This is a genomic window from Aliifodinibius sp. S!AR15-10, assembly GCF_031569985.1.
Lineage (GTDB): Bacteria > Bacteroidota > Rhodothermia > Balneolales > Balneolaceae > JAMQKA01.
This window is the reverse complement of record NZ_JAMQKA010000017.1, coordinates 1-115343: the sequence shown is the minus strand read 5'-3', so window position 1 is coordinate 115343 and position 115343 is coordinate 1. Positions and strand designations below refer to the sequence as shown.

Genomic DNA, 115343 nt, shown 5'->3' with positions numbered 1-115343 from the left:
TTACTTTTTGAAATGTTTTGTGAGCATAAAACACCCTTTCTTTTTTTATCTACTTCCACAAATAACAGGCAAACTGATGCAATTCTACACAAAAAATAACGAAACAATAAATAAGAGCTGGCTTTTCCTTTTGAAAGGGAAAAAGAAAATCATAATGGAATAAGAACCTTGCAAGGTAATGAAGTTTGGACATGCCGGGTATTAGTACGTGCGTACTAAGCAGTAGTTATGAGCCAACTAATACAAAAGCACCGAAGCGCCCCCCGGTGCTCAGATAAAAGTACAAATGAGAAGCTTAGTCTGCAGGTTCAGGAGTGGTCCCCTCTCCCTGCACAGAAGCTACCCAATATTCTTCGCCATACTCATCCTGCAACTTCTCCCCCAGACGATCGGCCATTGTTTGAGATGCAACCCTGCCTAATCTTACCCGGAACCAAATATTACCGGTCTCAGCATTTCCGTGCTTTACGACATATGCATTGGGAAAACCGCGTTCTTTCCACTTCGAAACCTGGCCCTGCGCTTTATCACGTGATCGCCACGCTTCCACCTGTACAGCCAAGGGGCCATTGGGATCAAACTGAATTTGTGCCTCTTTCTTTTTCTTTGCTGCTTCCAGGCTATCAGCTTCGGCCTGTTTTTTAGCTTTAGCAATGCTGTCGAGACGCTGTTGCTGCAACTGCCGCTGGCGTACCTGTTCAAGTGAATCCTGGCGGGCCTGTTCCCGCTGCTGCCGCTGTTGCTCTTGCTGGCTGGGACCACATGCGCTAAGCATGCTGATTAATGTAATAGTCGTTAACAGGTATATTGAAAATGTTTTCATAATAGAAAAATTAAGTTGAAGAGTTGTTAAACTCCTGATGCACATTATATAACAAAAAAAATATCCATTATTTTATTCCACACAAGTATTTAAAGATATTAAAGCATAATCTAAGTACAAAGATATTATATAATTTCCGGACTATCCTCCATTCTCCCAGTAAAGCTCTTTTTATCCCCATTAATAGTTGCTTAAAAACGCCTATCTATTTAGATTTGGTCTAAATTTTTAACTGCTCTGATGCCAGCCTAATAACAAGTGGGTCAGTCACACAGTTCTGCAATTAGTGAGCACAAAATATCTTTTATTAAAAAATTTAAAGTGACTTTAGGTTAACCTATCCTGGGGCTAAAAATACATAAAAAAGAAACTCCTCCATGGTACCTGCTGGTACCCGTTCTACTGATCACAATCGGGGTTCTTCTGCCGCTTTTCTATTTGCTGATAAGGGCTTTCGGTGCCTCGGGTGAAACCCTGAACGAAGTTGTACTACGCACCAGAAATCTGCGCTTGCTGGCAAACACGCTGCTGCTCACCGTTGGCGTATTAGTGGTAGATACCATGCTTGCTCTCCCCCTCGCGTACCTCTCAGCCCGGTGTAATATCACTGCACGGAAATTAATTACCCTGCTCGGAGTCGTCCCGCTTGCCATGCCGGGCTATGTCATGGCCTATGCATTTATGGGGCTGGGCGGCTACAATGGTACCTTGTACCAATGGTTTGGAATTACAATGGCGCGGCCCAGCGGTTTTTGGGGATCACTTTTGGTACTTAGCATATGCACCTTTCCGTATCTCTACCTGAATCTCCGCACGGCGCTCCTGGGGATGGACCCTTCGATTGAGGAGGCTTCCCGATCGTTGGGTCACGATGCAAAATCCACTTTTTTCAAAATTATTCTCCCGCAGCTCAAACCTGCATTCCTGGCAGGATTTCTATTGGTTGCCCTCCATGTTTTTGGGGATTTTGGTACGGTTTCACTTATGCGGTTCGAAACCTTCAGCTATGCCCTCTACCTGCAGTATGTAGCGGCTTACGACCGTATTTACGCCGCCTGGCTGGCCCTGATGCTGCTGGCCCTCACAACCGCCGCACTTGTACTGGAATACCGTCTCCTGCGCAAAGCCATTTTCCACCGGCTGGGACGCGGGGCCAGCCGGGAGCAAAAATACCTGGAGCTCGGTCCCTGGAAAATACCTGCCTACCTGTTCATCGGCGTATACACCGCAATAGCTATTTTGCTCCCCCTTTCTTCCATCGGATATTGGCTGGGTGAGGTCTCGTTTTCCAGTCTGTCTACTGACCTGCTATCCTCGTTCTGGAACTCTGTAGCAGCATCGGCGCCGGCTGCCGTGCTTACAACGGTGATAGCAATACCAATTGCCTATGTGGGAGTGCGCTTCAAAAGCAATTTGACGAACCTGCTGGAGCGCGTGGCATACCTGGGATACGCCACCCCACCGCTGGCCTTTGCACTGGCGTTTGTTTTCTTTTCACTCTATGTGTCCCCGTTTCTCTATCAAACGCTGCTATTGCTTATCATTGCCTACTCCCTTCACTTCCTGGCAGAGGGCATTGGACCGATACGAAGCTCATTATACCAAGCGCCACCCCAGCTGGAGGATGCAGCAAAGTCGCTGGGTTACTCCCCGATCAAATCATTTATAAAAGTAACACTTCCCCTGCTCAAAGGTGGAATTATTGCATCGGCATCTTTGGTTTTTTTATCCGCTATGAAAGAATTATCTATTACTTTCTTACTTTCCCCAATAGGATTTAACACCCTTGCGTTAAATGTATGGTCCTATACCGGTGAAGCAATGTTTGCCGAAGCGGCACCGTTTGCATTTACAATTTTAATATTTTCGACATTTTTTGTCGGCCTACTATTTACTCGCGAATGGAACAAAACATGAATCAACTGCTGAACATTAACAATTTGACCAAGGCCTTCGACAATACAGGGCCGGTGGTGGATTCACTGACATTTGATGTTAAGGAGAACGAAATTTTTGCACTGCTGGGTCCCAGTGGTTGTGGCAAAACAACCACCCTGCGACTGATATCCGGCTTCGAACGCGCCGATGAGGGAGAGGTTTATGTCGAGGGGAAATTGCTTGAATCCCCCAAACAACACGTGGCGCCTCAAGATCGCGGCATCGGGTTTGTATTCCAGGACTACGCCCTCTTCCCGCACCTGTCGGTGATTGACAACGTTGCCTTTGGGCTGACGAACATTCCAAAACACAAGCGGCATGTATACGCTGAAGAAGTGCTCTGCCGCACGGGCATGGGCGATTACAAAGACCGCAATCCAAGTGAACTTTCCGGGGGGCAGCAACAGAGAGTAGCCCTGGCACGTGCCATCGCTCCCAAACCGAAGCTGGTGCTGCTGGATGAGCCGTTCTCCAATCTCGATGCCGTTCTCCGTGATACGACGAGGAAAGAGGTCCGCAGCATTCTAAAAAAGGCAGGCATGAGCGCACTGCTGGTAACCCACGACCAGGAAGAGGCGCTCTCCTTTGCCGATCGCATCGCTGTAATGAACAACGGCCATATCGAGCAGATCGGCACCCCGGAAGAGGTCTATTACCAACCCAGAACAAAATTTGTAGCACAGTTTCTTGGCCGCACCAACCTGTTCCATGTCGATGCCTCCGGTGATGAGGAAGTGATGACAGAACTCGGTAAACTACGCCTCAATTGTCACGCTAAAGGTCGCGTTCTGTGCTCTATACGTCCCGAACACCTGACACTTGAAAAAGCAAATGGGGCAGAGCCTGAACCCAATATCGGTACGATCTTAAGTCGTGAATTCAAGGGGCACGACATCACCTACCACGTCTTGCTAAACAATGAACGCTACCTTGTGCACACCGATAACCGGCTGCTGTTTGATCCGGAAGAAAAAGTAATTATTAAGCCACTGGAATCTGCCGTGGTATTGCAAGAGGATATCTAAGTACTAATATTGAATAATAGCCTCAGGGGTAGATCGGGTTATTCAAAACAAATATCTTTGAAACTCTTACTCCTGATCAACGTTTAAACAGACTTTAACCAAATTATCCTGCTATGAGTATTTCGGGATTTTTAATCCTGTTAGTTATTGCCGCCATCTGTGGGGCCATTGGACAAAGTATTGCCGGTTACTCCATGGGCGGCTGCCTGGTATCTGCGGCCGTGGGATTTATCGGCGCCCTCATTGGCAAGTGGCTGGCTGCCGAGCTGGGCCTAACCTACCTGCTTCCCATCAACATTGACGGAGAAACCTTTCCCATCGTCTGGTCTATACTGGGAGCTGCGTTGTTCAGCGTAGTGATTGGCCTGCTAAACAGGGGACGAAGGTGATAGCCTTTTCCACTCAGCCCATAAATCAAATGATAGTAGGATCGCCGATCTATGCCGATTTATGGAGCATTTCTACTCCTCCGGTTCAAACACCTGGTTATACGGATTTTTATCCACGCCCTCTGTCACATTGATAAATCCGTGTCCCGTTGCATTGTGGCAAGTGTTGCAGGAGTTGATGAGGTTGTCCAGATTTTTGTCAATCAGATCCCAGTCTCTGGCATTCAGCGACGTGCGAAGGGTATCAACAGCGGGGTCAAACATTAGCTCTGTAAAATAGGCTATATCATATCCTTCGTAGCCCGGCACATCCTGCTTGACGGCAAGCGCTGATGCCTGGAGCTCATGCATATAAAAATCCGCCAAATCACCATTCCGTGCCTCAATAGAAAGACTGAGCTTGTGCGTATACCTGCGAATGTGCTGCATGTATTCTGCCAATTCAGGAGTTTGCCCCTGGCTCACTTTGGCAAATTGCTGGCGCTGTTGATCTTCGGAAGGCTGGCTGCACCCGTGAATAAAGAATGCACCGGCTAACAAGGTGGTTATCAAGGCAAAGAATATGGAACTGTATGACTGCATGAAAGAAAACTTAAATTTCTTGTTTAGAATGAGTCTAAAGTAATAAAGATATATTGAAAAGTGAATAAAAGGTTTGGGTATTTTTTAGTAATGCCAAACAGCTTTCTGAAACTGTATCTGATTCAAACCATCTTCTTATTTTCTGGCAAAAAAAGTGCAATTTACCTGATGACTTGTCTTTATTGAGGAATGTCATGGTGAAATTAACTTCAAACTCTGCATTATCATGGAAGTAAAATCCAATTCTCTAATCTATTCCTTACTTCTGGCATTGCTTGCGTTGGCAGTGTTACCCAGCTGTTCAAACAGCCAGGAGCTAGAACAGCAGGAAACCGATGGACCGGTACAACCAAAACCTGAACATCCTGTCGACCCCTTTGAGCGAAACAGAGCATTGGGAAAGGGTGTTAACCTGGGAAATGCACTTGAAGCACCCAAAGAGGGTGACTGGGGGATGAGGATTGAAGAAGAGTATATCCAGTTGATCAAGGATGCCGGATTCGACGCCGTAAGAATTCCCACGAGGTGGAACGCACATGCCCAGAACAGCAAACCATATACTATTGAGAGTACTTTTTTTGACCGAGTAGACCAGGTCATTGAGTGGTGCCTCGAACGAGACCTGATGGTTATACTCAATATCCATCACTACAACGAATTGATGGAGGAACCGGAAGAGCACAAGGAGCGATTTTTGGCAATATGGAAACAAGTTTCTGAACACTACCACAATACGTCAAACGACCTGCTTTTCGAACCACTCAATGAACCCCACGCTAATCTTTCGGCTGAAATTTGGAACCGGTATTTGAGAGAGGCCATCGATGTTATTCGAGAATCAAATCCTTATCGCACTCTGGTTGTCGGCACCGCTCCCTGGGGTGGAATTGGAGGGCTGCAGGACCTTTCCGTTCCCTATGATGATCGCAACATTATTGTGACGGTTCATTACTACAATCCATTCCAGTTTACCCACCAGGGTGCAAGCTGGGCCGGGGATGAAGCTGAAGAGTGGCTGGGCACTACCTGGACAGCTACCAAAGAACAAAAAGAAGCTGTTAGGGCAGACTTTGACACGGTTAAGAATTGGGCTGATACCCATAACCGACCGATTTATCTCGGGGAGTTCGGGGCCTATAGTGCGGCTCCCCAGGAATCGCGAGAAAGCTGGACAACCTTCATTCGTAACGCGGCGGAAGAGCGCAATTTCAGTTGGAGCTATTGGGAATTTGGCGCAGGCTTTGGCATCTACGACCGCGAGAAGAATCAATGGAGAGATGGGCTTCTAAAAGCGCTGGTTCCCGACAGTCCAGAACTACGGAAATGATACCTTATAGCAGAAAGCGGGATAGCCGGGTAGAATTTAATTCTCCCCGACTACTTCTACATCGTCAACTTGACCTGGTTGGTCGGTCAGCTGCTCCAACGCTGAAGTTGATTAAAGGCGAAGCCCCGCATAGTGGGGAGCACTGCTGCCCCCCTACCGCCCAAGTAAAATTCATTTGGCATCCAATAATAGCCTATTAAACCGCTTTTCCCTATCTGTTGACCCGGTCTAAATGTAAAAGAAATGACCTACTCATCCGTTTTAAAATATTTGTTTCCTTCATATCCGTTCGGGGGTCGATTGTATCCTTTGGGTCCGATCCGTCGGGCAAGTGATTTATAGAATTTTGGATTTTCCGGTGTCCAGCTGTTTAAGCCGTCAACATATCGATTATACATACTGAAAAGAGCGGCAATCAGAACTGTATCATGGAGCTCCTGATCTGTTGCTCCTTTTTCCCGGGCCGCAGTCACATCCTCATCCTTCACCATACGCCCACTTTGCTGGACTTTTCCGGCTATTTTTAAAAGCGCTTTCATCTTGTCACTTATCGGAGCGCTGTCTATATCCTCTTTTATAGCGGCTGTAACGTCTGAATCTCCAATGAGAAGATCAGCGGTGGCGGTGTGCGCGGAATCACAGAATGCACACTTGTTACGGTGCGAAACCAAAGCGGCGATAAGCTCCCTTTCACCCTCATTCAGGGGAGATGGACCCCGAAGTAGTAATTGTGTTAGTTCTCGAATCGGTTTGGCAGTATCTTGCCGGAACTCCAGCAATCCCAAAATTCCAGGCAATCCTTCCTCCACTGAAATGTAAGCCATTCTTCCTGTTCCTAATTTTAAAATTCTCTTTATCTCCAGCCCCAAGATACAAACTTGAAAAAAGTTCTTTTGTGGTTCGATATGAACACAAAATATCCCTTTCAAGAGTGATCTAATACTTTCTGATAGCACACCAAAGCTCAAGGCTCTCCGACTCAAAACCATAGAACCAACCACTCGATGACAAGTTCGTAACGTCACAACAACATGTATTTTCCGCAAGGGTTAATAAAGCTCATTTGAGCCAACAAAAATGTAACTTTAATAAGAGCTAATAACAAGTGGGTGACGTCATTTTAAAAATGCAAAAAAATTGCCGCTTATTCATAATGTTTTAAAAAATCTGGGCGGATAATTTAAACCAATTCTGCGGAGGGCTAGGACTTCTCAGATTCTGTCTTGCCCTCCTCATGGGCCTTGTATTTTTTCTGGAGACGCGAAATCAGGCTTCCCTCTAGGTCCTTGTCGCGGGTGAGCGGTGCCACAAGCACATCCAACACCTCTTCCGGCAGCTTGGTATATTGCTCCACTACCTGCTCGGCGGCTATATCGAAATGCCATTCAATACGTTTTGCAAAAATCTCCTCAAGATCGTTGATCGCCTCTTCGCCTTCCTCATTTTCAGGGCTTATCTTACGGATCGTGCTGATAATTTCCTGTTGGCCGAGCAGCAGGGCTTCCATCAGTGATTTGTTCGTAATGACAATATTCAGCAATACTTTCAGGATCTGCTGATTAAGCAATATCTTTTGCAGGGGATGGTCGGGCGACTCCATATCCTCCTGTTCAACGCGGTCCGGAAGGTCATACACCCCACGGTGCACCCGAACCAACAGATCCATCTTCGTCATCTCTGAAAGCGCACTCCGGGCATTGTTGTAATCCATACCGGTTTGGTCTACAATATCACGAATCTGCATCGCCTCACCTGCATCTTCCAAGACTTGAATAATCTTTTCTCGTCGGGGCGATATCGAATTGCGTTTTGTTCCCATATTCGTGAGCCTGAATGAACATTATCACTGACTTCGTCAACAATGTACATAATTTTGACTTTATTTGTACAGTTAAGTAGAAATGCTTGTTCCATTACGCTCTTTGGTATAAACGATTGCATTCACCAAATCACATCTGATTTCGATCTCCTCTGGAATCAATGCACTGTAAACATGGAGCTTGCTCATTGAAATGACAAATGGGAGGCCAGGTCCCGTTGACAAGCTGAGAACAGCCTTGCATGTAATTTCACATCCCCTAATTTATTTACAGCCATTTGGAAATTCGTGGCTTTTTGAGAGGGTTAGCCTATCTAAGATGTTCAGCGCTGAAGATTATTCGGGTACAATTTAAAAATTAAATACATTCAGGAGATCCGTATATGGAACATTTTATTGCCGAAATCATATTATTCGCAGGCAATTTTGCACCAAGAGGGTGGAAGTTTTGCCATGGGCAAATACTACCCATTTCTTCCAATACTGCTCTTTTCTCTCTTTTAGGAGCAAAATTTGGCGGAGATGGCAGAACCACATTTGCACTCCCGGACTTGCGAGGCAGAGTCGTTGTGGGCGCTGGTCGTGGACCCGGTCTAAGACCCATAAATGATGGTGAAAAAGGAGGTCAGGAAGAGACAAACTTAAACGTAGCACATCTGCCCAGTCACAATCACGGGGCAACAGCTAATGCCAACCTGTCGTTGATGGCAACAATTGAAGAAGGAAATACTGCAGTCCCCGATGGGAATTATCTTGCTAGAGGCCTTTTCCAAAAAGACAGAACTACTTCTTACCCTATTTACCCCTATTCAGATGGTAACGGCGACACCACCTTGAATGGAAACAGTATTGCCGGGAATATCGAGGTACAGACCAGTAACACAGGTAATAATGACCCAATTCCCAACAGGCAACCATATCAGGGTCTGAATTATATCATTGCTGTAACGGGTATATTTCCACCCAGAAGTTAAGGCTATCTGGGCACAATAGCGTTAAAGGCTAATCGACTATTCCTCCACAATTCCTATTCATTTAAAAAAATTACTCACACTATGAAGAGATATCATCTTTTTATACTCATTCTGCCGGTACTGCTAGCACTACCTATTAGTTCCTTTGCACAAACCGAGCTGTTGACCAATGGAGGGGCAGAGAGTGGAAGCTTTGCAGGTTGGACTAATAGCAACACAGAAAGAAAATTTGAGGAAGTAAGTGAAAACGAAAGTTATGCACCCGCGGCTAAAGAGGGCACATATGCGTTTAACGAACTTAACAGCGGTGATAGCAATCCGGATACACAAACTATGTATCAGATCGTAGATGTTACCGGGGATGCCAGCGCAATTGATGCGGGGAATGTCACCATTGAGTTCAGCGGCTGGCTTCAGTCAAACGGTTATGATTCCGATGAGGGCAAATTTGTGGTAAAATTTCTGGACAGTGGGAACAGTCCTATTGAAACATACGATTCCGGTTACAGTGCTCCAACCGGCGGCTGGGGGGAAAAGACCGATTCTCGTACCGCTCCTGTGGGCACCCGCTCCATCCGGGTTGAGATATACTCAAAAGACACAGGCGATAGTGGCGGTGACAGATTCCATAATATCTTTTTCGATGCGATTTCTCTTACGAAAACAACTGCCTCACCCGAAATAGCGATTGAGGGCAACAGCACAGAAATCAGCGACGGAGACTCCTCCCCGGCCAGCGGGGACAACACCGACTTTGGATCCGTAGCGGCAGCAAGTGGCACGATAAGCAAGTCGTTCACTATCCAGAATACCGGCAGCGCAAGTCTTTCGCTGTCAGGCTCACCGATTGTGGACATTTCCGGGACTAACTCCGGGGATTTTACAGTAACCAGCCAGCCCTCCTCATCAATTTCCGGCGGCAACAATGACACCTTCACCGTGGAATTTGATCCTTCAGCCAAAGGCACAAGGACTGCCGAAATCTCGATCTCCAACAACGACGGGGATGAGAACCCGTATAACTTCAGCATTGAAGGGACAGGCTCCAACTCGGTACCCACAAGCTCAGATAGTGAGATCTTCGCTGTAAGCGGTACTGAATTCTCCTTTAACGACAGCGATTTTCCCTTCACCGACAGCGACGGGGGCGATGCGTTGAGTGCCGTGGATATCACTACTCTGCCCGGCAGTGGCACCCTGTACCTCGATGCCAATAGCAACGATACCAATGACGGAGAAGGCGTATCAGCTGGAGATGACATAAGCATAAGTGACCTGCAGAGTGGACACCTGCGATATATCCCACCTTCCAATACCACCGGTTACCGAGCTGTTTCTTTCACCTTTAAAGTAGGAGATGGCACTGAGTTCTCCTCCTCAGCATCCACTATGAACATAACCATTGACGAAAATGAAGTGACCATGGGTGGAACTGATGGCCAGGATGCATGGCAGTTTATTAGCAACCCATTCCAGACCAATCTCTCAGATCTTTTTTCCAGTATCTGGATCCAGAGCGCTACCAATTCTGACGCGCCGGGTGCAGATCCCAACATCTATACTTTTGATGAATCCACGGAATCGTTCTCCGGTTTTACAGGTGATCTGAATACCACACCCAGCGCAGGTACCGGTTACGCCGTGTACGTATATGCCGATGATGACTATGAGGCAGGCGGCACACAGGGCGACTGGCCAAAAACGCTATCAACCAGTGGCAGCCCGCACAGCACTCCCGTTTCCATCCCGGTATCCAACACCGATCAAAATACAAATTCCACCACCGACGGTGATGAGGGTTGGAACCTGATTGGCAACCCGTTTGGCACGAACTTATCTGTAGATGCTGTCATATCTACCCTGCAGGAGGTCGACGGCTCGGCGAATACGAGCGCGTACGTCTGGGATGCTGCAAGCGGAAACTACCAACAGTTAAGCTCTGGAGCCTCTAAAGCTCTCGCCCCTTTCCAGGCATTTTTCGTTCGGGTAGAAACCTCCGGCGAATCTGGGAACCTCAACCTGGACAATGAAGACCGCACCTCCAATTCCGCAACGTATTACAAGGAAAAAGAACCGAAAAAGAGATTGATCTTCACCCTGGAAGGACAGGATGAACTAAAAGGTCGAGGCGGATTTGTATTCAGCCAAAATGCTTTAGAAGGCATTGACCCCCGGGATGCTTATCAACTTTGGGCTCTGCCGGGATCACGACACGCCATGATCTATAGTCGGGTAAACAATCAAAACATGATGCAGAATCACCTCCCACTGGAAATGGAGGACGGTCAGGAAACAATCCCGCTATATGTGCAAACCTCAGAGTCCATTCCATTAACACTCACGTGGAAACGCTCCAATCTTTCCAGTGAATGGGATTTCGTATTACATGACTTGGAAACGGGCAAAAAAGTAAACCTGGATTCTGAGCGACAATATGAATTCAGTTTTGAGTCGGATAAAAGTAAGGTACGCCAAAAAACAGGTGGTGAGACAAATCCACAAATTTCTTCCACGCCCCGGGGGGAAGAGGCCCGATTTGAACTGACAATATCAAAAGAAAGCCCAGTTGCAGGTGGAAAGCCCGGGAAATCAATTCCGGAAAATTTCCGCCTGAAACAGAATTACCCCAACCCTTTTAATCCTGCCACCAAAATTGAATATGCCATACCGAATGAAACGCAGGTTTCGATCAAGGTTTATAACATGGCGGGCAAAGAAGTGGCAACGCTTGTAAATGAAACCAAGCCAGCGGGTAATTACGAAGTCACCTGGAATGCCAAAGACATTTCAAGCGGAATCTATATTTATCATTTGAAGAGTGCCGGGCAAACATTCACCCGTAAAATGACATTAATCAAGTAATAAAAATACCTAGTTACTATGAAAACGACTATTCCAAGCATTGTTTTATTAATCATATTTATCGTAACTGCCTCTGCACTGGCCCAACCGGGGTTACCAAGCGATCCATCCCAGGCACCTATCGATGGTGGCATTATCTGGATGTTGATTGCCGGAGGAGCCTATGGCCTAAAAAAACTTTGGGGTAATCAAAATGAGTAGCAACCCAGTGATTTATTGACAAAAATCTCACTTAAACCAACAACATTTAAACAATCAGTAAAGACTATGCAAGCAGAAGATTTTACCTCGTCTCAGGGAAAAGTATTAACTATAACCACAGAAGAAGGTTCCAAAAGCGAACTTAAACTAGAAAAAGTAGAAAAAAGCGAAACCAAAGGTCGGGGAAAAATCGAAAATATAAGGTCGGAACCATTTACCATAATCTTTTCTGGATCTCACGAAGACCAAATTACAGACCAAATTATTGAGATTTCCCCGGAAGGCAGCGAGGAAACTCACAAGATGTTTCTAAAAACACTGAATAAAACGGAAGATCGGATTATCTACGAATCCATTATTAATTAGCAGGATTGCATTCAGCGAACTAAAACATTGAGGTGGGGTAATATCCTCGCCTCACCGGTTGAAACCAGGTTAACAGTTTTAAGAAAGTTCCTCGGCTATAATTCTTTGGCACGTTTTGACCAGTGCCAGAGACCATAGGTTACCTTTTCTGGCAACTCATAACCAAGCTGTCGGGTAACCATGACAATCTGCCCGCGGTGGTGAGCTTCATGGGCTACCAGATAATATTGCAGGTGAACGGCATCAAGGTAAAAACCGGGAACGGTGCTACCAGTTTCAATCCCTTTTTTGATCAACTGCATTATCTCTGCCGAACTAATATGCAGAGCCTCAATGAGCTCTGTAGTCGTAACACTATAGCGGTCAACGTATTCCGGGACGTGCAAATCAAATTTTTTTGTTGCCTCTTTAATCCACATACAGCGGGTATTATGCATATGTCCCCCGACCATCTGTACTGTCTTGCGCTGGTAACCCGGCACCTTTTCTGACCATACCTCCTGTGGCAAATTTTCCAACATAAAGATGGAGACCCTGTTACTGGTTTTCCACGCTGCCAGGATGGTATCGGTCAGGTTTGTTTCAATTTCCATGATTTTAAGATAAGCTTGTATGAATATTGGTCTCTCCACCCCTTAAGGCTAACTTCAAAAATGCAATCTGGTTCCACCTATTGCCGATGCAAGAACTTAACATTCACTAATTTTGCACCTTATAAATCGCCTCAATAATTGGTTTCCAGAGCTCCATGGTAGGATGCCGAACAAGTTCACGATGACCAACACCCTCCAGCACATGGTATTCTCCACCCCCTGCTTCTGCCACCTGGCGCCCCATATCAGGGGGCACTACCCTGTCCTCGGTGCCGTGCACAACCAACAAGGGGAGATCCAACGCCCGGACAGCCTCCACATTGTTCCAAACATCGGGCAGCAGGTAATAGATCTCTTCCGGCACCATACCCAAGTGTATGACTGCATCGCGTGCCGTTGACCAGGGAGCACTTAGAATTACATAATTTGGTTTGGGCTGCAGTTGTTTTATCCCGCTTAGCAATATGCCGGTTCCCAGTGAGTGGCCGAGAACGATCCTGGGCTGCGAGCCGGTTGCAACATGCTCTGTAAAATATTCCCAGGCCCTGATCCCATCATCTTGCAAGTTCTCGATCGTTGGCTCACCTGTGCTGCTGCCAAACCCGGAATAATCGAACACCATGGAAGTAATTCCATTCTTGTACAACAGGGCCTGCACCTCAGCCCATCGCGAGATCGTCTCCCGGCGGCCGTGATAAAGCAAGACTGCAGGGGTGGAATTATCCGCCTCTTCAGCTCTCACAAGTGATGCGTACAACGTACGACCATTGTTTTTAAATTGAAACTGCTGCGAAGGAGCTCCAAAATGGTCGGGGGTAGTATCGTCATTCGGCCGGGTAGCAATCGCCTCGGCCTCCAGGCTGTAATACAAAAAAGATCGAGCTCCAAAAAAGAGAGCACTCACCAAGAGCAATGTAAAAGCGGAATAGCGAAATGCACGTTTCTTCATATGATCTGCAATTAGCAAGCAAACATTTTGACCTAAAAATACAAATGAAATGGCAAAAATGAGCGGTTAAGTTTATTTTAACCGGGGTACCAGGATTTTGAGTACCAGAGGTAATGGCCCTGGGTAAAAAAGGTGAGAAATGAGTGCTAATTTCAGAGCGAGTAAAAGAGGAGGGAACCTCTTCAGCGAAGCACCCATCCATTCCAGCTGTTTAACACAAAATGTGCATGTGAAATGGACAGGCACTAAATTGAATAAGTACAATTCAAATGTAGCGTCGGTAACTGTACCTAACTACTTCCCGGTAACAACAACGGAGTCCTTGGTCCCGAATTCATTGGAAACATAGTCGTGCGCTTCCTGATCGTTTTCCCAGCGTTCGCCATCCAGCAAATACTTGAACACGTACTCAGTTTCCGGCTTCAGACGAACCGTGGTTTCCCAAACGTCGTCTTTCTTCTCCATCTTATGCTCTTCCGGATCCCAATCATTAAAATCTCCTGCTATTGCAGCCTCATCCTGGGCCCACTCATCAGGTATCCTGAAAGTTACTTTACAGACAGTGCGTTTTGGGGTGTAATTCATTTCAAACATGATAATTTCTTACTCTTGTTTAATTGCGACTTTAATTTATTGGTAGATTCTAATATTAAGGTATCACTCGGCAGACAAATATGACACAAAAACGCTGTAATCTTCAGATAGTTAATAAAAAGATTACATTCTGCAATGCTATCAATTTATCCTGAACCCGCTATTATTAAGAGGTAGCCAAGAGGCAACTGTTACACCAGGTTGTCAATAGAATTTGGAAATTCCGAACTTTGGTGGGCTACTTATCGCGAATAACCTCATAACGGGATTGTACCAACCCGTTGGCAAAGGATTTTGTTTTAAGATGATCCAGTTTGATGTCATGGGGTAACGGCCCAAAAAGAGGAATGCCGCTTCCAAGCAAGATCGGGACCTGTGTTATCGTCATCTGGTAAATCAAGCCCTCGCTGAGGAAACCCTGGATCGTTTTACCTCCATCTACATAAAGATGGCTATATCCAAGATCAGCAAGCTGTTTGGCAACCCCGGTTGGAGATCCTGAGACCGTTGAAACAGTCTTCTCAAGTTTTCCGGGGATTTCCACACCACGACTACTCAACACATATACCGGCAGATCTCCGTAAAACCATTTGTCAAATTTCGAAACAAATTCATAGGTATGGCGCCCCATCACCATGGCGTCGACGGTTTCTATAAAAGCGTTATACCCGTAATCTTCACCGGATTTAGACTCATCGGGCGTGGGAAGCCAGTCCACGCTCCCATCCTCCCGGGCAATAAAACCATCCAGGCTTGTAGCGATAAAAACAGATGCTTTTATAGACATGGAATTAAACTATTTGCTGAATAATCTCTTTAAATCTCGATAAAATTAGGGACAAATGGGCAAGGATCATAGTCCCAAACGGATACATTTTTAAAAAAACTAATATTTTCTATTCCAGTCATACGTTTTGACTTACCAAAAACTCTAAACGGCGTTTAAAATTCACGACGTCGGCCAAACCCGCTTTAATACGGGGCTGGATATTCTGGAAAATAATACAAAACAAAAAAAGATGCGGCCCACCGTCAGGTAAGCCGCATCAAGGGGATTGTGTAGGGATAACAAAACTAGCTAGTAGTTTCTACTACTTCTGACTCTTTAAGTTCCTTGCCCTGGCCGTTGCCGTAACTTTGGTCCATGAGCAGTCCGGGATTCGCTGTGTCGAAGAAGAAACGGTTAATATTTCGTCTTCCATTCTCAAACATGTAGTAGAGCACCGGAACAAGGATGAGGGTCAATGCCGTTGCAAATATCAAGCCTACAATCACTGCAATCGCCATTGGGGCCCACCATGCCGCCTGTGGACCGCCCCAGTACAGATACTCCCCTATGTTGGTGAAGAACAGGGCCGGATTGTTGACCAGCGTGATGAAATCAAGGTTAAAGCCGATCGCCAGTGGTACCAGTCCCAGCGTGGTGGTTATTGCCGTTAGAATTACCGGGCGGAAACGAATTTTTCCACCTTCTACCAGCGCTTCATACAAGCCCATGTTGTCACGCGAGCGCAGGATGTCGATATAATCAATCAGAACGATGGCATTGTTCACAACCACACCCGCCAGTGATATTATACCGATACCGGTCATCACAATAACAAACGGCATCTGGAAGATGACAAGTCCAAAGAATACACCGGCTGTTGACATCAGGACCGAGGTCATTACAATGAACGGTTTAAACAGCGAGTTAAACTGTGAAATCAGAATAAAGGTGATAAGGAACAGTGCGACCAAAAATGCCATGGAGAGGAAGTCCACGGCCTCCTGTTGATCTTCCTGTTGGCCGGTCCAGTTGTAATCATAGCCGGAAGGTACTTCATTTTGAAGATATGGTGCCACAACCTGCTGCACTTCAGCCAGCACGGCATTGGCGTTGTAGTCCGACCGGACATCGGCCATGACCGTTACCATCCGCTCCTGGTCTTTGTGCTTGATACCGCCGAGTCCTTCAGTAACTTCCCAGCTAGCAACACTCGAGAGCGGTATCTGTCGCCCTTCCTCCATAACTGTCAAGTCTTGAAGTGTACTCATATCCTGCCGGAAACGTTCATCGAGGCGCACGGTAATGTCATATTCATCCTTTCCATCACGATATTGAGAGGCTTCCACCCCGTTAATCGCCTGTCGGATGGTGTTACCTATTATCTGCGTTGAAAGCCCGTAAACCGAAGCTTTCTCACGATCTACATTGATTCGAACTTCGGGTCGTGCTTCCGGGAGATCGGTTTCAAGTCCGTCCAGCTTGCTGTAGACGGGATCATTCTCAATAATCCGCAGGATATCGTTGGATAGTTTTTCAAGGGCTGCCATATCCTTGCCGGAAATCTCCAGGTTGATCGGAGGTCCGGAGGGCGGCCCCTGCTGCTCTTCTTCTACTGTGATGTTTGCACCAGCAATACCCTTGGAAAAATTACTTCGCGCGTACTCAATGGCATCAAAAGCACTGCCTTCCTGGCGCTGGTAATCTTTAAAGTTGAGAACAATCGTACCGCGATGGGATGAATTACCGCCTCCGCCAATCGGACCGGCCGTAATCGCAGAACCAGAGGTACTCAGCACGGTTTGTATATCCTGTTTGTGCGGGATGTTGGGGACTTTTCGCTCAATCTCATCAACAACCGACTTCGTGAATCCGACATTGGTGCCCACCGGGGTTTCTACCTGTACATACGCCCGTTGCGGAGGAATGCCCTCGGGGAAGTACTCCACGCCGCTGTTGAACGCCCCAAAGACAACAAAACTGGAAAACAGTACGACAACTGAAATAGCGAGAACTATCCAGCCGTGGTTAAGCGACCATCGCAGGGTGGTTTCATACCTGTTAATTGCTTGTTGCAAGCCCTTGGTCTGCCACCATTTTCCAATTGGATTCAGCACATAGCGGTTGGTAACCCAGAGAATAGTTCCAAGCACAATAAGCATCGTCCAGGTGAGTGTATTATTGAGTACCGCAGCGAGCAGGAATAACCCAAAGATTATACTAAGTGTAATCTTTCCCTTACGCGTCATTTTCGGTCGGTTGCTGTCATCAACCAAATCAAGGCGCATGTAAAGTGCACATATCACGGGGTTAATGACCAGCGCAACAAACAGTGAGCTGGAAAGCGTAATGATCAGCGTGATCGGCAGGTACGACATAAATTCACCAGTCACACCCGGCCAGAAAATAAGCGGCAGGAATGCAGCCAGTGTCGTCATCGTACCGGAGATAATCGGCAGGGCCACCTCACCAGTTCCCTTTTTCGCAGCCTGGATGTTGTCATAACCCTCTTCCAGGTAGCGATAGATATTCTCAACCACTACAATGGCATTATCCACAAGCATACCCAGCGCCAAAATCAGTGAGAACAGCACAATCATGTTCATTGTGATACCCACCATACTCATCACAATAAAGGAGACAAACATCGACAGCGGGATGGCAATACCCACAAACGAGGCATTACGTACACCCAGGAAGAACAACAGCACACCGATCACCAGCAGCAGACCAGCAATGATGTTGTTTTCCAGGCTGCTCACCATCATATTGATATTTTCACTCTGATCCGAGGTAATCTCGAAGTTGGTCGTCGGTGGCAGCGTCGGCAGTTCTTCGTCAAGAATGCTTTTCACCTGCGCTGCGGTCTCCAGGATGTTGGTGCCGCTGCGTTTCACAATGGAAAGACTGATCACCGGGTCATTATCCAGTTCGGCATATGTCTCTCGATCCTTGAAACCGAATTTCACCTCAGCTAAATCCCGAATGTAGATCGGCTTGTCATCCGGTGCATCGATAACGATATCCTCAATCGGCTTCACTGTTTCATACTCTCCGGGCACACGAAGCAGGAACTTTTTATTCCCCACGTCGATATTACCGCCCGGGACCGTGACATTCTCTTCCTGGATAGCCGCAATAATATCGCCGAAGGTCAGCCCGTAGTATTTCAGTTTTGGAAGATTAACATCCACCTTCACTTCGCGCTCCAGTCCACCCGCCAGGTTTACCTCCAATATTGAAGGAATCGACTCGAGGCGGTCCTGCAGGTTCTCAGCTACTTCTTTCAGCTGTACCAGCCCATATTGACCGGAAACGTTGACCTGCATGATGGGAAATTCGGAGGCGTTTATCTCCTGAATTATGGGATCCTCGGCAGCCTGGGGCAGCTCCGGCTTGGCCAGGTCCACTTTTTCGCGCACCTTTTGCAGGGCATCTTCGATGACAACATCGGTATTAAACTCCAGGTTAATATTTGAATAACCCTCAGCTGATGTGGAGGTCATCTCCTTGACATCAGATATGCCCGAAAGTTCATCTTCCAGTGGTCGCGTAATGAGGCTCTCCATATCTTCGGGAGAAACCCCGGGATAGGTCGTGATCACCATAATATTCGGAATGGTGATATCCGGCGCCGACTCTTTGGGTATCGACAGGTACGACTGGATTCCAAATAGGGCTACCAGCACGATAATGACGAGCACACTGATCCGATTGTCGATAGAAAAGGAGGTTAATTTGAACTCCTTCCGGTTATCGACCGGCTGTTGGCCGTCCGTCGGTACAATTCCATTTGTTTTGTTATTGTCACTCATGGGTAGATTCCGTTACTAATTTCGTTGAGCAAATTCTTGCGAACTTCCGTTAGCTACAATGTTGATCCGCATGCTGTCCTGGAGGAATGAGGACCCCACCGTAATCAGTTGATCCCCGGGTTGCAATCCGCTGTTTACCACGACCTCATTTTCGTATGAAGGTCCTAACTTGACGACCTTCTCTGAGGCTATCTTGTTGCCCTGGTCATTCTCATTTACCGTATACACCACAAATCCGCGATCTTTTTGGTAAACAAATTCCTCGCCCACCACTATGGCATCCTGCTGCTCGTAGGTTTTCAGGCGGACGTTGGCAATCATATCCACCTTGTAATTAGTGGTTTGTCTCGGCAGGAACATCTCAACCCGGAACGTACGCGCCTGCGGATCGATGCTTTGGCCCACATAGTCGATGGAAAGATTGAGTGTATCGCTGTCTTGGAAGTCAAACCAAGCTTCCGCCTGGTCACCGGCATTTACCACATCGGAATATCGCGAGGGCACACCCGCCACAATCTTGAGGTTATTAGCGCCGATCAGCCTGACCAGCGTTGCCCCAGTACTGGCCATCTCTCCAACCTCCAGTAGTCGGTCCTCAAGGATCGCATCAAAGGGGGCTCGCACCGTGGTATTTTCGATATCCACCTTTATCGATTCGAGGGCCGACTGGCTTTGGCGATAGGAAGCCCGGGCGTTTATGATGTCGATCTCTGAACCTACGCTATCTTCCTCAAAGACTCTCTTTAAACGGTCATACTGCTCTTTTGCCTGTTCCGTTTGGGCCTCAAGCCGCGCCTTCTCTTGCAGAAGTTTATCGTCGTCAATTTTCAGGATTGGTTCGCCTTTCCGAACCTGCTTTCCCTTCTCTACAAAATACTGCTCTATGCGCCCGTTCACTTCGGCAGAAATATGTACATCATTAGCTGATTCTATTGTACCAACCAACCGCAGGTACCGCTGAAAAAGCCGGGGCTCAATACTGACGGTCTCAACATTCACGGATTTGACCAGCTCCTCCTGTTCAGCAGTCTGCTCTTCCTGGGAACAGGCGGTGATCATTCCCGCAATGACAAATACTACTAATAATTTCGATGTTAGCGTGTTCATAATGGTTTTAGGTTATCGCGTTGATTTTAGTCTAATTCCGGTTTGGATTCATCTACAAATGGCACCATCCCTATCGCCTGGTCATACTGTGCTTTGGCCGAAAGATAGTTGTATACCATCTGTGCGTAGTTTACTTCTGCCTGTCGAAGCTGAAACTCGGCTTCTATTACATCGAGCTGAGATCCGAGGCCGCTTTCCAGCCGCGCCTGCGCCCGCTGATATCCTTCCCGGGCCTGCTCCAGGGCATCTTCGCGGGCCGGAGCCGTTTCGATCGCCTGGTTAAGCGACTCCCTGGCAGACTGTATTTCATTTTTGGCATCTCGTACCGCTTGTTCGCGCTGTAGTTCCAGGTCGCGCTGTTCAATCTTGGCGATCTGCAGGTTGGCATTCCGTTCAAAACCCTGGAAAATCGGCAGGCTAAACGTGAGTGCAACAGTCTGCGACCGGGCCCTGGTATCCTCAGTACCAAAGAAATTTGGGGAACCAGCTTGAGCCGCCGACCAATTCAAATTGTAATTAGCCGACAGCGTTGGTAAAAACCGACTTTTAATCGCCTTGATTTCCCGCTGTTTGAGATCTTCCTGCTTATCCAAAATTCGGATGTCGCCCCTGAGCTCAGTAGCAACATTCATCAGCTCTTTACTCTTTTCGTAGGAATAGGGCGTCATTTTGTCGACCTCCTTTAAATTGTCATTAACTGAGCTATCAGCCTCCTGTGACAGGATATCAAACGAGCTGAGATCCCCCTGGACATCGAGGCCCAGCTCCACCGGCAGCCCCAACACTAAGTTCAATTCACGATATGCCTGCTGCACATCGTAGCGGGCTTGTGTAAGTTGTGGCTCCTGGTTTTTCAACTGAACTTCAACCTGCAATACTGCGTACTCGTCAATCAGGCCGGCTTTCTGGCGAGCTCGATTTTCTTTAAGGTTCTGACGAAGTCGTTCCACAGTTTCTGTTTGCAGCCGAAGCTGCTCTTCTGCCACCAATACGTTGTAATAGGCCAACCGGGTTTGGGTGACAATCTGCTGTGTAGTGGCCCGTAAGTTTTCAGCCTGTGCGGCCTTATATAACTCTGAGCTACTAATACCTACAATTGCCTCCCCCCTGAACAGGGTCTGGCTCACTGTAAGTCCGCCCTGCCAGTTGTTGTCGGTGCCAAACTGTAGCGGCACGAGTTCCCCCGCTGGAGCCGACGGGTCAAAAAACTGGGCAGGTACAAAATTGACGGGAATTTCTACGTTCCGTGTGTAGGTCGCAGATCCGGAAACGTCCGGCAGCACTTCACTCCAGGCAATACGCACCTGTTCATCGGCATCTTCCAGGGTTAGCAGTGCCCGCTTGATGTCGGTGTTATTGGCCATTGCTACCTGGATCGCCTGGGTTAAGGTTACAGGCTTTGACTGGTCCTGAATCTCTTCAAAAGAAGTATTAGCATCTTGCGCAGATGAGGAGACAGAACCGACAAACAAAAATAATGTCAGTGATAAAAGTACGGTAAAAAATTTCCGTGATTTCATTCGTTGCATATCCATTGTTTTTGCGGGTATGAGCTGCATACCGTTTACAGAAATAATTTTGAATTTGAGTTTACTGGCTCCACAAAAAGGAGAGATATACGGGCTTGTTTTGATTTTGTTACGTTAAAAATGACTATCGGTCATTTTTTCTTTTCGACCTTCCGGAGTGGCCATCCCTTTACCGACGAGGTCAAGGAAGTTTGAGAAAAGTGATCCCGTTTCGATATCCATTTCATCAAGCATCTTAAAATGGTGGCCGGTCTGCCGCATATGATTCATCGTAGTGATGCCGCGTGTGCACGACCACAAAACAACCGCAAGCTCTTTGGGATCATAGGAATCATCAATCGTACCATCCTGCATCCCGATCTGGAGTGCACGCACCATGTATGTCATCGCTTCTCTTCGGTTCTCTTCACACACCTGGGCCGCCTCACTATTTTCCAGCTCTTCGGTATTTTTCAGGTTCTCATAGTACATAAAGGCGTTAAAGTAATCAGGATGTTGGCGCACGAAGTCGAGATATGTTTCTCCCATGAGCCGAATTAACTCGATCCCGGTATGATCACCGGTCAAAATCTTTGAAAAACGGCTGTTAAGCAGGTTCGAACCACGCTCGCAGATCGCCATATAAAGATCATTTTTATTTTTGAAATAGAGGTAAAGCGTGCCTTTGCTCAGCTCTGCCTTTTCAGCAATCTCTTCCATCGTAGCTTGTTCCAAACCCTTGGAAAAAATGACTTTTTCGGCCGCGTCAATGATTGCATTTCGACGCTGCTCCTTTTCTCGTGCTTTTCGTTCTTCTGTGCCCATAATATTCTTTGCTTCTTAAAAATGACTTCCAGTCAGTAAGTGACCAAAGTTAACTCTGTCAACTACGAAAACCAAACAGTTTTGTTACATATTTTTTCATTTAATATTTCCTTAACAATAGTTGCCCGGGTAAAGAGAGGCAGGTTTAAATTAGATATACACAGCATAGTGTATTAGTACCTAGCCGGCAGTTCATGCACATTCCGTGGGGGTTATGAAGAAGTTATTACAAAATTAAATGTGCCTGATCATAGTGTAGAATCGTAAAATATGTTGTACCTTTGCAGCTTCTCATTTAACTATGAAAAACCTTGCTTTGAGTCGAAGTTCACTTATTGAAGTGGCCCTTCTTTCGATCACCCTGATTTGGGCGCTCAACTTTTCGGTTATCAAAGGCAACCTGGACGAGATCGATCCGTTGAGTTTCAACGGTCTGCGCTTCCTGTTTGCTGCCGCTGTCATCTGGGGTGCACTGCTCTGGAAGGGGCAATCGATCAGCGTTCCGCGCCGTGACTGGTTGCCGCTGATCGGCATGGGGCTGCTGGCTAACCTCGTATACCAGGGATTATTTATCATCGGTATCGACTACACTTACGCAGCGAATGTGGCTGTTATCATGGGCACAATCCCGATCTGGGTGGCACTGATCGCCCACCTGTTCAGCGACGAAAAGCTGGACCTGCTCAAATCGATCGGGGTAGCACTGGCATTCGGCGGCGTGGTGTTCATCATGCTGGGCGGCAGCAAAGAGCTGGATTTTGGTTCAGACACCTTTATAGGAGATCTTCTCACAATTGCGGCCACTGTCGTTTGGGGTACTTACACCGTCCTGTCCCGCAACTTTTTAAAGCGATACACGGCGCTACAATTTTCTGCGATCACTACCACTATCGGGGCAATTACCCTCTTCCTGGTTGGCCTGCCGAGCATGACGACTATTGCATGGAGCAACGTTTCACTGGGTGCCTATGGTGCAGTTATCTACAGCGGACTCCTCTCTATCGGGGTGGCCTACATCATCTGGAACTACGCTATCCAGGAAGTGGGCGCGGTCCACACTGCTACTTATCAAAACCTGGTGCCCGTGCTGGGATTGATCTTTGGCGTAATCCTGCTGGGAGAAGAGCTGGCTTTTCAACAGTACCTTGGCTCCGCACTCGTAATCGGTGGCATCGTACTGGCGCGCTGGAAGAAAAGCAAAAGAAGAAATATCAAGCCGCAAATCACAAATGACAGAAAAGCTCCTTCTAAACCCCAACGAGAGCCTGAGTTGCTAGAGGAGTAGAGAATAACCTGTGATCTAAGTTGACTAAATTGAGCTAGAAAGCAATAAATTACGTCAGAAATTGGAGAGTATAATGAGAGAGTGCACTCTAAAACACCGTTTAAAGCCTCTCACAATTAAGTAAGTCTGTTAATTACTATTAGGAGAGTCTTGTAATAGTAATTAAGAAGGTCTGCTAATTACTTTAAGTGGGTTACTTAATTATAATTAGATGGGATTCTTAACTATAATTAAGTGACACTTGTAATTATTGGACGCAGCCGTCTAGCATATCAATCCGGTTACCGGGATTATCAGTTATATTGGGAAGGCTTGTTCATTTGCGTTATAATTCCCGCGCTATAGACCAACTCTAATTCACTAGAAAAGGTGAACATTACACCCTTGTCCCACCGCTAAGGAGGTAAAGAATGGCCATCCGCACCGCCACCCCATTGGTTACCTGGCTGAGGATAATCGAACGGTCGCTGTCGGCAACTTCGCTCTCCATTTCCACGCCGCGGTTTACCGGTCCAGGATGCATAATCGTGAAGTCAGGGTATTTCTCGAGGTGCTTCATCGTGATGCCGAACTTCTGGTGATACTCCCGGATGCTGGGGAACAGCTCGGTTCCATTCTCCTGGCGTTCCAATTGTATACGCAACGCCATCGCCACATCGCACCATTCGAGCGTTTCTTCCAGGTTATAGGAGACTTCTGCCCCGAGATCCTCCACGTACACCGGCATCAGGGTTTTGGGGCCGCAAACGGTGACGTTGGCCCCTACCTTGGTAAGGCCGATGATGTTGGAGCGAACCACACGACTGTGGGCGATATCCCCGATAATAGCGATATTCTTTCCTTCCAGGTCGGGGTGAATCTGCCGCATGGAGTACATATCCAGCAGTGCCTGGGTGGGATGTTCGTGGGCACCGTCGCCGGCATTGATGATGGCAGCATCCACGCAACGGGTCAAGAAGTGGGGCACGCCCGGACTCTCATGCCGCACCACCACCATGTCGATCTTCATTGAACTGATGTTGCGAATGGTATCTTTGAGCGACTCCCCTTTTGATACACTGGAGGCTTTTGCCGAAAAGTTGACTACATCGGCACCCATCCGCTTTTGGGCCAGCTCAAAGGAGAGCCTGGTGCGCGTGCTGCTCTCGTAAAACAGGTTCACAATCGTTTTATCACGCAGCGTAGGTACTTTGGGCACGGGCCGGTCCAGGATTTCCCGGAAATAACGGGCTTGATCCAACACATAAAGAATATCCTCACTAGAGTAGTGGGCCAGTCCCAGCAGGTGTTTCTGGTTAAAGTCGTATTCAGCAGGCTCTTTTATCTCCTCTATCTCTTCAGGCATCCTGATCACTCTTCATTCGGATTTTTAACCACGTAAATAGCATCTTCGCCGTCCAGCTCCTTCACTTTCACCCGGACCTCCTCCTGCACATGGGTGGGCACTTTGATTCCTACATAGTTGGCTGCAATAGGCAGTTCGCGATGGCCGCGGTCCACCATACAGCAAAATTTGATGCTGCGGGGGCGGCCGTAGTCCATCAGTGCATCCATGGCCGAGCGTACGGTCCGTCCCGTGTAGAGCACATCGTCCACCAAAATGACATCGCGTTCGTACAGATCAAAATTAATCTCGGTGACTTTCACATCGGGCATCTTCAGCTTTGTACGGAAATCGTCGCGGTAAAAGGTGACGTCAAGCGTACCGAAGTCGGGCGTAGTGCCGAATTTCTTGGTAATAATATTGCGGATACGCTTCCCGATGTGCACGCCTCGTGTCTGCATTCCGATGATCGCCAAGGGAGAGGAATCTTCGTACGGCTCCAGAAATTGATGGGCAAATCGCAGGTACGTGCGATTCAGATCCTCGGCCGACATGATTTTAGCTTTGTTCAAACGATGCTACCTCTTTTCTGTTTTTATGCTGCATGAATTTAGTTAATGGCATAAAGTAACTCAATTTATATTCTATGTTAAGTTATTATTGCGTATTTCGTAATGCGTAATGAGTAATCCGTGATTGAAACATCAAAAACCCCATTAAACTTCAATACTAATGAGAGGTTTACCACAGAGTCACACAAAGAAGCCTGAAAGAACCACAAAGTTCTTTCTTGGTACAACTCTGTGGGGTCGTAACATTTCGTCGTCTTTAACTACTGAACGCGTTTAGCGTTTGAGTTATGAAACCATAATTCACAATAGAACCTCTCAGTCATCCTGCATCTCAACTACGCCAAGGCTTCGATGAGCAGGCCCGATGCAAGATCTCGCAAGGGGATATGCGTTGCTTCTATTTCGGTTCATTCTCAACGTTTCATTGTACAGCTTTGTGAATTCTCTGTGATACTCCGTGTTACAATTATCCCTAATCCTGAATACTAACCTTCAAACTTCGACTTTAAGACCTTCCGACCTTAGACCTTCTGACTTAGTTCAACCAGTAGATAATATTTCTTACATTTGGAGTCATATAATATTTACTCTCAACAATCTGAAGAATGAATAAAGCTTTTTTCCTGGATCGCGACGGCACGATTAATGTTGATTACAACTTCGTCCACACCCCTGAGGAATGGACCTGGTGCGATGGTGCAATAGAAGCAATTCGCTGGATGAAAAACAATGATTTCAAGATCATTGTCGTTACCAATCAATCCGGAATCTCCCGCGGTCGCTATACTGAGGGACATGTAGAAACATTGCATAACTGGGTTGACGAGGAACTGGAAAAAGAAAACCTGGAAATAGATGACTGGTATATCGCTCCGTGGCACCCCGAGCACGACCCGGAGCCTTACACCTATGAACCGGGAGATCGCAAACCAGGACTTGGCATGTTCCAAAAGGCGGCAGACAAGCACCAGATTGACTTTAACCGCTCGTTTATGGCAGGAGACAAAATATCGGATCTCAAACCGGCCATTAAGCTGGGAATGCAGCCATTTTTTATCCGCTCGCGCCACGAGCCCAAGCAGGACAAAACCTGGCTCAAGAAACACAACATCCAAACGTTTGACAATATAAAGCAGGTAATAGATACGCTATAACCCGATGACTCAACAAAACACCATGATTACGATCGATTTCTGGAATACGCTGGTCAAGGCAGAGACCGGGGGCAAAGTGCGGAGAAAAGTGCGTATCCAAGCGCTCCGTAATATTGCTGAAAAATATGATGAGGAGCTGAACCTCGATGATATAGATGTAGCAAAACGAAAGGCCTCCAAAGAATTTGACGAAATTTGGTTCAACGAGCAGCGGACCCCTACCACCAAAGAGCTGGTGGATACGATCATAACCCACCTGGACCTGCCGGCATCCCAAAAAGAGAAAGAGTACCTGGTTGAACAGTTCGAGGAATCACTGTGGGAGGGTCCACCGGAACTCACCGACGATGCGAAAGAGGTGATCGAAAAGCTAGCTTCAATATATCCCCTTGGTTTGATCTCCGACACGATGTATTCGCCCGGACGCGTCCTGCGCAGATACCTGGAAAGCCTGGGGATTTTGGATTGCTTTGACGGCTTCGTGTTCAGCGATGAGACCGGTTACAGCAAACCGAATCCTAACGCTTTTACTCAATTGCTGGAAAAAAACAGTTGCAATGTGGCAGAATCATGGCATATCGGGGATCTGCTGGAAACCGACATCAAAGGCGCTAAAAGCCTGGGAATGAAAGCGATCTTGTTTACCGGTCATTCCAATGGCCGCTATAACAAAGAGATTGAGATCGACGCTGAGCCAGACCACATCTGTAACAGTTGGAGCGAAATCGCCCAAATTTTATTGTAGCACAGCACGGAACAAACAGGACTTAACTGACTACCTAAAGAGTAGTTTCCCTTTTCAATTTATTTGTAGTCGGTTATGAAAAAGATCCTGTTTTTCTCAATCCTTATTTTGACATTTTCTGCTGGCAGTTCCAACGTGTCGATGGCACAGTCTCTCCCTACGGGCGATTTGATGAGGGAGTATCAGCAACTACTTAAAATGAGAGGAACGCTTCCGCTGGACCATCGCACAACGCTCGGACTGGAGAGTACCCAGTCACCTGACAGCCTGCTGGACCATCCATGGAGTGACCGAACCGCAGGAGCTATTGGGAGTTACTCAACGGGCAAGTTCCAAATAGCGCCTTACGATGTAGAATTCCAAAACTACTGGCAATCACGGGAACCGGCAAACGGTAGAGACGGCGCGGTTTGGCAGGGGCGTGGATTTACCAACGCGCTCTCTACCGGTTTTTTTATGCGATATGGAGCGTTTTCGGCCGGCATAAGACCTACGCTTATTTTTACCCAAAACCGTAGCTTCGAGCTTTCTCCCTACGAAGGATCTAGCAGCAGATCACCTTATGCCTATCCGCTTGGCAATATTGACTGGCCGCAACGGTTCGGCGATGGCTCGTTCTGGCGACTGGATGCGGGACAATCATTCATCCGTGCCGACTACCATGGTTGGGCTTCCGGCATCTCCAACGAAACCATGTGGTGGAGTCCGGCCCTGCAAAACGCCCTGCTCTTGAGCGATAACGCTCCCGGCTTTTCCCACTTCTTCATCGGAACCACAGAGCCAAAAAACATCCATATCGGTCACCTGCAAACGAAACTGTTCTGGGGTAAGCTTTGGGAATCAGACTATTTCGACAGCAATCCGGAAAATAATGAACGTTATATTACAGGGGGACGTATTGCGTTCACCCCCAAACCGGTGCCGGGTCTCACGGTGGGTATCAACCGTATTTATTATGAGACAATCCCTCCCGAGGGTATTCCGGCCAGGGATCTGCTAAAAGTATTTGAAGCATTCACCAAAGTAAATTTTAGCGGTGATACCAATCCCGGCGGGAATGACGAGGCCGATCAACTGATTTCAATTTTTGGAAGCTGGATATTCCCTGATTCCGGGTTGGAAATTTACGGCGAATGGGCGCGGACCGACCACAGCTGGAACTGGCGTGATTTTATTACCGAACCGGACCACAGCCGCGGCTATACCATCGGGCTGCAAAAAGTTTTTCAACTTCCCGAAAATCGAATGTTGAGCATGAATGCAGAACTCACCCAGCTGGAAGCCAGCAAGACCGGGTTATTTCGGGGATTCCCTACATTTTATGTCCATGGCAGAGTCAACCAGGGCTATACGAACCGGGGACAGCTGTTAGGCGCTTCGATAGGACCCGGTTCAAGCAGCCAGTATGTAGGAGCATCATATTATTTCGGGAATGGGAAGGTACAACTTTGGACCCAGCGGGTAGCCCTTAATAACGACTTCCTCTACTCTCGGTCGGATATGATTGCCCAACAAAACAGTTCTAGCACCAACCGCTACTGGCTGCACAATATCGAGATGCGGGTGGGGAGTTCTATCACGTACTTCTATAAACAGTTTGAAACAAAGATTGGATTAACAGTTAGGAGAGAGTTAAATGACGACTACCTCTATAAAAATGACCAGTTCCACGTGGGGCTGCAACTGTCGTTGCGCTACCGGCTTTCAAATTTGCGGTGATTAGTATCTGGTCAGAATTGATACTCTGGTGCCAACTCCATAGTTGTCATTCTCTCCTAAATGTCAGGCTGATTTGTCAAAATACTATCGGTGTAATCCCGGACTCTGACACTGGATCTTTTTCTTAATTAAAAAACCCGGCCTCAGTTACAAGGCCGGGCTTCAAACGGGGTTATCTGTCAGCTAGATTAAAAATCTAGCTATTCATATTCTTTGAAGGTAATGTCATCGACTGTGGATTTATAAAATCCTACTAATCATCATCTCGATCATCGTCATCTTCATCATCTCGGTCCCCATCACCTTCATCACCAACTCTGCCTTCAAAAGCTTTTAGTACAGGTTTCAGGATATATTTACCACTTTTACCAGCTTGATGAACGGATTCTTCGGCATCGAAATCAATCGTTACATCCAAATTATCGCCAGATTCAAGATCTTTTCTGAATTTTATCTTGTAACCAGTTTGCTGACCGCTGGGAACCTTAAGATCGTAGGTAGTTCCGTCGACTACTACATCATTGTCAGTCCCAAGTATCAGGCGGAGGTTTTTATACGTACCAGGATCCAAATCTGCTGATGATATCAGCGTATCCACATCGCCGGCCAGTTCTAACAGGTTTACTTTAAACGGTTCCACCGGGAGTTCAATCCATTTTCCGTCACCGGCATTGGTTGTATCGGAAGAGGTAGTATCGGCAACGACGGTGTCACTTTTACTTTCAGTGTAATGGATTTGAAGACCTACTACATCAATATTAACCTCTTCATAATCTCCCGGGGCATCGGTTAGATGGAAGTCAATATGTCCCGGTCCGGTTTTGGGACCGTTAAAATTTACATCCTCACATGAAGCGGCAAACAAGGTAATAAGGCCTAAGAAGAGCAAACTTTGTAGTTTGTTTAGAAATCTAAATCTTGAGTCGTGGTTCTGCATAATTCTGTCCTTTTTCTATATAATATTTAGGTTGTAAATGATATTTTTGACTGTAGATGAACAGCGCCCTATTCCTACCTTTTTAAAAGAACAATGTTCCGAAATCACACACCCCCGTCATTAACCAGCCGTCAGGCTAGCTCTACTGAAACATTTCTTTTATTTACAGCCCATACTTACTACCTTTGCACCACACATTGAAACTCTTGTAACTAATTGACTTGCTTGCATTATGAAGATCCATGAATACCAGGCGAAAGAAATTTTAAAAGAATACGGCGTAGCTGTTCCGGCGGGTATATCTGCTACCACTGTTGAAGGTGCGGTAGAAGCTGCTAAAAAAATGAAAAAAGACGGGGCTACCCTTTTTGTTGTAAAAGCCCAGATCCATGCAGGTGGCCGCGGGAAAGGTCGTACCAAGAAGAGCAATTCCAAAGGGGTAATCCTCTGTGACACGGTAGACGAAGTGAAAGAAGCGGCCGAGGCCCTGCTGGGCGATACGCTTGTTACCGTTCAGACCGGTGAGAAAGGCCAGAAGGTGCAACGCATTTATGTGACCGACGGCGTTGACATTGAACAAGAATTCTACCTCGGAATCCTGCTGGATCGTGCCAAGAGCAAGAATGTGATTATGGTTTCTACCGAAGGCGGCGTTGAAATTGAGAAAGTCGCTGAAGAGACGCCCGAAAAGATTGTTAAGGAGTGGGTAGAGCCTGGAATGGACCTACAGCATAACCAGGCACGCCACCTTGCATTTGCCCTGGGACTGGAAGGCGAAGCTTTCAAAAAAGCCGTTAAGTTCATTATGGCGCTCTACAAATGCTACGAGCAGACTGATGCAAACATGGTTGAAATCAACCCGCTGGTGCGCACGCCGGGTGGAGATATTGTGGCACTGGATGCTAAAATGACCTTTGATGACAACGCGCTGTATCGCCACAAAGAAATTGAAGAGCTACGGGATGAGTCTGAAGAAAACCCCATTGAGCTGGAAGCGGCTGAGTTTGGCCTCAATTATATCAAGCTGGATGGCAACGTCGGTTGTATGGTGAACGGTGCCGGACTTGCGATGGCGACCATGGATATCATTAAGCTTTCCGGCGGCGACCCGGCTAACTTCCTGGATGTAGGTGGAAGCGCCAACGTGGATACCGTAAAAAACGGGTTCCGAATTATCCTGGAAGATCCGAATGTGGAAGCGATCCTGATCAACATTTTTGGCGGAATCGTTCGCTGCGACCGAGTAGCCAACGGGGTTATTGAAGCAGTGAAAGACCCGGAGATTGCTGAAAAAGTGGCCGATGTACCGATTATTGTACGCTTGCAGGGCACCAATGCTGAAGAGGCGAAGGAGATTATCGACAACTCAGACCTTAACGTGATCTCAGCGGTCCTGCTTAAAGAAGCGGCTGACGAAGTATCAAAAGTACTGGCTGCTTAATTAATGCCTCATTTTTTTCATCAAGCTTGCCGGGTCAAACCTGGCAAGCTTTTTTTATTTGGGTCTTCCGCAGCACTTTCACGGCGGATGCACCTTGGGACTGCACAATAGCCCGATCCAAATCGACAGGCATTGAAATACGGGGAGCGGCAGCTGAAGGGGTTGAATAAATAGTGATATAAGTTGCCCTTTGGCAGAAAGATCTTTCACTCGCGTTCGAGATGACAGGTTATAGGATAAGATTTCTATTCATTGACAACAGCTCATAATCAGCAATCATGCTCCCCGTTGTCGTCATTTCGACCGTGAGGTAGAAATCTTTCTACGATAAGAACTCGGTTTCAATTCAGACGAGTAGCTATAATTCTACTTGACCATTCTTTGAGATAACTTGTGAGAAAGGGCAACGAACTATTAAATGAATTTTCTTTGGGCTTGCTGCTATTCTCCTGGTAATTGGACTTTCCCCGGGAAGATCTCTCATTCCGCAGGCTCCATTCGAGATGACCATTAAAGGGATAGGGCTTTAGACTTAGAGAGCGGGCAGTAATCAACAATTCAGCCTCACCATTTAGTCGTCATTTCAACCGAGAGGGAGTTATTTTTTTGAAGACAGCCTTCTTAATTCCTCATTCCTAATTCATCATTCATCATTCTTAACCCTACGCCCCGGATCTCTCCATCAACTGCTCTCTAACAACTTGATAATATTGCTCATACCGGGTAATAATTCCGCTCATTTCAAACTTTTCAGCACGTTTACGTGCATTCTGGGCCAACTCCTGGTGGAGGTTCTCATCACCCAAAATTTTGACACCATATTCCGCCATGCATTCCACATCGTCCAGATCACACAGGTACCCCGTCTCCCCGTGAATATTCACTTCCGGAAGTCCCCCAATATTCGAACTTATGACCGGGACACTGCAGCTCATCGCCTCGAGCGCTGCCAGGCCAAACGTTTCTGAACCCGAAGGAATCAGGAAGAGGTCAGCGATGGAAAGGATCTCTTCCACATTTTCCTGTTTACCCAGAAAACGTACCTCGCTGCAGATTCCGAGGTCGCGGCAGCGCCGCTCCGCCTTTTGCCGGTCGGGACCGTCGCCCACCAGCAGCAACTTGGCCTGGATGTCGTTCTCCAGGATCTTAGCGAACACACTCACTACTTCGGGCACGCGCTTCACCTCGCGGAAGTTGGAAACGTGCACAACTACCTTCTCGTCATTGGGACAAATTGCCTTCTTGAAGTGCAACTTGTCAGATTTTTTGAACCGGTCCAGGTCGATAAAGTTGGGAATAACCTTAATATCCTTCCGGATATCAAAACGGTCATAGGTCTCTTTTTTGAGATACTCAGAAACAGCTGTTACCCCGTCGCTCTGGTTAATCGAAAAGTCGACGACCTCTTTAAAGCTGGGATCACTTCCCACGATAGTGATATCCGTGCCGTGCAGCGTCGTAATGATTGGAACGTGGGCAGCTTTTTCGCCCATAATCTGTTTGGCCAGGAAGGCGCTGGTGGCATGGGGCACAGCATAATGCACGTGCAGCACGTCAATGTCCTCATATTCAATCAGGCTTACCATCTGGTTGGCCAGCGCAAGGTCATACGGTGGGAACTCGAATAAGGGATATGTATTCAGGTTGACCTCATGGTACGAGATATTGGTACGAAAAGTATCGAGTCGGGCGGGACGTGCATAACTTAAAATGTGCACATTGTGATCGCGCTGGGCAAGTCCTTTGGCCAGTTCTGTCGCAACCACACCACTCCCCCCAAAAGTGGGATAACAAACAATTCCAATGTTCATGAATATTCCTTACGTCGTGATTAGAAAAAAAGATCAGATGCTTAAAATCAAACAGGCTGCCGTTGCAATTGATTCCGAACCAGCTGCTCAGTTTATGCACCTATAACGCGCTAAAGAGCAGCCTGTTTCACAATGTCCTGATTATTTTATCAAAAATTACAAATTACAAGATCGCGGTAAAAACATGCTGGCATATTTTTACTGCACCTAAATTTTGAGCTAATCTCAAATTAGCTGTAAAGGCTCTTATCACTTATATTATACCTCTTTGTTACACTGCATGAAAACAGATTTAAACGAATTTACAACCTTCGAATAAAATAAAGGATCGGCTATGGCAGGTCATTCCAAATGGTCTAATATTAAACATAAGAAGGCCAAAGAAGATAAAAAGCGAGCTAAAATTTTCAACAAACACTTACGGGAGATTTCCGTGGCAGCTCGTGAAGGCGGTGGCGACCCGGATATGAATCCCCGTCTGGATACGGCTATCAATAATGCCAAGAGCGACAACGTACCCAAGGATAATATTGAACGGGCGATTAAAAAAGGTACCGGAGAGCTCGACGAAGGCGATGGTCGCTATGAAGATGCCACCTATGAAGGATATGGACCAGGCGGCGTGGCGTACTTCATTGAAGTGACCACCAACAACTATAACCGTACGGTGGGTGAAATTCGCCATATTTTTTCAAAGCATGGTGGAAATCTGGGTACAGATGGATCAGTCGCCTATATGTTTGACCAAAAAGGACTGATTCGCATTAAAGAGATTGGGTTTGACGAAGATGAATTTATGCTGAATGCCATCGACGCCGGGGCGGAGGAGATCGAAAAAGACGATGAGTTCTATTCCGTAACCACCGCACGGGAAGAGATGTATGAGGTAAATGACAACCTGGAAGAGGCGGGCTACGAGATTGAATCTGCTGAACTGATTCGTATCCCTCAAACAGAAGTGAAGGTGGATGAAGAGACCGCCATCTCTAATTTTAAGCTGATCGAAAAGTTTGAGGACAGTGATGACGTCTCCAATGTATTCACCAGTATGAAGATGGATGAGGAAACGCTGGCTATCGCAGAAGAAATGGATTAGGTTCGCAATTTTAAAGGGCTGTAATCGTTGATAAATTTGACCTGAAATTTCTGACAACTCACGTATTATGCGAATAACTGGCATCTTTTTGATACTGGCTCTGCTTCTTTCCGGTGCATCGCTGAATGATGCCCGAAAGGCGAATGAAGCCTATAATAATGGTAATTATGCCGAGGCCGAGCAGCTCTACAAAAAAGCGATAGAAGCCAACCCCGAAAACGCCAAGCTCTATTTTAACCTGGGGAATGCGCTCGTCAACCAGGGAAAGACGGATGAAGCGCTCCGCGTCTTCGAAGAGTTCAAAACAATGACGGACGATCCCGAACAGGAAGCACTTGCTGATTACAACATCGGCAACATTTATACGCAGAATAAAGAGTGGGACAAAGCGATCAACTCTTTTAAAAACGCGCTGCGATATCGTGAGGCTGATGCCGATGCCAAACATAATTATGAGCTGGCCAAACGCAAGAAGGAAGAGCAACAAAAACAGCAACAGAATCAGCAAAACCAGCAGAATAACCAAGATCAGCAAGACCAGCAGCAACAAAATCAGCAGAACCAGAATAATCAGAATCAAAATCAACAGCAGAACCAACAGCAGCAACAGAACCAGCAACAAAACCAGAATCAGTCTCAGCAAAATCAATCGGGCGACCAGCAGCAACAGCAAAATCAGCAACAGCGCCCCAGCCAGATAAGCAAGGAACAAGCTGAGAAAATTTTGCAGGCACTGGAACAGAAAGAGAAAGATCTGCTGAAAGAGTTCAAGAAAAAGAAAACGGAGTCTAGCGATTCGAATAATGAAAAGGACTGGTAGCGTATTTCTGGGTACGATTTTATGGTTATTGCTTCTGGCTGGCTTTACGGAACAAGCCGCTGCACAAGATGTGGATGTGCAGGCTACTGTTTCAGAAACCAAGATCTTTTCCGGTGAGCGCCTCACCCTCTCCATTGAAATTTCAGGCAACTTCAATAACGTTTCGCGTCCGTCACTACCCGGCTTTGATGGACTCCGCCTGTTGAGTAATACGCCCTCCACCTCCCGCAGCTTTTCGTACGTAAATGGAGAGACAAGCACTACCTACTCCTACCAGTATTCGCTTATTGCGCAAAACGAAGGGGATTACCAAATTCCACCAATCTCTATTGAGATTGACGGGACCGAATACCGGACCTCCCCGATCTCTGTTTCTGTTATTGATCGCAATTCTTCAGCTAACAATCCAACGGCATCTACGCGACCTGATATTTTTCTCCGGCTGGAAGTCTCTGATGATTCCCCGGTCACGGGCCAACAGCTGATTACCGATGTAGTGCTCTACTTCAAAAGTGGACTGGAAGTGAACTCCTACCAACCGGTTCCGGGCTGGAAGGCGGAAGGATTCTGGAAAGAAGAACTGGAAAATGGCCAGCGGCCACGGGCAGAATCAGTCATTCTGAATGGCGTTCGGTACCGGAGGGCCCGGCTGCTTCAATTCTCACTTTTCCCCACAAAATCGGGCGAACTGACGATCAGTCCGTATGAGATTGTTGTCTCGGTGCGTTCAGCCTCCTCTCGGAGTGACCGTTTAGGCAGCATCTTTGGAGGATTTGGGAGCAATCAACGTCGCGTTGAACTTGAGTCGGAACCGGTCGACATCAATGTTGTCCCCCTGCCAGATATCAGCGATGCGAATTATATCGGGGCGGTTGGATACTATGATATAAGCCGGACAATCAGCTCTCGGGAAACCATCGTGGGAGAAACAATTGAAATTGAGACCCGGGTTAACGGGACCGGCAATGTGCCGTTGATCAGCAAGCCGGAGTATGAGCTTCCTGACGGACTGGAGGTGTATGATCCGCAGGAAACCACCTCGCTGAATCGCAGAAATCAGCAGATAAGCGGGACTAAAACATTCACTGACGTCGTCATTGCCCGGCGACCTGGAAACTTCAACTTGCCTTCCACAACTATTGCCTACTTTAATCCCCAAACAAACAGGTATGTGACAGAAACGCTCCCGGAAATCACATTCTCTGTCAGTAAAGATCCTAATGCTACCGTCGCGTCCAGCCAGCAGCAGACGTTTGATATCAAACCCGTTACGGGACTGGCAAGCTGGACGACTCCGGAGAATGGGTCCTCATCACTAGTAAACTTATGGTGGTTCTGGAGCGGACTCGCCCTCCCGGCCATCCTGCTGTTTGTTGCCTATCGCTGGAAACAGTTTCGCGATAAGATGGACAGTGATGAACATTTTGCTCGCTCTTACCAGGCCTATGACAAAGCGACCCAACACCTGGAAGAGGTGATTACACAATCTGAAAACGGCGATATCAAAGGGGCCTATAATTCATTACACAAAGTATTAACTGGCTATATCGGGGATAAACTGGGCCTGCCGCAAGCTGGTCTTTCGGACCGGGAATATATAGCAAAACTGGAAGAAACAGACCTTAATCCCGAACTTGTAAAAAATGTCAGGATGCTGCTGGATAAATGCTCCAGTATAAGCTACGCGCCTGAAACCTCGCATGAATACTTAAAATCGCATGTCGGGCTAGCCGAGCAAACGCTAAATAAATTGAAAAAGGAACTGTAAGTGAGAGGCAACATCAGAGCAAAAAGAACTGGTATTTGGCTCCTGCTGTTACTAATTACGATCGGTTTTGTCACCAGTGTGGGCAGAGCACAGAACAATCCCCAAATACAATTCGATCAGGCCAATAGCCAGCTCGAATCCGGTAACTACCAGCAAGCCCTTTCGATCTATAAATTAATTGAATCGCAGCAAACCGTTTCGGGCTCTCTTTACTTGAATATGGCAATCAGCTACGTCCAGCTCGACTCGCTGGGTAAAGCCAAATACTATTTCCTGAAAGCACAGCAGTTCCCCGAAACGGAAGGCCGTGCCGTGAGTGGACTTAATTATGTGGAATCGCGCTTCAGCCGGCAATCGGCCGTCCTTCCCAAGCTGCCCTGGGAACGTTTTTTTGACTGGCTCGGCTCTGTGATAAGCCCCACAAGTTTGCTTGGCATTGCCATTTTATTGCTTAATCTTGGTGCTTGCTCATACATTGGAGGGTGGTTTTTCCCTACGGTAACCAAGCCATTGAGAGTGGCCGGCATCAGTATTTCGGTTATCTCAATGGTTATCATGCTTTCGAGCTTTTATCTTCAATATCTACAAAACCGGTATAGCCAGGGGGTGATGATACACCAACAGGCGGATGTCCTAGAGAAACCAAATCCCGATGCCACACTGGTCAGCCAGGCGTATGAAGGATATGGCTTCACTGTCGATCATACCGTGAGCCGCCAAAAGGAGGGGTGGTCATACGTACGCATGAGCAACGGCCTTTACGGGTGGATCCCCAACAGCGAGATAATGATTTTATAAAGGTCTAAGGTCGTGAAGATCGAAAGTCGAAGGTCTGAAAAGTTGATACAGGCCTTTGATCCTTAATAACATTTGGATATTAGAAGAAAGCCCATTTTCCAGGTAATAATTAATCGCTAGTTTTCAACTTACTAATTATGTCAGCTGTTCAAGAATATATCGAGTCAAATAAAGAGAAATTCAAAGAGGAGCTTTTCGAGATACTTCGCATACCGAGTATTAGTACCAGCTCCGCCCATAAACAGCATGTAGGGAAAGCAGCCGACTTCCTGGTCGACCAGCTGGAATCTCTGGATCTCGATCGCGTGACACGCTTTAAAACAGATGGCAACCCGATTGTCTATGGTGAATTGACGACCGATCCCGAAAAGCCGACGGTGCTCGTTTACGGTCATTATGATGTGCAACCGCCTGATCCTGAAGACCTCTGGGATACGCCGCCGTTTGAACCTACCGTCCGCAATGGCGATATCTATGCTCGTGGAGCCAGTGATGACAAAGGCCAATCGTTTACCCACGTTAAAGCATTAGAATCCTACATAAAATCCGGTACCGATTTCCCGGTGAACATAAAATATATTTTTGAAGGGGAAGAAGAGGTAGGTTCCCCAAACCTGGTACCTTTCATTAAAGAACACAGGGAGTTGCTGGAATGTGACATGGTGCTCATTTCAGACACCGCGATGTTTGCAGAAGACACGCCCTCAATCACGTATGGATTACGTGGACTGGCCTATATGGAAGTTGAAGTTATCGGTCCAAATCGTGACTTACACTCCGGGGTCTATGGAGGAGCTGTTGACAATCCCGCCAATGTTCTGAGCGAGATGATTGCCCAGCTCAGGGATGAGGATGGCCGAATCCAGATTCCCGGCTTTTACGATGCCGTCAAACCTCTCACAGAAAAAGAACGAGAAGCCTACCGGAACCTGCCGTTTGATGAAGAGGAATATAAAGATAAACTAGGCCTGAAAGCTCTAAACGGTGAAAAAGGTTACTCTACACTGGAACGGGCTTCGGCACGACCCACACTTGACGTCAATGGGCTCTGGAGTGGTTACCAGGGCGAAGGGGCTAAAACGGTGCTACCTTCCAAAGCAGGAGCTAAAATTAGCATGCGACTGGTGCCCGACCAGGATCCAAAAGAGATTGCCAAACTCTTTACCGAGCATATCCAATCCATTGCGCCAGAGACCGTCACCGTTGAGGTGACTGAACACCACGGTGGGCATCCCTCGATCACGGACCTTTCATTTTATGGATTGAAAGCTGCGGGCAAGGCTTTTGAAGAGGTTTACCAAAAAGAACCGCTGTTTGCGCGGGAAGGTGGATCAATCCCTATTGTAGCCGACTTCCAAAAAGTGCTCGGGGCCCAATCAATTCTGATGGGTTTCGGACTCAACAGCGATGCCATCCATTCCCCAAATGAAAAATTTGCCTTGAAAGATTTTTATCGCGGCATCAAAACCTCGGCCAAGTTTTTCGAACTGCTCCCCGAGTATTCTGAATAGCTTAAAAAAAATGTGCGACGCACTTTGGAAGTGCGTCGCACATATGAATTAACGCTCTATACTGACCTCTACCCAATAATTTCACGATAACCCATCCGGAAATTATTGCGCTCATCAAGCCAGGTATTGGCATCTTCGAGGTTGGTAACCTTCATATTTTCAGCATCCCATTTGAGCCTCAGGTTTTCACTACTGAACTGGATCGCCAAGTTACCCAATAGCATAGTCTCTGTCAGACGGGAAGCGTAGTCGAAGTTTGAGGACGTTGTTCCGTTTCCTTTGCAGGCGGCGACCCACTCTTCGTGTATACCCTCAGCGCGTTCAACTGACTTTTTCGGTGGGCCAATCTTTTCCCCATAGGATTCAGGAATGAAACGAGGATTTTGTCCATATACATCAGCCATCAGCATTCCCTTGCTGCCATAAAAAATCATGCCGCCGCCCCATGAACCCATCGGCTTGGTTTCTTCAAGTTCTGCAGGTCGTGGTGGTGTCAGCCCGCCATCGTACCAGGTAAGTTCAACGGGTGGTTTATTTCCACGCGCAGAAAACTTGTAATTGACTACGGAACCCAGTGGGAAAGCCTCATCATTGAATGGGGTTGAACTGGCATGGACACTTTCGGGCATGCCCAACTCCAGTGACCAATAGGGCTGATCAAGGATGTGCGCCCCCATATCACCAAGTGCACCACTGCCGAAATCCCATCGTCCTCTCCACATGAAAGGTGCAATTTCCGGGTCATACGTACGGAAAGCGGAGGGCCCGATCCAGAGATCCCAATTCATGGTATAGGGCATCACAGATGGGCTGGAAGAGGGCTCAACATCTGACCCTTGAGGCCAAAATCCGCGTGGACGATTTGTCCAGCAATCCACTTTTTCGACCGTCCCTATCGCTCCCTGGCGAATATAATCCACGATATCATAGGTCCCTTCAAAACAGTGTCCCTGGTTACCCATCTGGGTGACTACGCCGGTTTCTTCGGCCACCTCCCGCATGCGCCGGGATTCGTAAATAGTTCGGGTTAAAGGTTTTTGGACAAACGCGTGCTTACCCATCTGCATGGCATAAATTGCAATGGCAGCATGCGTATTATCGGGCGTTGCCACCATCACCGCATCGATCTCTTCTTCTTTATCCAGCATCTCACGGAAGTCAACATACCGCTTGGCTTTGGGATAGGTGTAAAATGTCTCAGCGGCATATTCCTCATCGACATCACAGAGGGCGTAAATATTTTCACCCAGCGCATGCAATGACTGTGTGTTGCTGGCGCCCATACCCCCAACACCTATGCAGGCGATGTTTAATCGATCACTGGGCGCTTTATACCCGGTTCCACCCAGCACATGGCGTGGAACAACAAAAAATCCCGCTGCTGCCAGTGCAGAGCTGCTCAAAAAATCCTTGCGTGAAATTGCAGATTTACTTTTATCCGAAGTGTGGTTGTTAGAATCATCCATAAACTAAATCCCTGTTAGTTATAAAATACCCGAAGAAAATTTCAAAATATTAGTTCCATAAATTAATGTCTTTAACAGGAATAGCAAGAATTAAGTAAACCCGCTAATTTTTTTTACAATGAGTTTAAAAGGAAGGCCTTGAAATATGATGTTGTCGTTGCGAACGGACGAAGTGAATGCAAGAGAATTAAGTACCTTGGCTAAATAACCTTGCATTTGATTCCCATTATAGTTCTTATAAATCATGCTGAAAAGAAGGCTTTGCAAAACCGCGGTATATAAAACTGTCATCGCGTCTGCCAGCTGGCGGATTGGGGCGTGGCGATCCCCAAACGTGGGGAGATTGCTGCACTCCATTCACTTCGTTCATTCCGTTCGCAATGACACCATGGTGTTTCAAAGCCCTCTGGAAAATCAGTGAAAAAGTTCTCTCGAGAAGACCTGTTGAACTAACTGATCATTTAATGATAGTACTGGAAGAGGTAACCAAAATTTATTCGGGATCCACCAAGGCGGTTGACAACCTCTCCTTTACCGTTGAAAAGGGCGAAATTTTTGGTCTTATCGGCACGAGTGGATGCGGTAAAACGACCACACTTAAAATGATTAACCGTTTAGTTAATCCCAGTTCTGGACAGATCTTTGTAGGTGGAGAGAATATCAAAACCAAACCTCCCGAACTGCTGCGTCGCGATATCGGCTATGTCATCCAGGATGTCGGACTGTTTCCCCATTACACCATTCGAGAAAATATTTCTATTGTCCCAAAGCTCTTGAATTGGGATTCACCAACACTTAACAGCCGATGTGAGGATCTGCTAAACCTGGTCGGTTTAGATCCATCCGAATTCTCCGATCGCTACCCTGATGCTCTTAGCGGTGGGCAAAAGCAGCGCGTAGGGTTTGCCCGAGCCCTGGCCGCTGATCCGTCGGTAATCCTTATGGATGAACCTTTTGGAGCTCTTGACCCGATCACCAAGGGAGAGGTCCGCGGGGAGTTTAACAAGCTGCTGGCGCAGATCAATAAAACCATAGTGTTGGTTACACATGATATTAGAGAAGCTGTTGAACTATGCGACCGTATTGGCCTGATGGATGGCGGAATTTTGCAGCAAGTGGGTACCCCTGCCGAGCTATTGTTTAACCCGGAAAACAAGTTTGTATCCCAATTTTTTGACGCAGATCGTTTGGAGCTGGAGATGCAACTCATCACGATGGGTGACCTTCTCGAACTCGTTCCGGAACCAAGGCCCGATACTGAAGATTTTACCCGTCCATTACTTACTATTGACGCTTCTGACTCAGTTGCTCACCTCCTTAACCAAAGTGATATTACCAGTGAGGAACCCGATGTCTATATAGACATTCAAGATAAGCATGGTACCATAGGCCGACTCAAAGCAGAGGAGATCTTGTCTCTTTTCTACCGGGTCCGCAATAAAGTCAGGAGGGCTGGCGATGCTTAACCTGTGGAATTTTATCCTGGAAAACCGGAATGAAATCGTTGAACAGACCGGGGAACATATCGGCCTGACGCTGGTGGCACTGGCCATCGCTCTCGCTATTGGAATTCCGTTGTCGTTATACCTGACCCGAAATCGTAAAATTGCCGGCACGGTACTCGGGGCAGTTGGCGTGATTCAGACCATACCCAGTATCGCCCTGCTCGGATTTCTGCTTCCGCTGCTGGGCATTGGGGCCACACCGGCGATTGTGGCGCTCTTCCTGTACGCCCTCCTCCCGATCGTACGCAACACCTACGCAGGTATCGACGAGGTGGATCCTGCGGTCCTCGAGGCCGCCCGGGGAATGGGTATGACCGATGGACAGGTGCTTAGGAAAGTGGAGCTCCCGCTGGCCGTGCCGGTGATCTTTGCAGGCATACGAACGGCCACAGTAATCAATGTCGGCGTGGCTACACTCTGTGCCCTGATCGGGGCCGGTGGACTCGGGGAGTATATTTTCCGCGGCATCGCCCTCAACAATATGGATATGATCCTGGCAGGTGCTTTTCCGGCAGCGGCCCTGGCACTGATTTTTGATTACATCCTGGGACTTATCGAGCGGAACATTCGCAACCTCATCAAGCCCCTACTCTATGGCGCGGCCTTTATGCTGGTTCTTGCCATTCCGTGGTCGCTCAATACGCTTATGCAGGAGGATCCCTTCCAGGCCGGGATGCCGCCGGAATTCATTGAACGCCCGGACGGCTACCGGGGATTAAAGGAACATTACGGTTTTGACCTCCCCACGGTTGAGATGGAGGCGGCCCTGATGTACCGTGCCCTCCGCAATGGCAAGGTGGATGTGATCGGCGGTTATTCTACGGATGGGCGAATTGAAGCCTACGATCTGAAAGTCTTAAAAGATGATAAGAACTACTTTCCCCCGTATGACTGTGCAGCGCTGGTCAGCAATCAGGTGCTGGAACAGAATCCTGAACTGGAGAGAGTGCTCGACTTGATGGAGGGAAAAATCGCTACCCGGGAGATGATTCAACTGAATAACCAGGTGGACCAGCAGCATCGGTCACCACAGGAGGTGGCTCGCGATTTTCTTATGCAGGAAGGCTTTGACATTGGTGAAAAACGGGAAGGGGAACCCGATATCCTGGTTGGCGGCAAAAACTTTACCGAGCACTTCATACTGGGACATATGCTGGCGTTGCACATCGAAAGTCAAACGGATTTGACAGTCGGCACCCGGCTGGGACTTGCCGGCACCAAAATTGTGTTCGATGCCCTGACCAATGCGGAGATTGATCTTTATCCAGAATATACCGGCACCGGTCTGCATGTGCTGCTAGATGCCTCCCCGTCTGTGACGAATAGCCTGGGTAACAGCCCGGAGGCCGTTTACCAGTATGTGAAGGAGCAAAGCCAAGAGCGGTTTAACCTGCGATGGCTGCAACCATTTGGGTTTGAAAATACCTACGCCCTGATGATGCGCCGCGAACACGCGGATCGGCTGGGGATAGAGACAATTAGTGACTTGGTAGAGTATTTGGAGGAGTGAGGTTGGCTATTACCCGTTGCCTTTGGAGGCCCTATAGGGTTGGATTAGGGAAACCTTTGATAGACTATTTTTTCCTAAACTCTAAATCAAATTCTGAAGCAGCTTCTTTTAGTTGCTGTTCAATCTGGCTGCACTGTGACTCGGTGTAAACCGGCAGTTGAATTTTGTCATGAGCACCAGTTTCATGGTACTGGATGTGTATATTGTTTTTGTCTAGTGATACCGCTTTTAAAGCCGTCCATTTTACTGATTTATCCCACATTGAGGTTTTCTGAAGTTTAATCCCTTCTGTATCAATTGAAAGTTCAGGTTGTGGATTAAGGGAATAGCCTTTTCGAATAAAAAATCCAGCAATAATTGCGAAAATGGCTATAATAACGCTGGAAAACCAATGGTCCGATAAGTCGCTGTTCACATAATCATAAGCATGTAATCCGATCACTAATGCACCCAGAAAAATAATTATGAGTGAAATTAGTTTCATATAGCGCGTCCTGTTATCCAAACGAATAGTAATTGACTCCATTGATGTGTTTTTCAGTTAAAGTGGGTATAACGACGGTTTGAAGCGCTCATTACCACTACTTTTATCTGGATTTCTAAAAATAAATGAAATGCTCAGCGGTCTTTCAATAAGCTCACCATCCGAATTAGCAGGAATATAGTTTACTTCGTGAAGGGCATCTATTACTGACTTACTTAAACTTGGATCAGAGGTATTTAGAACTTTAAAACATTCTGGTTTTCCCATTTCTGTAACTAAAAACCAAACATTTACTTTTCCTTCAATCCCCGCATTCGCAGCTGAATCTGGATAGGTTATATTCTTATATACTTCGTTAATACCTCCATATATTATTGAAAAATAAGTTGATCAAGGAAATCCCAATTTTCAAATTTTTGGGCACAATAAGTTGAATCATATTGTGCAGTCGTTATTGTTGGGAATAGAGGTAATATTATGAGAACATATTTAGACATCTTCTGCTAAAATTTAGCTGCCTTGCGTATAAGGGACACCGAATAAATGTTGTGTTGATAACTAACGAATGGAGAGTTAAAAAGCCAAAGTTGGTAAGATCAGGTGAAATGTGTCCGCTTTAATACCCTAAATGGAATGGCCTTACGGGCCATAGCCCCGCGCCTGATCATCCGGGTTCAGGGTACGCATCCCGAAAGCGTTCGGGAGGCCGTCCCGCAAAAGGTGGGACCGGCTGGCGATTCGGGATATACCGACCGCTGGTCGTTGAGCTTCTATATATGTTTGGTGCATTCCGACTGCTGATATTTACAAAAAGGACGTCCTCACCTAAATTAGAGTTTTACACCTGCTAATCTAACTTAAGGAGGACGGCACGGGTCACATAGGAATCGATTTTCATGCCCGTAATATGGTTAATTCCGCGTTAAACGACAATGGAGAACTGCTCCGCCGCGAACATCTTCCGGCCAATAAACGAGCGCTCCTGGAATTTTTTGGTTCCTTCCCAGAGCCGGTCCAGGCGGTGGTTGAATCCACGAGCTCGTGGTATTGGCTGGCCGATTGGTGTCAGGCCAACGAGATTCCGCTTTCTCTTGCTCATGCCAAAATGACGAAGGCCATCAGCTACGCCAAAGTGAAGACCGATAAAGTAGATGCGAAGACTCTGGCCGAATTGCTCCGCGTGGGGCTGATCCCCCAGGCGCATAAGGTCATGGTAGCCCAACGGGATCTGCGGGAGCTAACGCGGGGCGGGCTCCGGATGGTCCAGCGGCGCGAACGCCTGCAAAAATATAATGTGCATATCGATGAGGTGGGCTGGTACTATCCTGATCAGCTGCAATCGATGCTGGCGGCTCGTCTGCCACAGGTTGCCGCCATGGAAGCTAAGCTGTTGTTGGAGCAGATCCTCCAGCTTCATCGCCATACCCAACAGATGGAACAGGAAATTGAAGCCCAGGGAGCGTTTACCCGGGACCTTGAGCTCATCCTGCCGATTCCAGGAATAGGGATGGTCGGCGGATGGACTATTCTGGCGGAAGTGGGGGATATTTGCCGATTCCCTTCCGATCGGCAGTTTTGCAGTTATTGCAGGCTCGTTCCCGGTAGCAAAGACAGTGGTGGATCCCACCGGCATAAATCCGGTAATAAGGACGGGAATAAATATCTGCGGCTGGTCTTCGGACAAGCCGCAATCAGTGCCTATTCGCAATATCGGACCGTTAAAAAATTTTATAATAAGATCAAATGCCGCAGCGGCAAGAACGTGGCCCGAACGGTGGTGGGGAAAGAGCTGGCCAAAGGCGTCTGGCACGTACTAACCAAGCAAGAACCATATAAAGGATTTAAAGGCCAGCCCACGCGGGTGGCCACTCGACCTCACTGGCCCCAGCCCATAAGCCCGTCCTTCCGAGAGGAGGAGCTGACTCCGTACCGCTGATTGGGAAATGGGCTGGCCCGCCGGTTATATATCTGGGATCGTGAGGATCCGAGCGCCTCACAGTTTCCATCCAAAGATGGAAAATAAGCCCGTTAAGGTGTCTGGTTACCAGTAGGAAATCCAAAGAAGATTAACAACGCCGGCTGCCAGCAGATTCGGTTGAGATAATAGATAATTTGAAATGCTGAACTGATAAATAGTACTGGGGAGGAATATCTTCTTGACAAAGTCCTTTTTTAAGGTGTCGGAATGCTCTCCATCGTTGAATACTGCTTGTAGTACAACTCCACAGAAAGGGGATCGAATCGGGTTAGGCGAGGGAAATTTTCTTGCCAGAAATTGCTATAGCCTGTTGACATTGGAGGCCATATATAGGTTAGGCCCACGGAGATTTATTCACGAGATTCCCAATACCCTGGCTTTTGTCTTAAGTTCATGACGGCAAATATTTTGATGAGATCATTGTCAACTGAGTAAATAACTCCACAGGGGAAATCGAGAAACTAAAAACCTTCGTTCGGTAGGCGTAATCTTAGTTCCAGATGACGGATACTGCTCAATCACATCTAACACGTTCTCTACTTCGTCAATAAACATATCACCAAGACCAACAACTTGTTCTTCGTAATAATCAGCAGCTTTGAAAAATTCTTTTCTGGCCTCTGAATGAAATTTAATTGTCACTCTTGAATGCGTTTTCTTGCTTCACTTATAACTTCTGAAGAAGAGTGCAATGAAGCCTCACCAGATTTGAGTGATTCTTTTCTCTTTTGAATTTCCTGGATCCAAGCTTGCTCAATATCCGGATCAATTTTGCCATGGATACTCTGTAACAATTTATCAGCTAAGCGTGCTTTGTCCTTCTTGTTCAAATTTAGGGCAGAATTTTCAATCTCTTTGAAATCGGTGATCATAGTAACAAAGGTTTAAGTTTACTCAAATGTAAGTATAACAATAGAGAACTGGAAGAATAAGCCCATTATTGTAGTGGGTATAACGATCGAGTAGCCGTTTAGGCTATCAATTCTTCGATATAGCAGTTCTTTCTAACTGATAAAATTTCTCCCAAAACCAATTTGGGTTCATTTCACGAATCCTTTATCTAATTTCCAATCCTCTATATTATTGTATGAAAGGAAAACTCCTTGAGCATGGTAACCATGTACCATAGTATTTCGAAAAAAGGAGTAAAGTAATTCAGCGTAGTTTTTGATACTTTTTGGTTTTCTCTGATGAAGATGAATCATTATACAAAAAACTCTATGCGAGATTAAACACAAGGTTAGGACAAATAACGGGTAGATAAAGCCATACTTTAGGTGAATGCATGCAAATAATATAGCGTCACATAAAAGAGGTTACACAGTTAGGGCAGGAACTCAAAAAGAATAACTGGCAATTTGGATCAATTATTTGTGCTTCTTTTTCCAAAAAAATTTTTGATATATAAAAATGCCTGTTGCAATGATACCAAATATTATTGTTGTTTGAATAAATTTTTCGGAAAAATTATCTCTGGTAAAATAATAGTAAACTACATAAATCAAATACAATACAATAAATAAAACCAGCCCAGATTTCTTCATGATTTTTATTAATGTTAAAAAAAAGGAGGAAAAAAATAATATTTTTTTCCTCCTTTAAGGTTATAAAATTATAAGAATAAATTCTAATTACATACAGACACCATGTCTTTCGTTAAAGGTACTTCCTTCTCCACAATACTCCTCCACAGTTGCATTATAATCTTCTGTGGCTTCTGCCAAAAAGCCAATTACATATGCAATTCCTTCAAGTATCGGCCCTCCACCGTTGATTGATTTTAAATCACAATCATTAATTACTTGAACACCATTATTGTTGATTAATTTTTCCATAATGAGTTTGTTTAATTTTATAGTCAATTTTTGATAAATAAGTTAATAGCTATCCTGCAGCTTCACGCCCGTTTTGATATGCCACCTTTAAGTTTTCTCCACCAGAGGTTATCACATCAACGATTTCGCCTGCTGCTACACCAATCCAGCCTCCGTATTTAGCCCACCAACTGCCACCATTTATATTATTAGCCTGCTCTTTTTTGAGTTCTTTTATACCTATTCGAGAAAAATTTAAATCATTCATAATGATTCATCGTTAATTTAATTAAGATTATTCTGGTTAATGACTTCATCACCAATTAAAAAAACGCTACTGAACTAATAAATACAGTGGGCCAAAACCTTTAGAAAAATCTCCGGCTGTCTGACGTTTTTCTTTAATGGTAAGCGTTTCCCGGCATCCAAATTATATTTTGCCTTTGTCTTCATACACATAACTTTGTTTGTAATGGTCGTAGGCAATAGGGCAGTCAATTTTTTCTTTAAGCTCACTTAAAAACTTATGAAACCATCGCTCGGAGATGTCCAGCCGGACAGCCAGCTCTTCCGTGGGCCGGTGCTTTTGCGGCGAATGAGAGCATCGAGACGTTGGTCTCCTTTTGAAATAAGTTTGGAGAGACATAGGCGCTACATAACGGCTCCGCGTTTAAGCTGCGTGGAGCCTACCAAATAAATTATTAACTATTCATTACAAATCTGAGAGATATGCGTGGTAAAAGCAAGTCCACGTCAGCTTGAAACGCTTGATATTGTTCATGGCCTCCTCCCGGAATCGTAGATTACGGTTCTGGACAACCCTAACAAACCAAGAGCCTGTCCCGAACCCTTTCGGGAAGGAAAGACCATGAACTTTTATATTCGCGAACATCCATATTACTGCGGAATCGATTTGCATGCAAGAAGCCCTGCAGGGTGCATCCTGGACGGGACTGGAACCGTCGTGTATCACAAAAATATGCCCTGCCATCCAGAACGTTTTCTCCAAGCCATTGTCCCGTTTCGCGAGGACTTGGTTGTAGGAGTAGAATGCATTTTCTGCTGGTATTGGCTGGCGGACCTGTGTGAACAAGAAGAGATTGCATTTGTGTTAGGTCACGCATTGTATATGAACACGGCGTCAAGACCAAAAACGAGGGGACCCGTTCCCTGAAGATCGGCCGGCTGCTGCGGGGCGGGAACTTCCCGGTGGCCTACGTGTATCCACCCGCCATGAGAGCCACTCGCGATTTGATGCGCCGCAACCACTTTGTCCGCAAGCGGGCCGAGCTACTAGGCCACATTCAAAACCTGGCCAGCCAGTACAACCAGCCTCCGCTGGGTACGCTATCCCGTCCGCACCACCGCCGGGATAAGGATATCGTGGGACACTTTCCGGATCCGGTGGTCCGGCTAATTGTGGAGGCGGATCTGGCCCTGATCGACCACTACGATCCGCTGATCAAGGCCCTGGATCGCCAGATCCTGGCCCTGGCCAAAGGCCACGACCCAACCACCCTGCACCTGTTGCAATCGGTCCCGGGGATCGGGGAGATTCTCTCGCTGACGATGCTCTATGAGATCCATGATATCGGGCGATTTCCAAGCAGAGGAGAGTTTTGCTCCTACGCCCGGCTGGTCAAGGGGCAAAAATCTTCCAATGGCAAAGTCTACGGGACCGCCGGCGGGCGGATCGGCAACGCCCACCTGCGGTGGGCCTTTTCCGAAGCAGCGCTGCTGTACCTGCGCGGCAACAAGCTGGCCGAGAAGTATTACAACCGGCTGATCAGCCGCCATGGGAAAGGGAAAGCCTTGACCATTGTCGCCAAGCGGTAGGGAATAGCGGTCTACTACATGTTGAAACGCGGGGAGCCATTTAACGAGTACAAATTTTTAGGACTATCTCCCATGCATGGCGCTGCCCATCCCGACGTCTAACTGAGTCCTTAAGGAAACAGCCTTCGGTTCAGTCCCACTTAATATGACCGTTTTTCGGATCATTGTCCGGCTGACTAGGCTACGAGCATCCTAAACTCAACGCGCGTGGTTGGAGGCGGCAGTGGCCCCGGGATATACTCGATGCCTGGCAGGTGGAGTGCCGGAACCATCGGCGTCTGCTGCCCCTGCTCCGAGATGACCCCTAACTGGAATGGCCCGGCCGGGCCATAGCCCCGCGCGTGATCATCCGGGCCGGAGGGCACGCAATATGTTCTATGGCCGTCTTGGATTTGCGGGAGCGGCTGGTGTCAGTTGTTTGTTCGGTATCCCTAATGCTGTTTTAAGGATCTCCATAGTAATAATCGTCTTAATACCATGGTGGTAATTGTCTTGATACCTTGGTATTGATTGTCTTATGACCATACTAATATACTATAGGGCCGCACGCCAAAGGGGTTGGCATGCGCCGTTAAGGTTCTAATGGCCCACTAAGTGACCAGGCCCGGGTTAGCGTCGAGAAACGGTAAGTTAGGAGAGGAAGCCTGCACCAACACTATCGGTGAGAGGGTCACCTTGGGGCAAAATTCATTCTGAACAGAGAACTTCAAACAACGCCCTATCACTTGCACGGGAATTAATTCCCGCGCTATGGAATGGCTGAAGTCTCTTGGGTTGAGACTATTACTGAAATGTTATGAGTTCAAAACCGGGATCTACCGTCACCTTAAAAGCTTGCTTCCTATTCCGTTTTACAGTTTCAATGGTCACGTCTTCCCCATCTACCTCACATTTCATCGGTTCAAAAGGCAGGCCGATGAAGATCACTTCCACTTCATCGTAGCCGGGTTTGTAGGAGCCCTCTCGTTCTGCTTTTACATTGATCTTATTGTCTTTAGACTCAAAGTGAAAGTTCGTTTTGCGATATTTCCCATCTTGGTAATCGTATCCCTGCTCGGCGTCTTCATAGAGCAGGCTTTCTTCCCTTTCCTCTCCATGATAAACCAGCAGCTCAAGCGTATCCGGTTGTTTTTCACCGGTGTGCTGCATGAGTTCACGCATTGGCAGAACCGTACCCGCCTTTATGAAAAATGGAATTTGCTTGAGTGGGGCTTTTACCTCATGTTCCTCCTGACCCTGAAGTCGCTCATCATCCCAGAAATGATACCAGTCGCCCTCAGGAAGGTACACGTCTTTGCTCTTCTGTCCCTTCTCAAGCACTGGGCTGACCAGGATCTGATCACCAAACATAAACTCCTGGGTATCCAACACATTTTTGTCAGACTGATCATGGAAGACCAACGGGCGGAGAATAGGCGTCCCGTTGGTAACATACTGGTAGAATGCTGTATAAAGGTAGGCCAACAAACGGTACCGGAGCTCAATAGTTTTACGTGCTATATTGGTTGTCCTCTTCCCGAATGCCCATGGCTCCTGGTTTAGCTCTGACTCTTCGGCTTTACGCTGCTCGACCTCTTCCTCTTTCACAGCTGCGGCACCATCGACGTTATACCCCATGCTGTGGGTACGGAACAACGGGTGAAAAATGCCCAGCTGCATCCACCGGGTATAAAGTTTTGGACTGGGCGGATCTACAAAACCACCGATATCGGTACCGCAAAATGAGTAGCCAGAAATACTAAGGCGAATACACTGTTCATTGGCCAACCGCAGGTGGTCCCAGCTGGCTATGTTGTCGCCGGTCCACAGGGCGGCATAGCGCTGTCCCCCCGCAAAGTTGGCACGAGTCAACAGGAAGGGCCGCTTATCCGGGTTTTGGGACTTAATGCCCTCGTAGGAAGCACGGGCCATCTGCATGCCGTATACGTTATGGGCTTTCCGATGGCTGCAGGGACGACCGTCAAAATGATGGCGAATATCGTCAGGAAATGTTTTGCGTCGCACTTCGAACACGGCCGGCTCGTTCATGTCGTTCCAGATTCCCCCTACGTTCTGCTCTGTCAGCAGCTCTTCGTAGAGGGTACCCCACCATTGGCGTACACTGGGATTGGTGAAATCGGGAAACACCGTTTTGGGCGGCCAGACCGGACCGATCATCATGTCACCGTCGGGGCGTTTACAAAACACATCTTTTGCCAACCCATCCTCATAGACATCATAGTCTTCTGCGGCGCTAACGCCGGGATCAATCATCACGATTGTATGAAAACCATCCTTCTTGAGATCAGTAATCATCTTCTTTGGGTTGGGGAAATACTCTTTGTTCCAGGTAAAAACCTTATACCCGTCCATGTAGTCTATATCGATGTAGATGGCGTCGCATGGAATCTTCAGATCGCGAAATTTTTTGGCAATTTTTTTCACCTTGGAATCAGGATAATAACTCCAGCGACACTGGTGATACCCGAGTCCCCACATCGGTGGCAGTTCCGGCGTACCGGTGAGTTTGGCATAGCGCCGCGCCACATCCATCAGCTTGGGCCCGTTGATAAAGTAGTAGTTCATCTGGCCGCCCTCTGCGGAAAAGCTCATGGTATTGTCCTTACGGCGGTCAAAATCGAAGGTGGTGCGATAAGTATTATCCAAAAAGATGCCGTAGGCCCGATCTCCATTCAGCGCCATAAAGAAAGGCACCGAACGATAGAGGGGGTCGTCCCCACGTTCATAACCGTACGCATCGGTATTCCAGTTTTCGTAGGAACGGCCGCGCAGATTTTGTTCAACAGCCTTGTCTCCCAGCCCGTAGAACCCCGTCTTTTTTGGGGCCTTCTGTGAAATAGATACCTCGGAAATTCCCTTCATCAGGCTTTCGCGTTTGTAGTAGCCATGATGATCTTGGCAGATCAGTTCGTCATTCGCATTATAAAACTGGGCTAAGAGCCCTTTTTTCAACACCCGGCAGGTCAAAGCTGAGGTACTTATCTCAACATACTTTGATTCTTTTTCTACGCTAAAATCCGTGGGCGTCGGCTTAAATTGCGGGTCAATAGCGTAGGAAAAGTCGTCGTCGATGTCTCCTTCGGTTGAATAGCTGAGCCGGAGTATATCCGGAGTGACGACAGTAATTTCAAGCTCAATGCCGTTTTTTGTTGTAAATACCACGGCTTGCTCAAGCTGTTCTACAGTTGCCAGTTTATCGGGCCTGAACCGTGTAACGACGTCGGGATAGCGGCCATCCTCGGAAACCTGTTGTTCTTCAATCTTATCTTCTGCCATCGGGAGGTATTCTTCAAATTTTGGGAATTGTGAGCCTTGAAGATAGGAAGAATAGCACTCAGGTGCGATCTGCTTTGGAGCGGTCTTGAAGGTCAAGATGTTGAATTGTTGAGATGTTTAACCGTTGAATAGTTGAGAAAAAGCTCGAAGGTCAAAAAGGTCCATCTTTCCGCCGGTTATTCCCAGGTGCTACAATTAAGTTAATAACGTTTTAAACTGGTCATCCCCCAAGCCCCCACTCCTTCGTTAAAACTACGGAGTGCATGCTTCGGATATCACATCCAGATTTTCATCTTTACTTTGCCCAAAGGGGGACTCCTTTATTTTCGGTGGATTCTTAATTCAACATGAACAATTCATAGCACCAACATCCGGCCTAACGTAAATTTCGCTGGTAAAGAGAGCGGAGCCGGAGCGTAAAGAAACCATTGTTGTTTGAGATCCGCGTATCTCAGCGGATCGAGTTAAATGGTTTTTCCCGAAAGTCTTCGGGAGGAGGAAACGCAACAAAAATTTCATCCGGCGGTGAGTTTTTTGATGGAAGTTCTTCAGTCCCGACCACTATCGGGGTTTCCTCACTGAAAAAATTGAATGATACAATGGGAGAAAGGCTTCCGGTTATCAATTAGATGCCGAATTCGTCTATAACAGTATCCCTTTTGTCTTAATCACGCCAGTAGTCGGACATGGAAGAAAGAGACGAAAAATTAAAGAAGCATTTAACCCTTCTCTGCTGAACTTAAAGAAAGCCTCTGGTTGGGCCCTTGCCAGCGGGTGTGTCAAACAGAACTGATTCGGGATTTCTTCTTTAGCAATAAAGTTGATGTAAAAGAGGCGTATTTGAGAATTTGTAATAGCTTTCTCTCCGGCCTTGTGATTTATGAGCCGTCCCGTGCAAGCGAAGTGCAGGCGTTTAGAAAGAAATCTTTCTCAGTATTTCCTTGATAGTTTTGAATGTAGAAAATTTCTACATCCCGAGAAGTCACAAGCCGTGAACATCTAGATTTCTTTTAGCCGTAGCTGAGTGCCGCAAGGCGAATAAATCCCCGGCGGCGACTTTTTTCGTTCATTTTTTTGTCGCTAAAAAAATGAACATCCCATGATCTGAAATAAACTCCAAGATTCAGAGTCATTGAATATAACTATGTAAAGGCAAGGCAAATGTGCACTTTCTAAATAAATTTGGATTTATTTTGGTTTATTTTCCCAATGAAAATCTTATCAGAGCAAATACCCCTTTGCCAACTCAGTATATTCCTCTACCTGCTGCTTTTTCCACTGGCCGTTGGTATTTAGTTCCGCAGCCATCAGTTCCGCCACGGTATCTGCCATCTCGATGCTGGCACGGGCATCCAACAGCAGGGCCCTGGTACGTCGAGCCAGCACATCCTCAACAGTACGCGCCATCTCACTGCGTACTGCCCAGACAACTTCAGCCGGGCTATAGGGCAGATTTTCATGGATCGGCTGATCCCAGCCGGGATTTTGGTCAGCAATTTTTTTAAGCGAAAGTGCATCCGAGCCATACATCTCAAACGGTTCGGCGGCTTCAGAATTTTTCAGCCAGCCATGCAATCGGAGATTCTCAGTATTCGATTCTCGTTCATCGAGTCCCGCTACAAGCGCCGCCTCATTGACCGTATCTTCCGCCATCTTTCGGTAGGTCGTCCACTTTCCACCGGTGATCGTCACCAGTCCCGACGGGTCGATCAGCAGCGTATGATCCCGTGAAATGGAAGAGGTGTCTTTGCTCCCGCCCCGCGAAACCAGGGGCCGCAACCCCGCAAACACGCTGAGCACATCCTCGGGACCGGGATCTTTGGTCAGGTAGCGCGCCGCATGCGTAAGCAGAAATTCGATCTCCTCCTCCTGGGCCCGTGGTTCCAGCGACGGTTCTTCAAGCGGCGTATCGGTCGTGCCCACAATGATGCGGTTATGCCACGGTACCGCAAACAGGACCCGTCCGTCATCCGTTTTGGGAACCATGATGGCACTTTCTCCCGGCTGAAACGACTTATCGAGCACAATATGCACCCCCTGGCTGGGCTGAATAATCTGATCATTCGTCGGATCATCCATTTTGCGAATGCTGTCCGTAAAAATACCGGTGGCATTGACCACCACGCGCCCCTGGATCTCCAGTTCGTTATCATCTTCCTGGTCTTCTACTTTGACGCCGGTGACCAGCCCGTTGGCCTTTAGCAGGCCGGTCACCTTCATATAGTTGATGCCCACGCCGCCGTGATCGAAGAGCGTTTGCATCAGGTTTACGGCGAGGCGAGAGTCATCAAATTGGGCATCGTGGTATATGACACCCCCATTCAGATCTTCCGGCTCCAGGGTGGGAATATATTTGAGGGTCTCCTCCTTGGACAGATGTTTTGAGGGACCCAGCCCGAGGTCGCCGGCAAGCTTGTCATAAATTTTGAGGCCGATCCCGTAGAAAGGTCCTTCCCACCAGTCGTAGTTGGGAACGATAAACGACTGGTTTTTGACCAGGTGAGGGGCATTTTTACGGAGCAAACCCCGTTCGCGAAGCGCCTCCAGCACCAATGCCACGTTGCCCTGCCGCAGGTAACGCACACCGCCGTGAACCAACTTGGTGCTTCGACTGGATGTGCCTTTTGCAAAATCGTGCTGTTCCAACAGCAGGGTTCGATATCCCCGTGAGGCGGCCTCGACAGCAGTACCCAAGCCCGTTGCTCCTCCACCGATAATAATGAAATCCCATATTTCAGGATCATCTTTCAGTTGTTGAACCAAGTCGTTTCTATTCATGGTAGCTTTGCAGATTGAAGGTTACAGGTTAAAAGTTGAAAGGGTAAAGTTTCTAATTAATTGGTACCTCTCACCACTTTTGTGATTACAAATAACTACTGTACCAATAACTAATAACAATAGAGGCTCAGGAATTACAACTCCACACGGAACAGTGAGATAAGATTCAGAAGCGCCTAAAACCAGCTGCTATTTTTTCCACCCTTTGGCCCGCTCTACGGCCTGATGCCATCCGGCATATTTTTCTTCAATTATTGCACGTTCCATACCCGGCTCATAGCGCTTTTGGATGTTCCACTGTTGAGAAATCTCATCCCGGTTTTCCCAGAAACCTACGGCCAGTCCCGCCAGGTAGGCCGCACCGAGTGCGGTGGTTTCGGTTACTTCAGGACGGATTACGGGCACGCGCAACAGGTCGGCCTGGAACTGCATGAGCAGATTGTTAACCGACGCGCCGCCATCCACACGCAACTCTTTGAGGCTGATGCCGGAATCCGACTCCATCGCCTTAAGCAGGTCGGTGGACTGAAATGCGATCGCCTCCAGGGCTGCTCGCGCAATATGGGCGGAGGTAGTACCCCGTGTTATACCGGCCATGGTGCCTCGTGCATGGGGATCCCAGTGAGGCGCACCCAAGCCAGAAAAAGCTGGAACCAGGTAGACTCCATCGGTGCTTTCGACCTCTGAAGCCAAAGCTTCAACTTCTGATGAGGATTTAATCACCTTCAGGCCATCGCGCAGCCATTGCACAACCGCCCCGCCGATAAACACGCTTCCTTCCAAGGCATATTCCACCTGTCCGTTTTGCTGCCAGGCGATGGTGGTCAGTAAATTATTTTCCGACTTGATCGGCTCCGGGCCTGTATTCATCAGCATAAAGCAACCGGTGCCGTACGTATTTTTTGCCATTCCCTTCTGTGTACATATCTGTCCAAACAGGGCCGCCTGCTGGTCGCCTGCAATACCGGCGATTGGGATTTGCGTGGCAAAAATATCACCGGCGGTTTTGGCATAAACTTCACTGCTTGAGGCCACCTCGGGGAGCATGCTCTCGGGTATATCCAGTATCTCGAGGAGCTCCGGGTCCCATTCCAAATTATGGATATTGTAAAGCAATGTTCGGCTTGCATTGGTGACATCGGTCACATGCGTATCCCCGTTGGTCATGTTCCAGATCAGCCAGGTATCAATAGTACCAAATACGAGATCACCATTTTCAGCTTTTTCCCTGGCACCCTCCACATTATCGAGAATCCATTTAATTTTGGTGCCCGAAAAATAGGGGTCCAGCACCAGCCCCGTTTTTTGCTGAAAAAGACCACCAAGTCCTTCCTCCTCCAACTGATCGGTCAGTGAGGCCGTGCGACGATCCTGCCAGACAATCGCATTATACACCGGCTCACCGGTTTTGCGATCCCACACAACGGTCGTTTCCCTCTGGTTGGTAATACCGATGGCTGCAATATCCCGAGCCTTTATGCCGGCCCTGGAGACTACTTCCGCTGCAACAGATATTTGAGAAGACCATATATCGTTCGGATCGTGCTCCACCCATCCCGGCTTGGGGAAGCGCTGTTCAAACTCTTTTTGAGCGACTGCTGTGATCCTCCCTTTATTATCAAAAAGAATGGCGCGTGAACTGGTGGTTCCCTGATCAAATGAAAGTATGTATTGCTTTTTACTCATATTCCCCTGCTTAATCTAAATCAAATTTTTAGTTTCCCTGACACCTCTATTACTACGGAATCATGATCGTCGTGAGATACGAAGCAAAAATCATCCAGATATAACTGCCTACTATCCCACCGATAAGCGGACCGATAATTGGGGCTGTAAGACCATAGGTCCAGTCGTTGGAGCCTTTGTCTTTAAGCGGAAGCATGGCATGAGCAAGCCGTGGCCCCAAATCACGAGCCGGGTTGATGGCATATCCCGTTGGACCGCCCAGCGACATCCCGATCGCCCATACAAGAACACCAATAATGAACGGTTGCATTCCCCCGGTCACCCCGCCGGTAACAAAGTCTCCTTCAATTTGTCCGGGATGGCCTGTGGCCCCGCTTGTGATGCCCAATATCCCGATCAGCAGCACCGCCGTTCCCACTGCCTCTGTTACCGTATTCCAACCCAGCGACCGGATTGCGGGAATAGTTGAAAAAGTCCCGAGCTTGGTGGCGGCGTCCTGTGTTGAATCATAATGCTTTTTATAGGTGACATAGACAAATATGCCAGCCAAAAAGCCCCCAAACACTTGTGCCATGATATAGCCCGGCACCAGCGCCCAGGAAAATTCCCCTATGCTTGCCAACCCCACCGTCACAGCCGGGTTAATATGAGCCCCGGATATCCAGCCTACAGAGTATACGGCTATCGCTACGGCAAATCCCCACGCTGTGTTGATAAGCAGCCAGGAACCACCTTCTCCTTTAGTCTTGGAAAGGATCACATTTGCCACAACCCCGTTACCCAATAGACAAAGAATAAAAGTCCCCAAAATTTCGGCCAAATATTTGCTGAAAGGAGAAAAATCCAACATACTTCATCCCATATTTATTCATATTGTAGTTACCCATTTTTCTCACCGAACGGGTATTATCCCTGTTTCAAAACTTCTATACATTAAGTAATAAAGCCTAATTATAAAAATTACGTTTTGTGTTGTTTTTAGAGGTGGGAGGCCTTCGATTACTAGCCGTTTAGCATGTCTGAATAGGAGTTTGCCACAAGGTCATCATCGGTAATATTGAATAGCTTGCGGTAAAAATTGCATTGTTGTTCAAGCGTCACCTTGCCAATATTTTGGTTGCGGTCTATCGCTTCAACTTCAACAAACGATCCCAGGCTTTTAACTTCATCAATGTGGAATTTTACGTTGTTGATGAAATAGATCTCCCGCTTTTTGTCGACTACTACCTTTACAGGCAACGCAGCCGTTAACAGTGATTTTATTCCCGAAGTATCCTCAAATGAGACCAACTCTATATGCGATGACTTGGCATCCGGTGTATCCTCCCTTTCATAATAGATGAGATTGTTTTCAATGGTCCCTTCCCGGAGTTTTAATCGGCCTTCGGGGACTTCGAAATAGGTATCCACCTGGCGATCCGTACCCTTAAATTCTGCTTCGCGCTCTTTCAGTATTTGCCGAATGCGATCTGGATTCGGGCATCGGGCTTTGATTTCTATATTCAGTATGTTCATGAAGTAATATTGTCAGATTACGCTGCTTGTTTCTAAGGATCGTGTCAAGGTTTTTCAATGACGTAATGCGTAAACTAGGCACCCTATACGGATTACGCATTAGTCAGGCAATAGGTCTTACATTATCATTTTCCACTTCGGCCCATTCGAGGTACAAACTTCTCACGTCTATAATATGCTGATCCAGGGACTTCTTACTCCATTCTGAGGTATAGATCGCGGGATGGATGTGAGCAGTCACTTTACCCGACTTGGTGAAGAGGGAACCGCCGGCGCTCAGCTCCCGGTTGCCCTCAAAATAGATCGGTACGATGGGATAGCCAAGATCTACTGCCATATGGAAGGGGCCTTTCTTGAATGGGCCTATTATTCCGGGATGTTTCCGAGATCCCTCGGGAGCCATTAAAATGGAGAGCTCCCGTTTCTTTATCCGTCGATATGCCTTTTGCAGTGTGTTCACCGCTTTTTCGCTGTCTTGCCGCTTGATAAAAATCTGTCCGGTTCCGCGCCCAACGATAAAAAACAGCGGGTTGTACTGCAGTTCCCATTTTGCAACAAAGCGGACCCTTGGCAGCCCCAGGGCAATAATTGTTAACAGGTCCACGGTAGAGCTGTGGTTGACGAGGTACACGGCAGGGCGGTTTATCGGTTCACTATGCTGTTGTATCTTGAAATCAATGCCGGAAACGACAAATACCGGCTTCATCATCAGCGGGCCAACCTGCTCCATCAGAAAATTGGTAAGTCGGCCGAAGGAGACGACCAGCAGCAAAACAATAACCGGTGTGGCAACCAGGAAAACAATGAAAAAGACAATAATGCCGGCCAGGCTTCGCACAGTATCCCCAAAAGTAAGCTCCGACCGGTCCATGTTTTCTTCCTGATAATTCGTGTTATAATGGAATATAGAAAGGCATGCCAAGAACTACCAAAGACATTGGGAATTAGGAATGTTGAATTATTAATTTTGAATTTTAAATTATTGTTGTCTGGTAAAACTTTTGGAATTGCCCTACTCATTCCTGCTGTTCATTTTTTCCGCGATGAAATCCGCCAGTGGTCGGACTAAAGAAATGAACGAAAAAAATCGCCGGCGGTTGTGGGAAAAATTAGGAATTACGATTGAAGAATTATAAAGCAAAATTTGCAGCATTTCTGTCTGGAGAGAGACTAGCTAAGAACTCAGCAACAACTCAACTCTTCAACAATTCAACGGTTCAACATTAGCTACGAGGATGAGAATCAAATCATACCTTTGACTTTTCTAGACCTCCAACCCCTCAATCCTTCCATCCCTCTAATCATTCATTTGACTCCAATATGCTTTTTCTACAGATTGTACCTCATTTAAATGAACACGGTATAAATGCTACAATTTCTCACCGGAAAAATTGAAGGGGTATCGAAAGGGAACTGGATTAACCTGGGGATTACACTATTGGTACTTCTCCTGGGAATAATATTCGCCGGGGATTTTCCCAAACAGGACGGTCACTACGGATTTTGGTCGCTGGTGCCGCCACTGGTTGCCATTGTCCTGGCCTTTTGGACGCAGGAGGTGATCAGTGCACTGTTCGTGGGGGTGGCGCTTGGCGGCGTCATCTCGGGGCAGCTGAATATTGTCCAGAGCTTCTTGATTCCGTCTATCGGATCTGAGGATTTTGCGTTAATCCTGCTGGTCTATCTCTGGTCGCTGGGCGGGCTCATCGGCATCTGGACACGCACCGGGGGTGCCGAAAAGTTTGCACTGTGGGCCAGCAAAAAGGTAGTTAGGGACCGCAGAAGTGCCAAATTCTTCACCTGGCTGATGGGACTCATCTTCCACCAGGGCGGCACCATCAGTACAGTGCTTACCGGGGCCACTGTACGCCCGGTTGCCGACAAGCATGAGGTATCTCACGAGGAGTTATCCTATATGGTGGACTCAACAGCCTCCCCGGCTGCCACAGTCATCCCGTTCAACGTATGGCCGATCTACGTCGGGGGCCTGGTTGCCGGAACCATCCCGATGTTTGAGACAGCTGAAGATGGGATCAGTTTTTTCCTGCAGGCATTGCCCTTTAATTTTTACGGCATCTTTGCTCTCCTCATTACCCTTCTTTTTGCATGGGAACTGTTGCCGTGGATTCCGGGCAAGAAAATGAGAAATGCCATTGCCCGCGCCCGAGAAACCGGGGAGCTGGACCACGAGGATGCGGAACCACTGGCCGCCTCGGAACTGACAGAAACTGACATTCCCGATGACTATAACCCCGGCCTGGTCGACTTTTTCGGGCCATTGGGCACGCTACTCGGCGTCGCTATTATTCCGTATGTCATCACATTCTACATCCTCGGGCAGGAAGACCCTTTGCTAATGATTTCGGAGGCTTTTGTCTTGGCAGTACTGGCCGGTATGTTAATCGCCCTGGTCAAGGGTATGAAGCTAAAGACGGTGATTGACGGTTTTGTGGATGGGTGTAAAGGGGTGACCATCGGGGCCATCATTTTGGCGCTGGCGGTATCGCTTAAAAGTGTGGCGGATGCCGTGGGCACAGCCGATTATGTAGTAGCAATTACGGGGGGTAGCCTTGCTCCGGCCACCCTACCGGCGCTTTTGTTATTGCTATGTATGATCATCGCCTTTTCCACGGGCACTTCCTGGGGTACGTACGCTGTAGTTTTCCCGGTTGCCATCCCGTTGGCCTGGGCCGTACTGCCGGATACTTTTTTCCTGACCATATGCTTTGGTGCGGTAATCGGCGGCAGCGTGTTTGGCGACCAGTGCTCACCCATCTCTGATACAACGATCCTCTCCTCCCTGGCCACCGGCTGCGACCTGATGGACCACGTCTATACTCAAATCCCACTGGCACTTACGGCGGCGGGCATAGCTGCATTCCTATACACTATGCTTGTAATATTTTTTGTATAGAACGACCCATCAGTTTAATTGCAGTGTCATTTTTTGATAAAAAAGAGAACAGCAAAATCGCCAGTCGAGTAAATACGATTTGCTTTTGAACCACTAAACTTCCAGTTGCCAAAAAATCAGTCGATGACCGGCATTTAGCAGCATTCCGGGTAGCCCGAGGACTCTTCCACCAATTGCTCGCTTCCGACCGCTCTGCGGCGGAAGCCCCTCTGACGCTCCGCGTCTCTGTTGCACCAAAAGGGTTATACTGGACGCGGAGCGTCCCCAACAGGTCCCAACGCAGAGCATTGGGACCAAGCGTGGGGTTATTAATAAGAAATCTTATATCGAACTGACGTTAATTATTCTGCCCACTTCTTCTTTTCAAGAATACGGTACATCCTACTTCGGGATAGCCCCTATCCGACGACCGGATCCGACTTATCCTACAGCAGGATCCACCTGATCCCATTACGGGAGCCGTCGGATCCCATCGCAGGAGCCATCGGATCATGAGCCAGAAGCCAATTAAAGGAGATACTTAAGGCGGGATGTTCATCACCTGAATATGGTGATGTTTCTCCTGAATCAATACGGGAATATGCTGAAGAGCTGAATACCAAAAGATGCAGCCCACCTTGGAGGTGGACCGCATCAGTGCCTTTTGAAAATGCTGTAATCACTCGAGCTCGGAAGTGCAGTGTGGGCACCGGGTAGCCTCAACAGGGATATCAGAAAAACAGAACTTGCACTTTTTAACAGATGGAGTGACTGGTTCCGGTGTTTCCTGCGGACGCTTTAGTTTGTTGATATAGCGTATCAAAATAAATACGGCAAAGGCTACGATCAGAAATCCCAAAATGGTATTAATGAAAACACCATAATTCAATGTAACGGCTCCTGCCTGTTGTGCAGCAGCCATTGTAGCATAAGGCCCAGCAGTAGTCCCTTCTTTCAAAACAATGAAAAAATTGGTGAAGTCAACCCCACCCAGCAGCAGACCTAGTGGCGGCATCATCACATCTTTAACCAGGGATTGAACAACCCCGGTAAAAGCGGCCCCGATAATGATTCCAACGGCCATATCCACAACATTCCCTTTGATGGCGAACTCTTTGAACTCTTTCAGCATAGTCTTCGATACTAACAGTTAAAAATTGGTAAGCATATAAATATCAACGATTTATATATATGCAAAAGGGTAATAAAAAACTATATGAGACACTTAGAAAATGTTCCGGTAGATTGTTACAGATACAGTAAAATCAATCCAGGGGGATGATCGCTGTAATCTGCTCGAAATCCAGGTAATACTCCTCCATTTCCTCCCCGTCGTCATCATTAATTTCGATTCGACCAATATGGTCGTTATAGGAAAGCGATCCCACTTCAATCTCTTCTGTTACGCCGCTGTCGAAAATAATCTTATACCGTTTCATGGTTACTCCTCCTCATCACTAACTTTCTTATTGTTTTGCTTAGCCTTGATGAGGTCTTCGACCCATTTGCCGGGAATTTCTTCTTTTTCAAGCAGTTCTTCGGCTACCTTGTCCAAAACATCGCGATGCTCTTTCAGGGCATCTTCAGCCTTCTTGTAGGAATCTTCCAAGATCCGCCTCACTTCCTCGTCAATCTCACGTGCGGTGCTGTCGCTGTACTCCCGCTGACTGCCCATCTGTTCACCGAGGAAGACCTGCTCACGCTGTCCGCCAAATGCCATATGGCCGAACTTGTCACTCATACCCCAGTCGAGCACCATTTTTCGAGCGAGCTTGGTAATCTCTTTCAGATCATTTTCTGCGCCACTTGTCGAGGTATCAAAAATGAGGCTTTCGGCAGCACGTCCGCCCATCATAACGGCCATGCGGTCGAGCATATACTTTTTCTGGTATAGTAATTTCTCTTTTTCGGGGAGCTGCATCGTCACGCCCATAGCCTTGCCACGCGGTATCACTGTCACTTTGTGCAGGGGATCGGCATTGGGCATCGCTGCGGCAACCACGGCATGTCCCGCTTCGTGGTAGGCAAGCAGATTTTTTTCCTCGTCTGAGAGCCTCAGACCTTCTCGCTTAAGTCCCATCATCACTTTGTCGCGTGCCTGGTCAATATCACGCTGTTCTATCTGCTTTTGCTTTCGCCGGGCCGCAATCAGGGCCGCTTCATTCAACAGGTTCCGAAGGTCGGCGCCGCTGAAGCCCGGTGTAGCACGAGCAATTTCCGACAGGTCGATATCATCGCTCATCTTTTTATTCTTGGCGTGAATACCCAGGATCTCTTCGCGATGCTCCTGGGTAGGCAGGTTAACCGTAATCTGTCGGTCAAAACGTCCGGGACGGAGCAGGGCTTTATCCAGGATATCAGGGCGGTTGGTAGCTCCCATCACAATGACGCCCTCGTTGGGTTCAAAACCGTCGAGCTCAGCAAGCATCTGGTTGAGTGTCTGCTCGCGTTCGTCGTGTCCGCCTCCAAGGCCGGCCCCGCGCTTGCGACCAATGGAATCGAGCTCATCTATAAAAATGATACTCGGGGCTTTCTCCTTGGCTTTTCCAAACATATCGCGCACCCGCTTGGCACCGACACCGACAAACATCTCCATGAAATCGGACCCGGTGATCGTAAAGAACGGCACCCCCGCCTCACCAGCTACGGCACGGGCCAGCAGTGTCTTACCGGTGCCGGGCGGGCCCACCAAGAGCACGCCTTTGGGAACTTCTCCTCCAAGGGAGTCAAATTTTTCAGGATCTTTCAAGAACCCAATAATTTCCTTTAATTCGGTTTTGGGTCCCTTCAGGCCGGCTACATCATCAAAGGTCGTATCCACCTTCTTGGCATCCTGCAGCTTCGCCTTGCTCTTGCCGATGTTCATAAACGGCTGTCCCTGTGCCCGCATCTGCCGGAAAAACTGCATGCCGATAAAGAAAAGGAACATCAGTGGAATGCCCCACAACAGGATCGTCCACCAGTTGAAGTCGCTGACCGGCACTGCGGTAACCTTTACATTATTGCTCTCCAGCATATTCAGCAGTTCATCATCTCCCACCGATGGAATGTAAGTGGTGAATTGAGAGTAGCGGGTCGTGTCATTCTCCGATGCCTTGAGCGCCGTTTTTTGATTCAGGTCGCCCTCTATGCGATCGCCCCTCATAACAACCTGTTCCACATTACCCGACTGCACTTGCTCGCGGAAGGTGCTGTAGTCAATACTTGGAGGGCCACTGAAAATTCCCGTATCGCTCGAGCTGAGGATCCAAAATCCAAATAAAGCAGCAATTATAACCCAAAAAATAATGCGTTGCTTCCCACCCGGCGTGCTGAATTGTGGCGTCTTTTTGTTTGAGGGCTTTTCTTCCGAAGATTGTTCCTGTTTCTTATCTGCCATAAATAATGTTAGACTATAAAGTAGAATGCCTATAAAATATGTAATAGAACAACGAGAAATGACCGGGTTTGCATTCCCGGAACTTTGTTCTAGCAAAAAGCCCCTGCGGCTATCCACCTACAGGGGCTTAAGAGAGAGTTAATGCTTTGTGAGTCGGGAGGGGATCGAACCCTCGACCCACGGCTTAAAAGGCCGTTGCTCTACCATCTGAGCTACCGACTCATCGGCTTCAAAACAGATTCCAAATATACGGGATTCGTGAAAATAATATCAAACCGAATTTCGATAATATTTTTCACTGCAACTCTTTCTAACCATAACCACATCAAACAAGTTATCTATCACTTATGAGAGGTATTTAAGTAACAATTTGCATATTGAGCTCACCCATTTTTTGAACCTTAATCATAGCAGATACTTCAAATTCATTAACCAAAGTTATGTTTTTTTGTGCTTTTGTTCGAACTCGACGTGAAATGCGAGTTTAAACTCTCCATATTGGCCAACCTAATTGAAAGACTTTACAGTAGAATATTAAAAAATTATAAAATTGCTTTACATAAATTTTCTCTAAACTTAACCAATACAGCTACTTATTGATAAATAGGCCCTATAGATAAATATTTAGCAATCATCGTAGAATTTCCCTAATAAACAGCGGCTTTAAAATAAAAGAGAGTATTATGTTACCTTCATCCTTCAAGAGATCTGTACTCAGTATTTCTATACTTCTACTCACATTTGCCACTTGCTTTTCTCAGAGCACTGAGCAAACAGACTACCGCAGACTGAGTCTTTCACTCAGTGCCGGCGCCAATCTGGGAGACATGAATACAGGTAATTACTTCATGTCGAGTAATTTCAGCGTTAACACTAAAAACACACCCACTTTTGGAATTGGCGTTCAGTACGCTTTAACGCCTGATTGGTCATTTGAGGTCGGATATCGCCACGCTCAAATAAAGGGAGTGACAAAACCTTTTGAGACTACGATGCATTTCTTTACCCTTAAAAATGTTATTAATCTCAATCAACTTTTCTCATTAAACCAAACGTATAGCCGGATAAATCCATTTCTTACCTTCGGTCTGGGCTATGACAGCGGAAAGTACCAAGGTGCTGACGAAAAGTTTAAAATTCATAATACAAGTTATAATGCAGGTGCCGGGATCGCCTACCGTCTATCTAACACCGTGGACCTCTTTTCCCATTATGAATATCATTTGGGATCGAACCATTCAGATAATGAGAATGAAGGCTTGGGTACAGATCTCATAAATTCCCTTACTGCCGGTGTTCGCATTAATTTCGGAAAAAAAGAATCCAGGCTTCTCTCTTGGCGTGAGGCCCCTGTCGATCTAAGTCGATCGGACTACGACCTATTTTCGAAACGGCTGTCCCGCCTGGATGATCTGGAACAGACGTTGGTACTGATGGAAAACCGACTTACTGAAAAGGAACAACTCATAGAAAAACTGGAACAGGAAAAATCAACTGAAATAGATTCCCTGCAAGCTCAACTGGACCGATTGAAAAATGATTTTGCCAAACTTGAAATAGATGTTAAAGACGTAAAAACTGATAAAGAAACAGGCTTTGCCGGATCCCTGCCGCAAGGTAACTATGTACAAATTTTTGCCTCTAACCATTATGACAATGCCAATTTTGTAAGACAAGACGCTCTTTCAAACTTACATGATGTCCTGAAGAACACAGAAGAAAAGGTCTTCATCATCCACAGGAAACAATTTTATGAAGTTTTAATCGGGATGTTTGAAAACATTGATCATGCCAGGCAAGTCCGGGACATAATGAAACAGGTTCATCATGATGCGTACGTTATTCATTTTCCCCGAGCTATCAATCTTAGATCTGATTTTGCAGGACTTGAAGTGGTTGATAGCAAAAGTTTGGAGCTGTCTGCATTCAATAATTAACGTCAGTTTGACATAAAAACTGTTATTGTGAAGGATTCAGCGATCTTCTTCGGGGTCCCGAAAATTTTCGGGAGGTAATTTACCTGTGACTGAACAGGAAACGGACGGGGAGATCGCCACATCGACCCCATCGTTGAGCCAAGAAGTCTCCTCGTGATGACAGTTATTATTTTGAGTTAGTCTTATCTCTTAACTCAGGTTAATTAACTCAGCTATAAAGGTGATCCCTAATAGATAGAACTTCCTATTCGGCCATCGTATCCTGCTGGATCAGCACCTCTCCAAACTGGATCTCCTCGGCCGCCCGCACCAGGATGGTGGTGGGAAGATCTTTGACACGATCTTGTAATGCCTCGTAATATGTATGAAAATTGTCTTTGGGCTCGGCCATACCCATAAGGACAAGATCAGCGTCTGCTGAAGATTCGCGGAGAATGTTCTCAAATGTGCGATCGTCTGAAATGATAATTTCAACCTTGGAGCCAGTCCGGATTCTGTCAACAATATGCTCAATATTTTGGCGGGCATCTTCCGCTGCCTTTTCACTGTCAACCACCATCTTCAGGTAGACATCCGCCCCCCGCCACTTAATGCTACTTTGCAGCAGGTATGCCAGGATCATCATCAATCCACCGTTACCTTTCAATCCACCCCACCAAAGATCAATTCTTTTCCGGTTCCCGAAGGGTTTCCCCTTCCCCTTCCTGACAATCAACACATTGCGCTGCAGGTCGTGGAATCTCTTTATCATCTGGCAGTAGCGCTTTCTAACCTCGGGATTTTCACTATCACCGAGAATAATGGTATTCGGGACCAGTGCCCCGAGTCCATATGCCTCAACCATGCGCTCGGCCCCCTCGAATGGGTCATCCGCCGACATCACACGAACCAGCCCCTGAACAGCTCGCTTGGATAGATAGTCCTGGATATTACTCTCCATCTTCTGCTTCCGCTCGGTGGTCATCTGGTCCGATGTGAGTACCGTCGAAATCGTCATGATGCCCTTATTGTGAGTAAGTGTTGAAGCCAGATCTATGAGGTGCCATCGCCGGGTAGGGGCTCCCGAAAGCACCAGTGGGTTGGGCCGCCAGTTTTTTGGGTCAATATTTTCACCGAGTCGAAGCAGGCCGGCCCTTGTTATCGCCATCCAGATTCCCCGTCGAATGTCGCCCCAAGCTGATACTAACTCGCGGCTCTCAAGCCACAGGAAAATGGCAACGACGAATAGCACTGCAACAATGGTTGCGAAAGTATTTATCAGGAACATCACGGCCACACAGCCGACCGCACCCAGCAGGGACAAACTCCAGTGCACCTTGAATTTTGGCCGAAATGAGGGGCTGCCCAGGAAACGTTCTACCCCCGCAGCAATGTTCAACACTCCATATGTTGTGAGGAAGAACATTGTTAATATCGGAGCGATAATATTCAGATCCCCAAACCAGACGGCTGTCAATGCCACACCGAGGGTCAGCAGCGTGCCCAGCCTGGGTGTATCGTCATTGCCGGCCCCTTTGCCGAGCCAGCGTAATGATTGTGGCAAAATATTATCACGTGCCAGGGCCTGCAATACACGCGGAGCACCCAGAATACTACCCACAGCACTAGAGAGTGTCGCCCCCCAAACGCCGATCAGAATCGCATCACCCCAGAAAGCAATCTTACGCATTATCAGCGGGTCTTCGATCAGGGTGAGAGCATCGGCCCGGTTTGCCAGGATAATGGGCAGCCCCATATAAATCACATATCCTACACCGATGGCTGCAAATGTCCCCCGGGGTATGGATCGGGAGGGGTCTTTGAGGTCCCCCGACATATTTACCCCGGCCATAATTCCGGTTACAGCCGGAAAAAATACGGCAAAGACGGTCCAGAACGGCTCCGAATGGCGATTCGCTGCGCCCCACATCTCGATGGTGGACTGCTCAATAGGGCTGCCGAAAAGAAGGGAGAGCAGTGATAATGCAATGCCGAACATAATAAAATACTGGGCACGAATCGCCACTTTGGCAGAAATCAATGCCAACGCTGCTACAGATAACGTAGTAATGATTCCAACTATTTTTTCATCCAGTAAAGGGAATACCCCAACCACACTTTCGGCAAAGCCCACGGTATAGAGCGCCACGGAGAGCGCTTGGGCAAAATAGAGCGGCACACCGATCGCTCCGCCCGACTCAATACCCAGCGAGCGGCTGATCATGTAGTAAGCTCCACCGATTCGAACGCGCTGGTCGGTGGCAATGGCAGCAATGGAAAGGCTTGTTAAAAAAGTAATGGCGGTAGAGATGGTTACGACGAGAAGAGTCCCGAGCAATCCAACATTACCTACTACCCATCCAAATCGGAGGTACATAATGACGCCCAGGATGGTAAGGATACTGGGAGTAAATACCCCGCCAAAAGTCCCTAACCCTTCCTCTTTGGAAGGCAGCACACGTTCCCTAATACTCATCTACTCTGCCGTCCTTTATTCCCCATTAAATATGTAATGTCTTCCTTCAAGATTAAAGAAGTGATTACAGGTTCCCGAAATTTAGATAAGGCAATAAAAGGAATGTGAAAGAGGAATAAAACTCAGATGCTGGAAATTTTGGCACACTCTGAGCTATTATATCACGATTCAAGAATCATTCACTAGCTGTGACAAGAAACCCTGCATGTCCCATCAATAGGTGCTGTAACGAATCGGCTCCCCGTCCTGGAAATCATAAAGCGTAAGTTCACGCAGTTCATACCAGCCGGTCCAGAAGTCCCGCAGGGCCCGGATATACTCCTGGCGCGCCGCATCTTTCTCATTCTGCGCAATGAAGAGATTCGTTATATCAATCTTTCCGATGAGGTACCGGTTCTGGGCTACATTGTATCGCCTTTGGGCGATGGTGTCGGACTGGGCGGCCAGCAGCACCTGATCTTTAAGCTGCAGGAACTGGCTGACAGTGTACTCCACCTGCTGGTTAAACTGGCGCCGTTGAAATTCTATGCTGTTGGCAACCTCCCGCTGCTGGTTTCGGGCAGCATTGATTTGTGCCTCTTGTTTTCCCCAGTTAAAAATCGGCACTTCAAATCCCACAGTAATGAACTGGCGGTTCTCTGGATTTTCATACAGTTGTGAAAACTCTGAAGACGTTTGATTCAGCCCGTAATTGGCTACCAGCGTTGCAGTAAAATTACTCTCACTTTGCGCCTGGGCATAATCGCGGTCAGCCTGCAGCTCACTCAAGCGGTAGTTGAGCGCCTCACTGTTGTTTTGTATCGCCAGTTCCTTGGCCTGTTCAACACTGATATCCAGCTCCGGGAGTTGCTCCGGTGGCGTTATGTCCAGTTCCAACGAGGTGGGATAGCCGAGGATAATCTTAAATTCATTGAGACTTCTGTCGTACTCTAACCGTGACCTTGTCAATTCAGCCTCGGCATTTCGCAGGGCCAGCTCACTTTGCAGCAGTTCGTTTTCAGCAATACTTCCCACATTGTAACGGCCTTGTGAAATCTGGTAGATTGAATCGTTACGCGCTACATTAAATTCGGCATTTTCAAGGTTAATCTGGGCCAATAGAACATCAAAGAAGCGCTCGGAAACCATAACGGCCAAGCCCTCCATATCTTCAACATATTCTTTCTGGGAAATTTCATATTGGAGCGGTTCCAAGCGGGTGCGCCATTTCAAGCTGTTAAATCCGAATATGGGTTGTTGGAAACCAAGCACAAGGGGAGTACTCTGCCAGAGATACGTGTTTTCATTTTCAAAAATTCCAAGTCGTGTTATCCCGGAAGAAACTGACAACCGTCCACCGGTTTGCAAAATATTTTGGTCGATTGATACCGTAGTAGAAGCTTCAGATTGACGCCGGGATGAGAACGTTACAGACCCGTCATCGAGGACATTCGAAAAAATGCTTTTATTAAAATTGGGGGCATCACCAGTGATCGATAACCCCGGCAACAGGTCAGCTCTATATGATTGGAACTCCCAGCGGCTGGCCGACAAGGCATACCGTGCGGCCTGGGCAACAGGGCTCTGTTCTTGGGCAATATCGATACACTCCTGCAGAGTTAGCGTGCCCAAACTCTGGCCAGACTGTGCCGTTGATGTTCCCGAAAATAATGCCAACAGTAAAGCGAGGAGAGTAATTTTCTTGATCATATTATTCATGACGTAATGCGTGTACTGGATCTTGTTCGGCTGCTCGTTTAGCGGGGAAGAACCCGAAAATAACTCCTATAGCCATCGCTACACCGAAAGAAATCAGTATGGACATCAAAGAAACAATCGTCAGGATTCCAGCTGTCATTTCGATCAGGTAGCTAAAAGCGATGCCAAGGAAAATGCCGATCAGTCCCCCGGTAATACTGATGGCAAGTGCTTCGGTCAAAAACTGTAAATGAATATCCCGCTTTTGGGCTCCCACCGCGCGCCGTACGCCAATTTCTCGGTAACGCTCTACAACAGAAGCCAACATAATATTCATGATCCCGATGCCTCCCACAATGAGCGATATCGAGGCGATTGAGGATAGTACAATGTTAAAAATTTCCTGCGTGCGCCGTTCCTGTTTCAGCAACAACTCGGGTACAATCACCTCAAAATCGATTACCGAGTTGTGGCGACGCTGCAGCATATTCCTGATGATCTCGGCGATCGGCACGCTGTATCGTGTGTCGGTAACCTGCACAATGAGTTTATCAATCTGATGGTAATTGTTCACCGTAGACTGGCTGCTGGAGCTACTCGTGTTGTTCTGGTTGTCATTATTTTCATTTCGCTGGGCGGCGGCCTGCTGTATCTCCTGCCCGGTCACCAGCGACCGGTTTTTGTATCTCAACAATGCCGAAGTCACCGGTACAAAAATATCCAGGTTGTAATTTCGGATGCCCAGGTTTTGAATGCTTTCGGTAGTTAGTTCCCTTTTACCTAGCACTCCAACTACAGTTAACCAAACATTCCCCGCCTTGATCCTTTTACCGACCGGATCTTCACCGGCAAAAAATCTTGTTTGCACATCGGAACCAATGATGCACACCGGTTCCGAATCCTCCAGCTGCAGATCGGAGAATTTCCCTCCCTGCACGATTTCAAAATTATTGATATCAAAATAGTTCTTATTCACCCCAACCAGTTTACCGGAACGCATCCGGCCATTTCTGATGAAAGAGGTTTCATAAATAATTTCCGGACTCACATAAGCAACCTGTGGAATTATCTCTTTTATACTTTGCATATCGGCCAGTGTGAGGCCCGGAGAGTATTTGTTTTTCTCCTGTTGCAAAGCTGCTCCCTGCGTAACCTCACCTTCAACCTGTTGCACTACCGGTTGAATGATCACGTTGTTGGTGCCCAGTAGCTTCATCTGGCTCAGCACTTCCTCCTGCGCCCCGCGACCGATTGCCAGCATAGCAATCACAGATGCCACCCCAAAAATGATACCGAGTGAAGTCAAAAATGACCGCATCTTGTTTTGACGTATCGCATCCAGGGCGATATCCAGGTTATATAGTATAATCTGTAGCAAAATAACGCTCCTTAATTATGAATAGGGATTGCTTACTGTTGACCACCGGCTGGGTTGCCCGCATTACCGCGTTGTGGAAAGTCTTCCGATATTTCCTGCTGTTCCCCGGCTGAATTGTCAGGCGTCTCCAGTTCTTCCTGCTTTTTATACTGGTCAAGAACTTCAGCGGGCAGATGCTGACGGGCAATTCCAGCCGTGTCGGCGGGGGTTGAAAGATATAGCTGATCATTAAGCGCCACGCCCTCTTTAATAACAACATCATTGTCGTTCATCATACCCAAAACGACCTGCTGCATAATCACATCCATTCCATCTCGCTTGAACACATAGTTAAGAGAATCAACGGTATGGATGGTCTCCAATGGGGCGAAAAGTGCGTCATCCAGTGTGTTTACGTGGATTGTGTTACTGGTGGTCATCGAAGGACGAAGTGTGGTATCAGGCTCATTAACCTCGATGATTACCTGGAATACCTTGGAATCAGAATTAGGACGCTGTTCCCCGATATTGGCCACACTGGTTACCACACCTGTTAGTTTTTTCTCGGGCATCGCATCCAGGCCGATATCCACTTTTTGACCAGATCGAATACTTTGGATATCCACCTCGTTAACAAAGGTAACAGAATTCATCACGCTGAAATCGGGAAGTTCTGCCACGGTGGGATCCCAAGCACTAATGGAACTTCCCTCCGTGATTTTGCTACCATCCCGGTTTCGCTTGTAGATAACCATACCGTTTTCCGGGGCATAGATCGTAAATCGCTCCATAATCTCGCGGATTCTCTGAACCTCGCGGCGTTCCTGTTTCAGATCTGCTTCAATCTCCCGCAGAGTGGCCACCTCCTGCTGAACTCGTGTTCTATAGTTCTTTCGAGCCTGCTGAAGTTCACGTTGTGCCCGTTCATAATCGATCTGCACCTGTCGCTGTACAGCCGGTGATTCATATTTTGACTGTTCGACTGCTATTTCGGCCTCTTCAAGGGCATATTCCAGGTTCACAAGGTTGTCACGTGCTTCCGAAAGGGTTAGTGAACTGTCCAGCTGGGCAATTTCATAGGCTGATTCCTCTTCTTCCAACTCCAGCAGCTGATCCTGGTAGTTGCTGGAAATTTCCGATCGATCAAGCTCTGCCACAAAATCTCCCTTTTCAACCACTGTCCCTTCTGGTACCAATCGCTGGATAGGCACATTATAAATCCGGAACTCCCTGATGCCTTCCGGCCCACGAATGCTTGTGGAATTTTTGGCACGCAACTCCCCGGAGGTTGTTACCGTGACTTCAAATGTTCCCTTTTTAGCTGTTGTATAAATAACCGGTGCGTCGCTCGACTCAGTTCCCAACGCCATCCAAAAGATGAATAGTAACGCAAGGCCACCGCCCAAGTAAAGGTATTTTTTATCTTGTAGAAAATTCATAATTCAGTGAATACACGATTTGAGTTAGATACACAGAAGAATACAGAACAACTTGGTGCTAATACTGTATCAATTCTGAACCAATTTTGAAGATCTCTCCATGCAACCGCCCGACATATTATCGGCAGCAGGACCTGACTCATGATGTTAACGTGATCAAAGGATAATTAGTCTACAACTGAAATGAAAGCCAAGTTACAAAAAGGATAAAAAAGTGTAAGCTTTTTACAACCCCTGATTAAAAAAATGAAGAAGCGTTATGACTCTTTATTAATAGTATTATCCACAACTCCTTTTTCCAGGTCATAACTGGTGGCGTATTCGGTCTCATCGACAATGGTTTTGGGCTCATTGTTTTCGTCTACCACCACTACTTTGGGTTTGTGCTGTTTAGCCTCTTCCGGTGTCATTTCAGCATATGAAATCACGATGATGCGATCGCCCACCTGGGTAAGTCGAGCGGCCGCCCCGTTAAGGCAGCACGTTCGGGCTCCCCGTTCGCCGGGAATGGTATAAGTTTCCAGGCGATTCCCGTTAGTGATATTCAGAACCTGCACCTTTTCATAAGGTAGGATTCCTGCCTTATCAAGCAGGTCTTGATCAATAGTTATACTGCCTTCGTAATGAAGATTTGATTCAGTCACCTTCATCTGGTGCAGCTTGGATTTGAACATCGTCAATTTCATAATCAGAAAATACTAAAATTCAATAATCAGGTTGTCAATCAATCGCGTTGTCCCCAGGTAAACGGCCCCGGCAATAATATATGTTTGCCCTTCTGTCAATTTCTCAACAGGAGCCATCTCTTCGAGCGTAAACACATTAAAATAATCAATTTTAAAACCTTTTGCCTGAAGTTCACTTTTTTGATGATCTATGAGCAACTTGGGAGTTGTAACCCCGTCTTTGATCTGTTTTTCCACATACCGGAGTGACCTAAACAATGCCGGGGCCTGCAATCGTTCTTCTTCACTCAGGTAGGCATTACGACTACTCAGGGCCAGCCCGTCATTTGCGCGTTTAATCGGTGCCATAACCATGTCCACGCCGTGATTCATTTCCAGCGCCATGCGTTCCAGGATTCGGTACTGCTGAATATCTTTTTGGCCAAAGACAGCTACATCCGGCTCTATAATGTTAAAGAGCTTGTTCACAACCAGCAGAATCCCCTCATAAAAACCCGGTCGAGAGGCCCCGTCCATATGATCCTTTAGCTCGTCCACCTCGATCCGGATAAATTTTTTATCGGTATACATGATCTCATCACTGGGAGCGAAAACAGCTTCTACCCCTTCCTCCCTGCATATCTCGAGATCACTTTCAAGCTGACGGGGATACTGGTCGTAATCTTCATCAGGCCCAAACTGTTCGGGATTTACGTAAATCGACACCACCACTGCATCAGCCATCTCCTTTGCGATGCGAATCAACGACAGATGCCCTTCATGCAGTGCGCCCATGGTGGGAACAAAGCCCACTGTTTTGCCCTGCTCTTTTAGCGAGCGGAGGCGATTACGAATTTCCTCAATTGAATTTATCGCTTCCATAGTTCAACGAAAGACAAAGAAAAAGCGGCACGATAGTCATGCCGCTTTACAATTACTTTTTTTGTTTTGATTGTACTTCCCTGCTCGTCCTGCTGTAAATCATTAATTATACAGCCCGGTCGGTATCGAAATTCTCAAGCAGTTCGGTCACCCGGTTCAAGAATGCTCCGCCGTGTGCACCGTCGATGATGCGGTGGTCGTAGCTCATGGAGAGGTACATCATGTGGCGGATCGCAATGACATCACCGCCGTCCGTCTCCATCACAACCGGCCGTTTTTCAATGACGCCGGTTCCCACAATAGCCACCTGTGGCTGGTTTATAATCGGGGTTCCCATCAGGTTACCCACACTGCCGTAGTTTGTCAGTGTAATGGTTCCACCGACGAGATCGTCCGGGTTCAGGTTTTTGGTACGCGCTTTCTTGGCAAGTTCACTAACTTCTTTGGCCAGCCCCACCAGGTTCTTGTCCTGGGCCTGCTTTATGACCGGCACAATCAGTCCACCCTTGCCACCTTCACCCAATGCCACAGCAATACCAAAATTGATATCACGCTTTAATAAAATCTGGTCGTTATCGGTATCCACCGAGCTGTTGATCAGCGGAAATTCACGGATCGCCTGTATAAATGCTTCGAGGAACAGCGGAGTAAATGTCAGTTTGATTCCGGCTCGTTCGTAAAATTCTTTCTTGTTGGCCTCTCGCCATCGCACCAGATTGGTTACATCCGCCTCCGCAAATGTGGTTACGTGTGCCGAAGTTTGTTTGGAGCGAACCATATGCTCGGCAATGGTTTTGCGCATCCGGTCCATCTTGAGGATCTCAACATTTTGGGAGGGCCGCTGCACATTCAACTCTCCAGCCGATATGGATTGCTCTTTGCCGGAACTGGCTGGTTTTGATAATGCCGGTGTTTCTTGTGTCGCAGTCTTGCCGGCTTTCCGATCCTCCAGGTACGCCATAATATCCTCTTTGGAAACGCGGCCGCCCTGTCCGGACCCTTCAATGCTTTCCAGTTCTTCCTGGGTAATACCTTCTTCTTTAGCGATGGATCGAACCAGGGGCGAATAGAAACGCCCGTCACTGCCGATGCGCTGCGGTTCCGATCCCTCGGCGACAGCACCATTGGCGCTGGCTGCCACCGGCTGCTCTTGCTCTTCTTCTGCAGGAGCCGACTCCGTAGATTCAGGCGGAGTAGTTTCAGTATCTTTTGGTGTGGCAGACACCTTGCCAGTCGCGATGATGGCAATTGCTTGTCCCACTTCTACCGTATCGCCCTCTTCAGCTAAAATCTCAACCAACGTTCCGGCGTGCGGAGATGGAATTTCGGTATCTACTTTATCCGTCGCAATTTCGAGCAGGGGCTCATCCACCTCAACCGTATCGCCCACGCTTTTTGCCCATTCAATAACAGTGCCCTCCATGACCGATTCGCCCATCTGGGGCATAGTCACTTCCAGCCGCTCGCCTTCGCCATCACCGGCCTGGGCTGTGGCAGCAGGAGCCTGCTCTTCTGCCTGTTCATCAATGGTATCTTCGGCTACAGCTTCCGTCTCTGTTTCTTCTGTTTCCTCCGTGTCAGCCTGGCCATTGCCACTAACCGACTCTGCAGCTTCCTTGTCGGTTTCTATGACAGCGATAACCTGTCCCACTTCAATGGTATCGCCTTCTTCGGCTAAAATTTCAACAATGATACCCGATTTTGGGGAAGGAATTTCGGTATCTACCTTGTCGGTAGCTATTTCAAGGAGAGTCTCATCTTCTTCAATTTCATCCCCTACATTTTTGGCCCATTCTATGACGGTGCCTTCCATTACCGATTCGCCCATCTGGGGCATTTCAACTTCTACTCTGGCCATGCTGCTTCCGGATTATGTCTGTTAGGTTTATGCTCTAAAATATCTTCAAAATTGTGTAGAAAATCAGCAGTCAAAGATGGGAATTAATGAAATGAGTTCAAAATAGCAGTCTCAGGTATTGCTTAGCGAATAAAGAGTCTGTTTCAAGGTTAAAACATGCGTTTATACCAGATAAACAGGGGATAGTATTATTACCTTTGGAAGACCAGATATAAAACTAAAATTAAGCCACATACCGGTTTTGTGCCTAAAAAAATTAACTGTAATCCAGCCTATCATTCATAATAGTGAACCTATTAGTTTAAAAACACCCCCTATCCCAATGCCTTTCCCAAATCCTCAAGGAGATCTTCGGGGTGTTCCAGTCCCACACTGATTCGAATAAGATTCTGCGGGGTAGTGGAATCTTCCCCTTCACTGCTGCGTCGGTGCTCCCATGTACTTTCGACCCCGCCCAGGCTGGTTGCGCGTAAAATTAACTCGGAACGACCGACGGCACGGATCGTCTGTTCCTTTTTGCCGGAATAGAGAAAGGAAACCATACCTCCGTATCCATTCATCTGGTTTTTGGCAATTTCGTTACCGGGATCGCTCTCGAGCCCAGGATAAAATACCCTGTCCACTTTGGGATGGTCCTGTAAAAACCGGGCCACGTGACCGGCATTTTCGTTATGCCCCCGCATCCGGTAGGGTAGAGTGCGAATACTGCGGGAAAGCAGCCAGCAATCGCGTGGAGAAGGTACCGCGCCAGCGGTAATTTGAATTTGACGAATTCGTTTAAATATACCCTCTTCCTGTTTGGCTACCACAGCTCCCCCCAAAATATCGCTGTGACCTCCAAAATATTTGGTTGTGGAATGCAGAGAAAGATCCGCTCCCAGCTCCAACGGCAGCTGGTTGACCGGTGTTGGCCAGGTGTTATCAACGCAAACCAGCAGGTCGTTCGACTTGGCCAGCTTGCAAAGTTCGGCAATATCACTGATCAAAAGCATTGGGTTTGACGGCGTCTCGATCCAAAGCAGCTTGGTGTCACTATTAATGACATCCTCAACCTTGTTGAGATCCGTCATATCTACGTAATCACATTGCAGCCCCCAGGGAGTCATCAGCTGCTTCATCAGCTGACGATTGCCGTGGTAAACATCCTCTGGCATAATCACATGATCACCAGGTTCGAGGGCCTGGAACACGGCTGCTGCAGCAGCAACCCCCGAAGAAAACGTGGCACAAGCCTCCCCCTCTTCCAGATCTGCTATCAAAGCTTCCAACTGGGCCCGATTGGGATTCTGCGCCCGCGTGTAGTTAAGATCACCGGGCTGGGACCCTTGTTGATCGTGTTCAAAAATTGTACTCGTATTCAGTGGGGGGACAACGGCTATTGATTCCTTGAGAACATCGAGTCCGGAGTGAATGGCTTTGGTTTCGAGGCGCATAGTATTTTTGAATTGATTTGGGCTGAATGGTTTGGGATAGCGAAGGTAAGAATTTAAAGCCAGGGATGAAGCATCTACTGTTATGAAGAATGAATTTAACTGAAATTATTTCAACCCATAAGATACTCCAACCGCCCATTACCTGTTATTCAGTAGTGAAGTGTGTAAAAGGCCAAAATAACCACGTCACGCCGTCGTAAAGGCTATGCGACGGCGTCGTACAGCCTTCATGACGTAGTCATATGATCTATTTGACTATCGTCACATTGGCTATTCGACGATAGTCATTCAGGCAGTATGACGGTAGTCAAAATGAGTAATTGACGGTAGTCATACAGACCATTTGACCGTAGTCAGCAGGGCAATTGATCCTTCGTATTTCCTAGGTCGGGAGTGCAACTGCCTCCCAACGAAGAAAGGCCGGTACACATCAACTTTGAAGTTTCCCTGCTCGACCATTCAACGGCTCAACATTTCAACCTCAACGTATTTCCAATCAACAAGCATCACAACAGGTGGCGGGTGCTTCAGAGGATAACCCTTGAGAGGATGAACCACTTAGCCCCCAACTTGACGAATCTGAGAACTTATTTTGGATACGGATTGCATTTGCGATAGCGATCAGTGCTACGCCCACATCGGCGAAAATTGCGGCCCACATTGAGGCAAAGCCCACCATCGCCAGCCCCATAATGAGCACCTTGATTCCCAGGGCAAAGCCGATATTCTGCCAGACCACACGGTGGGTGAAGCGGGCAATATCGATGGCAACCGGAATTTTTGACGGCTGATCGGTTTGAATGACCACATCGGCCGTTTCGACGGTAGCATCCGAGCCGATACCACCCATGGCGATACCGACATCCGCCAGTGTGATGACCGGGGCATCGTTCACACCATCACCGATGAAGCCCACTGTTTTGGACGGGTGCAACGCTTGTTCCACGTGCTTGTACTTTTGGTCGGGGAGCAGACTTCCATAGGCCGCATCCAGCCCAAGTTTCCCGGCCACATGATCAACGACATCCTGGTTATCACCAGAAAGCATGATGAGCTCATTAACACCCAGGGATCGGAGCTTGTCAATCGCCTGCTTGCTGTCCTCTTTGATGCGATCGGCAATACTGATCGTACCTGCGTGTTTCCCGTCAACCCCCAGGTATACATAGGTGTTGGGATCACTAAATCCATTGGCTTGAATCTTGATGCCGTTGTCCACTAACAACTGCCGGTTTCCGAGGAGCACTTCACGTTGATCGATTCGACCTTTGAGTCCCTTTCCGGAGATCTCCTGCTGCCCCTCCACATCGTGCAGCAATTGCCCATTGCTTCGGTTCAAGATCGCCTTGCCGATGGGGTGAGTGGACTGTTGTTCCAGTGAGGCGGCCAATTGCAAAAGCTCCTCTTTGCTGTATCCATTTACCGGGTGGATCTCCTGAACCTCAAAACTACCTTCCGTGAGCGTTCCGGTTTTATCCAAAAACAGGGTCTTCATTTTTCTGAGCTGATCCAGGTAATCCGAACCCTTGAGCAGTATGCCGTTGCGCGAAGCCGCTCCAATTCCACCAAAATAGCCGAGCGGAATCGATATCACCAGTCCACAGGGACATGAAATTACCAGAAAGACAAGAGCGCGATAAAACCACTCCTGGAACAGGTAGGTGTCAACCATCAGATAGGGCAGAAACGTTAATCCCACTGCCAGCCACACCACAATGGGGGTGTACACCCGGGCAAATTTGGTCATAAACCGCTGCGTCGGGGCTTTTCGCTGGGCAGCCTCTTGTACCATCTCCAGGATGTTGGACAACTTGGTATCCTCATGCCTGCTGGTCACTTTGATGCGAACCGGCTGATCCTGGTTGATGGATCCCGCCCATATTTCGTCGCCTGACTTCCTCGACATCGGCTTGGATTCGCCCGTCAGTGCCGCCGTGTTGAACGAAGCTTTTTCGGTAAGCAGTTCGCCATCCAGCGGCACCTTTTCGCCCGGCCTGACTTGAATAACTTCACCTACCTTGACTTTGGAAGGGTGCAACATTAGGGCCACTCCATCTCGTTCAACCATCGCAACATCGGGCTGCTGGTCGATGAGTGTTTTAATAGAATGCCGCGCCCGGTGAACAGCATTGCTTTGTGCGTATTCGCCGATCATATAAAAAAGCATTACAGCCACACCCTCGGCATATTCACCAATTGCAAAAGCCCCAACCGTGGCGATGCCCATCAGCAGAAATTCGCTGAAAATGGTCCCTTTTTTAATAGATCTGAATGCACTCATCCACACCGGACCGCCAACCACCAGATAGGAAAGTCCATACAGTGTCAGGTACACATAATGTTGGTTCGGGAAAGAGAAAGCATGCTCTAAAATTAATGCCGCGACCAACAATAATGCGCTGGCGGCAGCTTCTTTATACTTTGTGAGGAATGATACCATTCTGCTATTTCAGTTCTTGGATATTACAATCTATCCAAAGATACCCCATATTCAGAAATTGCTCTTACATCTTTATGTAAATCTTGTGCAGGATTATGTTAGCAACAGCTATTACCGCGTTGAACAGGCGGGCATGGGTGGTCTCCAAATGAACAGAACACGCAGCAGTCACCTTTCTCCGGTTTCAACAGGTTTCCACAACCGGGACATTCCCAAAAATACTGGCACGAATCGGCAGGCATTGTTTCTTTCGAACAGGTGCCACATTGCGGACAGGTGATCGTAGATTCATATTTAATGTTGGGTTGATCGTCTTTCATCTCAGGTTTCTACCGGTTTCATTTTCTCCTTCAAGCGCTTCAAGAATAGGACATTCACCTATTGGACCGTTTTTATCGCAGCTGTCAATCAACTCTAACAGTGTTTCTTTTATTTGCTGAAGATCGTTCATTTTGTCAACCACATCCCGGTACTTTTTCTCGGCCTCTGCTTTTATTTCATTGCACGTTGTGCCTTCATCCATCCGCAATTCCAGCAGTTCCTTAATTTCACTAAGCGTAAAACCCAACTCCTGGGCTCGTTTTATGAACCTGAGTTGGTCGATATGACGCTGAGTAAAAATACGGTATCCGGATCGTCGGCGGTCGGGTTTGGGGATCAGGTCACGTTTTTCATAATAACGCACGGTCTCTTTATTGACATTTGCTTTTCGTGCCACTTCACCAATCTTAAACGTAGTTATCCCCTCATACTTCTTTTCTCTGTCTTCTCTCATCTTCTTAATGCTTAACTGGAATTTAAAAGCCCACTGGAGCTTATTTAAGCAGCCGGTTTATATCCCAGCTGCCATAAATTTACTCTTTTTTAACCATGGTTTTACCACAACAGCATGTTGGATTTTGAGTTCCCGAACAATCACTGGGTGCACCTTTCGTAACAGTAATCTCGCACCCGCAGTTTTCATCTGGACATTGATAGACTTCTCCTTTTTTAAGTGGCATAATGGTCCTTTTTTATTTCAAATTAGTGATTCACTTGAAATATAAGGCCTGTACCATGGTCGAGAGTCAAGTGTTTTCCCAAATTACAGCTGATCGATAGAAGTCCGCTTGTTTTCCTTGACTTCTTTAAAATGGGAGGGGGAAAGTCCGGTCTCTTTTTTAAACTGGCGCGAGAAGTGCTGCTGGCTACTGTAATCGAGCTCCAGGGCAATTTCGCTAAGCGTTTTTTCATCATAGACGATCAGCTCCTTGGCCCGTTCAATTTTTTGCAGGATGAAGTAGCGCTCAATGGATTTACCCTCCACTGCAGAGAAAAGCCGACTGAGTTGCTGGTAATCCTTTTGGATATTTTCAGCGAGATATTCCGAAAGATTCATCTCGAGGGGCTGTCCCGAACGAACCTGTTGTATGATATAATGTTTTATTTTTTCCACTATACGGCTGTTTTCATCGTCGATAAGATCAAACCCGTTGTCCCTTATAACTGACACCAGCCGGCTATAGTCAACTTCATCCACAGGTTCAGCAAGGAGCAACTCGCCGAGCTCAATTTTTTGCACCTCGAAGCCGGCATCGATCAGTTTTTCCTCCAGCACTTCAGCGCAATGGCTACACACCATATTTTTAATATGAAAATGTTTTTGGTCCATAGGCTTATAAGTTAAAAGAAAGTTTTAAAACTATTACCACAAGTGTCCAATGGCATGATAATACCTGAAACGAATTTGGGAAATAAAAATTCAATAGCCTATCATGTGACACTTGGAGAAATGTATTAGTTCTGCCAGGTTTTTACAGCCGGTCTTTTCCAGTAAATGAGTACGATGTGTTTGTACCGTATACACACTAATGAACAGCTCATCGGCTATTTCTCCGGATGATTTACCTGCCGCATAAAGCTGTGAGATTTCTCTCTCCCTGTTTGTAAGAATATCCAGGTTGATCATGCTTTCAGAAGCACTATTGTAGACCAGCATGTCGTTTGTTTTTGGGATAAACATAGATACCTGAGGAGGATCATTGATATCTGGCGTTTTTAGATGTGATATGTCAGTGAATAAGGCCAAACAGAGCCATATCTTTTGATCATCGTCGAGCCGGACCACAATTTGCCGGGTGAGCGTACGTGCCAGTTCTCCCGATTTTTTCCGTGAAATATGGTCAAAATTAGCGGATGTCATCAACATCTGGTGAGGCGGCATCTGGTGGACATATTCCCAGGCCGCTTTAGACAGTTTAAAGTGAAGCTTGCTGTGTTCTTTGATGAGCAACTTTTCCAAGAAAAATCTTGCGCCCATCTCATACATTAGCTCAGCCGGGTACCCCAAGACCTGCTCTATGCAATCACCAACATATAAAAAATCTGCTGAGCTGTAGTCTTGAACTACATACGAGAATGGCCCAAACCCACTACCAAAACGGGTTAGCAACTCCTGAACGTCCTCTAAAGCCACTTGGTGCGTTCCTCTTCGATTTCCCGATTCCCAGAGAGCTTTGTAGGAATCAAACAAGTCATCATTTTCAGTCATCAAACCTTTTGGCTTTGATGTTCTTTCGATGGGTTTTTACTGTCTCAACACTGATGTTTAGTTCACTTGCAATTTGATCAGAAGTAAATCCGTGATTAATATATTCCTGAATTTCATTCTCGCGGGGAGTCAATTGCAGGCATGATTTAGTGTCCACTTTCTGCTCCCAATAAAACTCTATATCATTAATCTTTTTATTGTAGACGTACAGTTTAACCACGCGATCCATCTTCTCTTTGCAGAGCCAACTCATATCAATAAACCGGGCTTTCAAAATTTTGGGGAAATCATTCTCACTGAACGCTACAACCTCATTTTGGTGTAAAATATTTATAACATCACCCCACAGGGTTTGCACCCGGTATTCCTGTATAAACACCCGATTATTGAATTCTTTTCTCCCTTTACTGAAGAAGTTATTTAGTATTATGAGAGATTGATCAACAACGGCGGGCTTTTCATCCTCCAGGATTAGCTCAAAAATACTTTCCTGGCTCTTGGTTACCACGTCACGCTCAAGTCCTAATATCTTTTTAACTTCAGGACTCGAATAGAGAAGGTCAGAACATTCAAAATCAAAAAACACGAAGAAGTAAGGAGCAGGCAGTAAAGTCCGTTTCTCTATTTTAATTAACTCATCCAGTGAGACATCTATCTGCGAAGTTCTATCGGGAGGAAAAAACGTACTCCATCGCTCCTTGATTATGTTATATCCTGCGCCCAAAACTCACACTCCCAATTACTTAAAAATGGGTATTTACCATAAATAAAATTTAATACAAATTAATGGTAAACCAAATAAAAACAGCATCTTACAATACGGAAACGTCCTGATAATAAATTATCAGATGAAATAATTTCATAATTATGCTTGATTTCAAGAGAAAAGGACTAATATGAAACTAACTGACCTTCGTCCTTGCAAGAGATAATCAGGTAGTATTACAAAGTGAACACGCACCACAGAACTTTTTAACGAAATCCCCGTATAGGTTTCAAGTCGCCGCAGCTGGAACATAACTTACTTAAAACTCACTGGTTGCGACGGCTTAAACGATCAAAGTAGGTGCCGCTCGTCAAAAATAAATAGTTCTTGGTTAAGCCTGATCCAAAATACCAGTACTACTTACTACAGCAGAGGTGCTCACGTGATTTATCAATGGTTTCAGACTATTGGGTGAATCAGTATAAATAAATCAGGAGGTAATAATGACTTGGATAATCTTAACTCTCGCGCTTTCAATATCAACTACGGCTGATCCCGCGTATAGTATAGAACGCATCTGTATGGGTAATGGAATTCACGCAGCTGTTATCAAGTATAATAAGCAGTATTACGTAATAACATCCAGAGCACCGATTGTGAAATCCTTCATGATCGCATATCTGCCCAACCCAGAGCACGGCGGTCCAAGACTGATGGAATACAAGAATGGTCGTGGACAACAAACAATGTCCGTTAACGTACTAAGCCGACAAGTGTATAAGTACTCCGGCTTTTATGGTGCCAGATCTGTTTGCAGACAGGTAACACAGCGGTAAGATTACAACAATATTTTCTTTCAATTCCGGTGGGGCTGATCAAACAGTCTGCCAGATCTTAGCTACGAGCCGTTCACATACTCTGTTGTGAACTATATACCCTATACCCTAGGTAACAAGCAAGGGAAACGACTTGAACGTCGTTTCCCTTTTTTATAACAAATAGAAATCGTGCGTATGTTAAAATGTAATTGATTTGATAATCTCAACTACTTCCGGGGAGTAAAGCTGTTCCTGCCTCTTCACTTCGCCTTCCGGTTCAATCTGTGCCCCGTACATAATCAGCCACACCTGTTCGGCGCCTTCGATATCTGTTCCGTGGCTTCTCCAGGTATACAGCGGCTGGGTGCCCCTGCCATGGTCGGTAGTAATGATAAAAGTCGTTTGATCTTTGTAGTAGGGGTCCTCCTGTGTGTAATTCCAGAGCTCGCGCAAAAAAGAATCGGTGCTGTGTGCGGAGTTTAGATAGGCCTGGTAGTCGCCATCATGGGCAAAATCGTCGGTCTCCCCGTAGGCGATGTACACGATATCGGGGTGCTTCCGCTTCATATACTCCAGGGCGTAGTTATGAGTAAACATATCCAGGCGGACAGAGCCCCATGGACTCGGCGTGCGCGGCTGCTCTTTGTTAAGAAATCTCTCGATCCTGGTGAGATTATCACCGCGGGCCGATTCAAACCCAGCGTTGACCGGCACGCCACTGCGCTCCTCATTGATGATATAGGGAAACACATCCCAGCTACCGAAAGCTGCAACCTTGCCCTTGTATTCTGACATGTTATTCAGCTCTTCAAGGATAGTGATATTGGGATTATTCATCTTGTCATTGCTGTCGATCCGCTCGTCGTCGGCCCGGCCGGTGAGGATCTCGTTATAGCCCGGGTAGGAAAACACCATGTTGTTGGTCAGGTTCACCTTACTGCCCAGCGTGCGGTTGCCATGTATCGTGCCCATCTCAGCGACTCGGTTCCAGATAAACGGCATCAACGCTTTGCGTCGGGCCTCGGGATTGTCACGCCAAAACTTCTCTTTCAAAGATGTACTATCAGAGACATAGGACTTATTTGCAATCAAATTGGGATCGGCACCGGTAAAAAGCTCCTGCCACCGAAGGCCGTCCAGAGTGATCAGGATTACTTTATCTTGCTCGCCCCCGTTATCCTGGGCATAGAGCCTGTTGTCATCAAAGTGAAGAAGTGTTAGGAAGAGGAGAAAAGCTAAAACTGCCAGGTATTTATTCATTTTCATTTTTGAGATGTCATTTTTAAAGATGTTAAAATTCCAGCAACACCTATCCGCTGTAAATAATGTATTACCGTTCAAAAGAACCATCGGAATAATTTGCCATTCTCGATATACCGATTATGCCGATCAGCAGTGCGGGACCAGCTCCCAAGCTGATGATCGGCCGTTTATTTACAATTATTGCAGTCACCAGGGTGTAGCGCGGATGGTGTCGTTCCCTTCACCAAACTGCCGGCTGATCGCCTCCGATACGTTCTGGTTGTTGTTTTGATACTCACTCTGTGGGTAAATCCACCGTTTGGGCGGAGTCCCACTTTGCGGCTGGAGTAGTTCCGGGTAGCCCGTTCGGAGCTGCTCGAAATAGGGCGTCCAGCCTCCCTGCAGGAAGGAGCGCAGGTATTTCTGAATCACGATAAGGTGAATTCGCTCTTCATCGGAACTGGCATTGGAAAAGTCTACTTCGGCATTTTGCAGGTAGGTATCCGCACTTTGACTGTTGACATAGGAAGCATAATCCTCGGCATGTCGGTTATAGAATTCGAAGTTAGCTCTCACCCCGTTCTCGTAATAGGTCTGGGCCGTTGAGCTGTTGATCCAGCCCCGGACGCGAGCCTCGGCCAGGATCAGCTGCAGCTCGGAGTAACCCAGCAGCACATGGGGTTCGTTGGTGGGATCGATGGTATACCGCAGGTCTACCTTGGAGATGTTGCCGGCCGCCGCCTTGTCGTCGTTCTTACCGTACTGCCCGATCGGGTTCCCGCCCTCGTAGGCATCAAAGTCGTCGGTGGCCAGTCCCTGCTCCTTGGCATTCTTGGTCTGGTCGGCGTAGATAAACAGGCGCGGATCCTGACGATCCTGCAGCCGCTGGATAAAAGTGGAGTCGACATACAGTCCCGAGCCGTAATCACTGTCATTGAACTCGCCGTACTGGCTCCCGATCTGGTCGAAAAACTCCAGCTGCCCGTTTTCGTCAACAGAGGAAATAATCGGCTCATTTTCTGTAATTGTGGCAAACCGGTTCTCGATATCAAGATCGGCATCGCCCTCTTTATTGGAGAGCGTCATCAGCACCTTGAGCCGGAAGGAGTTGATAAGCTTGCGCCACTTGGCCGCATCCCCGGAGTAGATGATGTCGCCCCCAATGATGTCATCATCTTCCAGGAGGCCGTTCGCCTCCTCCAGCTCATCCAGTATCCCCTGGAATATCTGTTTTTGCGGATCAAATTTGGGTTCATAGATCGCATCTGATTCCCCGGACAGCGCCTCCGAATACGGGATATCCCCGAACCGGAGGGTCAGCTCATAGAAGTAATAGGCGCGGAAAAACTTCCCGAGCGCTTCGTACGCTGGCTTTTCCGTGCGCTGCGCCTCCTCAATCATCTTAGTGACGTTGCGCAGGCGATCGTATTCATCAAAGTCGCCCCGGTTCCACTTGAAGTACTGCAACTCATTTTCACCGGCCGTACTTACAATAATCCGGCTGGCATAGAGTGGACTTTTGCCTTGCACCTGGAAGGCGTTTTCCTGTACCTGGGTCAGCAGCAGCTGGGGCGGCGTCTCCGAAACGTTGTTGGGATTCTCTCCGATCACGCTCAGGTCTTCGCATGAGCATAAAAAGAGTACAAATGCTAATGTTGTCAGAAGTAAATTTCTCATTTTACAGGTGTTTAAACAGTTGTGGAGTCTATATTCGTTATAATTTTGCATCTATCTTGAGTCCCACGTAACGGGTCGAGGGGTCCTGCAGGTTGTTGTCGTTACCGAAGTCGGGATCAATGATGATCGCCTTTTTAAGGATCGCAAGGTTATACCCAAAAGCGGTCAGGCTGACTTTTTTAAGACCTGCATTTTTGAAGAGGTCACTGATATCGTAGGTCAGCGATACATTCCTGAGCTTGAGGTAACTGCGGTCAAAGATGTTGGCAAATTTCTCGCTTTCATCCTGCGTTACCGCAGCGCGATAAGGATAGTTCTGCGACCACTGCTGCCATCCCACGGCGGTCTCATTCGGTTTGAACACGCGAGTGTCCTCAATCACATTTCCATCGACATCGGTTTTCAGCTCGCCTCTCACCACATTTACGCCCTCTGGAACATAGACCGGCTCTCCAGCAGCGTATTCCTCATCCCGCCAGGTGGTAGATTCCGGGTGCTTGCCGCCCCACCACATCTTTTCGACGGTCAGGGAGCGCATGACCCCGCCTACGGCACCGTCGATCCCGATATCCAGTGTGAAATCCTTGTACTGGAACTTGTTCTGCAGGCCGTATCGCCAGTCGGGATTGGTATGCCCCTTCAGCTGGGGAAACGGATCGCGTGTTGGGAGACCGGTCTTCTCATCCAGGATTACCTGCCCGTCCGGCGACTTCATCCAGCCGGTGGCATAGTAGTTGTCAGCGCGCTCTCCAACCGAAAGGTTATTGTAGGTTTCCCGGTCGCCATAGATGCTTGTCAGTTTGCGCACCCAGGTGTACCAGTTGGTCGTGAGGCCCCAGTTAAAATTGCTTGTTTCTACTGGATATGCGTTGACGACCACTTCCCAGCCATTGGTCGTATACTCGTTGCCGTTCACTTTTCGACTGTTGAAACCGGAGGCCTCTGATACCGGCAGGTTAATGATCTGATTTCTATCCACCACGTTGAAGTAGGTGACGTCGAAATCGACCCGGTTGTTGAGGATTCCAGCTGACAAACCCAGTTCGGTAGAGATCGACTGCTGCGGTTCGATATTGGGATTTACGATGCCGGAGGGGTATTTAAGCTGGGGATTCCCGTTGTAATCGCCCGACTTCTGGTAGTAGGCCACCGTCTGGTAGGGATTGTTGGAGTCAGGATCAAGGTCGCTGGATACCCGTGCCCAGGAGCTGTAGAGCTTCAGGTAGTCGAGGCCGCTGGGTAGATCCACCAGATTCGACAGCATCACACTAAGGGAAGCCGAAGGATAGAAATAGGAGTTGTTGGATTCCGGCAGGGCCGACGACCAGTCATTTCTGCCAGATAGGTTCAAGTAGAAAGCATCGACAAACTCAAGATCGAGTGTGGCATAGAGACTTCGGATCGCCTTCTTGCGCAGCAGGGTGGAGGCCTGCACATTCCGGTTGGTATTGTTCAGGCTGTAGACGCCCGGCACGACGAGTCCGTCGGTGGAATTGTAATACTCTTCATACTTCTGGTAAAAGGAGTTGACCCCGGCGTTCACGTTGACAGCCAGGAAAGAGGCCGGTTCAACCTGGAAATTCACCCTGAGATCATTATCCAGGGAAAGCCCTGCCGTATTCCAGGTTTTGTAAAATCCATCCCGTGGATCGCCATACCGAAGGTACGACTTGGGGCGCTCCTGGTCTTCAAACTTGTCATTTTTGTTAAGCGAGGTGCGCGCCTGCAGGTACAGGTTTTCCATCAGGTCCCATTTCAAACTAAACTGCCCGCGGTACACGTCGGAGTTGTACTCCTGGTTCCGCTCGTACGCCCCAAAATAGGGGTTGTTGTACCAGGCGTAATTCCAGTTGGCTTGATTGTACCCCTCCTGCCCGGGCACCCAGAAATTGTTTCGAAGCGCATCCGGATCCACATCGGTGCCCTGCCAGACCAACAGTGTGTAGATATGGTTGTTCGGCCCGTAGCCATACGCCGGGTAGTTGGGAGAATACACCTTGTTATAGGTGAGCTTATTGTCGAGCGTTACCGTTGGGCTCAGCTCAAATGTAGAGGCAAAGCTTACACCGCCCCGGCTGAGTGAGGTGTTGGGCACCTGCCCCTGCTGGTAGGAATAATTCCCGGAAAACCGATACTTGGCTTTGTCGCTCCCGTAAGCAACAGAAAATTCCGTACTGGGAATGATCCCCGGACGCATAAACTCCTTGAGGTTGTCGTGCGATTCCCATGCAATCGGCACCCGCTCGTAGCGCGACTTGTCATCATACTTGGTTCCCTCGACTGTTCCGTACCATTCGATTGTTTCAGCGGTCTGGGTATCGAGGATCGGACTGTTCCACTGGGCAATCTTCTTCCCTTCTTCAAACTTAGGTCCCCAGATCATGTCGCCGTCGGCAATGCCGCCGTCCTTGCCATCCCAGAACTCATACTGTCCGTTGGAACCGTTCCCGTACTCCTTCTGGGCTTCCGGGAACACAGTGTACCCAGCCGATACCATGGTGCTGGTGGAGATGTCGATCACCAGGCCTTCACTCTGGGCATCTTTAGTAGTGATAAGGATTGCACCATCTTTACCACGCGCGCCGTACAGTGCAGAAGCTGCCGTCCCTTTCAACACATTGATTTCCTTGATGTCATTTTTGGAGATATCAAACAGGTTCGACTCCACCGGGATATCATCCACAACGATGAGCGGTTCCTTCCCGCGCAGCGAAAATTGTGCCTCCTGGAACATGCCGGTGGGATTGTCTACTGAAAGGCCGGCCACTTTCCCTGTAAAGAGATTTCCGAGGTTCTGGGCATTGGTGTTGGTAATGGAGGCCGTTTCGATCTCCTGGGTAGAATACCCGATCTTCTCCTTAATCTGGGTCAGACCGAGTGCAGTGACAACCACATCTCCCATCTCATTGGTCGACAGGCTCATGGTCACATTCAGGGTTCGCCTGCCCTGCACCGGGATGATGCGGGTATCATACCCGATGAATGAAAATACCAGGGTATCACTTTCTGATACACTGATTTGGTACTGTCCATCTATGGTAGTAGAAGTACCGTCGGCAGTACCTTTTTTGATAATGTTGACACCGGGCAAAGCTTCTCCACCGGTGTCAATAACCTTTCCCCGCAACTGGTAGTCCTGCGCATGGCTCACCATGCATATGGATAGAAATCCAAGTAATAATAGGTAACGTTTCATTATATCCTTCCTGAAAGCTTTTGTGTTCTGGTAATTTGGTTGGTGAGGAAGCTATCGTTCAGGATTTAGGGAAGTGTTACAGGTGGGTTACCTATTTGTTATAAAACAAAAGCTCTAGATTAAATATGTGTTATCAAACGAAAGAAATATTGCTTTTAATAGACTACTGTTTTAGTCAAAAAGGGATAGTACGTCCAGTAGGTTTAAATTCACATTCTCATTTTCTGGGAACACGCATTTCATAAATCCCCTCCCGGGAGGGGTGGTTTTTTCGCGGTTGTTGCGAAAAAAGCGGGGTGGGTTCCCCGGGCACCCTCTTCGATGCAAACCGAAACTTTTAATGTGACTTGACACTAGATTAGATTAGAGCACGAAACTAAACCTGGGCCTTTCAATATTTCTGCCTTTGGGTGACCCTCTCTTGTTCTCTCCCTACCAGCAGGGAGAGATGCGTTGGCTGAGTCTTGATGCACGAAATTAAACCTGTGCTTTTCAAACTCATTCTACAGACAACGCTCAAGAGCATTCAAAAGGATCTCAATCCAGTTGAAGGGGTTTCCCTCCCTGATAATTAGGGAGGAAATATAGCTTGCTCTACGAAGCCTTGGGCGTAGTAGAGGGTGGGTCAACAAAGGGCTATAAATCCAACCAGCAATGCCGCCTTCATATCCCGAAGCTCTCGATTCTTTATCCGGATATCCTTGATCTCAAGCTCCACAATAACCAGGTCAGCCCTACGCAAAGGCTATGCGTAGTACGCCACATAGTGTATGCGTCGAAGGGCACATACCTATGTGACACTGGGGATCACCTATGCCAAGGTGTTTGCTAATCAGCGAAAGAATGTGCACCAGGGTGCTATCTTGAGACCGGGGAACAGGAACTGCTGGTCAAACACCACGGCAGCAGCAACAGATTCATCGGGGTGGTCGATTTTCTGCTGGCTTATGAACGAGCCATGACGGGGCAGAAAGATGGATAACAGATTTGTTATTAGTTATCAATTATTTGTAATTGGGAAATGTCCATTTAGCTGACTACCTGCAGCCGGAAACGAATAACCACTTTACCAATTACCTAATAACAACACTACTCATCGCCTAACTTTTCTCCAGCCGTACTTTGTTCCGGCACGTCATAGGTCTGCTGGGTTTCCGCCCCATACTTAGGTCGCCTGCTAAGCAAGTAATAGCCACAGAGTCCACTAACCAGGGAACCGGTTAGAATACCTACTTTCGAAAATTCGAGCAGTTCATAACTCGTGAATGACAGGTTGGCGATGAACAGCGACATCGTAAACCCGATGCCTCCCAAAAGTCCGAGGCCGTAAACCACTTTCCAGGTTTCCCGGTTATCTGACAAATCTGAAAAATTGAGTTTGGTCATCAGCCAGGTTCCTCCGAAAATACCGATCTGTTTCCCAAAAAACAGTCCGAGGATGACGCCCCAGCTAATTGTGGAGGCAAAGGCATGGGCCATCACCTCGGGATTAAATTCCACCCCCGCATTGGCAAACGCGAACAACGGCATAATGAAGAAATAAACCGGGGTGCTCAATTTATGCTCCAGGCGGTGAAGTGGAGACTCGGCGTGCTCCAGCGTCTCGTCCATATGGTGCAGGGCCTGCTCTCGCGTGACCGGCAAGTCATCATCCGATGCCTGCTTGAAAAGCTCAAATCCTTCCTGGGCATAGCTGGCCAGTTGTTCCAGGCTCCATCCCCGGCTGGCCGGAATGGCGAAACCAAGCACCACACCCGCAATGGTAGCGTGAACCCCCGACTCCAGCACTGCCCACCACATGACAGCGCCCACCAGCAGGTAGGGACTCAGTTTGTTCACATTTTTATAATTAAAAAACAGCAATACCAGCAGGCAGATGCCAGCCACACCCAGTGCCTGCATGCTGATCTGATCCGTATAAAAGACGGCGATAACCAGCACAGCTATAAGATCGTCTACAACGGCAATAGTGGTCACAAACACTTTGGCCCAAACTGGCACCCTTGAACCCAACACCGCCATCACACCGATTACAAAGGCGATATCGGTTGCCATCGGGATGGCCCAGCCCCTCATAAACTCCGTTCCCCCGTTCAATCCCCAATAGATGACAGCCGGCACCGCAGCCCCGCAAAACGCCGCCACTACCGGCAGCAGGGCCGACTGCACGGTTGAAAGTTCGCCGTATTTCAGCTCCCTTTTTATTTCGAGCCCAATCAAAAGGAAAAAGATGGCCATTAGACCGTCGTTGATCCATTCGTGCAGGGAGTGATCGAGCATGAATGAGGTGGTGCCAAACGAAAGATGAAGCTCCATCATGTGGTGATAAAGCTCACCGAGCGGGCTGTTGGCCACTATTAGAGCGGCGACAGTGGCCAGAAGGAGCATCATCCCTGCAGCTGACTCCTTCTTGAAGAAATGTCTGACTGAAGTAACAAGCGTTGAATTTTCCACTTTTCCTGAATTTAGAATTAAGTATATCTCTTAGTTTTATTAATTACTACTGGGCTGCAGTTCCAAGAATCAAAGCTCCGCTTTTTTCACTTTCTGAATTATTACAGATCCGGGCATACACCTTGTGCTCCTTTTATATTCGGGATAAAATCGTACAAATAGAATTTTAGTAGCATGGTTAAAACGTCCCGGCTTAAAATATCGCGGAGCAACTTTGCGGAAAGGCCTCAAAATTTGGGCAAGAGGGCAACCACAAAATCCTTGATCCTTAGATAGTTATCTCTTTGAAAACGCCAGAAAAAGTCAAACTGACCCAGCAACGAACTGTATAGCAGCAGTACCACATTGTAGGATGGGATCACAAACACCACCCAGGCGACAGCCTCTTCCCAGAGCGGGGTCTGCTGATTAAATTCCAGCCATCGGAAGGCCAATGTTCGAACGTAAAGAGCTGTCAAACCCGCTATTGCAAAAATCAACAACACTTTTGCCAGGTGAGGATAATCTTGAATTCCCCAGCGTGATTGTATTTTGTTGAATAGTTTTTCCATTAAAATGTTTTACTGCTTAATCATTGAGTTAATGAGCTTTCCTGTTGGTGAGAGGAAGCCTAATGCAGTAAAACAACCGTTAAAAGGTGGGTGTTGGCAAAGGTCTGAATAAAGTCAAGAGCGGAGGTAGTATCGGGAAACCCCTGGAAAGCTGATGAGTTCGTAAGAAAAGCTAATATCCCGTAAGGAAATTGCAGCATTCGCTTTTTATCAAACTCTCCATTTTCCTCCTCACTCAGAAACAACAAAGACGATATGGTATTGTGAGCTTTTTCTTGGAGAGAAATAGTATATCCCTGCAATAGCTCGGAATTCACTTCCGGACGGGCTGAGGAGGTAAAAGCACCTTCGCTGGTCGTTGCAACCTCTACCGATCCGGCCTCAAGGTTATTAGCGGTACTTTCCGCCAACCCCTGTAAGCCTGAGAAATGCATTGCCAGCAGGAAAAGCAAAAGGGTTGTTATACCACGGATACTATTTCTGTATGTATATCTGACCTGTTGCATCTACAAATTTATTTGATTCCCGAAGGTAGTAATTAACCCCGAAGGATCAAAGCAGATGTTACAGGATACACCATGGACGCCATAAAATTTTATGCTGACGAACCTGCTGACATTAAAGTAATCGCTTAAAAAATTATATTGACTTTAAATCAAAATCGACATTAATTCCTATAAGATATACAGTTACTGGCTATTCACTGCCAAATAACCATCTGTATCGGCTGGCCGAGAGCATCCAGTCTATACAACATGGTGACATTTGGTATTAATCCAAGGGGGGCAGGTTTTTGAACAGGCCTGCTCTCAAATCTTGATATTCGGGGATTCAACAAATGACGGCGGGTCCACATACCCAAAAGCCTACCTGTTGAATTGCGGCAGTTCTGTTATTGGTTCTCTCGTGCCGGGAAAGTTTGTGGGAATCGGCGTTGTAACCTGTCCCGTTGCAGCCCACTCGATACCTCGGGCCAACAGTGTAATAAACCCTACCGAAGAAGCTCCGGGAGCGTGATGACCTGGAGTGAGACAAAAGATACGCCCACTGCCATGCCTCCGAACCCATGCCTGGGGAGCATAAGTGCCGTCTGGTGCCTGGGCTACAGCCAGTACGCGGATATTTGTGTTCGGTCCACGAAGATTATAATAAAGCTCATCGCGTGCCTGCATCCAGGTTTCAGGGAGTCCCTGCATAATCGGGTGATTGGGATCTTTGGTTTCGATCCGGAAGGTATCGATAGGAGCATGTGCAGAACCATCGCCTTCGCCGGGTGATCGAATAATTCGTTGTCCCTCCTTATTGAATGCAAGGTTGTGGCCGTAGTCAGCGTCTCTTTCGCGGTAGGCGATGCCGGTCCACCCGTCGAAAATATCCTGCTTCCAAAACCCTGCCAATGCAGAATGAACCACGACCAGTGCTCCACCCTGCCGGACATATCGATCCAGCTTTTCGAGCTCTTGCTCCGGTGCCTGTGACCAGTAGTAGATGATAACGATGGCATCATAATCACTGTAACTGCCTTCCCATTTGCGCCAGTCTTCCAGGCCATGAGCAATATGGTATTCGGTGTCGGTAATGCCGAACGTCTCAAGTCGGGGTTCGATCAGTTCAATATTACTTTCCCAAGGGTGATATCCATAAGGAGCCGCTCCCGTGATGACCAGTGTACTAATAGATTCTTGTCCATGGGCGGGAACCGTCAACATTATAGCTGCCAATATCAGTACACCTGCCGTAATGAGACGCAAAAATTTTGACATATCCTTTTCTGCTTGTGGTTATCAATTCAGGATATGCTATAAATAATATCTGAATAAAAAAAGAAGGATTGCCAAGTGTTATTAGCTGTGTTACTGGCAAAAATGTTAATAGAGAAGGAGGCTGAATAGAAGAGGCTAATTATATGTGGCACTACTCTGTAAGTCTCCGAACAAACTGGCGGGCCGAACTTTTCGAATAAAAAGTTCTGTTGCGCCCGTTGTCCATTACACGACCGTTTATATATTGTTGCCTTCCGTTGGTCAGGCTAACCAGAAGTTCAATATTTCCCACATTGCCAAACATCTGGTCTATTCGCATGCTCCTTCGCAGCATACTTCTCGTGCCGATTACCAAGTACTCATCACCTGGCAATTCAAGCACCGCAAAGTAATCCCCTTGTTTTTTCTGAATGTAGTCAATCTTTATAGACTCCTGCGCCACGAGTGGCGGGGTAATGCAGAGGATCAATATAAATGCCCAGACTACAGATAGAAGTGCATAACCCTCAATATTTGCTATCCCTTTCATTACAACCTCCGGTTGATTATGAAAATTACCCCCTAGATGAACATCCTCCCATAATATTCTTCAACTTAAATATCCTTCTAATAATTTCCATATCTTACCTTCTGTAGCAAATATTCTGCTATTCTGCCTTACGCTACAGTGTCACCAGAGTGCGATAATCGCCACGCTGATAAATCAATTCCTTATTACAAGTCCTGATCGTGCCAGTGCTCTACGTGCTGCCGCTGCAGATCTGTGAGCGCTTCCGGCCGATAAAAACGATCGTAAAACTCTACGTCAACATGATTTACCTGGTAGCCCAGCAGGGTACGCAATGGCATTTGGTAAGCAGGGAATCGCCCATATCGATTGTATATATAGTTACAGTATGCTATTGTTGCCTCAATTGTTGCGTCACTCGGTTCGGGAGCGGCCCGGCTAATCTTATCCGGATCCTGCCATACACCTTGCCTGGCCCCTTCCCCAAAAATACCCTGGGATCCCCATTTCATATCCACAACTGCATGCACTGCATCCTCCATAGTGGCATAGTTGGGGGGACAAAATGGTTTTATCAGGACCTCATCTTCAGTTTCCAATCCCAACACGAACGGGACTGTCGTATCCCGTTGCAACAGCCTGGCCATCAAACGGTACAACCAGCCCATACCCAAAAAACGAGAGGCACGGACTTCCTTCATCTTAAATCCCAATGCTTTGAACCACCCATAATAGTGCGCGGCCCAGTGCGGAAAGCCACCCAGCCCCATCGCCTGTGTCATGAGCGCCATATTTTGGATTATCATTCCCGATTCGGCAGTTACAAATTCTGTGACCAACGTCTCCAGCTGCTGAATGGTTATGACATGTTCCTTACGGGGATCATCCTCCAGGTGACCGCCGCGACTTTTGGCAAATTTCTTGATTCCCGCAGGCCGAAAGCCGGCACGTTCATCGAGCGGATAGATGCCGTTGTGTTCGTTAAAAATTTCGAGCAGCGCGTTGATATACATCATCGTAAAATCCTCGACGGGTAGGAAATAGGTGGCATTGGGATCATACAGCGACCACTTGTTACAGTTGATATTAAAGAACGGCTCCAGCGGTGGATGGGAACGGCCTTCAAGAATTTGCACCCGACTTTGACGGTAAAGCTCCCTGTAGTCTTCCTGTTCTGCCAGGGTTATCCACGCTTTTACCTGGGCAGGGGCAACATCCTGCGGGCGTTTGATGTAGTAGGCCCCTTCGCTGTTCATCACGATCAGGGAGCACGTTTGAATGGCATCGCCGCTGGGAATGGTCCGTCCGCTCAATCCGGCCATGATCGTCCCCCCCTGCCCCCGGTCGTAGACCAGGTCACCGAGCGCGTGACCCGTTATTCCACAAGCCGCATAGGCAAGCAGGGCTTCCTCTTCCTCAGTGAGTGGCAATCCCTCATGCCGACTTTTATAGGCCATCGGCCCAGACTCCATCTCCATGCCCAGTCCAAAACGACGTGATCGTCTGCCTTTGAGAATTTTGATTAAGTTCTTCCAGGATGTCTCATTTGCACTACCCGTGGGTTTGCTCATTTGATGGTCCTTTTGAATTCAGGTCTCCATTAATTGCGACAGGGATCGGGGAGGGATGGGAGTAAATACAGGTGAATAAACTAAATTACATCACACTCTTATGGAATCCAAGCATGTGACATAGAATGATGGGAACTTCCCAGAGATGCTCCAGAAAGCTTTAAAAAATCCCCCTCACCTCAATCAAGAGATGGAGGGGGCTATTCATCAAGAGAGACGCTACTTGAGCGTATAATGTATACCCATATTAGTGACCTTTGTTCCCATTTCTTTACATTAAATTTAAAGGTTTAAAAATGACATTTATTTACATGTGCTAATCATATTTTGTAACCTTAAGAGGGTGAATTTTAAAAAGGGGAGATATGGAAAAACAATCACAACATCGCTCACTGGTAATTTCTTACCTGGCGCTGCGGAAAACGATAGGCCTGTTGGGCACACTATTTCCCTTTGTGCTCTATTTTGGCGCCCTGCTGCTCTTCGGTACCGGCCTTCAATTCTCTGTAAGTGACTATTACTACACCGGGATGGGTGATGTGTTCGTGGGAATACTCTTCGTGATCGGGTTCTTTATGTTTTCCTACAAGGGACACGAGCGGATGACATCGCCGGTGACCTGGGCTGTATATTCGCCGTTGGGGTGGCGTTGTTCCCCACATTTGAAACCCCGGATGATACCGGCATTACAGGCTATATTCACCTCGCTTTTGCCGCCCTTTTTCTTACCACACTCGTCTATTTCTCACTCTTCCTGTTTACCAAAACAGATCCTGACAAACAGCCTACTGAAGAAAAAATTAAGCGCAATATGGTGTATAAATTTTGTGGCTATACCATGCTATGCTGCATCGTGCTCATCCCCATCTACTTTTTGCTGCCCGAGTCTGCCACTTCCTATATCAAGCCGTACCAACCAGTATTTTGGTTCGAAGCCGTTGCAGTGACAGCGTTCGGCATTTCCTGGCTGACCAAAGGGGAGGCAATTTTGGCGGATAAAAATCACGGCTATAAATGAGGCGTTGAAACGGTGGATCATCTCTTCCGGAACCATTTCCACAGCTAACCGGTACATCAAAACCTGTAACGATTATACACGTTAATGAAAGTTTGAGCCAGATCATGGTTTCAGACCATACGAGATCCTGAAACAAGTTCAGGATGACACATAATCTAACCTGATTTCGAGATGAGAATCACTCAAAAAAGTAACTGTCATCGCGAGGAGGCGTCTTTAATAGTAGTGGGCTCCATAGTGAGATCGACGTGACGATCTCCCTGCCCGATTTTTTGTTCATGCTATTAGGAGATGGCCTCCCACTGTCGAGATCCCGATGGTCGCGGAAATCCTCTATGACAGATTTTATCTCGAACTGACGTTAGTCTATTATGACCGCTTAGCATGTTTTGCTATTGTTTAAGAACTGGATTGTGAGAATATTCATCCCTAATTTCTAACTACAGCTAACAATATGTCCCATTGCACCACGTCTTCCCATAAATTATACGTCGTAATTCTCAGCTTTTTCCTCCTGCTCATCCAGGGATGCTCGACCCTGCAGGATCTGGCCAACAGCGTTCAGAAACCACGTCTTTCGGTGACCGATGTGCAGGTTACCGGTTTCGATTTCAACGGCATTGACCTGGCTTTTGATGTCACCGTGGACAACCCCAATGCGCTTTCGGTGCAGATGCAGTCCTACGACTACACGCTGGATATCAGTCAACAGACCTTTGCGAGTGGCCGGCAGGACAATCAGACCCGTATTGAGGCATCCGGTCAAAGTACCTTCGAGGTGCCCATTAGACTCGATTTCAAAGAGATCTACACTACAGCTGAAAACCTGGCAAACCGAGACGAGGCAGCATATCAATTTAAAAGCACCTTTGCCTTTGACCTGCCCGGCCTTGGCAGAACCGAGGTGCCGGTCCGCCATTCGGGCGACATCCCACTGCTTCGGTTGCCCAGCATCCGCATTAACAGCCTGCGGGTGGAGGAGCTCCGTTTAAGCAGTGCAAAGGTAACCCTCGGTATGGAATTCGACAATCCAAACGGCATCGGGTTTGACATCAACGGTTTTGAATACAGCCTGGACATTGACGGCCGACAGTGGGCACAGGGAAAGGCTCTGGAAAACATCAACATCGCCCGGGACGGGGTTACCCAGCTCGATATTCCCATAAACCTGGATATTGCCCAGATGGGCGTCTCGGCATTTCAGCTCCTTTCCGGCTCGCAGGATGTGGGGTATGAGCTGGATGGCAATTTCTCCCTAGACGCAGACCAGCCGTTGCTTGGGGTCATCGATTTTACATTTAACCGGGATGGCGAGGTCTCGTTACAACGCTAAAACAGCCTTTACACGCCTTGAAGCCTGTTTCCAAAAAAAATTAAATTTTTTTGTAAGGATTTGGCTTGAAACCTGTCTATAAATGTTAGGTGGTTTTCGTAAGAGTGTTACCCCGGCCGTTTGATCGCAGTCGGGGTATTTTTTAAAAAATATTTTCCACGCGTAATGGGAAATAATTTCCTGTTTAATTTGTTGTAAAAGTACGCTCAAGTAGCGTCTCTCTTGATGAATTAGCCCCTGATACTCTTGACTGAGGTCAGGGGCCTTTTTTTATAGCAATTCCAGTCAAAACAGCCTGTCGGTATGCCTATTTTAAACCTGAGAGATAAGACTAATTCAAAATAGTAACTGTCATCGCGAGGAGGCTTTGTTGCCCCTTTTGGCTTAATGATGAGGTCGACGCGGCGATCCCCCCCGTCCGTTTTTCTGTTCACCCACCGGGAGATTGCCTTCCGAAAGTTTTCGGGATCCCGATGGTCGCTGAATCCCTCTTTGCAATGACAGTTTTTATCTCAAACTGACGTTATTTTAGTAGACGTGTACCCGCTTCCCCTTCCCGATCCGTTTTCAAAAAGGCCAAACAAGGGGGACAAGCAACACCGTAATGATCCCAACAATCACATTCAGGGGCAGCCCTATTTTGGCGAAGTCCGTAAACTTGTACCCTCCCGGGCCGTACACCATCAAATTGGTTTGATATCCTATAGGCGTAGCAAAACTGGCTGAACCGGCCATCATGATAACAATGACAAACGGTTCGTAATTAAGTTGAAGGGAGGCTGCAATAGATATTGCAATGGGGAAAATCAAAACAGCTGCGGTATTATTATTGATAATCTCCGTGAGCAACGTCGTTGCCAAATAGGTGGTGGCCAGGAAGAAATACGGGTTATTGTTGTCGATATCCAGGATCTGATTGGCCATCATCTCAGCCGCTCCCGTTACCTCCAGAGAATTTCCAATACCTATTGAGGCAGCAATCACTATCAATACCGCCCAGTCCACGTTCTCCTTCGCTACCTGCGGACGGCAGCATCGGGTCAGGACCATGGCCGCTGCAGCCAGGAATGATGCCTGGAACATGCTCAACATACCGCTGGTTGCAAGCACGACCATTCCAACAAGGATCACCCATGCAATCCTGGCCTTTTCGTCAGCACGGGGACTGAAATATGAAATATTGCTTATCAGTGAGTAATCACTGGAGTTTTTATATCGCTCCAGGAAAGAAGGCAGGGTCTCCAGCAACAGGGTATCCCCCGTTTTTAACTTGATATCCCCGACACTCTCCCGGATGCGTTCCCCATTTCGGGCAATTGCGAGCACCACGCCATCGTACATATCTCTGAACCGGCCCTCTTTGATAGTCCTGTTATTCAATGGATTGGTCGGTGATATCACGGCTTCTACCAGGACACGATCACTGGGAAGTGAATCTAATTTGAATATCTGATCTGTAGCCGGTTTTAATCCCTTGATATGTTGCAGATCAACCACGGAATCCAGGATCCCTGCAAAAACTATTCGATCGTTTTCTTTCAGCAGTTGCCCCGGATTAGTAACCGTAACAACCTCGTCATCTCGATAAATATCCATGATAAAAAGACCGGGCAGGCCGTATATGCCTGCCTCCTCCAGTGATTTACCGGACAACTGGCTTCCCTTCTCCACAATCATTTCTATGGTATATTCCCTTGGATCCTTGAACAAACTCAACCCCAAGCCTCGGTCGGGCAGCAGCTTACCGCTCGCTAACATAATATATATGAAGCCAATGATGGCGCAGGGCACCCCGATATAGGCTATTTCAAAAAAACCGATCCCCTCTGTGGATCCTTCATCAATTAACAGCCCGTTTACAACCAGGTTGGTGCTGGTTCCAATCAAGGTGCACGTGCCACCGAGTATGCTCGCATAGCTCAATGGAATTAAAAGTTTGGAAGCAGGGATTTTTTTCTTGCGCGACCAATCCTGTACGGCCGGTATAAAGGAGGCCACAACCGGGGTGTTGTTGATAAAAGAGCTTATAAAAATGACGGGAGTCATCAACCGTAGCTGGGCTCGCTGAACCGTTCTCGAGGTACCGATGATTTTGTTAACGAGAACTTGAATAGCTCCTGTTTCTTTAAGGCCCGCCGCTACAACATACAGCGCGGCAACCGTTAACATGCCTTGATTGGCAAAGCCCGAAAGCGCCTCTTCCGGGGGAACAACATTTAATACGATTAAAGCGGCCAGCCCACACAGAAAAACAATATCAGCAGATATGGTCGTGGTAACCAATACCAAAAAGCAACCCATAATTACAACTAAAACAATCCATTGAGCTATCATCTGAGGACCAAGCTTGTTGGTATCATTTACATGGAAACCTGTTCAATAATACACCTTATAATTTTTATTCTGAAGTATTGTTTTACTCTTGCAAAATTCTAGCCAAAAGATATGGAACCCGCTCAATGGGCATATGATGAGGAAACGGGGGAAGTTGATGAATCATGAAAACGAGAACCGATTTTACCTGGCTGATGGATTGGAAACCTACATTTTGGACAATATTGGTAGCTTTAGGGAAGTAATCTGTTACTGTTACGTTTCAATATAGAATTGAGAATAATATGCTGGTATTGTTGGTTTAGGAGACCTTTTGATTATATGGATCTCAAACAAATGGTTGATATTTAGCCTATCCCAACATTTCTAACCTCACCTGTTAGAATATTCTCTTAATGCTTTATAGAAAATAACCTCATCTTCTCTTTCTTACCCTTTAACTTGTACACTCCTAAATCATCAGGTAACATTCCCACCGAAAAATCTGTCCTGTTTGCTAATTCATCAGACATTATGATCGTTTTTCCCAATGGATTACACAGTGCTTGAATTACTTTTGGTGGCAACACCTTCATACTCAATCCTGGTTTCACTCCGATTTTTGTTAACTGCTTAGAATGCTAGTTTTGTGAGACTTCTTGGCCCGGCACTTTGTGGATGGTCAGATAGATCGTGTCTTTGTACTGCCTTCCGTCTTTCGACTCCAGCCTCAACTGTATGCGCATCTGATCGACTGGCTGCAGGTACTGATCCGATATTTGAATCAATATGGTCTGTCCATCGCCAGAGAGCTCAACATCCTTTACTGGTACGTCATCCTTGCCGGTTTGCTCGGGGTTTTGGACCGACCAGTCTTCCGAGCCATAATGCTCTTTCCAGCGGTAGTTCCACTGTTTGACCGTATAATTTTCGCTTTGGGTAGCCACTTCGGCGTTTAGCTCTTGGTTGAATGTAATAGCGATACCGTTTGAACGCACGTTAACAGCATCTATCACGAAGCCTATCCCACCGGTGTACCGGATGCGGTCAAACGATCCATATTTCTGTGCAAACGCATCATCCCATCCGGTCACGCCGGCCAGGTAGTACTGCCCGTCGGCAGGATTGACGGTCGCACGCTGGGTTCCGCTGTCAAACTGGAACGGCAGGGCCGAGACAGCCGCCTGTGTGGTCCCGTCCACTTGATCCATCAACACCTGGTAAGCCCACCCTTTACCGAAGCTGGTCCAAATGAGTCGATCGCCCAGCGGCCCCCATTCGGTGGGTGTCCAGGCCCCGTTGCCCGGGGAATTGTCAAACGCCTGGGGCATCCAGATGATCGGCTTGTCAAAACTCAGGGGCAATACCGCTCCATTTTTAGGATACTTGGCCAGGTCCGGGCGCATCTGGTATTCCTTCGGACCGGGATTAGTCACAGAGGACTTTATGGACGGGATGTACCCGTAAAATCCACCTTCTTCTACAATACTTATTTTATTGGCCGGCATCCAGTTGCCCTGGTTATCACTTACGTAAATGCGGTCCTGGGGATCAACGGTGACCCCGTTGGGGGCGCGGAAGCCGATGGCCACCGACTCCTGGGTTTTCCCGTCCGAGCTTACCCGGATGAGATTACCCGGCTCGTCGTTGTTGGTATATTGCCCGGCTTTGGCATACAGGAAGTTGCCCTTGCTGTCGGTCTCCAGCGAAAAGTTGTAAGCCTGTACCGGCACGTCCGAGACATCAGTGTCCGCAAAGAATGATTCATAAAAATCGGTCTCTCCATCCCCGTTCAGATCATTCAGGCGCATGATGCGGTCACGGCAGATCACGTAGATTTGCCCGTCTTTCACCTTCACGCCAAACGGATCGTACAGCCCAGTGGCAATGCGCTGCCACTGGATTTCATCTAGATCATCATCAATACCTTCAGCCATCCACATGTCCCCGGCATAGGTACTGACCACCGCGCGCCCGTCAGGGAAAAAGTCGAACCCGGAGGGGCGTATCCAGCTACCCCATGGATTGTCAAACGGCAGGGTAATCTGGTCAACCGTGTATGGATAATGTTCCTGGATAGTAACCAGGTTTTCGGGGGCTTCCTGGTTGGCCTTTCCGTAATGGATCGGGTCGTAATGTGGCCGACCGGCATTAAGTTGTCCTTTGGTGACGATGGTCTCTTTCCAGACGCGCTGCCCACCTGTGGTATATGTTGCAGGATCAGTAATTGCTCTGGCCTGCCCGTCAGACAGGTATCCGGCAAAGGCCAGATACTGGGCCTGCCCCTGCCCGCTGAAGCGGTGGATCCGAATCGTTTGCTCCTTGTCAGAGGCCGGGATGTAGAGGGCCACCTGATGGGGATCTTCGATTACCCATCGCATGCCTTCGGTATCGCCCTGCACGCCGGCGGCAAAAAAATCATCCATTGTGCCTCCGTCTCCGGGAGCGGTAACGACTATACTTTCATGTGGATTACCCCAATGCTCTTCGCTAAGTCCTTCGGCGCCATTGGGATTCCCCAAGGCAAACACGCCTTTTTTGACAGCCTCTGTTTCCCAGTCGCCGAGACCGCCCAGCACAATTTTCCGCCAGGAGTCACCCGGCTCAATTTTCATGGTATGCTGTATGACCGGCACGCCCTGCAGCATGTGAGCCGATGGCATCTCCAGGACCTTGCGACCCATAATCGAGTAGGAAAGTACCATTTCCTCGCCGTGCTGGTAATGGCCGTGGTAATCCAGCCACTCATCGGGATAGGGGGTCCGCTCTGATACCAGGTTATTCAGCTGGCCGTAGCGATCCTGGTAGCTCCAGTGCATGCGTTCCATACCATTCAATTCCTGTCCATCTATCATCGGTTCCCCCTCACCGCGGTAGAGCTGGTATTTGGTTTCGCTCAGATCAAGCTGGCCTTGCCATGCGGCCACGGTGGACATCCGCTGTGGGTTATACCCTATGTATACCTGATCGGCCAACTTAACAATCAGAGCATCATTGGCACGGTCATTCAGCGAGGAATAGAGCGCGTTCCCGTACTCCCCCAGGTTATCCGTAAAATAAAGCTGACCATATTCCTGGGATCCGGACAGGGCCTCATTTTTTATCATTTGGTCCAACTGCTGGGTAGACATCGAAGGTTCCGGCAGTCCTTCCAGGTAATCTTCAGTAATATCAAAATACATTTCGGGATTTTCGCCCTTCACCAGTTCTTCGCGGATATACTGGACTACGGCATAGGTGTCTTCTGGTGACAACCATCGCTGGGCGCCCATCTGCCCGGCTCCCTCAACAATTGTTTTCCACATGCTGTAGGGGTCAGAACCATATTTAAATTCATCGCTGTTGAAGGATCGTGCCGTGGGCAGGTTCGAACTCCCGTCGGCACCGTGGCATGCCGCGCATACCTGGTCGTAAAACTGCTTGCCTTGCTGCAGGGTCTCCTCATTTAAACTTCTGATCACTGCTGCATGGTCGATAACCGCCCCTGTGGTCTCGGATACGCGGGTCCCTTCCATGGGAATCTCCGCCGAAGATCATCTTGCCTACCATCTTATTGCCAGAAATAGCTACATCAACAGAAATCGTGGCATAAAGTCTCTCTACTATAAAGGTGAGGCGACCATCCTCATAGACAATATCCTGCAGCTTTCGTGTAACAGAACTACTCTTCATATCAAAGATACCACTGTAAGATCCCGGTTCACCGGAAATACTTATGGTACCATTGTCACTTTCCCCCTCTTCAAACTGAATACTAAACTCCCACTTCCCGGTAATTTCTGACAAAGATTGGGCTTGAGTCAGCAACGGAACAAATAGACTCACCGACAAGCATATAAATATGGCCCTTTTAAATTTTGCAACCATTTCTAGACAAGTATTTAATCGTTTCATATTACAATAATTAACCTAATTCATGCTCTTTTGTACTGTTAGTAGATACGGTGAATGGCGATATTGGCAAAGCATACCCGTGAGTTCTCTGCCTGCAAACGGAAGGGACCTTCAGTCACCGTCTCATCAAAGCTGGGAAAACTCTCATCCGGCCAAATGGTGGCGGACGGAAATCCCATAAATATTGTGACTTATACAGTTTTACTGATTCATAGATATCCTTCAAGATGGGACGGAGTTTCTTCCTAGATAACTCTTGGAACCAAGAAAACGTCAAGAAAATTAACATTTATTCGCTTTCAACCTTTGGACGACGCATACGTCGATATTACATTTGGCTCTCTCCCTGTACAGATATAAACACATATTCAATGCTTATCTTATCAAAAGGGGAGTTATTAGCCACAGAATTTTTAATATAAAATATACTTTATTCAGCTTGTATCTGCTGAAGTTTCCTGGTCAGCGAATCCACAACATCAGGATGATTCCCGTACCGGTTTACCGTTTCCCCAGGGTCCTGATTCAGGTTATACAGCTGTCCGGCCGGCCCGGTTTCAGGCGGCAGACTGCGGGGGTCGGAAAAACCACCGGACCCCCGCCCCGTGATAAGTTTCCATTTGCCCGATCGAATCGTCTTTAGATCACTGTCCCGGGCGGCCAAAGAGGGTATAACCATCGGTGGTCGCTCGTGCTGATCTCCTTCTAAAACCGGGAGGAAACTATAACTGTCTTCACCTGCATTTTCTGGGAGTTTAACATTTACGATATCAGCTAACGTACTCATTACGTCAGTAAAATTAATTAACTCATCACTGACTGCCCCAGCCTTAACCTTTCCCGGCCAACGCACAATAAAAGGCATACGATGACCTGCCTCCCAAGCATCTCCTTTCATTCCCCGTAATCCACCGGCAGAGTCATGACCGAATTTTTCAACATTCTCTTCATACCATACGGGGCCATTGTCTGAGGTCAACATTACTAATGTATTATCTCTCATGTGATTTTCATCCAGTGCTTCCAAAACCTTGCCAACCATTGCGTCGACCATGACCGTAAAATCCCCATATAGCCCAGCTCCACTTTGGTCTTCATATTTTTCCGTCGGTAACCATGGTGTATGTGGAGCCGGTAATGCAAGATACAACATTAATGGCGGGTTTTGTGTGTCTTCCAAATGAGTATTAATGACCTTGATCGCTTCGTCGGTAAACCGCGGTAATACATCCTTGAGCTTAAGCCCTGGAGCAATATCCCCTTCTCTCCAAAACTTACCCTGGATGGGCGACCACCCAGGAGTATTATTAGCCTGAATATGACTTGTTGGGGATTCTATCGCTTTATTACCTTGAATATAAAAATAGGGTGGAATATCAGTGGAGGCACGAATTCCGAAAAATTGATCAAAACCTCTATCTAACGGACCACCAGGCAGTAGCTGGTCATACCGGTTTGTGGCACTTGTATCTTCATCAAACCCGAGGTGCCACTTTCCAACCATTGCGGTATGGTATCCCTGTTGTTTCAGCAAGGAGGCGATAGTCATTCTTTCCTCTTCAATCACAGATTGATGTGGCCAACTATTTACATCAGTCCGAAATGGATATCGCCCCGTAAGTAATCCATACCGGGCGGGGTGACATAAAGCCCCGGCAGAATGCGCATCCGTAAAGCGCATTCCTTCATCTGCTAAATGGTCAATGTTAGGAGTTGGAATTTTAGAATTAGGATTGTAGCTGCCAAGATCACCATACCCCATATCATCAACCAGTATCAGGACAATGTTTGGATCAGGTTGTTTCTCCCCTGTTCCATTATTACAACCATAAAAAAATAGAGGCAAAAATATAACAAGAAATAACTCACACCTGTAGGTAAGAGAGAGAAGGCCTTTCATTATTTAAATAATCTTTGTTATCACAATTTTTATATTATTGAATCTCAAAAATTGATCATTCCCAATGTACTGTATTCCTGTCTGACATCCACATTTCCATCAACTGAAGGATTATCATATACAGATCCGGTAATTACGATATCTCCCTTTTTTAAATATGTCCCATATTCAGGAAGCATGTTGTCAATGAAAATAATGCATTTAAAGGTCCACCAAAGACATTTGAAGAACACCCCTCTATAATGAGGGTATCTTGCAGGTAACATTTTACCATTTCATTTTGAATGATCGAATTTTTCTATCGCTACCCTAATTCCTGACTTTACCTTTTTGCAAAAAATGGTAGACAAATACATAGGAAAAACGGAGCAAGACAAGCTCAAAAACCAAGGACGATACATGGGGGGAAGACCTGCTAGCGGAAAATATACTCAAAGGGCGCCAGCTTATTGTATTTAAGCGCATGCTCCGAAAGTATATCAGCAAGACTAATCCCCAAATGGCCGAAAAGATAAAGAAAACTCCAAATATCGAAGTTTGGGCAGATTCTAAATTCATCACAGAATTGTACCTGTGGGCCAAAGATATGGAACCTGCGCAATGGGCTTATGATGAGGATACGGGTGAAGTCGATCAATCGTTAAAACGTGAACCAATTTTACCTGGCTGATGGATTGGGAACCTATCGGTCAGGGTTTGGTAAAGAGAAGGGGCGCTAGCCAGCGTCCCTTTTTTATTTCCTCCCTCTCCTCTTTACTAAAACGAACAAGAGTTCCCCGGAAGGGAGCGGAGCGGACTGGAGTCAATGCTTGGCAAACACAATTTAGAAATTTTGTTATTACTTAGATATTATGACTTTTATTAAAACCTACACATATACATGAATTTCAAGTCAACGGAACATGACTAATTTACATAATGATCATAATGTATTCATTTTAGGAGCAGGATTTTCAGCACCTGCAGGTTTGCCAGTTATAAGCAATTTTCTAATCAAAATGAGAGACGCTAGAGAAGATTGTGTAGATAAAGGAAAAACAGACGAAGTAAGACATATTGATGAGGTAATGAAGTTTAGACTTCAGGCAAGTTCTGCTTCCTACAGGATAAACATAAACCCGGAGGATATAGAACAGTTATTCAGTCTTGCTTCTGCTTCAAATAGTGAAACATCGGCTAGTATAAGAAGAGCAATCTGCTCAACCATCGATTATTGTCAATATCAAAAAGAACCATACGTGCAATTTACATTAAGAGAGAAGGAGAAAGACCTTCTAGAACCGACCAACAGAAGCCATCATTTTGTCAACAGTCCCCGTCTATTTGTACTGCTAATTGCTTGGCAAGGCTGTATGGAAAATACGTGCGGTTTTTTCCTCTAAACTTCAACTCCTGTTAGGATTCGGTACGCAGGAATAAACTAGTCTTTTCCGTATCTCCCAATACGTTATCCCCAACACCTAAGAGCTCAAGGTCAGTCTTTAGATGAAATGCGTTATAATTTTCTAACAAGCATCGAAATCCCCATCTGAGCAATTAATTTTTTTTCATCTTACGGTTTCTTATCTGCCGATTCATTACCTACCCAATGCACGAAACTCGTGATCAGTTTTTTAAACATTACCAAAAACAAATAATGAGGGCGCAGACAATGAAAGAACGATTATTCCAATCCTTGCGAGAACAGTTGGCCTATGAAATAATGTTTGTAAAAAACGTCAGCCGCGTATATCGAGATGCACCGAAAAAGGTGCAAATAGTCGACTTTGAATATCGGGGAATGGCGTGTCGATTGGTGCTGAATGGTGTGATTATGTTGGAAACCGATAAGGGAGAAACGCATATTAAATCGTACCACGATTTGGTTCAGGGCCTGATACAGTCCAACTACGCAAAAAAGAAAGTGGCCTAGCAGTAGTTTTCAGCCAGGATAATTGATTTGGCCGTGTATTCGCCGTAGCCCGTTCCCTAATACAATGACATACCAGTACAGAAAGGCACTCAGTCCAACCAGCAGGAACTGTTCTTTACCAAAGATACCCAGCAACGGTTTACCTTGACCAAGATGTGATAAATAGTAAGTAGGGGAAGAACACTTTAACAAAGGACTTAATAATGGATTCTGTGCTGGGAAAGACGCACTTTTTGGAGCGGAGCTAATATCTTATAAACATGGAAAGAAGTTCGACCTAGGGATGCTCACCTTCACCCACCGGCTCAGTAGATGTTGTGATAGACCCTAAGTGCCAGCCCCCTGCTACATATCTGGCATAAACGGGGCCCTCGTTGCGAAGCAGGTCCATAACTTGAGGAAAATCCTCCCACGTATAGTGAAACCACAAGTAACCAGAAGACGTTTGATTATCTGTATTTGGCATGGTGGTCGCATTTCTATGAAAGTAGGCACCACCTATTAAGCTTCCGTCCTCCCTTCTTAGTCCAATAATTGCCCTATATTGATAATTATTTGTATTCTTACCACCAGCGTAGTAAGAAACTGTATAGTTCTTAATTTCTTCGACGAATGCCATAATAACCTCCCTTTTTAAATGTGATTAATAATCCCCAAAAAATAGTACTTAAGTATCGATAAGTATTGCTATTATTAGTCCAAACCTTTACTTACAAAAAAGGATAATCATTTAATCCATACTATTCCCTCCCTAACTTTTCCGCAGATTGCGCTGACGGTGAGAGAAAATCAAATGCAATTGCCTATTAATATACATTAACCGCACCAGTTTATTGCTTACTCACTTTATTCGATTCCAGCATATAGGCTATTTTCTTCCAAGTGAAATGGTAGGGAGATACAGCAAATGTTCTTCAAAAGTAAATACTAAAAGTACCCCCACCAGAAAGGAAATATTTTCATCTCAGTACACAAAATGTGGGTTTAAGCCATCTAAGCAAAGAATCCAATTCTACTTCGAATTATTGAACAGTAGCTTTATGTAAGAAATGTTGGCCATATATTAGACAGTAATCAGGTTCCTAAGTAAGAAGGCACTTCCTACCTATATTGGAAAACCATTCTGGTGAGGTGACAAAAACTGTATCCGTTTCTGAGTTCCGAATTGCCTGTGTAATCCACCATATACCCACAAATGTCCCAACTTTGACTGTTTCTGGTTAAGAAAGTTAACCAATTTTAATTTGTGGTTACAGAAAGTTTTATAGAAGGTGGTATATAAGTTTTCATCAAATTGGGACGTCGACCATCCATTATGAACATTTATAGCTACAGTCTTCCTATCTTGCTATTATCTTTAATTATAACTTTTACCCCTTTTGGGGAAGTGTTTAGCCAAGAAAAGGAGCTTCATATAAATAGTTCATCTAGCCTGAACTTCAATGTAAAAGGTCAAGAGGAAAAATCAGTTTCGTCATTAGATCAAGGGAAATTAAAATCTACTGAAAATGAAAACTTTACAGTATTAGGTCGATATGCAGAAGGATCTCCAAATTCAGTAGAAGCTATTGATAGCTTAATGATCTTTACTCATGGAGCAAATTTAACAATTACTCGATTAAATGATCAGGGAATACCCGAAGAGCAAGGGCAGGTAATACTTCCAGGAAGAATATCTGACCTTGATATATCTGATAGCTTAGCATTTGCGGCGATGGGGCTTTCAGGTGTCAGTATTGTTGATTTTTCTGATCCGAACAAACCCAAAACCATTTCAAGAATTTCTACTTCCAATATCTTGTCCGGTAATGAAATTCGTGATTTAAAAGTATCAGGCAATCATCTTTATGTGACTGGGGGCTATAGTGGACTAGTAATAATAAATATTTCTGATCCTTCGAATCCCAAGTTAGCCAGTAGAGTTAGTCATGTAGAAAAATTTTATGAGTTTCGGGATCTCCTCTTGAAAGACGATCATGTTTATGTTTTTTCAAAATCTGATAAATTTGATGGAATATTGGCCATTAACGTATCCGATCCTTCGAACCCAACAGAAATCAGTAGGATTTCAATACCCGATGAATCGGTAAATAACTTAATTTTATTCAATAATTATATATATGGTTCTACATTAGATTCCGGTTTGTACGTGGTTGATATTTCTGATCCGGATGTGATACAGGTTGTCAATAATATTGATAATGAGATTGCAATCAGTGCGTTTAAAGGCAATTATGGATATAGCAAAAAAGGCGAAATAGTTGATGTAACAAACCCCGAAACACCACAAGTAATTAAATCATTTGAAATTCCAAATTCTGATATAGCAATAATCGAAAAGAGGGCTTTTTTAGCATCAAATAGTTTAGTAACACTTGATATTAGTGAACCTTTAAATCCTACGAAAACACATACTATAACTACAGGTGGCCCAACTTATCGCACTATTAGCATTCTCAATGACAATATCTATAGCGAGGAAGGAACTGTAGTAAATTTTGCTGATCGATCTGAACTTCAGCAGATTAGCTCATTTAATCCCGGAGAAATTACTTTCTACATTGAAGCTAAAGATAATTATGTATACACGTCTCCGCGATTAGAGGCGTTACGAATTTTTGATGTTTCAAACCCACAAGCACCCCAAAAAATTGGAGCTTTTAAACTTGATCAAGATGAGGCTAATACCGGAGTTCATATAAGCAATAATCTTGCATACATCGCTTCTGGTGATAAGATGCGGATACTTGATATTACTACTCCATCTTCACCTGAACAAAGAGGTATTTATGAGCCTAATTCTGGAGTAATTAGAGATGTTTATACCTCTGGTCCCTATGCTTATATAGCCAACCAAAGAACCCGAGGAATTGGTACTCCTGGCAGCCCTGGTTCAGATTTAATAATTGTTGATATATCAGAGCCCACTAATCCACAAGAAATATCTATTGTCAACCCTGGTGGAACATCTGACAATGTATTTGTGGGAGAAAGATATGCATTTGTTGCTGGTGGTGGTGCACTTAGAATTTTAGATATATCAGATCCAACTAACCCACAAAAACTTTCTGAAATTGGTCCATTTGGTCCTTTCGGGGCTTACCAAATAGATAATCTAACAGTCTCCAATGGATTAGTATATACCGAAACTGGACTTGGGGGATTGGCTATCATAGATGTTTCTGACCCACGTAATCCAGAGGTTATTGGGCGATATGACACTATCGGTAATGCAAATGATGTAGAACTGAATAATGACGAAATTTTTATTACATCGAGTAGAGAAGGGCTATATATATTGGATTTTAAAGGAGATGATAACATCCCCTCTCCAACCATTTCAAGCATAGCTCCAAATGTCGTTACTGGTTCAAAAGATAAACAAGAAATTGTTATTAACGGAGGTAGATTGAAGCCAGAATCTTCAATCAAACTTAAAAATATTAGTTCTGGAGAAGTCTTTTCTAATATAAAGTTTAGTCTCGAATCCGAATCTCAATTAACCATTAATCATGCCTTAGGCCTAAAATCATCGACTTGGTCAATTCAAGTCATTAATCCTGGATTAAACAGTTCAAAAGAGCATTATTTTGAAGTAAAAGCTCCAGGATGGAAAGAGACTCCTACTCCTCCAGCAAATTTAAATGCTACAGTAACAAGTAAAGTTATAAAGTTGGAATGGACCCCAAGTACCAGTGATTATTTAAAGGAAACAATTCTTTATAGATCTACCAGTCCAGAACAAAAGCTATCTACAGAACTTACAAAACTAAAAGCAGATGCTACCTCTTTTACCGATTCTACAGCAAAAACTGGTAAACGATATTATTACAGTTTAAAATCTAGGAATCTTGCAAATAATGATAGTGAATTATCAAATATAGCTAGTACTTTTATCCAACCTGCGAGTTTTTCCTATCATCTGACCCAGGCGTTTGGGGAGGCGGCCCGTAGCACCGATTACAAGTTGGTGGGCCTACCCGGCCGCCAACAGTCCGCCTTGGCAGACCTGTTGCCGGGAGAGCCAGGGACGGGATGGACGGCCTACCGGCAAAGCCCCACCGGTGACAGCCTTGTATCCTACCGGGAGGATCCCGAAGGATTTACCTTCGGCCCCGGCCGGGGGTTTTGGGTGCTGGCCAACCAACCGTTAGTGGACTCTTCCTCCGTGGTGGCGGTCGAGCTCTCCGAGCAGGGAACCTACAGCATTCCACTTCATTCGGGATGGAATATCATTTCCAACCCTACCG

Annotated in this window: 96 protein-coding genes, 1 tRNA gene and 1 pseudogene; 33 read left to right on the top strand and 65 right to left on the bottom strand. The window is 47.0% G+C overall.

Annotated elements, in window-relative coordinates; genetic code table 11:
* Positions 1 to 295: 295 nt before the first annotated feature.
* The gene (locus tag NC796_RS13030; protein ID WP_310684972.1) at positions 296 to 823 is read right to left on the bottom strand and encodes an SPOR domain-containing protein; all 528 of its coding nucleotides are present in this window, start codon (positions 821 to 823) and stop codon (positions 296 to 298) included.
* Between the two features lie 438 nt (positions 824 to 1261).
* Between NC796_RS13030 and NC796_RS13025 the strand changes: the two genes are divergently transcribed.
* From NC796_RS13025 to NC796_RS13015, 3 genes are all read left to right on the top strand, one after another.
* Positions 1262 to 2740 carry an iron ABC transporter permease gene (locus NC796_RS13025; RefSeq protein WP_310684968.1) on the top strand — a complete coding sequence of 493 codons (1479 nt, stop codon included), beginning with the start codon at positions 1262 to 1264 and terminating at the stop codon, positions 2738 to 2740.
* Positions 2737 to 3786: an ABC transporter ATP-binding protein gene (locus NC796_RS13020; protein ID WP_310684967.1), complete on the top strand. Its 1050-nt coding sequence runs from the start codon at positions 2737 to 2739 to the stop codon at positions 3784 to 3786. The genes NC796_RS13025 and NC796_RS13020 overlap by 4 nt, the downstream gene beginning before the upstream one ends.
* A gap of 113 nt (positions 3787 to 3899) precedes the next feature.
* Entirely contained in the window at positions 3900 to 4175 is a 276-nt protein-coding gene (locus NC796_RS13015; RefSeq protein WP_310684965.1) for a hypothetical protein, read from the top strand.
* A 72-nt stretch (positions 4176 to 4247) separates the two neighbouring features.
* Here the strand turns inward: NC796_RS13015 and NC796_RS13010 are convergent, their stop codons facing one another.
* The gene (locus NC796_RS13010; protein WP_310684963.1) at positions 4248 to 4757 is read right to left on the bottom strand and encodes a hypothetical protein; all 510 of its coding nucleotides are present in this window, start codon (positions 4755 to 4757) and stop codon (positions 4248 to 4250) included.
* 226 nt (positions 4758 to 4983) lie between these two features.
* Between NC796_RS13010 and NC796_RS13005 the strand changes: the two genes are divergently transcribed.
* Positions 4984 to 6084 carry a glycoside hydrolase family 5 protein gene (locus tag NC796_RS13005; RefSeq protein ID WP_310684962.1) on the top strand — a complete coding sequence of 367 codons (1101 nt, stop codon included), beginning with the start codon at positions 4984 to 4986 and terminating at the stop codon, positions 6082 to 6084.
* A 248-nt stretch (positions 6085 to 6332) separates the two neighbouring features.
* Here NC796_RS13005 and NC796_RS13000 read toward each other — a convergent pair whose 3' ends face one another.
* Together NC796_RS13000 and NC796_RS12995 are read right to left on the bottom strand one after the other, a co-directional pair.
* On the bottom strand, positions 6333 to 6908 hold the full coding sequence (locus tag NC796_RS13000; RefSeq protein ID WP_310684960.1) for a peroxidase-related enzyme: 576 nt from the start codon (positions 6906 to 6908) through the stop codon (positions 6333 to 6335).
* Positions 6909 to 7285: 377 nt separating this feature from the next.
* A complete protein-coding gene (locus NC796_RS12995; protein ID WP_310684958.1) occupies positions 7286 to 7903 on the bottom strand; it encodes a hypothetical protein in 618 nt (205 codons plus the stop codon).
* Between the two features lie 383 nt (positions 7904 to 8286).
* On the opposite strand from NC796_RS12995, the gene NC796_RS12990 reads away from it, so the two are divergent.
* From NC796_RS12990 to NC796_RS12975, 4 genes are all read left to right on the top strand, one after another.
* Positions 8287 to 8877, top strand: coding sequence for a tail fiber protein (locus NC796_RS12990; RefSeq protein ID WP_310684957.1), 591 nt, complete (start codon positions 8287 to 8289; stop codon positions 8875 to 8877).
* An 81-nt stretch (positions 8878 to 8958) separates the two neighbouring features.
* Positions 8959 to 11739: a choice-of-anchor D domain-containing protein gene (locus NC796_RS12985; protein ID WP_310684955.1), complete on the top strand. Its 2781-nt coding sequence runs from the start codon at positions 8959 to 8961 to the stop codon at positions 11737 to 11739.
* Between the two features lie 18 nt (positions 11740 to 11757).
* Complete coding sequence (locus tag NC796_RS12980; RefSeq protein WP_310684953.1) at positions 11758 to 11940, top strand: PID-CTERM protein-sorting domain-containing protein; 183 nt, start codon at positions 11758 to 11760, stop codon at positions 11938 to 11940.
* A gap of 66 nt (positions 11941 to 12006) precedes the next feature.
* Positions 12007 to 12306, top strand: coding sequence for a DUF6916 family protein (locus NC796_RS12975; protein WP_310684951.1), 300 nt, complete (start codon positions 12007 to 12009; stop codon positions 12304 to 12306).
* A gap of 95 nt (positions 12307 to 12401) precedes the next feature.
* On the opposite strand, the gene NC796_RS12970 is transcribed toward NC796_RS12975, so the two are convergent.
* The 8 genes from NC796_RS12970 to NC796_RS12935 all read right to left on the bottom strand — a co-directional run bounded on the left by NC796_RS12970 (position 12402) and on the right by NC796_RS12935 (position 22463).
* Complete coding sequence (locus tag NC796_RS12970) at positions 12402 to 12899, bottom strand: DinB family protein (RefSeq protein ID WP_310684949.1); 498 nt, start codon at positions 12897 to 12899, stop codon at positions 12402 to 12404.
* Between the two features lie 106 nt (positions 12900 to 13005).
* On the bottom strand, positions 13006 to 13848 hold the full coding sequence (locus NC796_RS12965; RefSeq protein WP_310684947.1) for an alpha/beta fold hydrolase: 843 nt from the start codon (positions 13846 to 13848) through the stop codon (positions 13006 to 13008).
* Between the two features lie 294 nt (positions 13849 to 14142).
* Positions 14143 to 14442 (bottom strand): isoamylase early set domain-containing protein, encoded by a 300-nt coding sequence (locus NC796_RS12960; RefSeq protein WP_310684946.1) that lies wholly within the window; start codon positions 14440 to 14442, stop codon positions 14143 to 14145.
* A 238-nt stretch (positions 14443 to 14680) separates the two neighbouring features.
* Positions 14681 to 15229 carry a dihydrofolate reductase family protein gene (locus tag NC796_RS12955; protein ID WP_310684944.1) on the bottom strand — a complete coding sequence of 183 codons (549 nt, stop codon included), beginning with the start codon at positions 15227 to 15229 and terminating at the stop codon, positions 14681 to 14683.
* Between the two features lie 287 nt (positions 15230 to 15516).
* Positions 15517 to 19023, bottom strand: a complete 3507-nt coding sequence (locus NC796_RS12950; protein ID WP_310684943.1) for an efflux RND transporter permease subunit — start codon at positions 19021 to 19023, stop codon at positions 15517 to 15519.
* Between the two features lie 15 nt (positions 19024 to 19038).
* Positions 19039 to 20130 (bottom strand): efflux RND transporter periplasmic adaptor subunit, encoded by a 1092-nt coding sequence (locus tag NC796_RS12945; RefSeq protein WP_310684942.1) that lies wholly within the window; start codon positions 20128 to 20130, stop codon positions 19039 to 19041.
* Positions 20131 to 20156: 26 nt separating this feature from the next.
* The gene (locus NC796_RS12940; RefSeq protein WP_310684940.1) at positions 20157 to 21650 is read right to left on the bottom strand and encodes a TolC family protein; all 1494 of its coding nucleotides are present in this window, start codon (positions 21648 to 21650) and stop codon (positions 20157 to 20159) included.
* A gap of 123 nt (positions 21651 to 21773) precedes the next feature.
* Positions 21774 to 22463, bottom strand: coding sequence for a TetR/AcrR family transcriptional regulator (locus NC796_RS12935; RefSeq protein WP_310684939.1), 690 nt, complete (start codon positions 22461 to 22463; stop codon positions 21774 to 21776).
* Between the two features lie 301 nt (positions 22464 to 22764).
* Between NC796_RS12935 and NC796_RS12930 the strand changes: the two genes are divergently transcribed.
* Positions 22765 to 23748 (top strand): DMT family transporter, encoded by a 984-nt coding sequence (locus tag NC796_RS12930; protein WP_310684937.1) that lies wholly within the window; start codon positions 22765 to 22767, stop codon positions 23746 to 23748.
* Between the two features lie 376 nt (positions 23749 to 24124).
* Here the strand turns inward: NC796_RS12930 and NC796_RS12925 are convergent, their stop codons facing one another.
* Together NC796_RS12925 and pyrR are read right to left on the bottom strand one after the other, a co-directional pair.
* Positions 24125 to 25093 (bottom strand): aspartate carbamoyltransferase catalytic subunit, encoded by a 969-nt coding sequence (locus NC796_RS12925; RefSeq protein WP_310684935.1) that lies wholly within the window; start codon positions 25091 to 25093, stop codon positions 24125 to 24127.
* A 5-nt stretch (positions 25094 to 25098) separates the two neighbouring features.
* A complete protein-coding gene (gene pyrR, locus NC796_RS12920; RefSeq protein ID WP_310684934.1) occupies positions 25099 to 25644 on the bottom strand; it encodes a bifunctional pyr operon transcriptional regulator/uracil phosphoribosyltransferase PyrR in 546 nt (181 codons plus the stop codon).
* A gap of 605 nt (positions 25645 to 26249) precedes the next feature.
* Between pyrR and NC796_RS12915 the strand changes: the two genes are divergently transcribed.
* The 3 genes from NC796_RS12915 to NC796_RS12905 all read left to right on the top strand — a co-directional run bounded on the left by NC796_RS12915 (position 26250) and on the right by NC796_RS12905 (position 29262).
* A complete protein-coding gene (locus NC796_RS12915; protein ID WP_310684932.1) occupies positions 26250 to 26798 on the top strand; it encodes an HAD family hydrolase in 549 nt (182 codons plus the stop codon).
* A gap of 4 nt (positions 26799 to 26802) precedes the next feature.
* Complete coding sequence (locus tag NC796_RS12910; RefSeq protein ID WP_310684931.1) at positions 26803 to 27543, top strand: HAD family hydrolase; 741 nt, start codon at positions 26803 to 26805, stop codon at positions 27541 to 27543.
* Positions 27544 to 27618: 75 nt separating this feature from the next.
* The gene (locus NC796_RS12905) at positions 27619 to 29262 is read left to right on the top strand and encodes a capsule assembly Wzi family protein (RefSeq protein ID WP_310684930.1); all 1644 of its coding nucleotides are present in this window, start codon (positions 27619 to 27621) and stop codon (positions 29260 to 29262) included.
* A 253-nt stretch (positions 29263 to 29515) separates the two neighbouring features.
* Here NC796_RS12905 and NC796_RS12900 read toward each other — a convergent pair whose 3' ends face one another.
* Positions 29516 to 30199 (bottom strand): DUF4382 domain-containing protein, encoded by a 684-nt coding sequence (locus tag NC796_RS12900; RefSeq protein WP_310684928.1) that lies wholly within the window; start codon positions 30197 to 30199, stop codon positions 29516 to 29518.
* A gap of 232 nt (positions 30200 to 30431) precedes the next feature.
* Between NC796_RS12900 and sucC the strand changes: the two genes are divergently transcribed.
* Entirely contained in the window at positions 30432 to 31640 is a 1209-nt protein-coding gene (gene sucC, locus NC796_RS12895) for an ADP-forming succinate--CoA ligase subunit beta (RefSeq protein WP_310684927.1), read from the top strand.
* A 662-nt stretch (positions 31641 to 32302) separates the two neighbouring features.
* Here sucC and bshA read toward each other — a convergent pair.
* Entirely contained in the window at positions 32303 to 33451 is a 1149-nt protein-coding gene (gene bshA, locus NC796_RS12890; RefSeq protein ID WP_310684926.1) for an N-acetyl-alpha-D-glucosaminyl L-malate synthase BshA, read from the bottom strand.
* Positions 33452 to 33785: 334 nt separating this feature from the next.
* Between bshA and NC796_RS12885 the strand changes: the two genes are divergently transcribed.
* The 5 genes from NC796_RS12885 to NC796_RS12865 all read left to right on the top strand — a co-directional run bounded on the left by NC796_RS12885 (position 33786) and on the right by NC796_RS12865 (position 39444).
* On the top strand, positions 33786 to 34547 hold the full coding sequence (locus NC796_RS12885; RefSeq protein WP_310684924.1) for a YebC/PmpR family DNA-binding transcriptional regulator: 762 nt from the start codon (positions 33786 to 33788) through the stop codon (positions 34545 to 34547).
* A gap of 67 nt (positions 34548 to 34614) precedes the next feature.
* Positions 34615 to 35367: a tetratricopeptide repeat protein gene (locus tag NC796_RS12880; protein WP_310684923.1), complete on the top strand. Its 753-nt coding sequence runs from the start codon at positions 34615 to 34617 to the stop codon at positions 35365 to 35367.
* Positions 35351 to 37135, top strand: a complete 1785-nt coding sequence (locus NC796_RS12875) for a BatD family protein (protein ID WP_310684920.1) — start codon at positions 35351 to 35353, stop codon at positions 37133 to 37135. Before NC796_RS12880 ends, NC796_RS12875 begins: the two co-directional genes overlap by 17 nt.
* Positions 37136 to 37933 carry a hypothetical protein gene (locus NC796_RS12870; protein WP_310684919.1) on the top strand — a complete coding sequence of 266 codons (798 nt, stop codon included), beginning with the start codon at positions 37136 to 37138 and terminating at the stop codon, positions 37931 to 37933.
* A gap of 137 nt (positions 37934 to 38070) precedes the next feature.
* Positions 38071 to 39444: a dipeptidase gene (locus tag NC796_RS12865; RefSeq protein ID WP_310684918.1), complete on the top strand. Its 1374-nt coding sequence runs from the start codon at positions 38071 to 38073 to the stop codon at positions 39442 to 39444.
* Between the two features lie 68 nt (positions 39445 to 39512).
* Here the strand turns inward: NC796_RS12865 and NC796_RS12860 are convergent, their stop codons facing one another.
* Entirely contained in the window at positions 39513 to 40910 is a 1398-nt protein-coding gene (locus NC796_RS12860; RefSeq protein ID WP_310684917.1) for a Gfo/Idh/MocA family oxidoreductase, read from the bottom strand.
* Between the two features lie 464 nt (positions 40911 to 41374).
* On the opposite strand from NC796_RS12860, the gene NC796_RS12855 reads away from it, so the two are divergent.
* Together NC796_RS12855 and NC796_RS12850 are read left to right on the top strand one after the other, a co-directional pair.
* The gene (locus NC796_RS12855; RefSeq protein ID WP_310684916.1) at positions 41375 to 42376 is read left to right on the top strand and encodes an ATP-binding cassette domain-containing protein; all 1002 of its coding nucleotides are present in this window, start codon (positions 41375 to 41377) and stop codon (positions 42374 to 42376) included.
* Positions 42369 to 43925 (top strand): ABC transporter permease/substrate-binding protein, encoded by a 1557-nt coding sequence (locus tag NC796_RS12850; RefSeq protein WP_310684915.1) that lies wholly within the window; start codon positions 42369 to 42371, stop codon positions 43923 to 43925. Before NC796_RS12855 ends, NC796_RS12850 begins: the two co-directional genes overlap by 8 nt.
* A gap of 64 nt (positions 43926 to 43989) precedes the next feature.
* Here NC796_RS12850 and NC796_RS12845 read toward each other — a convergent pair whose 3' ends face one another.
* Both NC796_RS12845 and NC796_RS12840 read right to left on the bottom strand, forming a co-directional pair.
* Positions 43990 to 44409, bottom strand: a complete 420-nt coding sequence (locus NC796_RS12845; RefSeq protein WP_310684913.1) for a hypothetical protein — start codon at positions 44407 to 44409, stop codon at positions 43990 to 43992.
* Between the two features lie 57 nt (positions 44410 to 44466).
* Entirely contained in the window at positions 44467 to 44748 is a 282-nt protein-coding gene (locus NC796_RS12840) for a TonB family protein (protein WP_310684989.1), read from the bottom strand.
* 294 nt (positions 44749 to 45042) lie between these two features.
* Between NC796_RS12840 and NC796_RS12835 the strand changes: the two genes are divergently transcribed.
* Together NC796_RS12835 and NC796_RS12830 are read left to right on the top strand one after the other, a co-directional pair.
* A complete protein-coding gene (locus tag NC796_RS12835) occupies positions 45043 to 45210 on the top strand; it encodes a hypothetical protein (protein ID WP_310684912.1) in 168 nt (55 codons plus the stop codon).
* A gap of 79 nt (positions 45211 to 45289) precedes the next feature.
* The gene (locus NC796_RS12830) at positions 45290 to 46345 is read left to right on the top strand and encodes an IS110 family transposase (RefSeq protein ID WP_310684987.1); all 1056 of its coding nucleotides are present in this window, start codon (positions 45290 to 45292) and stop codon (positions 46343 to 46345) included.
* A 465-nt stretch (positions 46346 to 46810) separates the two neighbouring features.
* On the opposite strand, the gene NC796_RS12825 is transcribed toward NC796_RS12830, so the two are convergent.
* The 4 genes from NC796_RS12825 to NC796_RS12810 form a co-directional block, all read right to left on the bottom strand.
* Positions 46811 to 47029 carry a type II toxin-antitoxin system RelE/ParE family toxin gene (locus tag NC796_RS12825; protein WP_310684911.1) on the bottom strand — a complete coding sequence of 73 codons (219 nt, stop codon included), beginning with the start codon at positions 47027 to 47029 and terminating at the stop codon, positions 46811 to 46813.
* Positions 47026 to 47259 (bottom strand): addiction module protein, encoded by a 234-nt coding sequence (locus NC796_RS12820; protein ID WP_310684909.1) that lies wholly within the window; start codon positions 47257 to 47259, stop codon positions 47026 to 47028. The genes NC796_RS12825 and NC796_RS12820 overlap by 4 nt, the downstream gene beginning before the upstream one ends.
* 759 nt (positions 47260 to 48018) lie before the next feature.
* Entirely contained in the window at positions 48019 to 48222 is a 204-nt protein-coding gene (locus NC796_RS12815; protein WP_310684908.1) for a hypothetical protein, read from the bottom strand.
* Between the two features lie 49 nt (positions 48223 to 48271).
* Positions 48272 to 48469 (bottom strand): hypothetical protein, encoded by a 198-nt coding sequence (locus NC796_RS12810; protein ID WP_310684907.1) that lies wholly within the window; start codon positions 48467 to 48469, stop codon positions 48272 to 48274.
* A gap of 600 nt (positions 48470 to 49069) precedes the next feature.
* Between NC796_RS12810 and NC796_RS12805 the strand changes: the two are divergent.
* Positions 49070 to 50139: pseudogene (locus tag NC796_RS12805) on the top strand (IS110 family transposase).
* Between the two features lie 681 nt (positions 50140 to 50820).
* Here NC796_RS12805 and NC796_RS12800 read toward each other — a convergent pair.
* From NC796_RS12800 to NC796_RS12775, 6 genes are all read right to left on the bottom strand, one after another.
* Positions 50821 to 53313 (bottom strand): glycoside hydrolase family 31 protein, encoded by a 2493-nt coding sequence (locus tag NC796_RS12800; protein ID WP_310684905.1) that lies wholly within the window; start codon positions 53311 to 53313, stop codon positions 50821 to 50823.
* Positions 53314 to 54534: 1221 nt separating this feature from the next.
* Entirely contained in the window at positions 54535 to 56091 is a 1557-nt protein-coding gene (locus NC796_RS12795; protein ID WP_310684903.1) for a glycerol-3-phosphate dehydrogenase/oxidase, read from the bottom strand.
* A 189-nt stretch (positions 56092 to 56280) separates the two neighbouring features.
* Positions 56281 to 57777, bottom strand: coding sequence for a glycerol kinase GlpK (gene glpK / locus NC796_RS12790; protein ID WP_310684902.1), 1497 nt, complete (start codon positions 57775 to 57777; stop codon positions 56281 to 56283).
* A 52-nt stretch (positions 57778 to 57829) separates the two neighbouring features.
* The gene (locus NC796_RS12785; RefSeq protein WP_310684901.1) at positions 57830 to 58627 is read right to left on the bottom strand and encodes an MIP/aquaporin family protein; all 798 of its coding nucleotides are present in this window, start codon (positions 58625 to 58627) and stop codon (positions 57830 to 57832) included.
* 152 nt (positions 58628 to 58779) lie between these two features.
* Complete coding sequence (locus NC796_RS12780; RefSeq protein ID WP_310684900.1) at positions 58780 to 59292, bottom strand: class IV adenylate cyclase; 513 nt, start codon at positions 59290 to 59292, stop codon at positions 58780 to 58782.
* Between the two features lie 103 nt (positions 59293 to 59395).
* Positions 59396 to 60163, bottom strand: coding sequence for a lysophospholipid acyltransferase family protein (locus NC796_RS12775; protein ID WP_310684897.1), 768 nt, complete (start codon positions 60161 to 60163; stop codon positions 59396 to 59398).
* 495 nt (positions 60164 to 60658) lie between these two features.
* Between NC796_RS12775 and NC796_RS12770 the strand changes: the two genes are divergently transcribed.
* Positions 60659 to 62206, top strand: coding sequence for a Na+/H+ antiporter NhaC family protein (locus NC796_RS12770; protein ID WP_310684895.1), 1548 nt, complete (start codon positions 60659 to 60661; stop codon positions 62204 to 62206).
* A 425-nt stretch (positions 62207 to 62631) separates the two neighbouring features.
* Here NC796_RS12770 and NC796_RS12765 read toward each other — a convergent pair whose 3' ends face one another.
* The 5 genes from NC796_RS12765 to NC796_RS12745 form a co-directional block, all read right to left on the bottom strand.
* Positions 62632 to 62868, bottom strand: a complete 237-nt coding sequence (locus NC796_RS12765) for a hypothetical protein (protein ID WP_310684893.1) — start codon at positions 62866 to 62868, stop codon at positions 62632 to 62634.
* Positions 62865 to 63317 (bottom strand): large-conductance mechanosensitive channel protein MscL, encoded by a 453-nt coding sequence (mscL, locus tag NC796_RS12760; protein WP_310684892.1) that lies wholly within the window; start codon positions 63315 to 63317, stop codon positions 62865 to 62867. Before mscL ends, NC796_RS12765 begins: the two co-directional genes overlap by 4 nt.
* A 133-nt stretch (positions 63318 to 63450) precedes the next feature.
* Entirely contained in the window at positions 63451 to 63624 is a 174-nt protein-coding gene (locus NC796_RS12755; RefSeq protein ID WP_310684890.1) for a hypothetical protein, read from the bottom strand.
* A 2-nt stretch (positions 63625 to 63626) separates the two neighbouring features.
* Positions 63627 to 65564 carry an ATP-dependent zinc metalloprotease FtsH gene (gene ftsH / locus NC796_RS12750; RefSeq protein WP_310684888.1) on the bottom strand — a complete coding sequence of 646 codons (1938 nt, stop codon included), beginning with the start codon at positions 65562 to 65564 and terminating at the stop codon, positions 63627 to 63629.
* Between the two features lie 149 nt (positions 65565 to 65713).
* Positions 65714 to 65786 (bottom strand) — tRNA-Lys (locus NC796_RS12745).
* A 461-nt stretch (positions 65787 to 66247) separates the two neighbouring features.
* Here NC796_RS12745 and NC796_RS12740 point away from each other — a divergent pair.
* The gene (locus NC796_RS12740) at positions 66248 to 67501 is read left to right on the top strand and encodes an outer membrane beta-barrel protein (protein WP_310684886.1); all 1254 of its coding nucleotides are present in this window, start codon (positions 66248 to 66250) and stop codon (positions 67499 to 67501) included.
* A 244-nt stretch (positions 67502 to 67745) separates the two neighbouring features.
* Here NC796_RS12740 and NC796_RS12735 read toward each other — a convergent pair whose 3' ends face one another.
* The 15 genes from NC796_RS12735 to NC796_RS12665 all read right to left on the bottom strand — a co-directional run bounded on the left by NC796_RS12735 (position 67746) and on the right by NC796_RS12665 (position 84961).
* Positions 67746 to 69956: a Na-K-Cl cotransporter gene (locus tag NC796_RS12735; protein WP_310684884.1), complete on the bottom strand. Its 2211-nt coding sequence runs from the start codon at positions 69954 to 69956 to the stop codon at positions 67746 to 67748.
* Positions 69957 to 70169: 213 nt separating this feature from the next.
* Positions 70170 to 71654, bottom strand: a complete 1485-nt coding sequence (locus NC796_RS12730) for a TolC family protein (protein ID WP_310684882.1) — start codon at positions 71652 to 71654, stop codon at positions 70170 to 70172.
* Positions 71647 to 73011: an ABC transporter permease gene (locus tag NC796_RS12725; protein WP_310684881.1), complete on the bottom strand. Its 1365-nt coding sequence runs from the start codon at positions 73009 to 73011 to the stop codon at positions 71647 to 71649. Before NC796_RS12725 ends, NC796_RS12730 begins: the two co-directional genes overlap by 8 nt.
* Before the next feature lie 32 nt (positions 73012 to 73043).
* Entirely contained in the window at positions 73044 to 74429 is a 1386-nt protein-coding gene (locus NC796_RS12720; protein ID WP_310684879.1) for an efflux RND transporter periplasmic adaptor subunit, read from the bottom strand.
* 257 nt (positions 74430 to 74686) lie between these two features.
* Entirely contained in the window at positions 74687 to 75115 is a 429-nt protein-coding gene (gene panD, locus NC796_RS12715; RefSeq protein WP_310684877.1) for an aspartate 1-decarboxylase, read from the bottom strand.
* A gap of 12 nt (positions 75116 to 75127) precedes the next feature.
* The gene (panC, locus tag NC796_RS12710) at positions 75128 to 75976 is read right to left on the bottom strand and encodes a pantoate--beta-alanine ligase (RefSeq protein WP_310684875.1); all 849 of its coding nucleotides are present in this window, start codon (positions 75974 to 75976) and stop codon (positions 75128 to 75130) included.
* Positions 75977 to 76082: 106 nt separating this feature from the next.
* Positions 76083 to 77834 (bottom strand): 2-oxoglutarate dehydrogenase, E2 component, dihydrolipoamide succinyltransferase, encoded by a 1752-nt coding sequence (gene sucB / locus NC796_RS12705; RefSeq protein ID WP_310684874.1) that lies wholly within the window; start codon positions 77832 to 77834, stop codon positions 76083 to 76085.
* Positions 77835 to 78148: 314 nt separating this feature from the next.
* Positions 78149 to 79267, bottom strand: coding sequence for an aminotransferase class I/II-fold pyridoxal phosphate-dependent enzyme (locus NC796_RS12700; RefSeq protein WP_310684873.1), 1119 nt, complete (start codon positions 79265 to 79267; stop codon positions 78149 to 78151).
* Positions 79268 to 79763: 496 nt separating this feature from the next.
* Positions 79764 to 81707, bottom strand: coding sequence for a heavy metal translocating P-type ATPase (locus NC796_RS12695; protein ID WP_310684871.1), 1944 nt, complete (start codon positions 81705 to 81707; stop codon positions 79764 to 79766).
* 98 nt (positions 81708 to 81805) lie between these two features.
* Positions 81806 to 82027, bottom strand: a complete 222-nt coding sequence (locus NC796_RS26815) for a GDCCVxC domain-containing (seleno)protein (protein WP_409070375.1) — start codon at positions 82025 to 82027, stop codon at positions 81806 to 81808.
* Positions 82024 to 82482, bottom strand: coding sequence for a MerR family transcriptional regulator (locus NC796_RS12685; protein ID WP_310684870.1), 459 nt, complete (start codon positions 82480 to 82482; stop codon positions 82024 to 82026). The genes NC796_RS26815 and NC796_RS12685 overlap by 4 nt, the downstream gene beginning before the upstream one ends.
* A 79-nt stretch (positions 82483 to 82561) precedes the next feature.
* The gene (locus NC796_RS12680) at positions 82562 to 82708 is read right to left on the bottom strand and encodes a hypothetical protein (RefSeq protein WP_310684869.1); all 147 of its coding nucleotides are present in this window, start codon (positions 82706 to 82708) and stop codon (positions 82562 to 82564) included.
* Positions 82709 to 82791: 83 nt separating this feature from the next.
* A complete protein-coding gene (locus tag NC796_RS12675) occupies positions 82792 to 83358 on the bottom strand; it encodes a helix-turn-helix domain-containing protein (protein WP_310684868.1) in 567 nt (188 codons plus the stop codon).
* A gap of 90 nt (positions 83359 to 83448) precedes the next feature.
* Positions 83449 to 84237, bottom strand: coding sequence for a helix-turn-helix transcriptional regulator (locus NC796_RS12670; RefSeq protein ID WP_310684867.1), 789 nt, complete (start codon positions 84235 to 84237; stop codon positions 83449 to 83451).
* A complete protein-coding gene (locus tag NC796_RS12665) occupies positions 84230 to 84961 on the bottom strand; it encodes a helix-turn-helix transcriptional regulator (protein ID WP_310684866.1) in 732 nt (243 codons plus the stop codon). Before NC796_RS12665 ends, NC796_RS12670 begins: the two co-directional genes overlap by 8 nt.
* A gap of 485 nt (positions 84962 to 85446) precedes the next feature.
* On the opposite strand from NC796_RS12665, the gene NC796_RS12660 reads away from it, so the two are divergent.
* Positions 85447 to 85779 carry a hypothetical protein gene (locus NC796_RS12660; RefSeq protein WP_310684865.1) on the top strand — a complete coding sequence of 111 codons (333 nt, stop codon included), beginning with the start codon at positions 85447 to 85449 and terminating at the stop codon, positions 85777 to 85779.
* Positions 85780 to 85959: 180 nt separating this feature from the next.
* Here the strand turns inward: NC796_RS12660 and NC796_RS12655 are convergent, their stop codons facing one another.
* The 3 genes from NC796_RS12655 to NC796_RS12645 all read right to left on the bottom strand — a co-directional run bounded on the left by NC796_RS12655 (position 85960) and on the right by NC796_RS12645 (position 91876).
* Positions 85960 to 87027: a sulfatase-like hydrolase/transferase gene (locus tag NC796_RS12655; protein ID WP_310684863.1), complete on the bottom strand. Its 1068-nt coding sequence runs from the start codon at positions 87025 to 87027 to the stop codon at positions 85960 to 85962.
* Between the two features lie 183 nt (positions 87028 to 87210).
* Positions 87211 to 88680: a SusD/RagB family nutrient-binding outer membrane lipoprotein gene (locus NC796_RS12650; protein WP_310684862.1), complete on the bottom strand. Its 1470-nt coding sequence runs from the start codon at positions 88678 to 88680 to the stop codon at positions 87211 to 87213.
* 37 nt (positions 88681 to 88717) lie between these two features.
* Positions 88718 to 91876, bottom strand: coding sequence for a SusC/RagA family TonB-linked outer membrane protein (locus NC796_RS12645; protein ID WP_310684861.1), 3159 nt, complete (start codon positions 91874 to 91876; stop codon positions 88718 to 88720).
* Positions 91877 to 92646: 770 nt separating this feature from the next.
* On the opposite strand from NC796_RS12645, the gene NC796_RS12640 reads away from it, so the two are divergent.
* On the top strand, positions 92647 to 92838 hold the full coding sequence (locus NC796_RS12640) for a hypothetical protein (protein WP_310684859.1): 192 nt from the start codon (positions 92647 to 92649) through the stop codon (positions 92836 to 92838).
* A 127-nt stretch (positions 92839 to 92965) separates the two neighbouring features.
* On the opposite strand, the gene nhaA is transcribed toward NC796_RS12640, so the two are convergent.
* The 7 genes from nhaA to NC796_RS12605 all read right to left on the bottom strand — a co-directional run bounded on the left by nhaA (position 92966) and on the right by NC796_RS12605 (position 99319).
* Positions 92966 to 94330 carry a Na+/H+ antiporter NhaA gene (gene nhaA / locus NC796_RS12635; RefSeq protein ID WP_310684857.1) on the bottom strand — a complete coding sequence of 455 codons (1365 nt, stop codon included), beginning with the start codon at positions 94328 to 94330 and terminating at the stop codon, positions 92966 to 92968.
* A gap of 227 nt (positions 94331 to 94557) precedes the next feature.
* Positions 94558 to 94881 carry a DUF6787 family protein gene (locus tag NC796_RS12630; RefSeq protein ID WP_310684855.1) on the bottom strand — a complete coding sequence of 108 codons (324 nt, stop codon included), beginning with the start codon at positions 94879 to 94881 and terminating at the stop codon, positions 94558 to 94560.
* Between the two features lie 59 nt (positions 94882 to 94940).
* On the bottom strand, positions 94941 to 95387 hold the full coding sequence (locus NC796_RS12625; RefSeq protein ID WP_310684854.1) for a hypothetical protein: 447 nt from the start codon (positions 95385 to 95387) through the stop codon (positions 94941 to 94943).
* Between the two features lie 360 nt (positions 95388 to 95747).
* Positions 95748 to 96644 carry a ThuA domain-containing protein gene (locus tag NC796_RS12620; protein ID WP_310684852.1) on the bottom strand — a complete coding sequence of 299 codons (897 nt, stop codon included), beginning with the start codon at positions 96642 to 96644 and terminating at the stop codon, positions 95748 to 95750.
* 151 nt (positions 96645 to 96795) lie between these two features.
* Positions 96796 to 97173 carry a hypothetical protein gene (locus NC796_RS12615; protein WP_310684850.1) on the bottom strand — a complete coding sequence of 126 codons (378 nt, stop codon included), beginning with the start codon at positions 97171 to 97173 and terminating at the stop codon, positions 96796 to 96798.
* Positions 97174 to 97358: 185 nt separating this feature from the next.
* Positions 97359 to 98723: a hypothetical protein gene (locus NC796_RS12610; RefSeq protein WP_310684848.1), complete on the bottom strand. Its 1365-nt coding sequence runs from the start codon at positions 98721 to 98723 to the stop codon at positions 97359 to 97361.
* Positions 98724 to 99166: 443 nt separating this feature from the next.
* Positions 99167 to 99319, bottom strand: a complete 153-nt coding sequence (locus NC796_RS12605) for a hypothetical protein (RefSeq protein ID WP_310684846.1) — start codon at positions 99317 to 99319, stop codon at positions 99167 to 99169.
* Positions 99320 to 99366: 47 nt separating this feature from the next.
* Here NC796_RS12605 and NC796_RS12600 point away from each other — a divergent pair, with 47 nt between their 5' ends.
* Together NC796_RS12600 and NC796_RS12595 are read left to right on the top strand one after the other, a co-directional pair.
* A complete protein-coding gene (locus tag NC796_RS12600) occupies positions 99367 to 99741 on the top strand; it encodes a hypothetical protein (protein WP_310684844.1) in 375 nt (124 codons plus the stop codon).
* A gap of 454 nt (positions 99742 to 100195) precedes the next feature.
* Positions 100196 to 101074, top strand: a complete 879-nt coding sequence (locus NC796_RS12595; RefSeq protein WP_310684843.1) for an LEA type 2 family protein — start codon at positions 100196 to 100198, stop codon at positions 101072 to 101074.
* Between the two features lie 567 nt (positions 101075 to 101641).
* Here the strand turns inward: NC796_RS12595 and NC796_RS12590 are convergent.
* From NC796_RS12590 to NC796_RS12570, 5 genes are all read right to left on the bottom strand, one after another.
* Positions 101642 to 103408 (bottom strand): SLC13 family permease, encoded by a 1767-nt coding sequence (locus NC796_RS12590; protein ID WP_310684841.1) that lies wholly within the window; start codon positions 103406 to 103408, stop codon positions 101642 to 101644.
* Positions 103409 to 104028: 620 nt separating this feature from the next.
* A complete protein-coding gene (locus NC796_RS12585; protein WP_310684840.1) occupies positions 104029 to 106902 on the bottom strand; it encodes a DUF6797 domain-containing protein in 2874 nt (957 codons plus the stop codon).
* Complete coding sequence (locus tag NC796_RS12580) at positions 106829 to 107173, bottom strand: hypothetical protein (RefSeq protein ID WP_310684838.1); 345 nt, start codon at positions 107171 to 107173, stop codon at positions 106829 to 106831. Before NC796_RS12580 ends, NC796_RS12585 begins: the two co-directional genes overlap by 74 nt.
* 146 nt (positions 107174 to 107319) lie before the next feature.
* Positions 107320 to 107460, bottom strand: coding sequence for a hypothetical protein (locus tag NC796_RS12575; RefSeq protein WP_310684837.1), 141 nt, complete (start codon positions 107458 to 107460; stop codon positions 107320 to 107322).
* A 251-nt stretch (positions 107461 to 107711) separates the two neighbouring features.
* Entirely contained in the window at positions 107712 to 109127 is a 1416-nt protein-coding gene (locus NC796_RS12570) for an arylsulfatase (protein ID WP_310684835.1), read from the bottom strand.
* Positions 109128 to 109680: 553 nt separating this feature from the next.
* Between NC796_RS12570 and NC796_RS12565 the strand changes: the two genes are divergently transcribed.
* The 3 genes from NC796_RS12565 (at position 109681) to NC796_RS12555 (ending at position 111093) form a co-directional block, all read left to right on the top strand.
* On the top strand, positions 109681 to 109851 hold the full coding sequence (locus NC796_RS12565; RefSeq protein ID WP_310684834.1) for a hypothetical protein: 171 nt from the start codon (positions 109681 to 109683) through the stop codon (positions 109849 to 109851).
* A 232-nt stretch (positions 109852 to 110083) separates the two neighbouring features.
* Entirely contained in the window at positions 110084 to 110563 is a 480-nt protein-coding gene (locus NC796_RS12560) for a hypothetical protein (protein ID WP_310684833.1), read from the top strand.
* A gap of 269 nt (positions 110564 to 110832) precedes the next feature.
* Entirely contained in the window at positions 110833 to 111093 is a 261-nt protein-coding gene (locus NC796_RS12555) for a hypothetical protein (protein ID WP_310684832.1), read from the top strand.
* 277 nt (positions 111094 to 111370) lie between these two features.
* On the opposite strand, the gene NC796_RS12550 is transcribed toward NC796_RS12555, so the two are convergent.
* Positions 111371 to 111712, bottom strand: a complete 342-nt coding sequence (locus NC796_RS12550; RefSeq protein ID WP_310684830.1) for a hypothetical protein — start codon at positions 111710 to 111712, stop codon at positions 111371 to 111373.
* 696 nt (positions 111713 to 112408) lie between these two features.
* Between NC796_RS12550 and NC796_RS12545 the strand changes: the two genes are divergently transcribed.
* On the top strand, positions 112409 to 115343 hold a 2935-nt coding region (locus tag NC796_RS12545), incomplete at its 3' end, for a hypothetical protein (protein ID WP_310684829.1).

Coding starts and splice junctions, on each gene's coding strand:
- NC796_RS12615 (WP_310684850.1), bottom strand. CDS start 97,173: ATGAAAGGGATAGCAAATATTGAGGGTTATGCACTTCTATCTGTAGTC.
- NC796_RS12650 (WP_310684862.1), bottom strand. CDS start 88,680: ATGAGAAATTTACTTCTGACAACATTAGCATTTGTACTCTTTTTATGC.
- NC796_RS13005 (WP_310684962.1), top strand. CDS start 4,984: ATGGAAGTAAAATCCAATTCTCTAATCTATTCCTTACTTCTGGCATTG.
- NC796_RS12630 (WP_310684855.1), bottom strand. CDS start 94,881: ATGGAAAAACTATTCAACAAAATACAATCACGCTGGGGAATTCAAGAT.
- NC796_RS12560 (WP_310684833.1), top strand. CDS start 110,084: ATGACTAATTTACATAATGATCATAATGTATTCATTTTAGGAGCAGGA.
- NC796_RS12845 (WP_310684913.1), bottom strand. CDS start 44,409: ATGAAACTAATTTCACTCATAATTATTTTTCTGGGTGCATTAGTGATC.
- NC796_RS12660 (WP_310684865.1), top strand. CDS start 85,447: ATGACTTGGATAATCTTAACTCTCGCGCTTTCAATATCAACTACGGCT.
- panC (WP_310684875.1), bottom strand. CDS start 75,976: ATGGAAGCGATAAATTCAATTGAGGAAATTCGTAATCGCCTCCGCTCG.
- ftsH (WP_310684888.1), bottom strand. CDS start 65,564: ATGGCAGATAAGAAACAGGAACAATCTTCGGAAGAAAAGCCCTCAAAC.
- NC796_RS12940 (WP_310684940.1), bottom strand. CDS start 21,650: ATGAAATCACGGAAATTTTTTACCGTACTTTTATCACTGACATTATTT.
- NC796_RS12810 (WP_310684907.1), bottom strand. CDS start 48,469: ATGAATGATTTAAATTTTTCTCGAATAGGTATAAAAGAACTCAAAAAA.
- panD (WP_310684877.1), bottom strand. CDS start 75,115: ATGAAATTGACGATGTTCAAATCCAAGCTGCACCAGATGAAGGTGACT.
- NC796_RS12655 (WP_310684863.1), bottom strand. CDS start 87,027: ATGAAAATGAATAAATACCTGGCAGTTTTAGCTTTTCTCCTCTTCCTA.
- NC796_RS12610 (WP_310684848.1), bottom strand. CDS start 98,723: ATGAGCAAACCCACGGGTAGTGCAAATGAGACATCCTGGAAGAACTTA.
- NC796_RS12985 (WP_310684955.1), top strand. CDS start 8,959: ATGAAGAGATATCATCTTTTTATACTCATTCTGCCGGTACTGCTAGCA.
- NC796_RS12820 (WP_310684909.1), bottom strand. CDS start 47,259: ATGATCACCGATTTCAAAGAGATTGAAAATTCTGCCCTAAATTTGAAC.
- NC796_RS12640 (WP_310684859.1), top strand. CDS start 92,647: ATGCGTCGAAGGGCACATACCTATGTGACACTGGGGATCACCTATGCC.
- NC796_RS12980 (WP_310684953.1), top strand. CDS start 11,758: ATGAAAACGACTATTCCAAGCATTGTTTTATTAATCATATTTATCGTA.
- NC796_RS12905 (WP_310684930.1), top strand. CDS start 27,619: ATGAAAAAGATCCTGTTTTTCTCAATCCTTATTTTGACATTTTCTGCT.
- NC796_RS12680 (WP_310684869.1), bottom strand. CDS start 82,708: ATGCCACTTAAAAAAGGAGAAGTCTATCAATGTCCAGATGAAAACTGC.
- NC796_RS12800 (WP_310684905.1), bottom strand. CDS start 53,313: ATGGCAGAAGATAAGATTGAAGAACAACAGGTTTCCGAGGATGGCCGC.
- NC796_RS13010 (WP_310684963.1), bottom strand. CDS start 4,757: ATGCAGTCATACAGTTCCATATTCTTTGCCTTGATAACCACCTTGTTA.
- NC796_RS12865 (WP_310684918.1), top strand. CDS start 38,071: ATGTCAGCTGTTCAAGAATATATCGAGTCAAATAAAGAGAAATTCAAA.
- NC796_RS12995 (WP_310684958.1), bottom strand. CDS start 7,903: ATGGGAACAAAACGCAATTCGATATCGCCCCGACGAGAAAAGATTATT.
- NC796_RS12670 (WP_310684867.1), bottom strand. CDS start 84,237: ATGACTGAAAATGATGACTTGTTTGATTCCTACAAAGCTCTCTGGGAA.
- NC796_RS12955 (WP_310684944.1), bottom strand. CDS start 15,229: ATGTCTATAAAAGCATCTGTTTTTATCGCTACAAGCCTGGATGGTTTT.
- NC796_RS12585 (WP_310684840.1), bottom strand. CDS start 106,902: ATGGAAGGGACCCGCGTATCCGAGACCACAGGGGCGGTTATCGACCAT.
- NC796_RS12730 (WP_310684882.1), bottom strand. CDS start 71,654: ATGAATAATATGATCAAGAAAATTACTCTCCTCGCTTTACTGTTGGCA.
- NC796_RS12700 (WP_310684873.1), bottom strand. CDS start 79,267: ATGCGCCTCGAAACCAAAGCCATTCACTCCGGACTCGATGTTCTCAAG.
- NC796_RS12740 (WP_310684886.1), top strand. CDS start 66,248: ATGTTACCTTCATCCTTCAAGAGATCTGTACTCAGTATTTCTATACTT.
- NC796_RS12945 (WP_310684942.1), bottom strand. CDS start 20,130: ATGAACACGCTAACATCGAAATTATTAGTAGTATTTGTCATTGCGGGA.
- NC796_RS12970 (WP_310684949.1), bottom strand. CDS start 12,899: ATGGAAATTGAAACAAACCTGACCGATACCATCCTGGCAGCGTGGAAA.
- NC796_RS13015 (WP_310684965.1), top strand. CDS start 3,900: ATGAGTATTTCGGGATTTTTAATCCTGTTAGTTATTGCCGCCATCTGT.
- NC796_RS12625 (WP_310684854.1), bottom strand. CDS start 95,387: ATGCAACAGGTCAGATATACATACAGAAATAGTATCCGTGGTATAACA.
- NC796_RS12990 (WP_310684957.1), top strand. CDS start 8,287: ATGGAACATTTTATTGCCGAAATCATATTATTCGCAGGCAATTTTGCA.
- NC796_RS12550 (WP_310684830.1), bottom strand. CDS start 111,712: ATGGCATTCGTCGAAGAAATTAAGAACTATACAGTTTCTTACTACGCT.
- NC796_RS12575 (WP_310684837.1), bottom strand. CDS start 107,460: ATGGGATTTCCGTCCGCCACCATTTGGCCGGATGAGAGTTTTCCCAGC.
- NC796_RS12950 (WP_310684943.1), bottom strand. CDS start 19,023: ATGAGTGACAATAACAAAACAAATGGAATTGTACCGACGGACGGCCAA.
- NC796_RS12875 (WP_310684920.1), top strand. CDS start 35,351: ATGAAAAGGACTGGTAGCGTATTTCTGGGTACGATTTTATGGTTATTG.
- NC796_RS13000 (WP_310684960.1), bottom strand. CDS start 6,908: ATGGCTTACATTTCAGTGGAGGAAGGATTGCCTGGAATTTTGGGATTG.
- NC796_RS12960 (WP_310684946.1), bottom strand. CDS start 14,442: ATGTTTGAAATGAATTACACCCCAAAACGCACTGTCTGTAAAGTAACT.
- NC796_RS12645 (WP_310684861.1), bottom strand. CDS start 91,876: ATGAAACGTTACCTATTATTACTTGGATTTCTATCCATATGCATGGTG.
- NC796_RS12595 (WP_310684843.1), top strand. CDS start 100,196: ATGTCCCATTGCACCACGTCTTCCCATAAATTATACGTCGTAATTCTC.
- NC796_RS12975 (WP_310684951.1), top strand. CDS start 12,007: ATGCAAGCAGAAGATTTTACCTCGTCTCAGGGAAAAGTATTAACTATA.
- NC796_RS12785 (WP_310684901.1), bottom strand. CDS start 58,627: ATGTTGGATTTTTCTCCTTTCAGCAAATATTTGGCCGAAATTTTGGGG.
- NC796_RS12935 (WP_310684939.1), bottom strand. CDS start 22,463: ATGGGCACAGAAGAACGAAAAGCACGAGAAAAGGAGCAGCGTCGAAAT.
- NC796_RS12695 (WP_310684871.1), bottom strand. CDS start 81,707: ATGGTATCATTCCTCACAAAGTATAAAGAAGCTGCCGCCAGCGCATTA.
- NC796_RS13020 (WP_310684967.1), top strand. CDS start 2,737: ATGAATCAACTGCTGAACATTAACAATTTGACCAAGGCCTTCGACAAT.
- NC796_RS12775 (WP_310684897.1), bottom strand. CDS start 60,163: ATGGACCGGTCGGAGCTTACTTTTGGGGATACTGTGCGAAGCCTGGCC.
- sucC (WP_310684927.1), top strand. CDS start 30,432: ATGAAGATCCATGAATACCAGGCGAAAGAAATTTTAAAAGAATACGGC.
- bshA (WP_310684926.1), bottom strand. CDS start 33,451: ATGAACATTGGAATTGTTTGTTATCCCACTTTTGGGGGGAGTGGTGTG.
- NC796_RS12900 (WP_310684928.1), bottom strand. CDS start 30,199: ATGCAGAACCACGACTCAAGATTTAGATTTCTAAACAAACTACAAAGT.
- NC796_RS12755 (WP_310684890.1), bottom strand. CDS start 63,624: ATGAAACGGTATAAGATTATTTTCGACAGCGGCGTAACAGAAGAGATT.
- NC796_RS12735 (WP_310684884.1), bottom strand. CDS start 69,956: ATGAGTATTAGGGAACGTGTGCTGCCTTCCAAAGAGGAAGGGTTAGGG.
- NC796_RS12910 (WP_310684931.1), top strand. CDS start 26,803: ATGACTCAACAAAACACCATGATTACGATCGATTTCTGGAATACGCTG.
- NC796_RS13030 (WP_310684972.1), bottom strand. CDS start 823: ATGAAAACATTTTCAATATACCTGTTAACGACTATTACATTAATCAGC.
- NC796_RS12835 (WP_310684912.1), top strand. CDS start 45,043: ATGGCCTTACGGGCCATAGCCCCGCGCCTGATCATCCGGGTTCAGGGT.
- NC796_RS12685 (WP_310684870.1), bottom strand. CDS start 82,482: ATGAGAGAAGACAGAGAAAAGAAGTATGAGGGGATAACTACGTTTAAG.
- NC796_RS12555 (WP_310684832.1), top strand. CDS start 110,833: ATGAAAGAACGATTATTCCAATCCTTGCGAGAACAGTTGGCCTATGAA.
- sucB (WP_310684874.1), bottom strand. CDS start 77,834: ATGGCCAGAGTAGAAGTTGAAATGCCCCAGATGGGCGAATCGGTAATG.
- NC796_RS12850 (WP_310684915.1), top strand. CDS start 42,369: ATGCTTAACCTGTGGAATTTTATCCTGGAAAACCGGAATGAAATCGTT.
- NC796_RS12880 (WP_310684923.1), top strand. CDS start 34,615: ATGCGAATAACTGGCATCTTTTTGATACTGGCTCTGCTTCTTTCCGGT.
- NC796_RS12885 (WP_310684924.1), top strand. CDS start 33,786: ATGGCAGGTCATTCCAAATGGTCTAATATTAAACATAAGAAGGCCAAA.
- NC796_RS12770 (WP_310684895.1), top strand. CDS start 60,659: ATGCTACAATTTCTCACCGGAAAAATTGAAGGGGTATCGAAAGGGAAC.
- NC796_RS12855 (WP_310684916.1), top strand. CDS start 41,375: ATGATAGTACTGGAAGAGGTAACCAAAATTTATTCGGGATCCACCAAG.
- NC796_RS12965 (WP_310684947.1), bottom strand. CDS start 13,848: ATGAAGAAACGTGCATTTCGCTATTCCGCTTTTACATTGCTCTTGGTG.
- NC796_RS12780 (WP_310684900.1), bottom strand. CDS start 59,292: ATGAACATACTGAATATAGAAATCAAAGCCCGATGCCCGAATCCAGAT.
- glpK (WP_310684902.1), bottom strand. CDS start 57,777: ATGAGTAAAAAGCAATACATACTTTCATTTGATCAGGGAACCACCAGT.
- NC796_RS26815 (WP_409070375.1), bottom strand. CDS start 82,027: ATGAAAGACGATCAACCCAACATTAAATATGAATCTACGATCACCTGT.
- mscL (WP_310684892.1), bottom strand. CDS start 63,317: ATGCTGAAAGAGTTCAAAGAGTTCGCCATCAAAGGGAATGTTGTGGAT.
- NC796_RS12860 (WP_310684917.1), bottom strand. CDS start 40,910: ATGGATGATTCTAACAACCACACTTCGGATAAAAGTAAATCTGCAATT.
- NC796_RS12795 (WP_310684903.1), bottom strand. CDS start 56,091: ATGAATAGAAACGACTTGGTTCAACAACTGAAAGATGATCCTGAAATA.
- NC796_RS12720 (WP_310684879.1), bottom strand. CDS start 74,429: ATGAATTTTCTACAAGATAAAAAATACCTTTACTTGGGCGGTGGCCTT.
- NC796_RS12590 (WP_310684841.1), bottom strand. CDS start 103,408: ATGATAGCTCAATGGATTGTTTTAGTTGTAATTATGGGTTGCTTTTTG.
- NC796_RS12675 (WP_310684868.1), bottom strand. CDS start 83,358: ATGGACCAAAAACATTTTCATATTAAAAATATGGTGTGTAGCCATTGC.
- NC796_RS12565 (WP_310684834.1), top strand. CDS start 109,681: ATGGCCGAAAAGATAAAGAAAACTCCAAATATCGAAGTTTGGGCAGAT.
- NC796_RS12620 (WP_310684852.1), bottom strand. CDS start 96,644: ATGTCAAAATTTTTGCGTCTCATTACGGCAGGTGTACTGATATTGGCA.
- NC796_RS12915 (WP_310684932.1), top strand. CDS start 26,250: ATGAATAAAGCTTTTTTCCTGGATCGCGACGGCACGATTAATGTTGAT.
- NC796_RS12925 (WP_310684935.1), bottom strand. CDS start 25,093: ATGCCTGAAGAGATAGAGGAGATAAAAGAGCCTGCTGAATACGACTTT.
- NC796_RS12930 (WP_310684937.1), top strand. CDS start 22,765: ATGAAAAACCTTGCTTTGAGTCGAAGTTCACTTATTGAAGTGGCCCTT.
- NC796_RS12815 (WP_310684908.1), bottom strand. CDS start 48,222: ATGGAAAAATTAATCAACAATAATGGTGTTCAAGTAATTAATGATTGT.